The organism is Marinobacter salexigens (assembly GCF_018860765.1).
GTDB lineage: Bacteria > Pseudomonadota > Gammaproteobacteria > Pseudomonadales > Oleiphilaceae > Marinobacter > Marinobacter salexigens_A.
The window spans coordinates 468,200-583,542 of the sequence record NZ_JAHKPV010000021.1; the positions used below are offsets into that span (position 1 = coordinate 468,200).

Annotated in this window: 88 protein-coding genes, 2 tRNA genes and 1 pseudogene (2 of these 91 running past the window's edge); 29 read left to right on the forward strand and 62 right to left on the reverse strand. The window is 52.3% G+C overall.

The window, feature by feature from the left end; all coding sequences use genetic code 11:
* The 3 genes from KO508_RS15785 to KO508_RS15795 all read right to left on the reverse strand — a co-directional run.
* On the reverse strand, positions 1-19 hold the start of the coding sequence (locus KO508_RS15785; RefSeq protein WP_216009247.1) for a malate synthase G. Its footprint begins 2,162 nt before the window's first position; only the first 19 of its 2,181 coding nucleotides appear in the window; the start codon lies at positions 17-19; its stop codon lies beyond the left edge, outside the window.
* Between the two features lie 136 nt (positions 20-155).
* Entirely contained in the window at positions 156-1,544 is a 1,389-nt protein-coding gene (gene cysS / locus KO508_RS15790) for a cysteine--tRNA ligase (protein WP_216009248.1), read from the reverse strand.
* 24 nt (positions 1,545-1,568) lie between these two features.
* On the reverse strand, positions 1,569-3,239 hold the full coding sequence (locus KO508_RS15795; protein WP_216009249.1) for a glutamine--tRNA ligase/YqeY domain fusion protein: 1,671 nt from the start codon (positions 3,237-3,239) through the stop codon (positions 1,569-1,571).
* Between the two features lie 136 nt (positions 3,240-3,375).
* Between KO508_RS15795 and KO508_RS15800 the strand changes: the two genes are divergently transcribed.
* From KO508_RS15800 to KO508_RS15810, 3 genes are all read left to right on the forward strand, one after another.
* Positions 3,376-3,885: a peptidylprolyl isomerase gene (locus KO508_RS15800; protein ID WP_216009250.1), complete on the forward strand. Its 510-nt coding sequence runs from the start codon at positions 3,376-3,378 to the stop codon at positions 3,883-3,885.
* Positions 3,882-4,616, forward strand: a complete 735-nt coding sequence (locus KO508_RS15805; RefSeq protein WP_216009251.1) for a UDP-2,3-diacylglucosamine diphosphatase — start codon at positions 3,882-3,884, stop codon at positions 4,614-4,616. The genes KO508_RS15800 and KO508_RS15805 overlap by 4 nt, the downstream gene beginning before the upstream one ends.
* 61 nt (positions 4,617-4,677) lie before the next feature.
* Entirely contained in the window at positions 4,678-7,341 is a 2,664-nt protein-coding gene (locus tag KO508_RS15810; protein ID WP_216009252.1) for a mechanosensitive ion channel domain-containing protein, read from the forward strand.
* Positions 7,342-7,362: 21 nt separating this feature from the next.
* On the opposite strand, the gene KO508_RS15815 is transcribed toward KO508_RS15810, so the two are convergent.
* The 4 genes from KO508_RS15815 to KO508_RS15830 all read right to left on the reverse strand — a co-directional run bounded on the left by KO508_RS15815 (position 7,363) and on the right by KO508_RS15830 (position 14,092).
* The gene (locus tag KO508_RS15815; protein WP_252738159.1) at positions 7,363-8,277 is read right to left on the reverse strand and encodes a hypothetical protein; all 915 of its coding nucleotides are present in this window, start codon (positions 8,275-8,277) and stop codon (positions 7,363-7,365) included.
* 194 nt (positions 8,278-8,471) lie between these two features.
* Entirely contained in the window at positions 8,472-10,097 is a 1,626-nt protein-coding gene (locus tag KO508_RS15820; protein ID WP_216009254.1) for an AMP-binding protein, read from the reverse strand.
* A 44-nt stretch (positions 10,098-10,141) separates the two neighbouring features.
* Complete coding sequence (locus KO508_RS15825; protein ID WP_216009255.1) at positions 10,142-11,548, reverse strand: hypothetical protein; 1,407 nt, start codon at positions 11,546-11,548, stop codon at positions 10,142-10,144.
* Positions 11,549-11,749: 201 nt separating this feature from the next.
* Positions 11,750-14,092, reverse strand: a complete 2,343-nt coding sequence (locus tag KO508_RS15830) for a molybdopterin-dependent oxidoreductase (RefSeq protein ID WP_216009256.1) — start codon at positions 14,090-14,092, stop codon at positions 11,750-11,752.
* A 257-nt stretch (positions 14,093-14,349) separates the two neighbouring features.
* Between KO508_RS15830 and KO508_RS15835 the strand changes: the two genes are divergently transcribed.
* A complete protein-coding gene (locus KO508_RS15835; protein ID WP_216009257.1) occupies positions 14,350-14,775 on the forward strand; it encodes an acyl-CoA thioesterase in 426 nt (141 codons plus the stop codon).
* 18 nt (positions 14,776-14,793) lie between these two features.
* Here KO508_RS15835 and KO508_RS15840 read toward each other — a convergent pair whose 3' ends face one another.
* The 4 genes from KO508_RS15840 to KO508_RS15855 all read right to left on the reverse strand — a co-directional run bounded on the left by KO508_RS15840 (position 14,794) and on the right by KO508_RS15855 (position 18,068).
* A complete protein-coding gene (locus tag KO508_RS15840; protein ID WP_216009258.1) occupies positions 14,794-15,432 on the reverse strand; it encodes a response regulator transcription factor in 639 nt (212 codons plus the stop codon).
* 6 nt (positions 15,433-15,438) lie between these two features.
* The gene (locus KO508_RS15845; RefSeq protein WP_216009259.1) at positions 15,439-16,980 is read right to left on the reverse strand and encodes a PAS domain-containing sensor histidine kinase; all 1,542 of its coding nucleotides are present in this window, start codon (positions 16,978-16,980) and stop codon (positions 15,439-15,441) included.
* A gap of 96 nt (positions 16,981-17,076) precedes the next feature.
* On the reverse strand, positions 17,077-17,622 hold the full coding sequence (locus KO508_RS15850) for an isochorismatase family protein (protein ID WP_216009260.1): 546 nt from the start codon (positions 17,620-17,622) through the stop codon (positions 17,077-17,079).
* Between the two features lie 14 nt (positions 17,623-17,636).
* A complete protein-coding gene (locus tag KO508_RS15855; RefSeq protein ID WP_216009261.1) occupies positions 17,637-18,068 on the reverse strand; it encodes a MaoC family dehydratase in 432 nt (143 codons plus the stop codon).
* Positions 18,069-18,217: 149 nt separating this feature from the next.
* On the opposite strand from KO508_RS15855, the gene KO508_RS15860 reads away from it, so the two are divergent.
* From KO508_RS15860 to KO508_RS15875, 4 genes are read left to right on the forward strand one after another with little or no spacing between them, the layout of a single operon-like run.
* The gene (locus KO508_RS15860; protein ID WP_216009262.1) at positions 18,218-19,585 is read left to right on the forward strand and encodes a malonyl-CoA decarboxylase; all 1,368 of its coding nucleotides are present in this window, start codon (positions 18,218-18,220) and stop codon (positions 19,583-19,585) included.
* Positions 19,586-19,612: 27 nt separating this feature from the next.
* On the forward strand, positions 19,613-20,362 hold the full coding sequence (phbB, locus tag KO508_RS15865) for an acetoacetyl-CoA reductase (protein ID WP_216009263.1): 750 nt from the start codon (positions 19,613-19,615) through the stop codon (positions 20,360-20,362).
* Between the two features lie 11 nt (positions 20,363-20,373).
* Entirely contained in the window at positions 20,374-22,152 is a 1,779-nt protein-coding gene (locus KO508_RS15870; protein WP_216009264.1) for an acyl-CoA dehydrogenase, read from the forward strand.
* Positions 22,153-22,175: 23 nt separating this feature from the next.
* Positions 22,176-23,597 (forward strand): NAD-dependent succinate-semialdehyde dehydrogenase, encoded by a 1,422-nt coding sequence (locus KO508_RS15875; RefSeq protein ID WP_216009265.1) that lies wholly within the window; start codon positions 22,176-22,178, stop codon positions 23,595-23,597.
* Between the two features lie 148 nt (positions 23,598-23,745).
* On the opposite strand, the gene KO508_RS15880 is transcribed toward KO508_RS15875, so the two are convergent.
* The gene (locus KO508_RS15880) at positions 23,746-24,516 is read right to left on the reverse strand and encodes a ferredoxin--NADP reductase (protein WP_216009266.1); all 771 of its coding nucleotides are present in this window, start codon (positions 24,514-24,516) and stop codon (positions 23,746-23,748) included.
* Positions 24,517-24,660: 144 nt separating this feature from the next.
* Between KO508_RS15880 and KO508_RS15885 the strand changes: the two genes are divergently transcribed.
* Positions 24,661-25,545, forward strand: a complete 885-nt coding sequence (locus tag KO508_RS15885; RefSeq protein WP_216009267.1) for a LysR family transcriptional regulator — start codon at positions 24,661-24,663, stop codon at positions 25,543-25,545.
* 15 nt (positions 25,546-25,560) lie between these two features.
* Here the strand turns inward: KO508_RS15885 and KO508_RS15890 are convergent, their stop codons facing one another.
* Positions 25,561-26,166 (reverse strand): tRNA-(ms[2]io[6]A)-hydroxylase, encoded by a 606-nt coding sequence (locus KO508_RS15890; protein ID WP_216009791.1) that lies wholly within the window; start codon positions 26,164-26,166, stop codon positions 25,561-25,563.
* A gap of 214 nt (positions 26,167-26,380) precedes the next feature.
* Between KO508_RS15890 and KO508_RS15895 the strand changes: the two genes are divergently transcribed.
* Complete coding sequence (locus KO508_RS15895) at positions 26,381-28,975, forward strand: bifunctional aconitate hydratase 2/2-methylisocitrate dehydratase (protein ID WP_216009792.1); 2,595 nt, start codon at positions 26,381-26,383, stop codon at positions 28,973-28,975.
* Positions 28,976-29,056: 81 nt separating this feature from the next.
* Here KO508_RS15895 and KO508_RS15900 read toward each other — a convergent pair whose 3' ends face one another.
* The 15 genes from KO508_RS15900 to KO508_RS15970 form a co-directional block, all read right to left on the reverse strand.
* Positions 29,057-29,803, reverse strand: a complete 747-nt coding sequence (locus KO508_RS15900; RefSeq protein ID WP_216009268.1) for a sulfite exporter TauE/SafE family protein — start codon at positions 29,801-29,803, stop codon at positions 29,057-29,059.
* Positions 29,790-31,925, reverse strand: a complete 2,136-nt coding sequence (locus KO508_RS15905) for a TRAP transporter permease (RefSeq protein ID WP_216009269.1) — start codon at positions 31,923-31,925, stop codon at positions 29,790-29,792. Before KO508_RS15905 ends, KO508_RS15900 begins: the two co-directional genes overlap by 14 nt.
* Complete coding sequence (locus tag KO508_RS15910) at positions 31,925-32,932, reverse strand: TAXI family TRAP transporter solute-binding subunit (protein ID WP_216009270.1); 1,008 nt, start codon at positions 32,930-32,932, stop codon at positions 31,925-31,927. The genes KO508_RS15905 and KO508_RS15910 overlap by 1 nt, the downstream gene beginning before the upstream one ends.
* 201 nt (positions 32,933-33,133) lie before the next feature.
* Entirely contained in the window at positions 33,134-34,627 is a 1,494-nt protein-coding gene (gene putP / locus KO508_RS15915; RefSeq protein WP_216009271.1) for a sodium/proline symporter PutP, read from the reverse strand.
* 303 nt (positions 34,628-34,930) lie between these two features.
* Positions 34,931-35,710: a helix-turn-helix domain-containing protein gene (locus tag KO508_RS15920; protein WP_216009272.1), complete on the reverse strand. Its 780-nt coding sequence runs from the start codon at positions 35,708-35,710 to the stop codon at positions 34,931-34,933.
* 38 nt (positions 35,711-35,748) lie between these two features.
* A complete protein-coding gene (gene tmk / locus KO508_RS15925; protein ID WP_216009273.1) occupies positions 35,749-36,384 on the reverse strand; it encodes a dTMP kinase in 636 nt (211 codons plus the stop codon).
* On the reverse strand, positions 36,381-37,433 hold the full coding sequence (gene mltG / locus KO508_RS15930; RefSeq protein ID WP_216009274.1) for an endolytic transglycosylase MltG: 1,053 nt from the start codon (positions 37,431-37,433) through the stop codon (positions 36,381-36,383). Before mltG ends, tmk begins: the two co-directional genes overlap by 4 nt.
* Before the next feature lie 5 nt (positions 37,434-37,438).
* A complete protein-coding gene (locus tag KO508_RS15935; protein ID WP_216009275.1) occupies positions 37,439-38,266 on the reverse strand; it encodes an aminotransferase class IV in 828 nt (275 codons plus the stop codon).
* 6 nt (positions 38,267-38,272) lie between these two features.
* The gene (fabF, locus tag KO508_RS15940; protein WP_216009276.1) at positions 38,273-39,520 is read right to left on the reverse strand and encodes a beta-ketoacyl-ACP synthase II; all 1,248 of its coding nucleotides are present in this window, start codon (positions 39,518-39,520) and stop codon (positions 38,273-38,275) included.
* A 137-nt stretch (positions 39,521-39,657) separates the two neighbouring features.
* Positions 39,658-39,891, reverse strand: a complete 234-nt coding sequence (gene acpP, locus KO508_RS15945) for an acyl carrier protein (protein WP_012136033.1) — start codon at positions 39,889-39,891, stop codon at positions 39,658-39,660.
* 135 nt (positions 39,892-40,026) lie between these two features.
* Positions 40,027-40,770, reverse strand: coding sequence for a 3-oxoacyl-ACP reductase FabG (fabG, locus tag KO508_RS15950; RefSeq protein WP_216009277.1), 744 nt, complete (start codon positions 40,768-40,770; stop codon positions 40,027-40,029).
* A 74-nt stretch (positions 40,771-40,844) separates the two neighbouring features.
* Positions 40,845-41,783: an ACP S-malonyltransferase gene (gene fabD, locus KO508_RS15955; RefSeq protein WP_216009278.1), complete on the reverse strand. Its 939-nt coding sequence runs from the start codon at positions 41,781-41,783 to the stop codon at positions 40,845-40,847.
* A gap of 105 nt (positions 41,784-41,888) precedes the next feature.
* On the reverse strand, positions 41,889-42,890 hold the full coding sequence (gene plsX / locus KO508_RS15960; protein WP_216009279.1) for a phosphate acyltransferase PlsX: 1,002 nt from the start codon (positions 42,888-42,890) through the stop codon (positions 41,889-41,891).
* Between the two features lie 43 nt (positions 42,891-42,933).
* Positions 42,934-43,113, reverse strand: coding sequence for a 50S ribosomal protein L32 (rpmF, locus tag KO508_RS15965; protein ID WP_200361407.1), 180 nt, complete (start codon positions 43,111-43,113; stop codon positions 42,934-42,936).
* Positions 43,114-43,216: 103 nt separating this feature from the next.
* Positions 43,217-43,771, reverse strand: coding sequence for a YceD family protein (locus KO508_RS15970; RefSeq protein WP_216009280.1), 555 nt, complete (start codon positions 43,769-43,771; stop codon positions 43,217-43,219).
* A 134-nt stretch (positions 43,772-43,905) separates the two neighbouring features.
* Here KO508_RS15970 and KO508_RS15975 point away from each other — a divergent pair, with 134 nt between their 5' ends.
* A complete protein-coding gene (locus KO508_RS15975; RefSeq protein ID WP_216009281.1) occupies positions 43,906-44,502 on the forward strand; it encodes a Maf family protein in 597 nt (198 codons plus the stop codon).
* Between the two features lie 16 nt (positions 44,503-44,518).
* Here the strand turns inward: KO508_RS15975 and KO508_RS15980 are convergent, their stop codons facing one another.
* From KO508_RS15980 to rluC, 3 genes are read right to left on the reverse strand one after another with little or no spacing between them, the layout of a single operon-like run.
* The gene (locus KO508_RS15980) at positions 44,519-45,544 is read right to left on the reverse strand and encodes a S49 family peptidase (RefSeq protein ID WP_216009282.1); all 1,026 of its coding nucleotides are present in this window, start codon (positions 45,542-45,544) and stop codon (positions 44,519-44,521) included.
* Between the two features lie 38 nt (positions 45,545-45,582).
* Positions 45,583-46,230, reverse strand: a complete 648-nt coding sequence (locus KO508_RS15985) for an HAD family hydrolase (RefSeq protein WP_216009283.1) — start codon at positions 46,228-46,230, stop codon at positions 45,583-45,585.
* Positions 46,230-47,294, reverse strand: a complete 1,065-nt coding sequence (rluC, locus tag KO508_RS15990; protein ID WP_216009284.1) for a 23S rRNA pseudouridine(955/2504/2580) synthase RluC — start codon at positions 47,292-47,294, stop codon at positions 46,230-46,232. The genes KO508_RS15985 and rluC overlap by 1 nt, the downstream gene beginning before the upstream one ends.
* 44 nt (positions 47,295-47,338) lie before the next feature.
* Here rluC and KO508_RS15995 point away from each other — a divergent pair, with 44 nt between their 5' ends.
* The 3 genes from KO508_RS15995 to KO508_RS16005 all read left to right on the forward strand — a co-directional run bounded on the left by KO508_RS15995 (position 47,339) and on the right by KO508_RS16005 (position 51,679).
* On the forward strand, positions 47,339-47,527 hold the full coding sequence (locus KO508_RS15995; RefSeq protein WP_216009285.1) for a hypothetical protein: 189 nt from the start codon (positions 47,339-47,341) through the stop codon (positions 47,525-47,527).
* A gap of 378 nt (positions 47,528-47,905) precedes the next feature.
* Complete coding sequence (rne, locus tag KO508_RS16000) at positions 47,906-51,133, forward strand: ribonuclease E (RefSeq protein ID WP_216009286.1); 3,228 nt, start codon at positions 47,906-47,908, stop codon at positions 51,131-51,133.
* 3 nt (positions 51,134-51,136) lie between these two features.
* The gene (locus KO508_RS16005) at positions 51,137-51,679 is read left to right on the forward strand and encodes a YecA family protein (RefSeq protein WP_216009287.1); all 543 of its coding nucleotides are present in this window, start codon (positions 51,137-51,139) and stop codon (positions 51,677-51,679) included.
* Here KO508_RS16005 and KO508_RS16010 read toward each other — a convergent pair.
* Positions 51,676-52,554 (reverse strand): PHP domain-containing protein, encoded by an 879-nt coding sequence (locus KO508_RS16010; RefSeq protein WP_354668048.1) that lies wholly within the window; start codon positions 52,552-52,554, stop codon positions 51,676-51,678. The two genes, KO508_RS16005 and KO508_RS16010, sit on opposite strands and share 4 nt — an antisense overlap.
* Positions 52,555-52,693: 139 nt before the next feature.
* Between KO508_RS16010 and KO508_RS16015 the strand changes: the two genes are divergently transcribed.
* The 3 genes from KO508_RS16015 to KO508_RS16025 all read left to right on the forward strand — a co-directional run bounded on the left by KO508_RS16015 (position 52,694) and on the right by KO508_RS16025 (position 54,087).
* Positions 52,694-52,993 carry a YciI family protein gene (locus KO508_RS16015; RefSeq protein ID WP_216009289.1) on the forward strand — a complete coding sequence of 100 codons (300 nt, stop codon included), beginning with the start codon at positions 52,694-52,696 and terminating at the stop codon, positions 52,991-52,993.
* 126 nt (positions 52,994-53,119) lie between these two features.
* A complete protein-coding gene (locus KO508_RS16020) occupies positions 53,120-53,791 on the forward strand; it encodes a TIGR04211 family SH3 domain-containing protein (protein ID WP_216009290.1) in 672 nt (223 codons plus the stop codon).
* Between the two features lie 5 nt (positions 53,792-53,796).
* Positions 53,797-54,087: a PilZ domain-containing protein gene (locus KO508_RS16025; RefSeq protein WP_216009291.1), complete on the forward strand. Its 291-nt coding sequence runs from the start codon at positions 53,797-53,799 to the stop codon at positions 54,085-54,087.
* A gap of 29 nt (positions 54,088-54,116) precedes the next feature.
* Here the strand turns inward: KO508_RS16025 and rraA are convergent, their stop codons facing one another.
* Entirely contained in the window at positions 54,117-54,596 is a 480-nt protein-coding gene (gene rraA / locus KO508_RS16030) for a ribonuclease E activity regulator RraA (RefSeq protein WP_354668049.1), read from the reverse strand.
* A 32-nt stretch (positions 54,597-54,628) separates the two neighbouring features.
* Positions 54,629-57,001 carry a phosphoenolpyruvate synthase gene (gene ppsA / locus KO508_RS16035; RefSeq protein ID WP_216009293.1) on the reverse strand — a complete coding sequence of 791 codons (2,373 nt, stop codon included), beginning with the start codon at positions 56,999-57,001 and terminating at the stop codon, positions 54,629-54,631.
* 223 nt (positions 57,002-57,224) lie between these two features.
* Here ppsA and ppsR point away from each other — a divergent pair, with 223 nt between their 5' ends.
* Complete coding sequence (gene ppsR / locus KO508_RS16040; protein WP_216009294.1) at positions 57,225-58,040, forward strand: posphoenolpyruvate synthetase regulatory kinase/phosphorylase PpsR; 816 nt, start codon at positions 57,225-57,227, stop codon at positions 58,038-58,040.
* A gap of 55 nt (positions 58,041-58,095) precedes the next feature.
* On the opposite strand, the gene KO508_RS16045 is transcribed toward ppsR, so the two are convergent.
* The gene (locus KO508_RS16045; RefSeq protein ID WP_216009295.1) at positions 58,096-61,020 is read right to left on the reverse strand and encodes an insulinase family protein; all 2,925 of its coding nucleotides are present in this window, start codon (positions 61,018-61,020) and stop codon (positions 58,096-58,098) included.
* 102 nt (positions 61,021-61,122) lie between these two features.
* Between KO508_RS16045 and KO508_RS16050 the strand changes: the two genes are divergently transcribed.
* From KO508_RS16050 to KO508_RS16060, 3 genes are all read left to right on the forward strand, one after another.
* Positions 61,123-61,584, forward strand: a complete 462-nt coding sequence (locus KO508_RS16050) for a hypothetical protein (RefSeq protein WP_216009296.1) — start codon at positions 61,123-61,125, stop codon at positions 61,582-61,584.
* A 113-nt stretch (positions 61,585-61,697) separates the two neighbouring features.
* Positions 61,698-63,113: an MORN repeat-containing protein gene (locus KO508_RS16055; protein ID WP_216009297.1), complete on the forward strand. Its 1,416-nt coding sequence runs from the start codon at positions 61,698-61,700 to the stop codon at positions 63,111-63,113.
* Between the two features lie 61 nt (positions 63,114-63,174).
* Entirely contained in the window at positions 63,175-64,272 is a 1,098-nt protein-coding gene (locus tag KO508_RS16060) for a response regulator (RefSeq protein ID WP_216009298.1), read from the forward strand.
* On the opposite strand, the gene KO508_RS16065 is transcribed toward KO508_RS16060, so the two are convergent.
* Positions 64,232-64,966, reverse strand: coding sequence for a nucleotidyltransferase family protein (locus KO508_RS16065; protein WP_216009299.1), 735 nt, complete (start codon positions 64,964-64,966; stop codon positions 64,232-64,234). The genes KO508_RS16060 and KO508_RS16065 overlap by 41 nt on opposite strands.
* A gap of 52 nt (positions 64,967-65,018) precedes the next feature.
* Between KO508_RS16065 and KO508_RS16070 the strand changes: the two genes are divergently transcribed.
* A complete protein-coding gene (locus tag KO508_RS16070; RefSeq protein WP_216009300.1) occupies positions 65,019-65,870 on the forward strand; it encodes a 6-carboxytetrahydropterin synthase in 852 nt (283 codons plus the stop codon).
* 139 nt (positions 65,871-66,009) lie between these two features.
* Here the strand turns inward: KO508_RS16070 and KO508_RS16075 are convergent.
* The 3 genes from KO508_RS16075 to gltX all read right to left on the reverse strand — a co-directional run bounded on the left by KO508_RS16075 (position 66,010) and on the right by gltX (position 67,765).
* Positions 66,010-66,085: transfer RNA gene (locus tag KO508_RS16075), tRNA-Glu, on the reverse strand.
* 7 nt (positions 66,086-66,092) lie between these two features.
* Positions 66,093-66,168: transfer RNA gene (locus KO508_RS16080), tRNA-Ala, on the reverse strand.
* Between the two features lie 115 nt (positions 66,169-66,283).
* On the reverse strand, positions 66,284-67,765 hold the full coding sequence (gene gltX, locus KO508_RS16085; RefSeq protein ID WP_216009301.1) for a glutamate--tRNA ligase: 1,482 nt from the start codon (positions 67,763-67,765) through the stop codon (positions 66,284-66,286).
* A gap of 183 nt (positions 67,766-67,948) precedes the next feature.
* Between gltX and KO508_RS16090 the strand changes: the two genes are divergently transcribed.
* Positions 67,949-68,938, forward strand: a complete 990-nt coding sequence (locus KO508_RS16090) for a zinc ABC transporter substrate-binding protein (RefSeq protein WP_216009302.1) — start codon at positions 67,949-67,951, stop codon at positions 68,936-68,938.
* Here the strand turns inward: KO508_RS16090 and KO508_RS16095 are convergent.
* On the reverse strand, positions 68,915-69,829 hold the full coding sequence (locus KO508_RS16095; RefSeq protein ID WP_216009303.1) for an AEC family transporter: 915 nt from the start codon (positions 69,827-69,829) through the stop codon (positions 68,915-68,917). The genes KO508_RS16090 and KO508_RS16095 overlap by 24 nt on opposite strands.
* A 231-nt stretch (positions 69,830-70,060) precedes the next feature.
* Here KO508_RS16095 and KO508_RS16100 point away from each other — a divergent pair, with 231 nt between their 5' ends.
* A complete protein-coding gene (locus KO508_RS16100) occupies positions 70,061-71,245 on the forward strand; it encodes a trans-sulfuration enzyme family protein (RefSeq protein ID WP_216009304.1) in 1,185 nt (394 codons plus the stop codon).
* Here KO508_RS16100 and KO508_RS16105 read toward each other — a convergent pair.
* From KO508_RS16105 to KO508_RS16115, 3 genes are read right to left on the reverse strand one after another with little or no spacing between them, the layout of a single operon-like run.
* Positions 71,240-71,605 carry a DUF488 domain-containing protein gene (locus KO508_RS16105; RefSeq protein WP_252738162.1) on the reverse strand — a complete coding sequence of 122 codons (366 nt, stop codon included), beginning with the start codon at positions 71,603-71,605 and terminating at the stop codon, positions 71,240-71,242. The two genes, KO508_RS16100 and KO508_RS16105, sit on opposite strands and share 6 nt — an antisense overlap.
* Before the next feature lie 18 nt (positions 71,606-71,623).
* Positions 71,624-72,766, reverse strand: coding sequence for an L-lactate dehydrogenase (locus KO508_RS16110; protein ID WP_216009305.1), 1,143 nt, complete (start codon positions 72,764-72,766; stop codon positions 71,624-71,626).
* On the reverse strand, positions 72,763-74,748 hold the full coding sequence (locus KO508_RS16115) for a putative bifunctional diguanylate cyclase/phosphodiesterase (protein WP_216009306.1): 1,986 nt from the start codon (positions 74,746-74,748) through the stop codon (positions 72,763-72,765). Before KO508_RS16115 ends, KO508_RS16110 begins: the two co-directional genes overlap by 4 nt.
* 187 nt (positions 74,749-74,935) lie before the next feature.
* Between KO508_RS16115 and KO508_RS18920 the strand changes: the two are divergent.
* A pseudogene (locus KO508_RS18920) lies at positions 74,936-75,140 on the forward strand (succinate dehydrogenase iron-sulfur subunit); the annotation flags it as partial.
* A 54-nt stretch (positions 75,141-75,194) separates the two neighbouring features.
* Here KO508_RS18920 and KO508_RS16120 read toward each other — a convergent pair.
* The 7 genes from KO508_RS16120 to KO508_RS16150 form a co-directional block, all read right to left on the reverse strand.
* Entirely contained in the window at positions 75,195-75,740 is a 546-nt protein-coding gene (locus tag KO508_RS16120) for a DUF5610 domain-containing protein (protein WP_216009307.1), read from the reverse strand.
* 103 nt (positions 75,741-75,843) lie between these two features.
* Positions 75,844-76,188: a YdbL family protein gene (locus tag KO508_RS16125; protein ID WP_216009308.1), complete on the reverse strand. Its 345-nt coding sequence runs from the start codon at positions 76,186-76,188 to the stop codon at positions 75,844-75,846.
* Positions 76,189-76,232: 44 nt separating this feature from the next.
* The gene (locus KO508_RS16130; RefSeq protein WP_252738163.1) at positions 76,233-76,448 is read right to left on the reverse strand and encodes a YnbE family lipoprotein; all 216 of its coding nucleotides are present in this window, start codon (positions 76,446-76,448) and stop codon (positions 76,233-76,235) included.
* A gap of 24 nt (positions 76,449-76,472) precedes the next feature.
* Positions 76,473-79,187, reverse strand: coding sequence for an intermembrane phospholipid transport protein YdbH family protein (locus KO508_RS16135; protein WP_216009309.1), 2,715 nt, complete (start codon positions 79,185-79,187; stop codon positions 76,473-76,475).
* 107 nt (positions 79,188-79,294) lie between these two features.
* Entirely contained in the window at positions 79,295-80,677 is a 1,383-nt protein-coding gene (locus KO508_RS16140; RefSeq protein ID WP_216009310.1) for a sodium-dependent transporter, read from the reverse strand.
* Between the two features lie 96 nt (positions 80,678-80,773).
* On the reverse strand, positions 80,774-81,955 hold the full coding sequence (locus tag KO508_RS16145) for an aromatic amino acid transaminase (RefSeq protein ID WP_216009311.1): 1,182 nt from the start codon (positions 81,953-81,955) through the stop codon (positions 80,774-80,776).
* Positions 81,948-85,484 carry an indolepyruvate ferredoxin oxidoreductase family protein gene (locus KO508_RS16150; RefSeq protein WP_216009312.1) on the reverse strand — a complete coding sequence of 1,179 codons (3,537 nt, stop codon included), beginning with the start codon at positions 85,482-85,484 and terminating at the stop codon, positions 81,948-81,950. The genes KO508_RS16145 and KO508_RS16150 overlap by 8 nt, the downstream gene beginning before the upstream one ends.
* Before the next feature lie 157 nt (positions 85,485-85,641).
* On the opposite strand from KO508_RS16150, the gene KO508_RS16155 reads away from it, so the two are divergent.
* A complete protein-coding gene (locus KO508_RS16155) occupies positions 85,642-86,121 on the forward strand; it encodes an Lrp/AsnC family transcriptional regulator (protein ID WP_216009313.1) in 480 nt (159 codons plus the stop codon).
* On the opposite strand, the gene KO508_RS16160 is transcribed toward KO508_RS16155, so the two are convergent.
* Both KO508_RS16160 and KO508_RS16165 read right to left on the reverse strand, forming a co-directional pair.
* Positions 86,114-87,328, reverse strand: coding sequence for an MFS transporter (locus KO508_RS16160; protein ID WP_354668059.1), 1,215 nt, complete (start codon positions 87,326-87,328; stop codon positions 86,114-86,116). The genes KO508_RS16155 and KO508_RS16160 overlap by 8 nt on opposite strands.
* A 57-nt stretch (positions 87,329-87,385) precedes the next feature.
* Positions 87,386-88,312 (reverse strand): DMT family transporter, encoded by a 927-nt coding sequence (locus KO508_RS16165; protein WP_216009315.1) that lies wholly within the window; start codon positions 88,310-88,312, stop codon positions 87,386-87,388.
* Between the two features lie 141 nt (positions 88,313-88,453).
* Here KO508_RS16165 and KO508_RS16170 point away from each other — a divergent pair, with 141 nt between their 5' ends.
* Positions 88,454-89,290, forward strand: coding sequence for a LysR substrate-binding domain-containing protein (locus KO508_RS16170; RefSeq protein ID WP_252738164.1), 837 nt, complete (start codon positions 88,454-88,456; stop codon positions 89,288-89,290).
* A gap of 18 nt (positions 89,291-89,308) precedes the next feature.
* Here the strand turns inward: KO508_RS16170 and KO508_RS16175 are convergent, their stop codons facing one another.
* The 5 genes from KO508_RS16175 to KO508_RS16195 form a co-directional block, all read right to left on the reverse strand.
* A complete protein-coding gene (locus KO508_RS16175; protein WP_216009317.1) occupies positions 89,309-89,860 on the reverse strand; it encodes a hemerythrin domain-containing protein in 552 nt (183 codons plus the stop codon).
* Positions 89,861-90,141: 281 nt separating this feature from the next.
* The gene (locus KO508_RS16180) at positions 90,142-100,521 is read right to left on the reverse strand and encodes a DUF5801 repeats-in-toxin domain-containing protein (RefSeq protein WP_216009318.1); all 10,380 of its coding nucleotides are present in this window, start codon (positions 100,519-100,521) and stop codon (positions 90,142-90,144) included.
* A 61-nt stretch (positions 100,522-100,582) separates the two neighbouring features.
* Entirely contained in the window at positions 100,583-102,037 is a 1,455-nt protein-coding gene (locus KO508_RS16185) for an HlyD family type I secretion periplasmic adaptor subunit (protein ID WP_216009319.1), read from the reverse strand.
* Positions 102,034-104,163 (reverse strand): type I secretion system permease/ATPase, encoded by a 2,130-nt coding sequence (locus KO508_RS16190; protein WP_216009320.1) that lies wholly within the window; start codon positions 104,161-104,163, stop codon positions 102,034-102,036. Before KO508_RS16190 ends, KO508_RS16185 begins: the two co-directional genes overlap by 4 nt.
* Before the next feature lie 15 nt (positions 104,164-104,178).
* The gene (locus KO508_RS16195; RefSeq protein WP_216009321.1) at positions 104,179-105,966 is read right to left on the reverse strand and encodes a TolC family outer membrane protein; all 1,788 of its coding nucleotides are present in this window, start codon (positions 105,964-105,966) and stop codon (positions 104,179-104,181) included.
* Between the two features lie 299 nt (positions 105,967-106,265).
* On the opposite strand from KO508_RS16195, the gene KO508_RS16200 reads away from it, so the two are divergent.
* Together KO508_RS16200 and KO508_RS16205 are read left to right on the forward strand one after the other, a co-directional pair.
* Positions 106,266-107,018 (forward strand): response regulator, encoded by a 753-nt coding sequence (locus KO508_RS16200; protein ID WP_216009322.1) that lies wholly within the window; start codon positions 106,266-106,268, stop codon positions 107,016-107,018.
* 16 nt (positions 107,019-107,034) lie between these two features.
* Positions 107,035-109,467, forward strand: coding sequence for a hybrid sensor histidine kinase/response regulator (locus tag KO508_RS16205; protein WP_216009323.1), 2,433 nt, complete (start codon positions 107,035-107,037; stop codon positions 109,465-109,467).
* Between the two features lie 37 nt (positions 109,468-109,504).
* On the opposite strand, the gene KO508_RS16210 is transcribed toward KO508_RS16205, so the two are convergent.
* The 5 genes from KO508_RS16210 to KO508_RS16230 form a co-directional block, all read right to left on the reverse strand.
* Complete coding sequence (locus KO508_RS16210) at positions 109,505-110,176, reverse strand: hypothetical protein (protein ID WP_216009324.1); 672 nt, start codon at positions 110,174-110,176, stop codon at positions 109,505-109,507.
* Positions 110,124-111,773, reverse strand: a complete 1,650-nt coding sequence (locus tag KO508_RS16215; protein WP_216009325.1) for a DNA cytosine methyltransferase — start codon at positions 111,771-111,773, stop codon at positions 110,124-110,126. Before KO508_RS16215 ends, KO508_RS16210 begins: the two co-directional genes overlap by 53 nt.
* A 130-nt stretch (positions 111,774-111,903) precedes the next feature.
* Complete coding sequence (locus KO508_RS16220; protein ID WP_216009326.1) at positions 111,904-112,662, reverse strand: IclR family transcriptional regulator; 759 nt, start codon at positions 112,660-112,662, stop codon at positions 111,904-111,906.
* Positions 112,663-112,674: 12 nt separating this feature from the next.
* A complete protein-coding gene (locus tag KO508_RS16225) occupies positions 112,675-114,921 on the reverse strand; it encodes a TRAP transporter permease (protein WP_216009327.1) in 2,247 nt (748 codons plus the stop codon).
* A gap of 16 nt (positions 114,922-114,937) precedes the next feature.
* Positions 114,938-115,343 carry the 3' portion of a DUF1850 domain-containing protein gene (locus tag KO508_RS16230; protein WP_216009328.1) on the reverse strand. 65 nt of this gene lie beyond the right edge of the window, so only the last 406 of its 471 coding nucleotides appear in the window; the start codon falls outside the window, past its right edge — the gene reads right to left on this strand; the stop codon is at positions 114,938-114,940.

Sequence of the window (115,343 nt, forward strand, 5' to 3'; positions counted from 1 at the left end):
GTTGTACGCGCTCTGTCATCGTTAATTAGCCTCAGTGGGTTAGCCTTGTCCCGATGACAACTCCGCCATCGGGCTCGAAAAATCGAAGGCCGCATTATACGGGATTTTCCCTATAAGGTCATTTCCCTGACTACAACACGACCTTGGTATCAACCTTAGCTCCGCCGCCAACTTGTCCCTTCACGAGAGTCGTCCAGAATAATGCCCTGCTCGGCAAGCTCATCGCGTATGCGATCAGCGCCCGCAAAGTCTTTGGCTTTCCGGGCGTCCGCACGCGCCTGAATCTTCGCCTCAATGTCTGCCGCTGTAAGCTCGCCACCGGCATCCGCCTGAAAAAACGCATCAGGATTTTGCTGCAAAATCCCAAGAACATCGCCAAGCCTGACCATTACTCTGGCCGCTTGCCTTGCTTCATCTTCACGACCTTCGCGGCGGTGTTGATTTATGTCATTGGCAAGGCCGTGCAAAACGGAAATGGCACCCGGGCAGTTAAAGTCATCGTTCATTAACTCAACAAAGCGCTGGTCATGCACTGTTTCCGGCACATCTTCCGAACTCATCGGTTCTATGCCACGCAACGCATGGTAAAGCCGGGCCAATGAACGCCCCGCTTCTGCAAGATTGTCTTCGGAATAGTCGACCTGACTACGGTAGTGACTGGAAACCAAAAAGAAGCGGACGACCTCGGGCGGATAGGTTTCCAGTATTTCCCGTATAGTGAAAAAGTTACCAAGGGACTTGGACATCTTCTCCTTGTTCACACGGATGGCGCCCGCGTGCATCCAGGTATTCACAAACCTGTGCCCGGTGGCGCACTCAGACTGGGCAATTTCGTTTTCATGGTGGGGGAACATCAAGTCTGGCCCGCCACCATGAATATCAAAGGTATCACCGAGGCAGTGTGTCGACATGGCAGAGCACTCAATATGCCAACCAGGTCGACCATTACCCCAAGGCGAAGCCCAGCTCACTTCGCCTTCACCGGCTGCTTTCCACAATGCAAAATCCGCCGGGCTGCGTTTGGCTTCTTGAACATCAATGCGCGCGCCTGCCAGCAGGTCTTCGAGTTTTTTCTTGCTGAGTTTTCCGTAATCCTCAAAAGATTCTACGGAAAAGTACACATCGCCATTATCCGCCGCATAGGCATGGTCGGTTTCAATTAACGTATTGATCATGGCAATGATTTCGGCGATGTAATCCGTCGCGCGAGGCTGTACGCTTGGCGGCAGCACACCGAGTTTGACTTCGTCCTCACGCATAGCCGTGATCATACGGCCGGTCAGCTCAGTGAACGGTTCGCCGTTTTCCTCCGCGCGACGAAGAATCTTGTCGTCAATATCAGTGATATTACGCACGTAGGTCACATCGTAGCCGCGATTTCGCAAATAGCGTGTGATGACATCAAACGCCACCAACACCCGGGCGTGGCCCAGATGGCAATAATCGTAAACCGTCATTCCGCACACATACATTCGAACCTTGCCAGGCTCGATGGACTTGAAGGTTTCTTTTTGCTGGCTGAGCGTATTATAAATCCTGATCAAAGCTGGTCTCCCGAATGCTATCCCTTACTTACCCCAGGAATCCCGCAAAGTAACGGTGCGATTGAATACCGGCTTGCCGGCTTTAGCTGTTAATTCCTGATCGCAAAAGAAGTAACCTTCGCGCTCAAACTGGTAAGGTAAATCCGTTAAAGGTGCTGAGAGATTCTGCTCTACCCGCGCACCAGTCAGCACAACAAGCGACTGCGGATTAATATGATCAACAAAGTCGCCTTCTTTATCACTGTCTGGCGATTCGTGATTGAATAGGCGGTCATAGAGATTAATGTCGCAATCAACACTGTGGCTTGCAGATACCCAGTGAATAACACCGTTTGGTTTATAACCTTCCGGGTTCACGCCCAAAGTGGCTGGGTCGTATTCACAGCGTAACTCCACAATCTCACCGTTGGCGTCCCGCACCACTTCTTTACAGGTCATGACATAACCACCACGCAGGCGCACTGCTTTCTCCGGCGCCAAACGCTTCCACTTACGCGGGGCTTCTTCAACGAAGTCTTCCCGGTCGATGTACAGGGTCTGACTCCAGGTAACTTCTCGCTGCCCCATGTCCGGGTTCTGCGGGTGCATTGGCAGCACCAACGTTTCTGTTTTGTCAGCCGGATAATTAGTAAGCGTTACTTTTAACGGGCGCATGACACACATAGCGCGGGGGGCACGGATGTTCAGATCTTCACGGATAGCGAATTCCAGCATCCCCATATCCACGGTGCCGCCAGCCTTGTTAACCCCGATCATGTCACAGAAGGTACGCAGGGATTCCGGCGTGTAGCCCCGGCGGCGCATACCGGAAATGGTGGGCATGCGAGGGTCGTTCCAGCCATCAACCAAACCTTCATCCACCAGACGTTTGAGTTTGCGCTTACTCGTAATGGTGTAGTTCAGATTCAGGCGAGCAAACTCTATCTGCCGCGGCTGGCAAGGAGCGGTAATATTTTCCAACACCCAATCATAAAGGGGGCGATGATCTTCAAACTCCAGCGTGCATAGGGAGTGAGTAACTCCTTCCATGGCATCGGAAATGGGATGGGTGAAATCGTACATCGGGTAGATGCACCACTTATCGCCCGTCTGGTGATGTTCGGCATAGCGAATGCGGTAAAGAATGGGGTCGCGCATATTAATGTTGGGGGACGCCATATCAATTTTCGCCCGCAACACCAGCTCGCCGTTCTGAAATTTTCCGTCACGCATATCGCGGAAAAGTGACAGGCTTTCCTCAACAGGTCGATCGCGGTAAGGGCTGTTTTTGCCTGGCTCTGTTAGGGAGCCACGGTACTCCGCCATTTCTTCCGCAGATAGTGCACACACATAGGCCTTGCCCTTTTCAATCAATTCCTCGGCAAAGTAATAGATGGAATCAAAATAATCGGAGGCATAATGTACATCGCCGTCCCAGGTATAACCCAGCCATTCAACGTCTTGCTTGATGGCATCGATATACTCCTGACTCTCTTTCTCCGGATTGGTGTCGTCAAACCGCAGATTGCACACACCGGAAAACGTCTGTGCAATACCAAAGTTAAGGCAGATGGATTTCGCATGACCAATGTGCAGGTAACCATTGGGCTCAGGCGGGAAGCGGGTCACAACCTGACCGGTATGCTCGCCTTTGGTAACGGCGTCTTCAATCAGGCTCTGAATAAAGTTATGGGCTTTCTTCGGCTCGGCGCTCATACAATCTCTGTTAAAAGAAGTGGGTCGTAAACCGGCTATTATACTCACAAATTGGGACCGGACTCATGCATCACCGGAAACTCTTGAGTACAATACCGGCTTTAACTGATTCTAACCCTACGAACAGGAAACCCTGATGATTCTGCTGACAACCAATCACGGCGATATCAAGCTCGAACTGGATTACGAAAAAGCACCTGAAACCGCCAAGAATTTTGAGCAGTATGTCCGTGACGGATTTTATGACGGCCTAATTTTCCATCGAGTTATCAGCAACTTCATGATTCAGGGCGGTGGTTTTGAGCCCGGCATGACCGCACGCAAAACCCGTGAGCCTATCAAGAACGAAGCCGATAACGGCCTGAGCAACATGAAAGGCACCGTTGCCATGGCGCGCACCATGGACCCTCACTCCGCCTCGGCTCAGTTCTTTATTAACGTAGAGAACAATGGATTCCTAGATCACACCGCAAAAAATGCAGAAGGCTGGGGCTACTGCGTGTTCGGCAAGGTCGTGGAAGGTATGGAAACGGTTAACGCCATCCGGGCTGTACGTACCACCATGGATGCAGGCCATCAAGACGTGCCCTACGAAGCGGTGGTGATTGAAAAAGCCAGTGTTGTAGAGGACGGAGGCGCAGCGTGACCACGCTGTTTATTTCCGATCTACATCTGGAAGAGTCACGCCCCGACATCACAGAGGCGTTTCTTGGTTTTCTCGAAAGCAAGGCTCATGGCGCCGAGCAGCTATACATACTTGGCGATTTCTTTGAAGCCTGGATAGGAGATGATGAGCGCACCCCCCTGCAAGACCAAGCTGCTGTCGCACTGCGCACGCTGAGCGATAACGGCACACACGTTTTCCTGATGCATGGCAATCGGGATTTTCTGCTCGGCGAGGATTTCTGTTCCCGAGCGGGCGCCACCTTGCTGGATGACCCTACGCTCATCGATCTCTACGGCACCCCTACCCTGCTAATGCACGGTGACAGCCTTTGCACGGCCGACGTGGAATACCAGAAATTTCGCGCAAAAATGCGTAACCCGCAAATGCAAAAGATGATTTTGTCTCGTCCTCTTGAAGACCGCCAGCAAATGGCACGGCAGCTGCGGGAAATGAGCATGGTATCCAATCAGGGCAAGCAAGAAGACATTATGGACGTGACGCCTGAAGAAGTGGTTCGGGTCATGGAATCCCATAACGTGCCGCAACTGATTCACGGGCACACCCACAGACCTGCCGAACACGCTCTGGAAGTAAATCGACAACCGGCAAAACGGATTGTTCTGGGCGACTGGGACAAACATATCTGGTGGCTTGTTGCGCAGCCCGGACAACCACCTGAGCTGAAAAAGGCGCCTCTTACAAGCTCCTGAGGCGCCTGCCTATTGATATAGAGGCGTTAACCACAGCCGCCCACAAAGAGGAGCTCAGAACATGAAGCAACGCCCCACACGTTACACAGTTCTGGAAAGATGTCTGGTCGGCTTTTATCTACTCTGTCTTCTGGCACTGCCCGCCTGGGCTGAAAACAATGAGAACTCCGTGCCACCTGAAGAGTCCCGGCCAGCTGTGCAACCTGAGCTGGAAGCTGACATGGAGACACCCCCGGAAATCACACTGCCGGACGTGGTCAGCTCAGACATTCTCGACCAAGTACGCGCGCTGGAGTCTTCCCTCGCGCAGCGTCAGGTCGCCGTAGGTGAGAGCCAGAAGCGGTTAACCTACGCCGAATCCATTCTCACCCGGCTGCAAGATGAATATAAAAGCTTTGAGCTTAGATTGGAGAAAGCCGGGCTCAATTTGACTGCCAGCTATGCCAAACTGCTAAAACAGAGACTCGAGCGCCTACAACGACAAAGCATTGCCAGCGATCTAACTGAAGACATAGAGAACAAGCTTGCGTCGGCAAGAGAAGAACAACTAAAACTGGAAGAGTTTGAGGCCATTGCCGAACCGGGCGACAATACCGACGGTCGACGACAAACCCGCCGCTCAGAATTGCTGCGCGAACTGCACAAGGCTGTCACCCAACACATTGATGTACTGAACGAATACTACAGCACTGTAACGGCTCTTCAGGATCAGGTTCAGGAATATAAGAAACTTCTGCAGCAGCGCCTGTTCTGGCTGCCTAGCGCTGCGGCTGTCAGTACCGAAACACCAGGCCAGCTTTACCGATCTGCCGAATGGTTTGCCTCCGAACTGCACGTCGGTGCCCTGAGTGACACGATCGCCCGATCGTGGGAGGAGCGTTATACCAGCATAACACTTGTAGCCCTGCTTTTTCTGGTTCTGCTCATAAAGCAGAGGGCCATCGCGGATGATCTGCTCGAAAATAGTCGCTACATTGGCAATGTGGGTCATGACCGCGTAGCGTTCACCATACAGGCTCTAATTAACAGTTTCTTACTCGCATTACCCGGTGTGCTTGTATTTTCTTTGGCCGCTCTGCTACTAATGGAGGGCAACCAGTTTTTCTCTGCTCTTTCAAAAGGGCTGACAGCGGCTGGCTTCATCATGCTTTTACTAGCCTTTATCCGCAACGTGGCCCGCAAGCACGGTCTTGGTGAAAGCCACTTCCACTGGAACCCCAACTCCCTGCTGGTTATCCGCCGGGAAATCCCCCTGCTGATGGCTTTCGTGTTGCCGGTGACCATCATAACCACATCCACAAGCTCAACACCCGAAGGGACGCAATTCGACGACAATCTGGGTCGCCTGCTGTTCACTCTAGTTTCCATCGCGCTGGCGGTATTTGCGCAACGCATCATGAAAGCTGTGAGAGCCTACAAAAGCCAACACGGCTTTCTACTGTTTTTGCACATTATTGCCGTAACCACTCCCCTTGTTCTGGCTATTGCATCGCTGTTTGGCTACCACTACACCGCTCTGGAACTTGAACGGAACCTGTTCATCTCCATTTGCTGGCTGGCCTTCACATCGCTGCTCTACTATCTGGGTTTGAGGGCGCTGTCAGTTCGTGAACGCCGCCTGACCCTCGACATTCTTCGAGAACAGCGCGCAGCAGAGCAGAAAGCTGCTAAAAACCGGGAAGCCGACAACACAACCGACGAGAACATTCTGCCTTCACTGGACATGCCAGAGATGAACCTCAAGGACATCAGCCACCAGAGCACTTCACTGCTGGGCATAGTAATAGCCGCACTGGCCATCACTGGTTTAACAATGCTTTGGGCCGATGTTTTCCCGGCGCTTCAGCTATTCGACAACATCACACTGTGGACCATCGCCACCGACCTGCAGGGTGGAGACCCACTTCCTATCACCCTCGCTGACGTTCTGTTGGCTATTTTGATTGCCACAGGAACCATGCTCGCAGCCCGTGATCTCCCCGGCACCCTTGAAGTGACTATACTGAGCCGGTTAAATCTGGAGCCGGGCACCGGCTATGCAATAAAAACCCTCACAAGCTACTTGCTGGTATTTGCGGGCGTGGTTGCTTGTCTGGCAGTAGCGGGGGTTCAGTGGTCGAAACTGCAATGGCTAATTGCTGCACTGGGTGTTGGCCTTGGTTTCGGGCTTCAGGAAATTGTCGCTAACTTTGTCTCGGGCGTCATTCTTCTATTTGAACGCCCTATCCGAGTAGGTGACATGGTGACTATTGATGGCATAACCGGAACGGTCGCTCGCATACGAATTCGAGCCACAACACTGGTCGACTGGGATAGAAAAGAACAGATTATTCCCAACAAAACCTTTGTTACTCAGGATCTGACCAACTGGACTTTATCTGATCCGATTACGCGGGTTATCCTGCGTGTGGGCGTCGCCTATGGGTCGGACGTAAACAAAGCTCAGGAAGTTCTGATCGGCGTTGCCAGCGCGAATGAAAGAGTAGTGGACGACCCGGCCCCAGAGGTATTCTGTGTGGGTCTAGGGGACAGCAGCATCGATTTCGAGCTATGGGTTTACATCAAAGACCTGGAGGACATGATGCCCCTGTCCCACGAAATCCACGCATCCATAACACATGCGCTCAACGAAGCGGGCATTGAAATTCCCTTCCCGCAGCAGGACATTCATGTGCGTAACCTACCCGAGGTTCCCAAGGCGCCCCAAAGTAGCCACGCAACCTGAGAAAAGAATCCCAAAACAACCTCAGGATGACATGCCGGTTACCGACCCCATATCGACCGGCTCTTTGTAAGTGTCCAGACGCTTTAACCACCCGGCAAGCCAGCGCTCCCGCTCAACCGGGTTGTCGGCATTTGCGGCACGGCGGGTCAGCACTTGCGCCGCGGCTTTGCGGAATTGCGGAAGCACATTGCTGGCTGCCGTTGCTTCGGGCATGGCCAGTAAAACTTGAAGCAGGCCCCAGCCCTCATCGTTATAGCGCTCGTTAGGGGAAAGCCCCTCACCTTTGAAATTCACATAGTCCATCAAAGCATAAACACCGCCAGGCGTTTGGATCAGCGCCCGAAGTTTGGCTTGCACATCCCCTTGCCGGGCTTGAGGCGCCGCCTCCACCACCTTGACCAGTGACTCTTTGGCACGGCGAAAAATAAACTCCGCCTGAATGCCTTGGCTGCCCGCAAGGAACTCTCTCAGCTCGGCAACTTGCGGCGAGTCAGCAACCTGGAGAAACGTTTCCCGGTCCGGCCAGGGAGCATGAAACGGATCAAGCTCTCGCAGCCATTCAGGAATATTACGCTGGCGCTGTTCCATATATTGGTAAAGAGCAGGAAAGCTCTCGGTAAACCGCCCATTCACACCACTCGGGTACCAGATAAAGTGGCCAATACCCAGCGAGGGGAAAGCCTCCGATTCGTTCCAGTGAACAAGACACTCGTACTTGCCGGCACACTCATTCTGAAAAATCTTCTGCCCTACCCAGTCTAGCTGGGCGGGCTTTAGGGCGAGGGAGATGTCACGGAAAGGCTTCCCGGAAATCAAACCAATGTCTTCCGCCAAAGCATCCGTTACAGCTTCGGTATTTCCGGAACTGTTTTCGGAATTACAACCTGACAACACTAATGTAGCCATCAAGTACAGCAATCCAAGCGCCCTATTCAAATCGTTTCTCCTCACCAAAACATCGGCCATTAGTATGAAGAGATTATTTTTATTATAACAGCGCAAGTACCTTTTGCCTGAGCATGTCCGCCGTAAAATTGATCCGCGCTCAGACCGCATTTTCTGAGCGCCTTTAAAAAAAACCCCGGCATGGGCCGGGGAAAAGTCATCGTCAAATTAATACAAGCTCATCCTTAATCGGAAAACTGGCTTCTCAGCACGTGTTTTTGCAATTTCCCCGTCGATGTCTTCGGCAAGTCGTCCATAAATACAATTTTTCTGGGTACTTTGAAGCCCGCCAGATTTGCCCGACAATAAGTTTCGATGTCCGCTGCTGTAAGGTGATCGTTGCCGGATTTCAACGTTATAAACGCACAGGGGATTTCACCCCAGTGGTTATCGGGTGCTGCAACAACGGCAGCCTCCAGTACCGCAGGATGGTCGTAGAGTGTACTTTCCACCTCGAGGGTCGAAATATTCTCTCCACCCGAAATGATAATGTCTTTGGAGCGGTCCTTTATTTCCACGTAGCCATCGGTGTGCCATACGCCCAAATCTCCAGTATGGAACCAGCCTCCGGCGAAGGATTTGGTAGTTTCCTCCGGGTTATTCAGATACCCCTTCATAACGGAATTGCCCCGCACAAAAAGCTCACCAATCGCTTTACCATTTTGCTCCACTGGCTCGAGGGTCACAGGGTCTGCCACCATCATATCCGCCATGGACAATGACAGTATCCCCTGCCGGGCCATTTTCGCCGCTTTGTCCTTGCCATCCAGGGAATGCCACTCATCCTGGAATTCACAGATCAGGCTGGGGCCATAGGTTTCGGTCAAACCATACAGGTGTACTACTTTCACCCCCATGGATTCCATAGCTGCAATCGTTGCCGCAGGAGGTGCCGCACCACCGGTAGCTGCCGTGACAAGCTGGCTGAACGGCTTTTTATGTTCTTCAGGGGCGTTGATAAGCATATTCAGCACAACCGGTGCAGCGCAGAGATGGGTTACCCCGTGCTCGGCAATGGCATCGTATATTGGCTTCGGTTGCGGAGCACGCAGGCATACATGAGTACCGGCCACAGCGGTTACCGCCCATGGATAGCACCAACCGTTGCAATGAAACATCGGCAGTGTCCAAAGATAAACGGCACCGGACGGCAACCCAAAGCCGATGATATTGCTCAAAGCATTCAAGTGCGCGCCTCGATGGTGATAAACCACACCTTTCGGGTTTCCTGTGGTGCCCGACGTGTAGTTCAGGGCAATTGCCTGCCACTCATCGTCGGGCATATCCCACGCGAACTTATCATCGCCGGTAGCCAGCAAATCTTCATAGGTCATCTTGCCAATCAACTCGCCACCAGCGAAGTTGGGATCATCAACATCAATTACGATCGGTTTGGCATCACATCCGGTAAGTGCATCACGGGACCGATCACTGTATTCCATGTCGGTGAAAAACACCTTTGCACGCCCATGGTTGAGCATGAATGTCATGGTTTTGGAATCAAGTCGGGTGTTCTGGGCGTTCAGAACAGCCCCAATCATTGGCACCGCAAAATGCAACTCCAGCATTTCCGGAATGTTTGGTAGCAGTGCGGCCACTGTGTCCCCTTTCCGGACACCCAACTTACGCAATGCAGATGCCATCTTCAGGCATCGCTGATAGGTTTCCGCCCACGTACGACGGATGCTGCCGTGGATAACCGCGGTACGGGTTGGATGCGCCAGAGCCGTTCTCTGAATAAATGAAATCGGCGTCAGGGGCGTGTAGCTAGCATCTGTTTTATCGAGCCCGAGCTCAAACATGTTTTCCATTGTGTTAAACCTTTAGTTGTTCTTTCAAACAAGCTTTGTCGCGATCAATTAGTTTTTTCGGTTACTGAATCGTCCGCTGTCTCTTCACTGTCTTGGTGATGAGTTGCTACGTAGGCGTCCGCAAACCAGTTCTTCTCGAGGAAGAACCAGAGTACAAGGCCGACTCCCAGCCCCCAGGCCGCACCCTGCACGGCTAGCACCGAACCGACGATAACAGCAATGCCACGCTCAAGGTTGGTCTGGCGATCCAGCATTTCGATAGCCAAATATCCGCATAGATAACCCTGAATCAATAGCGTCAGCGCCATACCGATGTTCAGGCCCGGCTTGAACAAGGTCACTACAGGCACCAGCACAACAGCGATTGTCATACCCCAGTACAGACTGGTCGCACCACCCCAATAACTGTCCATCACCGAACGTGGGTTGTTCATGTAGCGGTTAATCACCAACGCTTGACCACCGGTCCACGCGGGGCCAGACAAGCTGATGAAGGGCGCAAAGATCGCGTGCACAAAGTTGCGAATCCCGACGATGATGCTGTTACGGCGCGGGCTGAATACCAGCTTTTCGTCCTTGCGAACAGCATCGGCATTTTTGAACAGGGAGTCCATTACCAGAATGTCGCCAAAGGCAATAATGTAAGCCGCCAGCGCCAAAGGGATGGCATCAATAAAGTACTGCAGTGGCGGCATACCCAACCCGAAGATGCTGTATTCGCTCAAGATAATGCCCATGGGAATGGTGGTGAACCCCCACTCAATGACCGGCGTATCTACCTCACCGATGATCATGCCCAAGACGTAAGCAAACAGGAAAGGCACAGCAATGCCGTATTGAGCTACAAAGCGGAAAAAACCGTAGCGTGCACGCAAGGGACCGGCGGTTTCCGAGAACAACATGAAGAACCCCAGAACCGCGCCGGTCAGAATGGTAATTGGCATGGTCCAGACCCGACCGTCTGAGCCAAACTCTCCCATAATGGCCGAAATACCCGCACCAATTAAAATCCCGGATTTCAATGACGCAGGCATTTTTCGCACCAGCGCGTCAGCCCCCTTGAACACCCCGAGGCCAAGAAAAACACCTGAGACGGTTAGCTGTAAGGCAATTAACGCCAGTATTCTGGCGTCCCCCTCTGGATAGCTCGATAAAAAGGCTACATACAAGGGAATCCCGGCTGTAATCCAACCGGCAACCGTGGGGTCACCGAAATGCGTGTGTACCAGATAGAGAATGTTGTTGAGGAGGACAAAAGCAACCGCAATTTCAAACGGAATCCCCAGAACAGATGTCATTAATGCAGTAATACTCAGAGGAACGACACACAAGATCGCACCTTGCAGAATATCCGGAATCTCTATTTTGTAATGTACAAAGGGCACACGAAGGTTTAGCGCGCCCAAGGCTGACGGCTGTTCACCGCCAGTTGATCTCTTTTTTAGGGACATTGTTGTTGTTCTCCATCCAACTGAATTTCGAATTGCATAGCGAAGAGATTATCTCCGCCCAAATACTAGTCACTAACACCTTCCCAATCAAGGGTTTTTACTCGAAAAATAAAGCATATATACTTAATATAGGATGCCACTCAACAGCACGAGGACATTTCTTGTCATTGACCAGATGCTACACAGGTGAAAACTGGAGGTTCAGGAGCCCGGAACAGCTTCGCTACGGATTGCGGGCGGTGAAAAGGCACCCATCGGCATAGTCGAAGCATCCCCCTCGAACAATTCAACTTCCACGAGGCATGACAAGGCACTAGGTCCTTGGGCCAGGCGGGATGTTCCTTGATCTCGAGTAAGAACATTTGGGTTACCATGCCGGCAAGATATCGCTGAATCTTCCGGCAGTGGCGGGTCAAACCAGGCTCCTGTACTCAGCTGCAATACTCTTGGGCGCACCTCGTCACTCACGACGGCAGAGCATAAACAGGCGCCCCGTCCGTTAAAGAGGCGAACCAGGCTGCCGTCTACTATATTTCTGGCCTTTGCATCAACCGGGTGAATGACTACAGGCTCTCGGCCATTTATTTTCGACTTGCGACTATAAGAACCGTGATCCAATTGAGAGTGCAGTTTGTTTTTCGGCTGGTTGGATATCAGGTGCAAAGGGTATTCAGGGGATTCCTGCCCTAACCACTCTTTGGGCTCACTCCAAAATGGAAAGCCCGGGCATTCTTCATAACCAAAGCCCGCGACAGTTTCAGAGAATATCTCTATTTTTCCACTTGGCGTTCCAAGTGGATTCGCCTCAGGATTCTCGCGGAAGGCTTTCATTAATACCTGTGGTTCTTTCGGCATCGAGTTTTCGAACCAACCTTTTGCCTTGAATGCCTCAAAGGTTGGCAGTTCAATACCACTGCCACTCGCCTTCTGCCGGGTCTCGTCATAAATAACCTGCAACCATTGCTCTTCATCGCGGCCTTCGGTGAAGGCTTCTCGCGCGCCTAACTCTTCTGCCAGCGCGCTGAATATTTCATAATCCGTCAGGCTTTGACCTACGGGCTCAGCAGCTTTTTGCATGTACACAAGGAAAGGATCCCGACTGGATGAAGCAATGTCATTACGTTCTAAAAAGGTCGCTGCCGGCAACACTATATCTGCGTGTTTAGCCTGAGCATTCCAGCACCATTCATGCACAATAATCGTTTCAGGTTTCTGCCATGCCCTTCTCATGCGCACGAGATTCTGATGGTGATGAAACGGGTTACCACCCGCCCAGTAAACCAACCGAATGTCCGGATAGGTTCCAACCATGCCGTTATACTCAAAGCGCTTACCGGGGTGAAGAAGCAGGTCCGTAATTCTAGCGACAGGAATAAAGCTCTCTATCGGGTTTTTACCTTGGGGAAGAGAGGCACCAGGAATGCCTTGGTAGTTAGCACCGATAGCATTCATGGCGCTATACCCAAAACCAATACCACCGCCAGGTAGCCCCAGCTGACCCAACATGGAAGCAACTGCGATTGCGGCCCAATAAGGCTGCTCACCGTTGTCCTGTCGGGTAAGAGACCAGCTCACAGAGATCATAGTGCGCTGGCGAGCCATATCCCGCGCCAAATCTCGAATGCGGGTAGCTGGGATTCCCGTCTTGGTCGCGGCCCAAGAGCAGTCTTTAACGACACCATCAATCTCGCCCATAAAGTACTGCTGAAAGCGTTCGTAGCCCACGGTATAGGTCAACAAAAACTCAGTATCTGCCAGATTTTCGGTGTGGAGGGTGTGAGCAATACCCAGTAGAAGAGCCACATCACTACCCGGATAAAGAGCGACCCAGTCTGCGTTCATTTCATCGAGAACATCTGAACGCAAGGGACTAACATTAACAACCTTTACCCCGTTAGAAGCCGCATCCAGCATGCACTGCTTCTGCACATGACGACCAACCCCTCCATTCGTCACCTGACCATTTCTGGCCGGTGCCCCACCAAATGCCACGAACAGGTTTGTGTGCTCCTTGATAATGTCCCAACTGGTGGCACCATTGACCATTGAATAGAAGTCTCCAAGCACATGAGGCAAAGTGACTTCAGCCGCTGCATAGCTGTATGTGTTTAGTGAGTACGTGTACCCACCAACAGAGTTGAGAAATCTCTTTAGCTGGCTCTGAGCATGATGAAAACGGCCTGCGCTGGACCAGCCGTAGGACCCACCATAGATGGCTTGATTACCATATCGGTCTCGAACGCGATCTAGCTCGCCCACCACCAGCTTGATTGCTCTAGGCCAGGACACCTCAACAAACTCATCGGCTCCCCGGGCCCCCTCTGCATTTCCCGGCCCGTTTTCCAGCCATCCACGGCGAACCATTGGCTTTTTAATACGCATGGGCCCGTCCAGCACATCGACCATACCCTGTCCGATGGGCGACGGATCTTCATCCCGCTCAAATCCTTCGAGAGCGGTAATACGACCGTCCTCTGCATGAACTCGATAGGTACCCCAATGACTACTGGTAAGCGTCCCTTTTTTCGCGTGCTCAAATGACATGGGTTGAGCCCTCTTCATTTTGTTATTAGGAAAAGACAGCATAGACCACAATCAAGTATTTGTACTCGATTTATGTTAATTTAACTGATGACAAACACTCATACCTGAAGGGTATATACTCAATCACAGCGGAGAGTGGTACGATGTATCTATGCAAAAGCTGGCGTACCATCTAGGAAGGGACGGCCAATTTGACATACTTACTGCCGTGCGCAATGCTCCGGCTCCGTTAGTCCAGACCAAAGGGGGAAGCGAAAATGACAGCTGGCGTGACTAAAGATTGGACTCTGGAACAGTTTCCGCATCGCACCTATGACAAGCTGCGCTATGCGGATACGGATCGACAGGGTCATGTGAACAATGCGGTATTTTCAACGTTTATTGAAACTGGGCGAGTTGAGCTGATCTACGATTCGGAAGCACCACTCACTTCACCTGATACCTCCTTCGTAATCGTCAATTTGAATCTGCAACTACGCGCTGAAATTCGCTGGCCAGGAACCGTCGATATTGGAACGGCCGTCACGCGTGTTGGCAACAGCTCGATACAGCTATATCAGGGCATCTTTCAAGATGGGGTGTGTTGCGCGACCGCTGAAACGGTGATTGTTTGCGTTGACGATAACACCCAAAGACCGACCAGGTTACCGGACACTGCAAGAGAAAACCTCGCTCGGCTTTAACCCGCTGTGCGCTTGGATTTACAAGCTTGTAATACCCTGTACCAGCCCCAGCGCGATGGCTACCTGTACCAGTTCCGCAAACGAATCTACTTTCATCTTTGCGGTCATATTGGCCCGGTGGCCTTCAACTGTTTTCCTGTTAATACCGAGCTCGTCTGCTGCTTCCTGATTAGACAGCCCCTTAACGATCAACTCTAGTACTTGGCGCTCTCTGCGAGTCAAACGCTCATAACAGTCTCGTATACGAGACTGTGAGCGACGATGAACAGACCGGCTCCGATCTCTTTCCAATGCATCATGCACATGATCGATCAGGGTTTGGTCATCAAATGGTTTTTCAATAAATGTGATGGCACCTTGAGTCAGAGCCGTCACCGCCATATCGACATTACCGTGGGCCGAAATCATGATTACCGGAAGCTCAACATTGTATTCCGGCAGCTTTTTCTGAGCGTTAATGCCGCTCAATCCTGGCATTCGCACATCCATCACGATACAACCACTCGCGCCGGTATCGAAAGCCTCAAAGAACGCCATCGCATTCTCGTAGGTTTGAACATTGAGACCTACAGACTCAAGTAACCACTTCAATGAATCTCTCACGTCCGTGTCGTCATCAATAACGAAAACAGTTTGTGCGTCGTTTTTAGAGGTCATGAATTATCAGTCAGTAATATTGAGAGTAAATGAAAAACGTGCGCCGCCCGTAGGGAGGTTTTCTGCCCAAAGCTCGCCACCAAGATTCTCTACCAATGAACGGCTTATGGCCAGCCCCATTCCGAGCCCCGTTTCCTTGGTTGAAAAAAAACGATCAAAAAGACGAGACATATCCACCTCGGAAATACCCCGCCCCTGATCCTCAACTTCTACTCTTAATTGCCCACTTTCATGAGGTGCGACTCTGACTCGCACAATGGCAGCGTCGTCACGACGATCAGCAGAAGCACTCGCCTCTACAGCATTCACGATCAGGTTCAACACTACCTGTTCCAACTGCACCCGATCACCTTTAACGTCTGGCAAATTCAAGTCGGGCTCAAACACTACAGACACGTTGTGCCTTTCAGCCGTACTTTCGCAAAAGTTGATCATTTCGCCAATCAGATCCGGTAAATTGAGGCGAGTAACGACTGGCTCCTGCTTTCTCGTGAAATCCATCATCCGATGGATGATCTCACCTGCTCTCAACGCCGTCCGGATGCTTCGAGTAATCGGCAGTTCTATATCGCTCCACGAGAGAGTGGGCTTGCCCGCAAAACGGCGCTCAATACCCCGGAGATAATTCACCATAGCGGAGAGTGGCTGATTCAACTCATGGGCCAGACTCGATGCCAGTTCGCCCATCGTGACCAGCCGGCTGGCGTGGTCAATTTCGGCCTGATACTGCTTTAGTTGGTCTTCGGCTGCTTTTTTCTCGGTGAGATCGTGAGCGACCAGTGAGAAATACTCAATATCCCCATGCAAGGAGCGGTGAGCCAAGAGCTCAAGCAGGACCGGTATGCGAGATGCATTCAGATTTTGCATCGCCAACTCTCCACGCCAACTCCCTGTTTCCTTTGCTGCTGGAAAGCCTTCATCCATCAAGGTGGCAAGGCCTTTTTCGGTCACAAGCCTCGATAGCGGGAAAGAGCTGTATTCCATGCACTCCATTTCAAGAGCTTTCCGGGCGGCTTCGTTCAGGTGCGAAACGGTAAAATCCAAATTGGCAAATATAACCAGATCTTGAGTGCTCTCCAGCACCCGCGCCAAACGCCGGCTTGCTTTATCTGCCATGATTCGGTGGGTGGCATCCCGAGACACCACAAGGATTTCCCGAATATCATTGGTCTCTGGGTCTCGAATGGTCCGGCTGGTACTTTCCAACCAGATATAGTGTCCATCTTTACAGCGAAAACGATAAGTATGGGTATACAAACCCCGGTCATAACTCACCGTGGGTGCCCGTAACCGGAAGTCTTCTACGTCGTCTGGATGGTAGAGATCGTAAGCCGAGATACCAACAATTTCTTCGACCGTATAACCCAGCAAATGCGTCACCGCCGGAGACGCATAGATAAACAGCCAATCCTCCGGCGTGTGCCGGGAAATCATATCAGTAGACTGTTCAGCCATTTCCGCCAGCAAACGGTTACGCTCAGCGTCGTCGGTCAGTGCGGTAAGCCCCTCTTCCGGGGTGCGATTTTTCATGGGTAACGGTTTTTTCATGGGTAACAGGTTCTCAGAACTCGGGTTGCCTGATCAGACCCTATTCTGACGGTCTCCGGGGCCCTTAGTCACAAGGCGTCAGGACCCCGAGACTTACTAGCGCAAGAACTCTTTGCTGAAGGCCTTGAATTGAGCCGCATCAGAACGTCGCATCCACTCGAACCCGACCATTTCTTTTGTGACAATTCTAGCACCGGCCTGCTCCATACGACGCAGTGCTATTTCGGTGTCGTATGAGTTACGTGCTGAGATAGCATCAGCCACCACAAATACGTCCAACCCCTTCTCCAGCAACCTGATTACTGATTGCATAACACAGGCTTGAGACTCCATTCCGCACAGGACAACTTGCTTTCGATCATGCGCTTGGAATGCTTTTGCGAAACCGGGGTCGTCAATGCAGGAAAAGTAAGTTTTGCCGTATATATTGGCCGGGCCCACCAATTCACGCAAACCCTCCTCCGTAGGACCGAGACCATCCGGGTATTGTTCTGACCCCACCACTGGCACGTCCATAAGTCCTGCCAGGCGCACCAACCAACTGCAGCCACTCACCAGCTTGTCGGCTTCATGCACCCCACCCAATAGTCGGGCCTGAACATCAATAACAGCAACGATGGACTTCTCTTTATCCATTAACATAATACTCTCCAGACTTACGCCGGACGGCGATCAACCATGTTCGTGGCGACACCTTCCGCAACAACCTTGTCACCCACCTTGCAGATGGTTTCCAACTTTACTCGGCGGCGCTCTTCGTTTATCTCGATAACCTTTGCAGACGCGACCACCGTATCGCCAATGTGAACCGGCGCTTTAAATTTAATCTGCTGATCTATATAGATCGCCCCCGGCCCAGGCAGACGCGTGCCCAATACAGCTGAAATCAGTGCGGCACTGAACATGCCATGAACAATCCGCTCTTTAAACGGCGTAGTCTTCGCGTACTCAGCATTAATATGTACCGGGTTGTCGTCACCACTGATGCCTGCGAACAAAACCACATCTGCTTCAGTAATGGTCTTGGCGTAGAACGCCTCCATTCCAACTTCCAGATCTTCAAGATAGTAACCGTGTAATTCTTGCATTGTGCTTCCTCATATTGAACCATTCACTCACTACATTACTGGTTTATATCCACCAAACCAAGTACTTTTACTTGGTTTTTTTAAAGTGCTCTGGTAGCCTTCTTTCATCAATCTAAATAACCCCGCGTTACACCAAGGGAGTCGCAGTCATGCCGAGGCAACCCGTAAGCATTTTTGAAAAGGCCTTCAAGAAGTTGATTTCAAGTGGACTGGATTCCGTAGGCCGTCGTGGTTCAGACATTCTAAGCGTTGCGGAAGACCTCCCGGAAGCTGATATCGAAATCGTCAAAGAGTGGATAGACGACTGCCTCTCTGAGAATGGCGGTCAAGTTGAAGCGCGCAAACGGGCTGCCTTGTTGGGTCGCGCCTATCTCAAGCTGTCTGCGAACGGAAGAACCCGCTTTTTGGGCATGCTCGCGGAGGATTACGGTGTTAACGAAGCTACCGTCGAGAGCGCTATTGATCAATGGCACAACGCCAAGCCCAACGAAAAAACAGAAGCCGCCCAATCCTTGCGCAAGGCGTTGATACCCAGTCGAACGGCACTACTGAAACAGTTCAACGGGGTACCTTCCGGGGTAAAGTTTTTGGTGGATATGCGAGAGGAGCTGCTTCGTTTGCGCAAAGATTATCCTCAGCTGAAACCATTGGAAACGGACCTGCGCGACCTACTCGCCACTTGGTTCGACATAGGTTTGTTGCAGCTGGAAGAGATCAGCTGGAACTCAAGCGGTGCCATGCTCGAAAAGTTGATCGCCTATGAAGCCGTGCACGCTATTAAGAGTTGGAGCGACCTCAAAAACCGACTGGACTTCGACCGCCGCTGCTTCGCCTTTATTCACCCGAATATGCCAGACGAACCACTGATTTTTGTGGAGGTAGCTTTGGTGAATGGCCTTGCCGACAATGTTCAAAGGCTTTTGGACGAGCACGCGCCAACAGAGGACATAGATAAAACCGACACCGCCATTTTCTACTCGATTTCAAACGCCCAACAAGGCTTAGCGGGCATCAGCTTCGGCAATTTCCTGATCAAGCAAGTGGTCAGCAAGCTGCAGGTGGAGTTCCCTCAGCTTAAACAGTTCGCCACCTTATCACCTATTCCGGGTTTCCGCCGCTGGCTGGACAACACGCCAGCCGACCAGCTCATGCAGCTACCTGGGGGGGAACAGTGGGTCAACACGCCGCCGCCGCGTGATCCGGTGCTCGCTAGTCAGGGGGATGCCACTGGCACCCAGCAAGAAGCCATCATGAAACTCGCTGCGACCTATCTAAGCTCGACCAAACCCGGCACATCCCGTGCAAACGATCCTGTAGCTAACTTCCACTTGAGTAATGGTGCGCAGCTCGCCCGCCTCAACTGGATGGCAGACACATCGGATAAAGGCCTAAAGCAATCAGCCGGCTTGATGGTGAACTATTTGTACGAGCTTCCGAAAATCGTGCATCGCAGTAACCAATACACCTCACAGGGAACCATTTCCCTGTCATCCAATATCAAGAAGCTTTTGAAATAAACCACCCTGAAAAGTAAGGAGAACACCATGACTAATCGTATCGCAGTTATTACCGGAGCAGCCGGTGGCCTGGGTACCGCCATGTGTAAGGCACTGGCCGCTCAGGGCCGTAAAGTGGTGGGCACTCACCTACCCGGTGAAGAGTTTACAGCACAAGCAAAAGACTGGCAGGCCAGCCTTCGTGAAGAGGGTGTTGACGTGGCTATCTATCCGCTCGACGTAACCGACTTTGAAGCCTGTAAAGCATTCACAGCCGCTGTAGAGCAGGACCTGGGCCCCATCGACATTCTGGTTAACAACGCCGGTATCACCAACGACGCACCCTTGAAGAGAATGCAGCCAGAGCAGTGGAATCAGGTCATCAATGTAAACCTGACGTCCATGTTCAACATGTGTCAGCAAGTGTTCGAAAACATGTGCGAGCGGGGCTTTGGCCGAATCGTTAATATTTCGTCGCTGAACGGTGAGAAAGGCCAGTTTGGTCAAAGCAACTATGCCGCCACCAAAGCAGGCATTTATGGATTCACTAAGTCCATTGCTCAGGAGGGCGCTCGAAAAGGCGTAACTGCAAACTCGGTTTCCCCTGGCTACATCGACACCCCCATGGTGCGCCAAGTACCTGAAAAAGTTCTGAATAACATTGTTGCAGGCATCCCTGTTGGTCACCTTGGCAAGCCTGAAGACATTGCCAGAGCCGTTGTCTATCTCACAGCGGACGAAGCAAGCTTCGTGACCGGCACTAATATGTCGGTCAACGGCGGCCAGTACATGAGCTAAGGGAGTAAACCATGACAGCGTTCAGAGCACCCACCCGTGAGATGATGTTCACCCTGCAGCACGTAGCCGGGTTTTCAGAAATGGCCAAAGCGTGCAGTTATGAAGACGCATCCGAGGACGTCGTCGCCGCCATTCTTGAAGAAGCCGCTCGCTTTGCAGGCTCCGTCATCGCACCAACCAACGTCATCGGAGACCAAACCGGTGTGCGTCTGGATTCTGACCTCAATGTGGTCACGCCTGCCGGCTTCCGAGACGCATACCAGCAGTATGCGGAAAGTGGCTGGGCCAGCCTGCAGTTTGACCCGGAGTTTGGTGGCCAAGGCCTGCCTTTCTCACTGGCCATTCCTGTTCAGGAAATGTGGCATGCCGCAAACATGGCCTGGGGGCTCTGCCCGCTGTTGTCTCAGGGAGCGGTTGAAGCGCTTTCCGAGAACGGCAGTGATCAGCTTAAACAGCTGTTACTGCCGAAAATGATTTCCGGACAGTGGACCGGAACCATGAATCTTACCGAACCGCAGTCTGGTTCGGACCTATCGGGCATTCGCACTCAAGCCCGTCCGGATGGCGATATCTACCGGATAAAAGGGCAAAAGATTTTCATCACCTGGGGTGAGCACGACATGGCGGAGAACATTGTCCACCTTGTGCTTGCTCGCCTGCCTGATGCCCCTTCAGGGGTGAAAGGCATCTCACTGTTTGCAGTACCCAAATACCTTCCGGATGCGTCCGGAGAGCCCGGCGAAAGAAACGACTGTCAGGCAGTCTCGCTGGAACACAAACTCGGCATCCACGCCAGCCCCACCTGCGTAATGAGTTTTGGCGATAATGAAGGCGCCATCGGCTATTTGGTTGGGGAGGAAAACCGTGGTTTAGCCTGCATGTTCACAATGATGAATAACGCCAGACTCACGGTTGGCTTGCAAGGCGTTTCCATTTCCGAGCGGGCCTACCAACAGGCCCGGGATTATACTCTGGAGCGCGCTCAGGGCACGGCACCGGGCGAACAAGGCGTGTCACCTATCATCAAGCACCCGGACGTACGCCGAATGCTGATGATCATGAAAACTTTGACCGAAGCAGCTCGTGGGCTAGCTTATACCGGCTGCGTGGCCGTTGACTACGCCAACACGGAAAGCCTGCCAGAGGACATCAGGGCTCGCTTCAAGCGCCGGATGGACCTGCTGACACCTTTGGTTAAGGGGTGGTGCACAGAAATCGCTCAGGAAGTTACCTCTCTGGGCATCCAGTGCTACGGCGGCATGGGGTTTATCGAAGAGACTGGCGCTGCACAACACTACCGTGACGCTCGAATTCTGCCGATCTATGAAGGCACCAATGGCATTCAAGCGCTGGACCTGATTGGCCGGAAAACCGTTCGTGATCAGGGTCAAGCAATGACTGAACTGATTGAAGACATGCGCCCATTCACCGGCTCATTCCAACGCGATTGTGTGTTAACCGCTGATCGCCAAGCAAAATTTGATCAGGCAGTCGCCTTTCTTGAGGATGCGACCCGCGTTGTTCTAGAGCGGGGTGATGACGATCAATTCACCGGCGCCATTGCATTCGACTACCTTATGTTGAGCTCCACAGTAACGGCAGGTTGGTTGATGCTCAAAGGAGCCACCGCTGCGGCAAACGATCAGGCTGACCAGAGTATATGTGCAGCCAACAAACTCGCAACAACAAGTTTTTTCATTGACCACATCTTACCGCGTTGCTCAACACATTTGAGCGCGATACGATCTGGCGACGACGCCATAATGGCGCTTCCAGAGATAGAATTTTAATACCAGTCAGAAGGTAATGCCTCATGTACATTAACGGTGAATGGTTGACCGGACGTTCTGAGCTCTCGGTCACCAACCCGGCGACGGGCGAGATCATCGGGCAAGTGCCCAACTGCACAGACCAGGACATTGAGGCCGCCATCGCGGCCGCTGATTGCGCCTTTAAAGAATGGAAGAAAACCACAGCTTACTACCGCTCCCAACTGCTATACCGGGCCTGGGAGCTAATGATTCGGCAGAAGCGTGAGCTGGCCGAATTGATGACCCTTGAACAGGGAAAACCGCTGAAAGCATCACTCAACGAAGTACAGTACGGTGCAGATTTCCTGCTGTGGTTTGCTGAAGAAGCCAAGCGTGTATACGGGCAAAGCATTCCCTCGGCCCGGGAAAACCAGCGTTTTCTTGTCCAGAAATCGCCAGTGGGTGTGGTCGGCGCAATAACGCCTTGGAACTATCCGATTTCCATGATTACACGCAAGCTGGCACCTGCATTAGCAGCCGGCTGCACCGTAATTCTGAAACCCGCTGAAAGCACGCCCTTGTGCGCTAAGGCCATGATCGAGATCTTCGCAGAAGCAGGCTTTCCCGCCGGAGTTGTCAATATGCTCACGGTGCGGGATCCAGCGCGGGTAGGCGATGCTTTTTGTACTGATCCAAGAATCCGCAAACTGACGTTCACAGGCTCCACTCCCGTCGGCAAAAAGCTGAACGCGCTGGCAGCAGCCAACATGAAGCGAGTGTCTATGGAACTTGGCGGACACGCACCCGCCATTGTGTTCCCCGATGCAGATCCGGTGCACGCAGCGAAAGGTCTGTCTCTGGTGAAGTTTCTTAACACCGGCCAGGCCTGCATTAGCCCTAACCGGATATTTGTGCACGAGGATCACCTGAAACCGTTTATTACGGAGCTAACCAGCCGGGCTGGTCGCTTGGTTGCCGGTAATGGTATGTCTGAGGGCGTTGGTATCGGCCCGTTGATCAATGAACAAGCCATTGAGAAGGTCGATTCTCAGGTTCAGGATGCAATTGCTCAAGGCGCAAAATTGGAAACCGGTGGGCAACGTTTAACAGAAAACGGACTTTCAAACGGTTACTTCTATGCACCAACCGTGCTCTCCGGCGTAACGCCTGCTATGAAAATCTACCGGGAAGAAACCTTTGGCCCGGTCGCTCCTGTGATCACCTATCGCTCAGAAGGCGATGTAATTGCCATGGCCAACGACACCGAGTTTGGGCTGGCGGCTTACATATACAGCAACAATATGACGACAGCGATGCGGGCATTTGAAGCTCTGGATTTCGGCATTATTGGCATTAACGACATTAACCCAACCAGTGCAGCAGCTCCATTTGGCGGCATGAAGAATAGCGGGCTTGGTCGGGAAGGTGCTCAGGAAGGTATTGAAGAATATCTGGAAACCAAACTAGGTGGTTTCGCGATCTAGTTAAACGATCCAAACATGTGCCCTTGCGCGCAGGCACGTTTTACTTGAAGCCAAGCAGGACGGACATTACGCTTCTGCCCTGCTTGTTCACACGTGCTGCGCGGATTTTAGCGGTGCTAACACCGTGCTTGACGAGCGCCGCTCTACTCTACTTCTCTACGAAGGCCCGCTCAATCACGTAATGACCCAAATCGCCGCCCCGAGCTTCCTTGAAACCCATTTCATCAAGGATGGAGCAGGTGTCCTTGAGCATGCTCGGGCTGCCACAGATCATAAACCGGTCGTCTTCAACATTCAGGTCAGGCAAACCAAAATCACCGGTTATCTTGCCACTCTGCATGGCGCGGGTAAGTCTACCCTCATTGCGGAAAGGCTCACGAGTAACCGTTGGGTAATATTCAAGCTTGCCCTTAACCATCTCGCCGAAAAATTCGTTTTCTGGAAGTTCTTCAATTTCTTGCTGATACGCAAGCTCCGACACATATCTCACGCCGTGGGTTAGGATGACCTTATCAAATGCCTCATAAATTTCAGGGTCTTTGATGATGCTCATGAATGGCGCCAGCCCGGTACCGGTACTGATCAACCAGAGGTTTTTCCCGGGCAGCAGGTTATCCAAAATCAGAGTTCCGGTAGGCTTGCGACTCACCAAAATTTCATCGCCGACCTGAATCTTCTGCAGGCGGGACGTTAGCGGGCCGTCTTGCACCTTGATTGAGAAAAACTCTAGCTCTTCTTCGTAATTTGCACTGGCGATACTGTAAGCGCGCATCAAAGGCTTACCCTCAGACTCCAGACCAATCATTACAAAGTGGCCGTTCTTGAATCGAAATCCAGGATCACGACTGGTCTTGAAGCTGAACAGGGTGTCGTTCCAGTGATGTACGCTGGTAACTGTTTCTCTTATCAAGTTACTCATAAAAACCTCTTGCCTGTCCGGTTCGCTATTGACGGCGAATGTTGCAAATATGAATTGCCTAAAGTCTATCCCACCTCTAACCTATCGATGAAATGGGATATTCCCATAACCTTATTCGGCTACATCGATTTAGAGCATTTTGTTATGAAATACAGCTTCCGGCAACTCGAAGTCTTTTTAGCAGCGGCGCACTTCCAGAACATTACCCGTGCGGCCGAATCGCTGGCTATGTCTCAGTCTGCGGCCAGCAGTGCGCTCAAAGAACTGGAAAACCAATTTGATATCCAGCTGTTTGATCGTGTTGGCAAGCGCCTCCAACTGAATGAGCTCGGGCGACTATACCGACCCAAAGTAGAAGCGGTGCTAGCTCAAGCGACAGAGCTGGAACAGGCTTTTAGCAAACATTCCGAAGTTGGCGCATTAAAAGTTGGAGCCACCTTAACAATAGGTAACTATCTGGCCGTTGGCGTTATGGCCCAATACATGAATACCCCTACTCAGCCCAAGGTGTCGTTGGAGGTGGCCAATACCAGCACCATCGCGCGCCGGGTCAAAGACTTCGAACTTGATATCGGCCTTATCGAAGGCGAACTACAATCATCGGAACTTGAAGTCTTGCCTTGGCGCGGAGATCAATTGGTAGTGTTCTGTTCACCTTCGCACCCATTGGCAAAAAAAGGAACATTAACAGACGAGGATCTTCGCGACGCGACTTGGATCATGAGGGAGGAAGGCTCCGGAACTCGCCAGAGCTTTGATCGCGGCATGCACGGCCTACTTCCAAACCTAAACGTACTGCTGGAACTGGAACATACAGAAGCCATCAAGCGGGCCGTGGAAGCGAATCTGGGCATAGGCTGCTTGTCGGAGGTGGTACTTGAAGATGCTTTCAAGCGCGGCAGCTTGGTGCCACTGAAAACGCCCGAAAGCCGGAACTTTGAACGCCAGTTCTATTTCATACTGCACAAACAGAAGTACCGGAGTGCAGGCATTGATGCGTGGATCGGGCTCTGCCGTGCGCTTGCCTGAACCTCATCTCACACGTCAGGTCACCGGCCCGCTATGAAAGCGGAACTCGCTATCCGGTTCCAGAATGAGCTGCTGTTCAATTGCCGTGAACTCTGCCACCCGCTCATCCACTGGGCCTTGATTGGCCTGCACGGCCAACTCAAGATAGTCGCGATAGTGGCGCGCCTCTGACTTGAGCAAGCTACTATAGAAAGCCGCCAGCTCCTCATCTAAAAATGGAACCAGTGCGGCAAACCGTTCGCATGAGCGGGCTTCGATGATAGCGCCCACAATCATCACATCCACCAGCCGCCCGGGGTCATCCGTGCGCACCTCCTTGCGCAAGCCTGCAGCATACCTCGCAGGAGTTAGGTGGCAATAGGGCACGCCGCGCTTGTCAATAATCGCCAAAACCTGCTCGAAGTGGCGCAACTCCTCCCGTGCCAACCGGGACATTTTGTTGAGTAGATTGCTATTATCAACATAACGGTACATCAAGCTGAGCGCTGTAGATGCGGCTTTTTTCTCACAATGAGCGTGGTCTATCAGCATCAAATCCTGATTAGCCAGCGCGTTATCAATCCACTGCTGCGGCGTAACACACGGCAGAAACTCATGGATTTCTTGAAGCGCTTGGGGCATGGAATCGTTTTTTTGGTTCATAGAAGCGGCAACGTCAATTCAAAGGACCGGCGATTATAGCGCACCTATCAGCTTTCTCCGACCTCTGTCCAGCTTAACTTTATAAGGGCTTTCCTATAGAATACAGCGCCAACTTACGGTCTTTCCGCCATAAAACTCCCGCCAGGCGTATTGCCAAATGTGCGGGACATACCAACTGATGAGGGTTCATATCGTGTTAGAAGCTTACCGTGAACACGTTGCAGAACGTGCCGCTCTGGGCATCCCCCCCAAGCCATTGAACGCCGAGCAGACTGCAGCTCTGGTTGAACTATTGAAAAATCCACCAGCCGGTGAAGAAGAAACACTGGTAGACCTGCTGGAAAATCGTATTCCGCCAGGCGTAGATGAAGCCGCCTATGTAAAAGCTGCCTTTCTGAGCGCGATTGTTAAAGGCGAAGCCTCTTCCCCTCTGATCGACAATAAAAAAGCGGTACAGCTGCTAGGCATGATGCAGGGTGGCTACAACATTTCTACGTTGGTTGACCTACTGGACAACGCCGAACTGGCAGAGTTGGCCGGTGAAGAACTTAAGCACACACTGCTGATGTTTGACGCATTCAACGACGTTAAAGAAAAAATGGATGCTGGCAACACCGTTGCCAAATCTGTTGTTGAGTCCTGGGCTAACGCCGAGTGGTTCACCAAGAAAGACAAGGTTCCTGAAAGCACTAAGATGGTGGTCTTCAAGGTTACCGGCGAAACCAACACCGACGACCTGTCTCCGGCTCCGGATGCCTGGTCCCGCCCGGACATCCCGCTGCACGCCCGCGCTGCCTACAAAATGGAACGCGATGGCCTGAAGCCGGAAGAGCCCGGTGTTACTGGCCCTATGAGCCAGATCGATGAAATCAAAGCCAAAGGCCTACCTGTTGCTTTCGTTGGCGACGTTGTTGGTACTGGTTCTTCCCGTAAATCCGCTACCAACTCGGTGCTGTGGTTCTTCGGCGAGGACATTCCGGGTGTGCCGAACAAGCGTGCTGGTGGTGTTTGTATTGGTAACAAGGTTGCCCCAATCTTCTTCAACACTATGGAAGATGCGGGCGCACTGGTATTCGAAGCACCTGTAGACAACATGAACATGGGCGATGTTATTGAAATCCGCCCATACGAAGGCAAGATTTTGAACGAAGCCGGTGAAACCATCTCCGAGTTCGATTTCAAATCTGACGTTATTCTGGATGAAGTTCAGGCTGGCGGCCGTATTCCTCTGATCATCGGCCGTGGCCTCACTGCCAAGGCGCGTGCTGCCCTGAATCTGGGCGCAACCGACCTCTTCCGTCTTCCGAAAGATCCGGAAGCTGGAACTAAAGGCTTCACTCTGGGCCAGAAGATGGTCGGCAAGGCTTGTGGCCTGGAAGAAGGTCAAGGCGTTCGCCCCGGCACCTACTGCGAGCCACACATGACCACCGTTGGCTCTCAGGACACAACCGGTCCGATGACTCGCGACGAACTGAAAGATCTGGCGTGTCTGGGCTTTCAGGCAGATCTGGTTATGCAGTCTTTCTGTCACACAGCGGCTTACCCGAAGCCGGTTGACGTTGAAATGCAGCACACCATGCCAGACTTCATTCAAACCCGTGGCGGTGTTGCCCTTCGCCCAGGTGACGGCATCATCCACTCCTGGTTGAACCGCATGCTACTGCCAGACACAGTCGGCACCGGTGGTGACTCCCACACCCGCTTCCCAATGGGCATTTCTTTCCCGGCCGGTTCTGGTCTGGTCGCTTTTGCAGCAGCAACCGGCGTTATGCCTCTGGACATGCCTGAGTCTGTGCTGGTTCGCTTTAAAGGCGAAATGCAGCCGGGTATCACTTTGCGTGATCTGGTACATGCCATTCCCCTCTACGGTATCAAACAAGGCATGCTGACCGTTGAGAAGAAAGGCAAGATCAACGAATTCTCAGGTCGCATTCTGGAAATCGAAGGCCTCGAGAGCCTGACTGTTGAACAAGCATTTGAGCTGTCTGACGCATCTGCCGAGCGCTCCGCTGCGGGTTGTACCATCAACCTGTCTGAAGAGTCTGTAGCAGAGTACCTGCGTTCCAACATCACTATGCTGCGCTGGATGATCACTGAAGGTTACGGTGACGCGCGCACTCTGGAGCGCCGTGCACAGCAGATGGAAGAATGGCTAGCCAATCCGAAGCTTATGCGTGCTGACAAAGACGCTGAGTATGCACACGTTGTAGAAATCGATCTGGCGGACATCAAAGAGCCGATCGTGTGCTGCCCGAACGATCCGGACGACGCACGCACGTTGTCCGAAGTAGCTGGCGACAAGGTGGACGAAGTGTTCATTGGCTCCTGCATGACTAACATCGGCCACTTCCGCGCTGCTGGCAAACTGCTTGAGGCGAACAAAGAACCGCTGAAAACTCGCCTCTGGATGTCTCCACCAACCAAGATGGACCAGGCGCAACTGATGGAAGAAGGTTACTTCAACATCTATGGTACTGCAGGTGTGCGGACTGAAATGCCAGGTTGTTCATTGTGCATGGGCAACCAGGCGCGTGTAGCGGCCAAGAGTACTGTGTTGTCAACATCCACCCGTAACTTCCCGAACCGGTTGGGGGATGGTGCAAACGTGTACCTGACCTCTGCGGAACTGGCAGCTGTAGGCGCCATCCTAGGCAAACTACCCTCAGCTGAGGAGTACATGGAGTACGCCAAGGATCTGAACAGCATGTCTTCAGAGATTTACAAGTACCTGAACTTCGACCAGATGGAGAACTACACCAAGAAGGCTGCTGAAGCGGATATCGCGTAAGCAATCACCTTTTAAGGTTTAGCTCCACAAAAAACGCCAACCTCCGGGTTGGCGTTTTTTGTGGTCGCACTCTCTGGTTAGTTAGTAGAACACCAGCCGAACCAGTATTGCGCCCGCCATAAACAAGGTAATCCACTTTACCCACTGCGCGCCCTTCTCACTCAAATTCACTTTAACGGCCACAAAAGCGCCCGTGATGTTGCCAGCGGCGAGAACCAAGCCCACACCCCACCGAACCTGATCATTAATGGCAAATACCATCAAAGCTGGAACGGTGTATAACAAAATAATAGACACTTTGAACACATTGACCTGCCGAAGATCTATACGCAGCATGCGGTACAAAACAACGATAAACAGGGCGCCCACACCCACCTGAATAAAGCCGCCGTAAACACCAATTAAAAACATGGCAGCATAAATAACCGGGCCAAGCCGCTCGGGAGTTAGCGGATTGGTATCTACCTTAGGCTGGGGTAGCAACATAAACACAGATGCACCAATCATGGCAGCGATCAGCACCACCTCAAATATAGCATCAGCGACCCAAGTCGCTATCCAAGCACCCAATAGCGACCCTAGAACAGCCGGCACAGCAAGATGCAAGCTTACCCTGAGGTTGCCATGACCGAGGCGCTTGAAGCCCGCCACCGCTGTTGTACTCTGTAGAATGATTGCAACCCTGTTGGTGCCGTTGGCAACCTGCGGCGGCAAACCCAGAAGCATTAGCAGCGGTAGAGTAAGCATAGAACCGCCTGCCGAAAGTACATTAATGAACCCTGCTATACTACCGAGCGCCAGCAGTGCCATTACATCAAGTGCTGTCATGCTGCGCTCGACTACTCCAGACCAATACTGCAAGAAAAACAATCAGCCCCGCACCATCCACCAGTATCTGTCCATGGGGCCAGAGCATAAGGGCGCCGAGGGGAAACAATAGAATCCTCACCAGCAGGTTGAGCTTGTGCTCAAGATAACCTTCAAGGCCTGCAATAATGGCGTAGATACCAAATAGCCCAAAACAAAACACCTGAATCATTTCGGTGAAATCGCCGGTGATGAGAGGCGAGAAGGCAAACAGCAAAGGCACTATATACAATCCCTTGGCAAGCTTCCAGGCGGTAAACCCGGTGCGCATCTGCGGCGTTCCCGCGATAGCGGCAGCAGCGAAGGCAGTCAAGCAAACCGGTGGCGTAACGTTAGAATCCTGCGACAACCAAAAAATAATCATGTGGGCTGCCACTAACAACATCGAAAGAGCAGCCGGAGATAACGCTTGCTCTAAAAGTTGGCTACTGAAGGTATCCGGCACCAAAGCGAGCATCTCCCGGGCGGTTGCCACATCCATAGGCGCATCTAGCAGCGGCAGCCGCTCAGGCGCGGCAAGCATAAAGATGGCTTTGGCCTGATCCGGTAAATTGCCGCTTACCATGAGCTCGACCAACTGGCTCTGAGCGATGAGATTATAAATCGCCGGTGCCGATAGTGTCGCAAGCACAATATAGGCAGCAGTTACAGGCAGCCCCATCCCCAAGATTAACGAAGCCAAAGCCACAAGAAGGATGGTAATTAACAAACTTCCACCGGCCCAGTCGGTAATCATCAGCGAAAAGGTATTGCCTATACCCGTCGTGGACACAACCATCACAATGAGGCCCACTGTGATCAACAGTATCGCAGTCGTCGTGATATTTCGGGTACCCATCGCCAGAGCATCGAAGATATCCCTAAACCCCATAGGGTTCTTTGAAAGCCAAGACGCCAAGATAACCGACACAATGGCTATCCCCGCCGCATAAGTTGGAGTGAATCCATACACAAGGGCCGCAACCAAAACGATCAACGGCAGGAGAAAATGCCAGCCACCCTTAAGAACGTCTTTGAGTGACGGCGCAGCGTCGTCTTCCAATTTGACCGCATGGCTGCGCTTGGCCTCAATACGAACAAACATGGCTACAGAAATGAAATAAAGAAGAGCAGGCAGAGCCGCAACGCCAATAATGGTTAGGTAAGACACCTGCGTATATGAGGCCATGATAAATGCTCCTGCCCCCATCACCGGGGGCATAAGCTGGCCACCTGTAGAGGCCGCCGCTTCTACACCAGCCGCAAAGCGCGCTGGAAAGCCCGCCTTACGCATCAGCGGAATGGTAATTACACCGGTTGAAACCGTATTGGCAACACTGGAGCCAGAGACCGACCCCATGAGGCCGGAAGCAAATACCGCGACAAACCCAGGGCCACCCACAAAGCGCCCTGCAGCGCAGCGCGCCAATTCTATGATGAAATCACCTGCCCCAGACTTAACCAGAAAAGCACCGAACAAAATGAACATGAACACGTAGGTCCAAGAAATTCGGGCGATAGAGCCTAACATTCCTTGGCCGCCGATATAGGAACGATACAAAACCGTCTCCCAAGACAAGCCGGGGAAATTGAAAATACCTTCAACATACTGGCCCCACCAAGCCACATACGTTAATGCCACCGCACATAGAACGGGGATAAACCAGCCCACGGTGCGGCGCGCCAGTTCCAATATAAGTGCGACTGATACGATGGAAACAAGCCAGTCGCCGGTGTCAAAATTAAACCCGCGCTGATACAAATCATCCTCAAAGAGGATCAAGTAAAAAGCACAGGCCAGCGCGGTAAACCCGAGCATAAGGTCAATGCCAAGCACGAACCACTGCCCGCTTGCAGAGCGGGCCCTAAACATCGGCGTGGTCAGAGTACAAATCAGACCAAAAAGACCGAAGTGTAGAGCAGAACTCCACAACTCCGACAAGGTAGAGAACGTGTTGAAGTAGAGGTGAGCGAGAGCCGTTGCAATTGCAAGCCAGAAGACCACCGGCCCGATCAGCCGGTGCTCTAAGCGCTCAGTTGCCTCGCTTGCACTCTCGTCACGAACCGCAACTTCAGGCTCGTTATGTGTATTATCTGCCACCATTACTGCGCAATCAGGCGATCAGGAATCTTCAACCCCTGTTCCTTATAGAAACGCGCCGCACCTGGATGGAGTGGCATAGGTAAGCCAGCAATCGCTTTTTCAAGGGCCATCGCTTTGGTTGCCGGATGGATGTTGTTTAGGAACGGTAGGTTTTCATAGATAGTTTTGGTGATTTCGTACACATCGTTCTCTGTCACATCGTCTCGGACAGCCAGAATGTTAGGCTGTGCGATGGTGTTGATGTCTTCGGCTTGCTTCGGGTAGGTGCCGGCTGGAATGGTGTAGGCTGTCCATAACTCAAAATCACTATTGACCTGCGCAATCTGGTCCGGCGTGAAATCCAGAGTAGTAAGCTTCTCACCCATGTTGGCGTACGCTCTTGTCACTGCCGCTGCAGGTACGCCCGCCGGTATGTTCATACCATCAATATTGCCATTCTGTAGAGCATCGGCACTCGGACCGTAGCCTTGATAAGCAAGGTTGACCTTCTCCAGATCAATGCCGACTTTACCCAAAATGAAGCGGCCAGAGCCTTCGGTTCCTGAGTTTCTAGCGCCAATAGAAAAACTCTCCCCATAGAGATTCTTCATATCTTCAATGGTGCCGGTTTTCGAAACCTTATTGGTCACTACAAAATGCTCAACGTTCTGCCAAAGCATGGATACAGAACGCAGATTTTTATAGGCCTTGGGGACAGGCCCCGTACCATTCCACGCATATGCACCGTAAAGCCCTTGGAGAATGCCGAATTGGATCTGGTCTTCGTCCATAAGTTTCAGGTTTTCGCCAGAACCTGCGGAACTGATTGCGGAAACCGATATGTTCGTTGAGGGCTCAAGCTTCACCTTGATTAGTGTTGAAATAGCCACGCCTACGGGGTAGTAGGTTCCACCCGTCGTCGCTGTACCCATAACGTAGTTGCCTTCGGCCTGAACCCCGGCCGAAAGCGTAACCATTGCGGCCGCCAACAGGCCCGATGCACACTTCAACATCTTGTTCTTTCTCATAAAACTGCTCCTTTTGTCATTGTTTTTAGCGCATTCGTCTGAATCTAGCCCATTAAAGATAGTCCCTAGTGTCCCGTCTGGCTAATTCCTTAATCTATCGAACCACTGAGGGCTTTAAGAGTTGGGCGCACTAAGCAAAAAAAAGGGCCCCCGCAGGAGCCCTTTTCTTATTTCTAACGCCTTAAAATTTAGTTCAACTGCTTAGCTATGATCGACTGCCTGATACTCATTGGCATCGGAAGTGGCAAGACTCACCACCACGATAGCAATGAAGGAGGCTACGAAGCCAGGCATGATTTCATAAACGCCAGGGCCACCCATGAACTCACCGTTCCAGCCCAAAGATACCCAGATCATCGCGGTAGCTGCACCTGCGACCATACCCGCCAGTGCACCAGCACCGTTGGTACGCGGCCACATGAGCGCGAGAATAATCAGGGGACCAAACGCCGAACCGAAGCCCGCCCAGGCGTTACCAACCAAGCTCAAAACGTTTGAATTGGGGTCAGAGGCGATAACAGCAGCCACAAGACCAACCAACACCACACACACACGACCAACGTTTACACACTCGCGGTCACCCGCTTCTTTACGCAGGAACAAGCGGTAAAAGTCTTCTGTGAGTGACGAAGATGCCACCAGAAGCTGACTGGAGATAGTACTCATAACTGCGGCCAACAAGGCTGCATACAGGAAGCCTGTAATCAGCGGGTGGAACAGCAAGTCTGCAAGAATAATGAAGATGGTTTCGGGATCGTCAATTTGCATGCCATTACGCACTGCGTATGCGCGACCGAAGATACCCAGACCAATCGCGCCAATCAGCGAAATGGCCATCCAAGACATGCCGATGTTACGAGCAGTCGGTACTTCTTTAACTGAACGGATTGCCATGAAGCGAACGATGATGTGCGGCTGGCCAAAGTAGCCCAGGCCCCAGGTCACTGCTGAAAGCCATCCAATAAAGGTAAGTCCTTCTGTCCAAGAAAGCAGAGTGGGATCCACCTCATTCAACGTTGCTGTCGCCTGAGCAAAGCCGCCACCGCCTTCGCCGAATAGAACAACGGCCGGCATGAGAACCAGTGCAACCATCATGATGCAGCCCTGAACAAAGTCGGTCATGCTCACAGCCAAGAACCCGCCCACTACGGTGTAGGCAAGTACAACACCCAGCGTTATGACGATACCTACACCGTAATCACCCATACCACCGAAGGTGAAAATTCCGGCAAATGCACTTTCAAACAGCTTGCCACCTGCTACCAAGCCCGAGGCTGTGTACACCGAGAAAAACACCACAATAACCACTGCCGCTACAGTTCTAAGTGGTAGTGCCTTGGTGGGAAAGCGGTTTGCTAGGAAGGCCGGAATAGTCAGGGCGTTGCCATAATGCACTGTCTGTGCACGCAATCTAGGTGCAACGAGAACCCAGTTAATAAATGCGCCAACAAACAGACCAACACCGATCCAGGCAGAAGCCAGACCCGATACGTACATCGCGCCCGGAAGACCCAGAAGCAACCAGCCGCTCATGTCCGACGCGCCAGCAGACAAGGCTGCTACCTTGGGGCTGAGCCCCCTGCCACCAAGCATGTAATCCTCGGATGAGGAAGTTGATGTGCGCATCGCAAAAAGGCCGATGCCAATCATCACTGCAAAATAAGCAAATAGACTAATCCAAACACCAATAGCCATGGAACTCCTCCGGTTTAATGAGTCGGATTATATCCGCTCGCAAAGCACAGACCTGACGCGGGCGCCAGCTTACTGTGTCATTCTTCTTGTTTACTGGGATGTCTTTCGAACTTGAGCGAGGCAACGTGTCGCACTCTTAGCCTTAACTATAGTTAAGTATTGCCAATTTGCGACCGCCCCGACCAACAGATCGACAAGACGAGATTTGACACGACAAGCCTAGTATTACTACGTATTTGCGGCTTACAAAATCCTACGATTCTTTTATGGAATTCTACGGGAGTAGATTTATTTCAAAGCCGGTCAGGCAACAACGTCACGGGCCTGCAGTCTCGTGGGGGTAGTACCCTTGTGTTTGCGCAACGCATTCGTCAGGGCACTTTGAGACGAGAAGCCAACACGATAACTGATTTCCGACACCGAAAGAGACGTTGAAGCTAAAAGATTAATAGCCTGATTGAGACGTGCTTGTAACAAAAATTGGTGCGGCGTAGTTCCAACCACTTCGCGAAATACTTCATGGAAGCGGCTTACACTCAAGCAGGCCTCACTGGCTAATTCCTGCACGCTAATCTTCCGATGCAGATTGGCTCGTATGTAGCGCTGCATGGCGTCTGGGCTGAGACTGTGGCGAGTGGGCGCCACCACCTTAGGGTCCACGACTCTATCGGCCATGCAATAGAGGATGCTAGCGGCGAGATGAGCGTGCATTGCAAGATTACCGGGCGAACGGTCAAACTCGCTAGCCGCAAACTGAACCAACCCCTGCAAACTGCTGTCCATCTGGATCGTTCGGGGCTTTTCGAACACACGAACCATGCGCTCATAGTCGGCATGGTTCGGAGTAGCCATAGCAGGAGCCGAGGGGTCGAGATTAATGACCATCACGTGGTTTTGTTGATCACCACAGTAATCATGCTTGGCTTCTGTAGGCACAAAGCAGGCTTTCCAGGTGTCCAGATGAGAGCCGGTTCCATCAACACTCAAATCTGCCTCACCCTGAACACCGATGACTATCTGGTGATGTTCATGACGGTGCTGGTGAGATGCGATTGGGAGCTTGAGTAAACGGGCATCCAGCATAGACGCAACCGGAACCTTAGAGTGAGAATGTAACTCAATTAAAGCAGATCTGACCCGAACTTGCACATAAGTTCGCGAATATGGGTACTGACTTGCTCCAGTGACCCTGCTGCATCCACGATATTATAGCGGGACGGTTCAGCGTCAGCGCGGACCAGATAGGTATCGCGAATACGCTGAAAAAAAGAAACCGTCTCTTGTTCGAAACGATCCAGCTGCCCCCGATGCCTCGCCCGCATCATGCCGGTTTCGACTGGCGCATCCAATAACACCACGTGGTCTGGACGCATCTCCCCCTGCACTAAGGTTTCCAATAAAGCAATTCGCTCGCTTGGCACGCCACGGCCTCCGCCCTGATAAGCAAATGTGGCATCGGTAAAACGATCACAAAGTACCCACTGCCCCTTCTCCAACGCAGGAAGAATAAGTGTGTGCAAGTGCTGTGCGCGGGCAGCAAACATTAGTAGCAATTCAGTGAGATCGTTCACCGACTCGTCCCGCGGCGACAAAAGCACTTCTCGAATCGCTTCAGCCAGAGGCGTGCCACCCGGCTCTCGGGTCACTATACAGTCAATCCCTAGTTCTTTAAGGGTTTCAGCAGCGTTAGTGATCTGGGTCGACTTGCCCACACCCTCGGACCCCTCGAAGGTAATAAAGCGGCCACGGACAGTCATTTGTTCTCATCCTTGTCGGGAGCAGGTGAAGACCGGTAATCCGACCGGCGGTTGAGCTGAAACGCGCGTACGGCTTTTTGGTGCTCAGCTAACGTGTTGGAGAACTTATGGGTACCGTCACCGCGAGCAACAAAATACAAAGCCTTGCCGGAGCCCGGATGCAACGATGCATGAATGGCTTCACGGCCCGGCAAAGCAATGGGTGTTGGGGGCAACCCGCTAATGCGGTAGGTGTTATATGGCGTGTGGATGCGCAAGTCTTTGCTGCCTATGCGGCCTTTATACTTATCTCCCATGCCATAGATTACGGTGGGATCCGTCTGCAATCGCATGCCCTTTTGCAGTCGCCGGACAAATACGCCCGCTACTTGATCCCGCTCGTGGGGGGCACCGGTTTCGCGCTCTACAATGGAGGCCATAATCAAAGCCTCATATGCATTATCGTATGGCAGGCTCTTGGCGCGGCTCTCCCACTCCTCCGCAAGCACGGACTCCATGCGACGAAATGAACGTCGGAGCAAATCAAGGTCCGATTCACTGCTGGTAAACAGGTAAGTGTCGGGGAAAAACCGCCCCTCGGGATGCTCTCCCTCTGCACCAACAGCTTCCATGATTTGAGCATCCGACCATTCAGACGTAAGCTTCTCAAGGCGCTCGGTGACTGCGAGAGCTGAGCGCATGTCGCGGAAGGTCCAACCCTCAATAAACTGCACTGACCAATGTTTGGTATCGCCCGCAACCATTTTAGAAAGCATAGCTTCAGCGCTCATGCCATCGGTAAACTCATACTCCCCTGCCTTTATTCTGGCCTGATCGGGAAACAAACGACCGTAAATTCGCACCCACAGGCTATCTTCAACCAGTTTGCGGCTGCGCAACTGCCGGGCCACATCGTTAAAGGTTGTGCCATTAGGAACATCAAACAGCACCGGCTCAGTTAAAGTAACCGGCTTTGACAGTGACCCAAGCCCCTGCCAAACCCATAGCCCCGAGCCCGCACCAATAAGCACGGCAGCACAAATTACCGCGATAAGAAGTTTCTTGAACAAGCGAATTATTCCAACAGTTCGAGAGGATTAAAGATTGTCGCAACTCCATCATCTGCAGGCAAATCCTGACCAGCAAGTTGGCGCACGGGAACAATGCCCAAAACACTGTTCAGAAGGTAAAGCCCCTGACAATCCGGAGCCATAACATCCCCGATACCCATGGCACGCTCTATAACAAGCTCCCCCTTTGCGCGGAGCCATTCCAACAACCACTGCCGTAGTATGCCAGCAACGGCAAGGCTTTTGGTGGGCGGGGTTACCCAACCATTTGGCACCTTAAGAAGTAAATTGGTACGGGTACCCTCAACCAAATTCCCGTCATTGTCAGCCATGATGACTTCAAACAACTCGCCATCAATCTCTCTTGCAGCCATCACTTGTTCCAGCCGATTAAGAGACTTAATGCCGGTAAGCAAAGGGTTCACTGTAAGCGGAACCCGGGAGAAATCCACAGCAACACCTGCGGGGGTTGGCAATGTAGGCATAGGGCTAGCGGACACAATTAGATTCGGCCGTATACCGGCACCGGGCTGGTACCCACGCCCCCCTTCACCTCTGGTTAGGGTCAATTTGAGAATCCAATCGTCGCCTGCCTTACCAGTGTATCGAGATACGTAACGGCTAACGGCGGCACTGTAGGCTTTGCTTAGATCTCTGAGTGCGACCGGGATGCCTAACCTTCCCGCATCGCGAACCATGCGGTCTAGGTGGCGCGATAAAAGCACACCTCGATTACCGTGCATTCTTATGGTTTCGAAAAGGCCGTCACCGTATACCGCACCTCGGTCACCTGCGGGAAAGCCACTTTCATCAGCCCAATACAGGTTGAACATAGCGCCTTAGCCTTCGAAGCGGCGCATAATCAAAGTGCCGTTGGTGCCACCAAAGCCGAACGAGTTAGAGAGAACCACACGCACGTCGGATTTGCGACAGGTGTTAGGCACCAGATCCAGATCGCAGCCTTCATCCGGGTTATCGAGATTAATCGTTGGCGGCAGCACACCATCGCGTATAGCTAGCAGCGAAAAAATAGCTTCAACGGCACCAGCAGCACCCAGCAAATGCCCAGTCATGGATTTGGTACTACTCATAGCAAGTCGAGCCGCGTGGCTACCAAATACGCGCTTGGCCGCAGCAATTTCAGCCACATCACCGACCTGTGTTGAGGTACCATGGGCATTGATGTAATCAACATCTTCCGGCTTCAGTCCAGCATCCCGCAATGCATTCTGCATTGATTTGGCGGCGCCTTCACCGGCTTCTGGCGGCGCTGTAATGTGGTGGGCATCATCGCTCATGCCAAAGCCGACTAGCTCACCATAAATAGTGGCTCCACGCTTTTTAGCGTGCTCCAACTCCTCCATGACCACGACGCCAGCACCATCGCTGAGCACAAATCCGTCGCGATCCTTATCCCATGGGCGACTGGCTTGCTCGGGCTCGTCATTACGGGTTGAAAGTGCGCGGGCTGAGGCAAACGCAGCAATGCCGGTGCGAGTAGTTGCCATTTCAGAGCCACCAGCCAACATGACATCCGCATCACCATAGGCAATAGTGCGGGCAGCGTAACCAATGTTATGTGTACCCGTGGTGCAGGCAGTCACGATGGCAATATTGGGCCCACGATATCCGAAACGAATGGCTGCGTTGCCTGAAATCATGTTGATAACGGATGCTGGAACAAAGAAAGGCGACACCTTACGCGGGCCAGACTTGTCCATTGTCAGCACGCTTTTTTCGATGTATTCCAGCCCGCCAATACCCGAGCCGATAGCAATGCCCGCCCGGTCGAGATCCAGAGCCTCGTAATCCGCCAGACCACTATCATCAACGGCTTGTTGGGCTGCGATCAAACCATAGTGAATAAACGCATCCAGCTTTCTAGCTTCTTTGGAGGAGAGATAAGACTCCAGATCCAGATCTTTGATTGCACCACCAATGCGAGTGTTGTACTCAGACGCGTCAAAACGGTCGATCATTCCGATTCCGCTGCGCCCAGCTAAAATACCTTCCCAGGAAGACGCAACATCGTTTCCCAATGGAGACAGCATTCCCATACCAGTGATAACAACCCGCCGTTTACTCATAACTCCACTCACCTGATCGTTTCATCTATCGGCATTACTGAAGGGACCCGAAGCACGGGTGATTTTTGGCAATAAAAAAGCCGTCCTTCACTAAATGACAAGGACGGCTTTCGCCTGGCTAACTAAAATGCAGAGTATCAGGTATGCGCGACGATGTAGTCGATCGCGTCCTGAACACTGGCTAGCTTCTCGGCTTCTTCGTCTGGAATTTCAGTTTCAAATTCCTCTTCCAGTGCCATCACCAGCTCAACGGTGTCCAGTGAGTCAGCGCCAAGATCCTCAACAAAAGAAGATGAGTTCTGAACTTCGGACTCTTTAACGCCCAGTTGTTCACAAACAATCTTCTTAACGCGCTCTTCAACTGTACTCATAATGTCCTCACTTTGTGTATCTACCAAGCAACTCAAGTGCTGCCAGTTTAGTGTAAACCCTACCTGCAAACAAGCAGGGATCCGGTTAAACATGTTGTGCGACAAGGAGTTGCGCACGAGCCCCGAAACCGGAGCTTATCCCATGTACATCCCGCCATTTACATGAATGGTCTCTCCACTCACGTAACCGGCAGCATCCGATGCCAGAAAAGCAACAATAGCCGCCACTTCTTCCGGCTGCCCAAAACGACCCGCGGGTATGATTTCCAGCATAGCCTCGCGTTGCTTGTCGTCCAGTTTTTTTGTCATGTCTGTGTCGATAAATCCGGGCGCAACGCTGTTTGCTGTGATGCCCCGATTCGACATTTCTTTGGCCAGACTGCGGGTAAAGCCCTCAACACCGGCCTTCGCGGCACAATAGTTGGCCTGCCCAGCATTACCCATGCTCGCCACCACGGAGCTGACGTTAATAATGCGCCCCCAGCGTGCTTTTGCCATACCTCGAATAACAGCTTTACTCGTACGGTACACGCTTGAGAGGTTGGTTTCGAGCACCGATGCCCAATCGTCGTCCTTAAGCCGCATCAACAGATTATCACGGGTGATACCTGCGTTATTGACCAAAATCAGAGGTGCTGCTGATTTCTCTGCTATCGCTTTCAGACCCGCCTCAATGCTTTCAGGATCAGCTACGTTCATTACAATGCCATAGCCATTGGCACCCGCAGCCTTGAGCGTCTCTGTAATGGTTGCTGCGCCATCAGCGCTGGTCGCAGTACCCACAACCTCCGCACCCTGACTAGCAAGTACTAGAGCGATGGCTTTTCCGATTCCACGGGTAGCACCGGTTACCAGTGCTGTTTTGCCTTCCAGAGACATTTAGGACTCCCTTTTACCACGACTTATTTATCACGACGTTTTCAAAACATCATAAGAATGTTCTCAAGACATCCTTATGACTGTTCAAATGCAGCAAGCGCAGCCGTTAGCGACTCAGGGCTTTCCATGCCATGAACGGCGAGTCCTCGATCAATTCGCTTGGCCAAGCCGGCCAGCACTTTGCCAGTGCCACATTCAAGAGCGACCTTAACATCGCTCCCAACTAAAGTACGCATCGAATCCGCCCATAACACCGGCGAATAAAGCTGCTTTATCAGATTAGCCTTCAGTGTAGCCGAATCTGTAACAGCTGCAGCGTTAACATTCTGTATTACAGGAATGACAGCATCGTTAAAACGAACTACATCCAGAGCCTGAGCCAACTCTTCTGCGGCATCTTTCATTAGAGCGCAGTGGGACGGAACACTAACAGGCAGAGGCATGGCCTTACGGGCGCCTTTTGCCTTGCAGGCTTCAATGGCGCGCTCAACGGCTGTAGCCGAACCCGCAATCACCACCTGCCCCGGCGCATTAAAGTTCACTGCGGACACCACATCGCCGTTGGCCGCTTCATCACAGGCCGCAACAACGTCTGCATCCTCCAAACCAAGAATAGCAGCCATCTTACCTTCGCCTGCAGGAACGGCTTCTTGCATCAATTCGCCGCGCAAGCGCACAAGCTTGACAGCTTCGACAAAATCGAGGCTTTCAGCCGCCACTAGCGCACTGTATTCACCTAAACTGTGGCCCGCCAGAAAATCCGGCCGCGGCCCACCGGCCACAAACCACTCTCGCCACAATGCAACGCTGGCCGTCAGCATCGCTGGCTGGGTATTCATAGTCTGGTTGAGTTCTTCTGCCGGGCCTTTCTGGCACAGGTCCCACAGATCGTAGCCAAGCACGTTAGACGCTTCAGCGAAGGTTTTGTTGATCATGGGCCATGAATCGGCAGCACCGGATAGCATGCCAACCGATTGAGAGCCCTGTCCGGGAAATATAAAGGCTGATTTCATGAGCGGGATCTTATCGTTATTGGAAGTTTTGGGAGATTAGCCAATAGTACAACCTGGCTGATATTTGCGCGAGTAAGCCGGACCAAACGGCCAAGCATTAGGCGCTCAAAGCATTAGATCATCAAGACGCTCATTAATGCGCCTTGGCACTTCAAGCTCAACTTCACCAACCGCCTGACGAATGGCGGCCAACATAGCACGCTCATTCGCATTGCCATGGCTTTTAATGACCACGCCCTGAAGGCCAAGAAGACTCGCGCCATTATGGCGAGAAGGATCCATCAAACGAAGGAGTCGCCCAATAATGGGGCGTGCAAGTAGGCCCACAAAGCGGCCATATAGCGTACGGGTCAATGCCTGCTCCATAAGTTCGATCAGCAACCCGGCTACACCTTCTCCGGTTTTTAGCGCGATATTGCCTACAAAACCATCACACACCACTACATCCGCAACATCGCGAAATAAATCACTACCCTCTACGTAGCCGATATAGTTAATCGAATCACATTGGGCAAGCATATGGGAGGCTAGACGAACCTGTTCGTTGCCTTTTATTTCTTCCTCGCCCACATTCAGCAAAGCTACGCGGGGCTCGCCCTGGCTGCAGATTGCCGAGGCCATCAAAGAACCCATCAAGGCATACTGATAGAGGTTCTCGGCGCTGGAGTCCACGTTGGCACCCAGATCCAGAACATGGCAGCGCCCTCTTAACGAAGGTATCAACTTGGCTATTGCCGGGCGCTCAATACCCGGGTACATACGGATGATAGAACGGCCAAACGCCATCAAAGCACCGGTATTACCCGCACTGACACAGCCCTGAGCCTCGCCATCACGGACCAGACTCAAAGCAATCGCCATAGACGAGTTTTTCTTATGCCGCAGCGCATGCGAGGGACGCTCATTCATGCGCACAACATCTGCAGCTTCAACAATACGGATTCGCGGATGCCCATCATGCAAAAAAGCCTCAAGCTCACTCCGGATTCCCACCAGAATAAAACTTAAGGCTTTATTTTCGCGCACCGCTTCAAGAGCTGCAGCAACGACTACTGCGGCACCCCGATCACCACTCATGGCATCAATCGCTATGGTAACCGGTTTCACCGCTTGGCCATTCGACTGAGGATTGTGCGGTAATGCAACGAGATTACTCGTCGTTAGACTCGATTACCTGCTTACCACGGTAAAATCCGTCCGGAGACACGTGGTGACGACGATGAACTTCGCCGGTTGTTGAATCCGTGCTCAGAGCTGCAGTGCTGAGAGCATCGTGGGCACGACGCATGCCACGCTTGGAACGAGTCTTACGGTTCTTCTGTACAGCCATGGTTCTACTCCTGACCTGTTAACGTAAACTTTACTTGAATAGGGTTACGAATAACGTGTGTTCGTTGATTGCGCCGATCTTCATCAGAAGGCCCACGCCCTAATTAATGCTTTGTATTCTTGAGCCCTGCTAACACGCTGAACGGGTTGTCGGCTTGCTTCTTCTCTGGAACTTCAGCAGAACCATCTGGCTCATAAGCTTCCAACTCTGCACTCGCAGGGCAGTCACCCCGGTCGTGAAGCGGATAAGGAGCCAGCACCAGCAGCAACTCGTCTTCAGTCATTGACCACAGATCCGCACTGAAATCATCAGTCAGAAACGGCTCAAGATCTTTTGGTAACCCCTGCGCCTGCTCGTCGCTGGTCACCAGCCCCAGTGTAAACCGGGAAGCCAAAACAGACTTCATAGGCCCCATGCAGCGCTGACACTCCAGATTAACCGGAGCCTCCAATTCGCCAGTAACAATGCGGCGACGCTGGCTATCTTTGTAAAAAGACAGCTTTACGCGACAAACATCGCCATCATCGAATCCCAAAACAGCTTCACGGAAACGAGGCAATGCACTGAGAGGAATTTCTCCCTCCAGTATGCTTTCGTGTTCCGCCAACTTGTACGGATCGACTATTTTTGGCAACTCGGCACTAGACGCATTTGACATAGGCGCGCAATTCTAGGGGCGAAGCTCGCCGCTGTCAAAGACTTCGTCGGCTTTTGCTCAGGGGTTCCGGTTTCCGTAGGTGTATTCTACGATAAGCGCTTCAAAAACTGGCGCACATTTTTCAAGGATCACCCATGCCCCATAAACATTTGCTACTGGCCTCATCCTCCCCCTACCGCAAAGAGCTTCTTGCAAGGCTTGGACTATCCTTCTCATGCGCCAGCCCAAACATTGATGAATCCCCAAAAAAAGAAGAGAGCCCAAAGGAGCTAGCCATTCGTCTGGCTCGCAGTAAAGCCCAAGCCCTGGCTCCCAAGTACCCGGGGCACTGGGTTATTGGCTCGGATCAGGTAGCCACACTGCCCGACGGCACCTTGCTGAGCAAACCGGGAACCTATTCAAAAGCTATTCAGCAATTGAAGCAAAGCAGCAACAAGAGTGTGAATTTCCTTACCGGTCTAGCCCTTTTAGACGCCGATTCCGGAGAATTACAAACCTGCTGCGAAAAATTTACCGTGCACTTCCGAGACCTGACTTCTCAGGAAATCGAGGCATACCTTCGCAAAGAAGAACCCTACGATTGCGCAGGCAGCTTTAAAATGGAAGGCCTCGGCATAACGCTCTTTCGAGAGCTGCAAGGACAGGACCCAAACAGCCTTATTGGCCTCCCCTTGATCGCCCTCAACAATATGCTAACTGCCTGGGGCAGAAACCCGCTTCTGGAAAACTAGCGAGCCACCCCATTCGTTATCGCAACTCCAGACGCGACTCAACGAGCTGGCTGGCAACGCCCTGACCAAAAGACACACCAAGCTGATCAACAAGATCGCGCAACGGACCTTTGCGACGACTGTAGTCGACCAACTCTTCCTGACCAACGACCTGCCTAGCAACATGGGAGGCGCTACCCAGCCCATCCACAAGCCCAAGTTCTAGCGCCTGCTCCCCGCTCCACACCAGACCACTGAACAAGCGCTCATCGTTCGCCAGACGGTCACCGCGACCCTGTTTTACGGCCTCGATAAACTGCTTGTGGGTATTCTCAAGCACGCTTTGCCAGAACTCCACCTCGCCCTCTTGCTCGGGGGAGAAGGGATCCAGAAACGCTTTGTTCTCGCCTGCAGTGTAAAGCCTGCGCTCTACACCCAACTTATCCATGACACCGGTAAACCCGAAACCACCCGCCACAACACCGATAGACCCTACAAGGCTGGCCCGGTTCGCGTAAATTTCATCAGCTGCAGCAGCAATATAATAAGCACCGGACGCTCCGATATCCGAAATCACCGCATAAACTTTCTTTTCCGGGTACTCATCCCGCAACCGCTTGATTTCATCGTACACATAGCCGGACTGAACCGGGCTGCCGCCTGGGCTGTTTATACGCAAAATTACCGCTACAGCGTTATCCTGCTCAAACGCAGAGCGTAGAGAGCCTACAATATTGTCAGCACTGGAAAGCTCATCTGCAGAAATAGGCCCATTAATCTCAACAATTGCGGTGTGCTTGCCCGTTGTCGCCTCCAGACCGCCGCCAAACGGCGACCAGACAATAACCAGCAAAGCAAACAGATAAGCGAACGTAAGAAACTTGAAAAACACCCCCCAGCGTCGGCTACGACGCTGTTCGGACTGTAACGACATCACAAGCTTTTCGATCAACTTCCAGTCGCGGCCAGATTCAGGCGGCAGACGCGGCTGATTTCGCCCGGAACGCGGCTCTACAGGTTTATCATCCCACTCCGGAGTTTTTTCAGAATCCCAGTCACTCATGCGTTTTTCCCGTTAGACGTTATTTCACCAAAAATCACTTACAAACCAAGCACACTGCGAAGATCCGAAACTGAATCCACGATGGCGCGAGGCCCATAGCTACCAAGCACATCACGCTTATGCACGCCCCACTCAACCCCAATAGAGGGCATACCGATACGCTGCGCCATCTCAAGGTCGTAACGGGTATCACCAATCATTACGGCTTGTGCAGGCTCAATTCCGTAGAAAAGAAGAATTTCCTCAAGCATGCGCGGATCCGGCTTGGAGCGGGTTTCATCAGCACAGCGGGTAATATCAAAATGCGCACCCAATCCACTCGAGACCAGTGCAGGATCCAAGCCCTTGCGACTCTTCCCGGTTGCCACAGAACATCCGCGCCCCGAACTTTGAAGGTCCAGCACCACATCCGCCATACCATCAAACAAACTTTGCGGCGTTGTGACTTTACGAAAGAAATAATTGGCATAGCCCTCTCGAATGGCCGTCATCTCATCATGGCTGATACCAGGATAAAGCCTCCCTAAAGCCTCTACCATACCCAGACCAATAATATCCCGATAGGCCTCTCTCTCCAGAGCGGGATACCCCAACTCGGTAGCCGCTTGATGGAGACTTTCCGCGATATGGTCAACGGAATCCACCAGCGTGCCGTCCCAGTCAAAAATAACAGCTTTAACATCCATTAAATCGCCCCCGTTTCACGCACTTGAAGCCTGCTCAGCACGTGGCTAAATACGTCGTCATAAGGAGCCTCAAACCGAACTGCCTCACCCGTAACAGGCAAGGCCAACTCGAGAGCCCGGGCATGCAGCATCAGGCGCTGACCGCCGACAGCCCGAAAAGCTTTGAGACTTACATCATCCATATACTTGTCATCCCCTGCTATTGGATGACCGGCACAAAGGCTGTGCACACGAATTTGGTGGGTTCGGCCAGTAACCGGAGACGCCTCCACCAGGCTATAGCCTTCAAAGCGCGCAAGACAGCGAAACGTTGTAAGCGACGCTTTGCCTGCCTCATCGACTTTAACCCTGCGCTCACCATTCGGCATTTCATAACGCAACAAAGGCTCATCAACACGGCCAAGTTTGTCGGGCCAATTTCCTGCTACCAGAGCATGGTATTGCTTACGAATTCGCCGCTGCCGGAGTTCGTCTTGCAGGTACCGCAAAGCAGAACGCTTCTTGGCCACCATAACCAAACCGGATGTATCCCTATCCAAGCGATGCACCAACTCAAGAAAGCGCGCTTCCGGGCGAGCTGACCGCAGCACTTCAATCAGACCGAAGCTGAGACCGCTACCACCATGCACCGCTATGCCGGAAGGTTTGTTCACCACCAGCATCTGATCATTTTCGAATACCACTGCCGCTTCCACAACGCCCTGAACACGGCTCCCTGGGGCCGCTTGGGGCGCCTTTTCTTTTCGAACCACTGGCGGAATACGCACTTGATCGCCTGTTGCAAGACGCGTATCAGGCTTTACCCTACCCTTATTTACCCGCACCTCCCCCTTTCGGACGATGCGGTAAATGATACTTCTGGGCACACCACGAAGCTGGGCCAGCAGAAAATTATCCAGCCGTTGCCCGTGGTTGTCTTCGTCAACCGTCACCCACAAAACGCCCTGTTTAACCGGCTCCCGAGCGGAATCAGCTTTCCGCGCACCGGCACTGTGCACCGGGTAAGACGTCGGTTTTTTCGCCCGGCCTTTAGCTGGCTTTCCGTTAGCTGGTTTGCGGGACATAAGATTCCTTTAAAAAGGTGACGTAACTGACGGCACGGGCAGGATTGAACGAGTACCTGATTGCTGTTATATTCCAGCGTGATCTGTCGTTTGTCTACGGCCTGACCAACTCTAGTCAGAAGCCGGAGCGGCAGAAGTATACCGACACTATTCAAGAGTTTGAACGCCGAGCGCCCAATCACTATCGGGCACGGCGTAAGAAATGCTTCCGAAGTGCCGAGGAATACCCGTAAAAGAACGGCGAACTGGCACCGGAAATTACTAAAACCGCGCGGAAAACCGCCGGGCGATTATCGCGAAGAATCACTGCCACGCAAGGCCGGGCCGTCCAGCTTACGAATACGACGTGAGACCCAAGCGCTTGTGTGAACTTGAAAACGGATTATATGCGTCAACAGACAAGAACCCTACACGACACTTCGCTGCCATTAGGCAGACGGTACGTTGTCGGTGGTCTCAGACCAAGAGGATCACACCCCGACAGGGAGTGATTCGTTTGTCCGCCGCTCCTCCCCTGCCTCGCAGGGCTTGCGGCACGCACATCCTGCTTCGCAGATGCGACGCCCATCGGTTTTCTGTCAAAATCTAACGACAGGAAATCCACTTTTCCCATGAAAAGAATGCTCATTAATGCAACTCACCCAGAAGAGTTGCGCGTCGCCCTAGTTGACGGCCAACGCCTGTTTGACCTAGATATCGAATCCAGCTCACGTGAGCAGAAAAAATCCAACATCTACAAAGGACGCATCACTCGTGTAGAGCCGAGTCTGGAAGCCGCATTTGTTGATTTTGGCGCTGATCGCCACGGTTTTCTTCCTCTAAAGGAAATTTCCAGAGACTACTTCAAAAAATCACCGGGCCAAATCGAAGGCAAGGTAAACATCAAGGAAGTAGTTACGGAAGGTCAGGAAGTTATCGTCCAAGTCGATAAAGAAGAGCGTGGAAATAAAGGCGCCGCCCTCACGACATTTATCTCCCTAGCCGGACGCTATCTTGTTCTAATGCCCAACAATCCCCGCGCTGGCGGTATTTCCCGCCGCATCGAAGGCGAAGAGCGGGCGAACCTGAAAGAAGCCATGAATCAGGTACAAGTGCCCAAATCTATGGGCATTATCGTACGCACCGCTGGCATCGGGCGCACATCTGAAGAGCTGCAATGGGATCTCGACTACCTTGTACAGTTCTGGGAAGCGATTACTCAGGCCGCTGGCGAGCGCAAAGCGCCTTTTCTGATTCATCAGGAAAGCAATGTTATTATCCGCGCCGTTAGGGATTATCTACGTCAGGATATCGGAGAAGTTCTGATAGACTCGGAGGGCGTTTACGAGGACGTACTGAATTTCGTTCGCGCCGTAATGCCTACGTTCGAGAACAAAATTAAGCTATACAAAGACGAAATCCCTCTGTTTAGCCGGTACCAAATCGAAGGCCAGATTGAAACCGCCTTCCAGCGGGAAGTAAAGCTCCCATCGGGTGGGTCGATCGTTATTGACCCAACAGAGGCGCTGGTGTCCATCGACATCAACTCATCCCGCGCCACAAAAGGTCATGATATCGAAGAAACAGCCTTCCAGACTAATCTGGAAGCTGCAGAGGAAATTGCTCGCCAGCTACGCTTGCGGGACATGGGCGGCTTGATCGTCATCGACTTCATCGATATGACACCCGCCAGACACCAGCGCGAAGTCGAGCAAAAAGTACGAGAAGCCTTGGAAATCGACCGGGCGAGGGTTCAGGTTGGCAAAATCTCCCGCTTCGGCCTACTGGAAATGTCCCGTCAACGGCTGCGCCCGTCCCTCGGAGAGACCCGCAGTGAAGTCTGCCCCCGCTGTGAAGGCCAAGGCACAATCCGTGGCATCGAGTCTCTGGCGCTGAGTATCATGCGCCTGATCTACGAAGAGTCCTCCAAGGATAAAACCGGAGAAGTCCGTGCAGTGGTGCCGGTATCTGTAGCTACATTCCTGCTTAACGAAAAGCGCAAGCAGCTTGCAGATATAGAGGCCAACCAAGAAGTTAGCATTGTTGTCGTGCCAGTTCCCCACATGGAAACGCCACACTTTGAAATCCTGCGCATGCGCGACGACGAAACCACGCCCGAGCACATCTCAAGCCATCAGGTAGCGCAGGAATACAGCGAACGAGAAGAGGAAGTGTTTGAGGCGCCAGCCGCTGATAAGCCGGTTCGCGAGCAGGCCGCAGTGAGAGCTATTCGCCCGAGCGCCCCTGCCCCGGCCGCCACAGTTCCAGAAGCACAAGAAGCTGCCGAACAAGACGATGGCCTGCTCCGCAGGATCGGTCGCAAAATAGCATGCTTCTTCAGCGGCGAAGGTGAGCAGAGCGGCGAAACCCGCGAAAACTCGAAAGCCAGCAACAATCGCGAAGACCAGCGCAATCAGGCTCGCCAGGACCGCCGTAAAACGCGCGTTGCCCGCGACAACCAAAGCTCCGGTGGAAATAAGCGTAACGGCAGCGAACGCCGGCAGGGCAACAACCAACAGAACCGTGGCGATGATAACCGTTCACGCGGCCGCAACCGCAATGACGACCAGAATCGCCCTAACCAGAACCGTCAATCGGCCGACAAAGGAGCTGACAATAAGGGTTCTGATAGCAAAAATGCAGACAGCCGCGGCGGGGACAACCGCCGGGATAACCGCAAAGATGGGTCGAGCCGTGGTCAGAATCGTAACCGCCCACAGCGGGACGCAAAAAACAACAGTGATAAAAAAGACACCACTCAGCAAGACGCACCTCAAAAGGCTGTTGCTGGTAAGTCAACTTCTGACGACAGTCGCCGCAAACCACGTCGCCCCCGTAACCGGGATGGCTCGCCTTCCGAAAGCCCGGCGTCTACACCCGCTGCGCGAAAGAATACTCGTAATGAGAAGCACCAAAAGGACACTCAGCCAGAAACAAGTAGCGACAACGCTAATGTGAAAGCTACTGCCGTCTCTGAAAAGAGCGCTGATCAAGCAACGAGCAAGGCTCCGGCAACTCAGCAGAAACCATCAACCTCAGAGAAGAAAGGTCCGATAGCAAATAAGGCGGATGAAACCTTCACACAGGAAAAGAGTGAGCAAAAGTCTTTGCAGGCACCAAGCTCACAGGCCCCTGTTACCGGTGAAGCAAAAGTAAATGCCGAAGCGTCCGCTGAAGCAGCCGCACCCAAAGCTCCAACTGAAGAGACTAAAGCACCCTCTGCCCCCAAACAGAAAGAGCCTTCGGTCCAAAGCCAGCAAGAGCCCACCGCCAAGCCTGATAGCAAGCCCTCCGCAGACGCTGAACAGAAGCCATACGTCGCGGCAGAGCAAAAGCCCGGTGCAGCTAAAGAAGATCTAGAGCCAGCCGCCAAAGACGAAGGCATCAAAGAAGCAAAAGAGTCATCGGCCAAAGAAACGAAGGAGCCATCAACCCAAGAGGCTAAGGTGTCGCCAGCTAAAGAAGGCAAAGAGCCCTCAGCCAAAGAACCCTCAGTTGAGGAAAATAAAGAGCCTTCGGCCAAAGAAGATAGCAAACCCTCAGCAAACAAAGGAGAAGAAATACCTCCAGCCAAAGCCGAGGAAAAGTTAGCCGAGAGTGAAAACAAGGCAGCGCCTGCGCGCAAGCCGAGATCGGCACCTGCAAGAAGCCGAGCCAAAGCAGCGGCAAAAGAGCCTGCCCCTAAGGCAGTTGAAACGAAAACGGAAGCACAGCAAAGCAACGCAGCACCCACGCCTGCTGACAAGCCTTCCGCTGAAACGACAGTTCCGGTCACTCCGGGTCGCGCATACAATGACCCTCGCGAAGTGCGCAAGCGCCAGCGAGCAGCCGAAGCAGCTAAAAAATCAGAAGGCAACTAATCCATGCTATCCAACTCCGATATTGAAGCACTGGAGGACATACTGTTTGCCGATCCCTGGGGCGACGACGCTCTGGACTTCTTCGGCTTTCATGGGGTTGTCTGTGCCAGCGTCATCGGTCCTGCGAAACTGAGCATGGAAACGGTGTTCCGCCTTGTAACTGGTACCGACGAGACACCCGGCGGCGGAATCCCGGACACCTTCCGCCAGTGTGTTACGCAACTGGCGGGAGATATGGTCAAAGCTCTCGACATGGGTCAGGCCATTGAGCTTCCGGAACCGGAAGATGGTGATCCAATGAACGCGCTGGAAAACTGGTGCGCGGGTTTTGTGGATACCTTCATGGAATATGAAAACGAGTGGCTGGATGCCGCGAGCGAAGAAGAAACTGCCGATCTGATGGTGCCTATGCTGACGTTGTCAGGCCTGTTCGACGATGAGGATTTTCAGAACGTTCGTAATAGCGAAAAGCTGTCGAGCCAGATGGCCGATGCCATCCCTGACTCATTGACTGACTTATACTTGCTGTTCCACGCACCGGATTAAACCCGTGCGTTAGAGTCAGGCGCTTGTTTGAAATGATGCCAGACCGGCTCCAGCCCGTCTGGCATTTTTGGTATCCGCCCCAACTCACACCAAGGCGCACCGGGAAAATGGAAATCACTGCCCTGAGACGCTAGTAGCTTCTCCCGCATACACAATTCCGTCAGAAACCCGAGATCACCACTGGATTGCCCGGAGGTAATCACCTCAATGGCCTGCCCCCCAGCGCGGCGAAAATCCGCAGTCAACTCCCGTAGCTTTGTTGCAGTAAGCTGGTATTTTCTCGGGTGGGCTAGTACCGCAATACCGCCGGCTGAATTGATCCATTGCACAACTTCCTGTAGCTCCGGCCAGTATGCTTTCACATCCCCAACCTTCCCTGCCCCCAGATGACGCTTAAACGCCTGTGCAGCATTCTTGACGATACCAGACTCCACCATAACCCGCGCAAAGTGTGGTCGTCCTGGTACGTCTCCATTCGCTTGCACAGTTGCTCGCTCTAGAAGGTCCGGAATATTGAGTTTACTCAAGCGCTCGGCAATCATAGACGCGCGAGCCCAGCGATTACGGTTTTGCTGCCCCAACGCAGCGTGAAATGCACTGTTGTCGACATCAAAATCCACGCCGACGACGTGTATTGTGCGACTGCGCCATAAGCAGGAAAGCTCAACACCGGGAATCAGCACAACCCCGTTAGCGGTTGCCGCGACCTGCGCTTCGGCAAGCCCGCTAATCGTGTCGTGGTCAGTAAGGGCCAGATGCGTCACTTTTTTCTCCGCTGCACGATCTAACAGTTCCGTAGGAGAAAGAGCGCCATCCGACGCGGTGCTGTGACAGTGCAGATCAATGCACAAAACAGGGTCTTGCGGTATAGTCACAAAAATTTCCAATTGAAATGAGTGGCGGCGCGAATAGCAAGACAGGCTCAGCCAAATCAAGCCAGCCAGAGCGTACAGTGTACCAGCCCCACCACTCCATGCATTAGTTTCCAAACCAGCCAAGGAACCGGAGCCCCGCATGTATTACGCCATTATCAGTGAAGATATCGACAACAGCCTTCCGCTGCGCCAAACCGCAAGACCCGCACATATTGAACGGCTGCAGACGCTAAAAAAAGAGGGTAGGCTTCTTATAGCTGGGCCGCATCCAGCCATCGACACTTCAGACCCTGGCGATGCCGGTTTTTCAGGCAGCCTTGTGGTGGCGGAATTCGATTCCCTTGCAGCAGCCCAAAACTGGGCCGACAGCGATCCCTATATGGACGCTGGCGTTTACAGTAAAGTAACAGTTAAACCCTTTAAAATGGTTCTGCCCTGACGCTGCCGATACCGTTCGATGAGCTTATTGTAATGACAGCTCGCTTGAACAAGCCCATATCTGTGACAGAATTGCGGCTTTGACACAAACGAGCTTTTTCACCTGAATACTTTGGGAACCTTGCCAGTGACGCTTTTTCGCCTTGCCATCAGTGCGCTTTTTATTTTCTCCTCCATCGCAGCTGTTCAGGCGAAAACCGTCTGGGTGGATGACCAGCTTTATCTACCGGTCCGCTCCGGCGCGGGCTCCCAGTACCGCATTATTGAAAATGCCGTGCCCAGCGGCACGGCTCTGGAAGTTATCGAAACGTCCGATTCCGGCTATACGCGAGTGCGCACCCCGAAAGGCAACGACGGCTGGGTTTCCAGCCAGTACCTAAGCAATACACCCATTGCCGCAGACAGACTGAAAACCGTGAGCCGGCAACTAGAACAGGCACAAAGCGAGTTGTCCGCTGTTAAGGAAAAACTGCAAGACGTATCCACCGAAAGAGATACCCTGAGTAACGCGGAGTCATCACTTTCCGCCCACTCCGAAGAGTTGCAGAAAGAACTCAGGCGCATAAAGAACATAGCCTCAGACTCAATTAATCTGGTAAACCGCAACCGTGAACTACTGGAAGAAAATCAAAAACTACGCAATGATTTGGAAGTGCTGACGGCGGAGAATGAGCGGCTTGAGGCCAGCAATGACTCTGACATGATGCTTTTCGGTGGTATTTTGGTGTTTGGTGGTGTATTTCTAGCACTGGTGATCCCAATGCTCAAACCTACAAGAAAAACCGATAACTGGGCGTGAATGCTATGAAGGACTATTCGGAAAAACGCGATTTTCATCGCATGCAAGTAGAGTCAGAAATCGAAATCACGGATAGCAAAGGCAAAACATTTGCGGGTATTTGCAAAGACCTAAGTGCTACGGGCATGCAGTTGCTTGTAAAGCAACCGGTAATGGTTGGGGAAGAACTGAGTACGGTACTGCACCCGAGCAGTGATCAATTCCCCCCACTAGAAACTATCTGCGAGGTAATCCGGTGCGAACCAGAAGGTGACGGCTTTTTGCTGGGAACCAACATCAGCGAAGTCACCCGCTAGTTTCTTGCTTTAACAGAACTTAAAAAAGACTAGACCAGTGGCTTTTCTGACACCAGAATCCCATTGTTGTCAGCATATACATAGTGACCTGGGCGGAAGGTCACGCCATGGAAGGTTACCGGCACATCAAAATCGCCTAGGCCACGCTTTTCGCTTTTTCGAGGATAAGTAGCCAGCGCCTGAACTCCAAGATCTGTCTTCCCGATCTCGTCGACGTCCCTCACGCAGCCGTATATGATCAAGCCAGCCCAGCCGTTACTGGCAGCCTTCTCGGCCAGCATGTCGCCCAACAGCGCGTGGCGCATTGAACCGCCCCCGTCCACTACCATCACGCGACCCTTTCCCGGCAAACCAACTTGTTCCTTCACCACCGAGTTGTCTTCAAAGCACTTTACGGTGACGATTTCGCCACCGAAAGCCTGTATCCCGCCGTAGTTATTGAAGCCAGGCGCAGCCACCTCAACTTCTGGAAACTCGTCACACAGATCCGGGGTAATAATTGTTCCCACCTTATCGCTCTCCATATTGTGCAGAAATGAACTCAGTCGATTTTTTCATCAGCCAAAAAGAACCAGGTATCCAGAACCGAATCCGGGTTGAGCGACACGGTATCAATACCCTGATCCATCAACCATTTTGCAAGATCCGGATGATCAGACGGCCCCTGACCGCAAATGCCAATGTATTTACCAGCTTTTTTACAAGCCTGAATAGCGTTGGACAGAAGGATCTTGACAGCCTCATCGCGCTCGTCGAACAAGTGCGCAATGATTCCCGAATCGCGGTCGAGACCCAGAGTTAGCTGGGTCAGATCGTTGGAGCCGATGGAGAAGCCATCAAAGTGCTCTAGAAATTTCTCCGCCAGCAAGGCGTTGCCCGGCAACTCGCACATCATGATCACACGCAGGCCATTCTCACCACGCTTAAGACCATTCTCGGCCAGTAAATTGACCACTTGCTCTGCTTCGCCCACGGTGCGTACAAAGGGCACCATAATCTCAACGTTGGTCAGGCCCATTTCATTGCGCACTCGCTTGAGGGCACGACACTCAAGCTCGAAACAGTCACGAAAGGTTTCAGAGATATAGCGAGAGGCTCCACGGAAGCCCAGCATCGGGTTTTCTTCATCTGGCTCGTATAAGGTGCCACCAATCAGGTTGGCATACTCGTTGGATTTGAAGTCAGACAAACGCACGATAACCTTCTTCGGCGAAAATGCGGCAGCCAGAGTGGAAATCCCTTCAACCAGCTTGTCTACGTAGAAATCAACCGGTGAACTGTAGCCAGAGATGCGCTTTTCTACCGTTTGCTTGACGTCGCGGGGCAGACCTTCAAAATTCAGAAGTGCCTTCGGGTGCACGCCAATCATGCGGTTAATAATAAACTCAAGCCGTGCCAGACCAACACCTTCGTTGGGCAGTGACTGGAAATCAAAGGCGCGATCCGGGTTACCCACGTTCATCATAATCTTGAACGGAATATTAGGCATGGAGTCTACGGTATTCTCACGCAGTTCAAAGTCCAGCGCTCCCTCGTAAATCAAGCCGGTGTCACCTTCAGCACAGGACACCGTAACCTCTTGGCCGTCTTTCAATATCTCTGTCGCATCACCACAGCCCACAACCGCCGGGATTCCAAGTTCTCGGGCAATGATCGCTGCGTGACAGGTACGGCCGCCTCTATCGGTGATGATCGCGGATGCACGCTTCATAACAGGCTCCCAATCCGGATCTGTCATGTCTGTTACCAGCACATCGCCATCTTGGACGCGGTCCATTTCCTTAATGCTGGTAATGGTTTTGACCGGGCCAGCACCAATTTTATGACCGATACTACGGCCCTCGACCAGCACTGTGCCGGTTTCATTGAGCAGGTAGCGCTCCATAACATTGGCTGACGCCCGGCTTTTAACCGTTTCGGGGCGGGCTTGAACGATGTAGATTTTGCCATCGTCGCCATCCTTGGCCCACTCGATGTCCATGGGCCTTTGGTAGTGCTTTTCGATGATCATGGCTTGCTTAGCAAGCTCTTCCACTTCTGCATCGGAAATACAGAACCGGCCGCGCTCTTCCGGATCTACCTTAACGGTCTCCACTAGCTGGCCGGAGCTCGGCTCTGAGTGGTATATCATTTTAATGGCCTTACTACCCAGATTACGACGTAACACAGCGGGGCGACCCGCCGCTAGGGTCGGCTTGTGAACATAAAATTCATCCGGGTTAACGGCACCCTGAACCACTGTTTCACCAAGGCCATAGGAGCCAGTGATAAACACAACATCGCGGAAGCCTGATTCCGTATCCAGCGTGAACATTACTCCGCTTGAAGCGGTTTCACTGCGCACCATTTTCTGGATGCCCGCAGACAAAGCCACAAGCTTGTGATCGAAACCGTGGTGAACACGGTAAGAAATGGCGCGATCATTAAACAGGGAGGCGAAAACCTCTTTTACGGAGGCGCGTACTTGCTCAAGCCCAACCACATTCAGGAAGGTTTCCTGCTGACCTGCGAAGGACGCATCCGGCAGGTCTTCGGCAGTTGCGGAGGAGCGCACAGCCACGGCCATTTTATCGTTGCCGTTGAGCATTTGGCTGTAAGCTTCTTTAAGAGCGATTTCCAGCGCATCCGGGAAGGGCGTATCGATAATCCACTGACGAATTTTGGCGCCAACGCGGGCAAGCTCGTTCACGTCGTTAATATCGAGACTGTCGAGGAGGTTATCGATTTTATCCTTTAGGCCATCTTTGGCCAAAAACTCACGATAAGCATGAGCAGTGGTAGCGAAACCACCGGGAACCGTCACACCAGCGTTGGCGAGATTACTGATCATTTCACCGAGGGAGGCGTTTTTTCCGCCTACCCGGTCAACATCGGACATTCCCAGATGATCAAACCAGATTATGTAATCTTCCAAAGCGTGTCTCCCTCTAATCTGTATGGCAAAGAATAAAACCGGGCTAGTGGTATCAAGTATTAAATGCGGACAACAACCACTGCGGAGTCTCGAACTTGGCGAGTATGATACTGTAACCTTCGGAATTTACCTAGGGAGCCTCTGAGAAAGTGCACTCTACTTTCCCGTGTTGGCTTAACAAATGCGCCCTGAAATTCGCCCCATACGAAACCGGAAAACCATCATGAAACGTACAGCCTTCTTTATTTCCGACGGCACCGGCCTTACCGCCGAGGCTCTTGGGCACAGCCTTTTAGCGCAGTTCGAAAAAATCGAATTCGAGAGAGTTACCGTACCCTATATTGACGATATTGAAAAAGCCCAAAATATGGTCAAACGCATTAACAGTGCTGCTGAATCTGATGACGCCCGCCCTCTCATATTCGACACCATAGTGGACAGCACAATTCGGGAAGTCATTTCAGATGCACAAGGCTTTATGGTTGATATCTTCGGAACCTTTCTTAGCCCTCTTGAGCAGGAACTGGAGTCGTCCTCGTCATATTCTGTTGGCAAATCCCACGCTATCAATAACGAAGGCGTGTACGAACGACGCATACACGCCGTGAACTTCGCATTGGATAACGATGATGGCGCACGCACACGACACTATGATGAAGCAGACCTGATTCTGGTGGGCGCGTCCCGTAGTGGTAAAACCCCCACTTGCCTGTATCTAGCGCTTCAATATGGTGTAAAAGCAGCCAACTACCCGATTACCGAAGAAGATCTTTTGGACCAGCAGATGCCCAAAGCGCTTCGGCCCCACAAGGAAAAGATCTTCGGTCTAACAATCGAGCCCGAACGATTGGCTACCATCCGCAACGAGCGGCGGCCCAACTCACGCTATTCTTCGATCCAGCAGTGCATGCACGAGATCGAAGAAATAGAGCTGATGTACCGGAGGGAGCGCATTCCGTTTCTGAATACCACAGCGTATTCTGTTGAAGAAATTTCAACACGCATCATGGTTTCCACCGGCCTGAAGCGGAATCGCTAAAGTGTAACCGGCTAAGCATGCAGGCAGGCCCTTACTTGCCCGCCTGCACTGCAACTTACAACTCCTGAATATCCAGCCCTAGCCCTTCAACCAGAGCGCGGTTTTCCGGACCGGTTACCACAGCTGTGCTTGCCTTTTCAGGCACAAGCCAGATTGCAGCTACGCGTTTGAGGTCATCAAGCGTCACTGATAACACCCGCTCCCGGAAGCGCGCACGCTGCTCAGCACTGCGTCCAAACAGCTTGTTATGGAAAGCATGACGTGCAGCACCAGCAGGCGAACGTGGCCGATCCAGCTGGCCAATTACTCCGAGAATGGACTCTTCCAGCTCTTGATACTCATGCTCCGTTTCCTGAAGCCACGCCAGCGCCTTGTCGAAATCATCAAGGGTGTCAGCTAGGCGCGGATCACGATAAGAGAAAAAGCGGAAATTGCCATTCACGCTGTCCTGAGACGCACCGCCACCATAAGCACCGCCCTTCTCCCGTATTGCTCTATGCAAATAACCATTGCGCAAAAAACCACCAAGTACGGTAAGTGCAGCCGCATCCGGATGATCAACGGGAACCGTGCTGTAGGCCCGCGCACAAAAATTTACCTGAGTGGAGGTAAGCCAGGCTTCCCGGGTTACAAAGTTCACCGGTTCCATTGCCCAGTGGGATGATTCATCGCTTGCATCGCTTTGCCAGCATGATTTGAGGTCGTCGATTAATGCGGGAAGCTGCTCTTCTTCGCCGATAACCAAAAACTCGCGAGCCTGCTGACGAATCCTGTCGTGCAGATTCGCCAACTTTCGACAGAAGGCTTCAAGTGCGGCTGGGTCTTTCAGGGACTGATCCAGCTCTTTGGTGCCACGAATTCCGGCCAGACCGCCCAGACGGAAAGATAGCCACGCCCCCGGGCTCGAACCCTGAGCCGCAGCACCCATGGCCAGAGCATGACCGCTACCCGTTACCGCCTGCTCCCTGCGGGCGCGAATCTGGGAAATAATTTCCCGAATGCGACCGTGTTCGTCGAAACGGGCACTGGTATAAACGTCACGAAGCAACTTCGTCAGAGCCGTTCGATTGCGGGCTAGCGCCTTACCACTGAAGATCATAAAGCCAGACAAGCTCTGGACATCGTCAATACGGCCCTTGGCAGTAAAAGAGGCACCAATGCCGCCGGATTCTGCCGAGATTCGATCCTGCATCTGTAGATAATCCAAGTCACCGCAGCCAACTTCGGAGATCAGCGCGCCGTAATACGGCAAGAGCAAAAGCTCGTCTTCAGTTAAGTCTGGCAGGGGCAGCACAATTTGTTCATAAATCAGACCGTTGGTTCCACGAGCGTAAACCGTGGCTGAAATGTCGCCATCAAAGCGGGCTTCCGGCTCTGGCATCTGCAATGGGACATCCGTCAGATCCACTTTTGGCAAGATGGAATCGTCATCCTTGCGCATCTGGCGCTCTTCCAAGGCTTTCGCACGCTCGACAATGTGAGAGACTTCTTCACTTGTGAGCTCAGCTTTGCGTTTCGCAAGAGCTTCACGAATAGCTTGCTGGCGTCGCGCGTCCAACTTGTCGTCCGGGCGCAGAGTAAGCGTAACCCGGTGTGGGTTATCCAGCAATTTGCGACGAATCAGATCAGGAATATATTGTGGGTCGCGTATTTTTTCGCGCAGCGAAGCAAGAACCGGCTCTAAATCCAGCAGCTCAACCGGGTCCCCACCATGAACCATGGGAGCTATTGCACTCATGATCAGTTGTAGGCCATAAGGGAAGCTGTCCCCGGCGATCTCCCGCTGATGCAGTTCAAGCTGGTGAAGGATGGCTTCCAGACGCTCTTCACTCACACCGTCTTCAACCACTTTCTGAAGCGTACCCTCAATCAGGGCCTCAAGATCTCTCTGCTTCTCCGGTTCACTCCCTTCAATGCCGCAAACAAAAGTCATTTCCCGGTTGGAGTCTTCCAGCCCGCACATGGGCGAAGGCGCCTGACCAATATCGGTTGTCTCCAGCGCGCGCATTAAAGGTGATGCACTGTTTTCCAGCAGAACAGACGACAGCAACTGACCTTCCAGATTCTCTTGCAGGTCAAAACTATGACCCAGCAGCCAACCCATAACAATGTGGGTTTTATCGGATATATCTTCACCCTCGTTCACGCCATAGCCCTGCTCCACACGAACGGGCGCAAACATGCGCTTTTCATCGCGCACGGGCAGTTCAATGTCTAATTTTTCGAAGCGCTTGAGAGCCAGCTCCTCAAACCGTTCGTGGTGTTCGTAAGCTGAAATATTGCCGTAGGTGGCAAAGATGGCATTACTTGGATGGTAATGATGCTTATAGAAGCGAATGAGGTCGTCATAGCTCAAATCAACAATATGATCCGGCTCTCCGCCACTGTTGTAATGGTAGGTTGTCGTTGGGAACAGGTGGCTGCTCAGATTCTGCCAGAGTTGAGAGGTTGCTGAACTCATGGCGCCTTTCATCTCGTTGTAAACAACACCCTTATAAACCAGATCTGTGCTGGGATCATTCGGCTTCTCAAACTCAAGCCGATGCCCTTCCTGAGCGAAATCCAGCGGGTCAAGTTTGGAGAAAAACACCGAGTCCAGATAAACCGACAACAGGTTATCAAAATCCTTTCGATTCATACTGGCAAAAGGGTAAGCCGTCCAGTCGCTGCTCGTGAACGCATTCATAAAGGTGTTCAAAGAACGGCGGATCATCATAAAAAAAGGATCACGAACCGGGTAACGCTCACTACCACACAACGCCGTATGTTCAAGAATATGGGCAACGCCGGTAGAATCCATGGGGAAGGTTCTCAGCGCCACAAAAAACACGTTTTCATCGTTATCCGCCGCCAGATGGAGATGGCGGGCACCGGTTTTTTTATGGCGATACTCTTCTACGTTAAGATTAAGCGTATCAATCCGGTGACTGCGAAGCTTCTCAAAAGCCGGATGGGTTGCGTTATCGATCACTGCAGCCATTCAAACTATCCTATCTTTAAATAATTGGAGAATGACAGGGTAACACGTACTATCAGTTATCCTGTATCCGTCACCCCAGCGATAAAGGCAGCTAACAGGAATATGAGCACATCGTCAGGCCTAGCAAATGCCAATCAGGCTCCCGAAGTCGCCGCCTACTGGGCAGAGCGCCGCCGGTATCTTGAGCGCATCCGGAAATCCCCAGAGGTGCGGCAGCGCTTCTGGCGGGAGGTAGCCATTTATTTTGCACGCCGCCTGCTTTGGTCTTTCGGATTTTTTCCAATATTCATGGCTTTTTGGGTGCCGTTGGTATTGTCCAGTTTCAACCCTGTTGTAATGGCTTCCGATTTGATCCCCCTGCTTCAGGATTTCGTAAGTGCCAACCCAGAGGTTCAAGCCACAACACTTAGCACTGTGGCCATGGCTTGGGTGTCGGTCGGCTTTTTCTTTCTGATTTTTGATTTTGTTCTTACTCCGTTCAGATCGCCTTACGAATATGAAGCTGACGTCTACATGAGGGCGTGGGAGCAGCTTAATCATGAACAACTTCCGGACAAAGTGTGATTTGGCCAGCATTCTCGCCAACTTCAAGCACTTTCAGTTACATATCTCCGCTCTCGCTGGGTAAGATGAATCTGCTACCGAATTCGTAGATTGCAGGATTAAGAGGTTCCGTCATGGTCGATTTCAGACCACTTTTGTTTTTGAATGCTCTGGCTCTTATGCTTCTGGTAACCGCCGGTTTCGCTGCTGTTCGTAGCGACCTGCCAGTCACAGACGTTACCCAGAAAACCGCGCAGCAAGCTCAGGCCACACCAGCGCCTGAGCCTGTAGAGCAAAAAAGAACGCCGGAAGTCGTTAGCGCACAGGTTGAGGCAGGCAAGCCGGAACCCGATGTGAAAGCGCCAAAGCCAGCGCCAAACATTGAGACAATTGTTGAGGCGCCTAAACCCGCACCTGAAACTGAAATGGTCACAGAGGCTCCGGAAAAAGTTGAGGCTTCCCCCGCTCAACCGCCCGTAAACGCGGAACCTTTTAGTATTCCCGAACTCCCGCAAGAAACTCTGGTAGTTGCATCAGCAGAGCCGCCAGAGGCAATGACGGCCCAAACCACAGACGCGACCGAAGTGGAACCTAAGCCAAAACCTGAGCCACCTCCGAAAACAGGCTCTCTTATCCTACGCTCGAATGTAGCGGGAGATCAGGTTGAAATTAACGGCAAGAACTACGGCGCAACACGCTTAGATCTCGAACTGGCACCCGGCAATTACGACATAACGATCAGCAAAGAGGGCTTCAAGCCCTGGCAGCAAAGTGTTGCTCTCGATGCTGGTAATGAACTGACTCTGGTAGGCAAGCTAGAAGCCTATACCACCGTCAATTACCAGAACGGCAGCTGGAGAGGCGGCGTAAAGACCGGTGACGGAACCTACGAAGATAGCGATGGCCTGAGATATGAAGGCCAGTTCGTAGACGGCGCCTTTCACGGAACGGGCACCGCCTGGTACCCAGACGGTAGCCGTCACGAGGGTGATTGGGAGAATGGCAAACGCACCGGCGAAGGCGTGTGGCGCGATGCAGATGGCTCGCGCTATACCGGCCAATTCAAAGACGATGCTTTTTTTGGTCAAGGCACTCTCACGCGTGCCAATGGTGATATTTTAACTGGAGAGTGGGCACAAGGGCGGCTTAACGGCCACGGCTCGCTGGCAACCGCTGACGGCATGCTTTACGTGGGCAGCTTTCGCAACAGCGATTTTCATGGGCCAGGCACTCTAACCTACCCGGATGGCCGCCACTATGAAGGCGGCTTTTCCAACGGAGCTTTCCATGGCCGTGGCTCAGAAGTTTTCGCCAATGGTAAGAAATACGAAGGCGAGTATGTAGACGGCAAGTTCCACGGAAACGGCTTGTTGCGCAACCCGAATGGCAGCTCCATCGAGGCGACTTTTCGCTACGGTGAACCCTACGGCCAGGTTCGCCTGACCACCGAGGCCGGTGAAATTTTCACTGCCCGCACGACAGAGCCCGGCGTTTGTTATCGGGACAAAAGCTACCGGGCAACACAGTGCCCGAAACTCGAAGGCTGGTAGCTCTAGCAATAAAATCAGCCCGATAACTAACGCGATTGATGTAACAGCTTGAGGTAGTAAGATGGCGATCAAGAATGCTCTTCTGGTGGACGATTCCAAGGTAGCCAGGTTTGCACTGAGCAAACTGCTGGAAAACCGCGAAATGAATGTCAATATGGCGGGCTCTGCGGAAGAAGCCCTGGATTTCCTCAATAGCAACGAACATCCAGACGTCATCTTCATGGATCACCTGATGCCTGGCATGAACGGCGTAGAAGCTACCAAGGCCATCAAAAGCAATCCTGAAACTGCCAGCATTCCCATTATTATGTGCACATCCCAAAAATCGTCTTCATTCACCAAAGAAGCGAAGAATTTTGGGGTTTACAACATTCTGACTAAGCCTACCCAGCCCGATGGCCTTGGCCTGGTTCTTGATCAGTTGGCAATTGATGTAACCGAAGGCATGCTGCCGACCGCGCCTTTTGTTGGCCCCGAGCTTGAAGAGGAGAATCTGTTCACAGGCATCCCAGAGGACGCATCGCTAGACATGCCGTCAAGTCAGGCAGAAAGCGAGCCAGCTCTCAGCGACAACAACTCATCAACTAGCGTTCCACTCACCAGCGATCTGATCGAGCAAATTTCCCGATCTGCCGTGAAAACTCACGTGAACAATCGCCTCCACGAACTGCTCAGTTCTTTGTTTGATGAGCAATTCGACCATCTGAAGCGTGCACTGGAGGAATCCCGAAGCAAGCAGGAAGCTATGATTGAAGAGCGCTTGGGCGCTATGAGCGGGGTGATAGAAGAGCGCACCCGGAACCTGCGCGATGATGTAGCAGCAGAAGTAAACCTTAATCTGGGTCGCGAACTTGCGAACCTGAAAAAGGAGCTTTCCAGCAGCTCCGGCTTTACCAACGACCATTTGGCCGAGCTGAAAGATCACATTACCAGCGTACAAACGATCGACACCGAGTTTTGGCAAACCCTGCAATCGGAAGCAATACAGCAAGCCCACGAAATATCACGGGAGACTGCCGAAGATATTGCCCAACGTACGATCGACTTGTTCGTATCGCAGCAGCGTTCTGCTTCCTCCAAGCTCTACACCGTTGGCCTTGCCGTAAGCCTTGGGGTGTTCAGTTTGGGAATCGCCTGGCTTGCAGGCTTGTTTGGTTAAGCGACTCGCGAATGCTCACCCAATCCTCCGGTGTGTCTATGTCATCATGGACACCCGGAATGATAAGCCGAGTCGCATTCACCTCCATCAACAAACGACCAGCGCCCTGATCTCCCTCTAGCTCCAGCACCTGAGGCCATAACCAACGGGGCAGGTAGGCTGGCACTCCTGGGCGCCGCCCATAGTCAGCAGCAGCCGGCAACTTGGGAAAACCTCTCGCCACTTCACCAAATGCCCGAAGTGCGTCTTGGTCTAATAATGGTTGATCCGCAACCAAAACAAAGACACCTTTGACCTGAGGCCCAAGGCTGCGGATACCTGCCGCCAACGAAGCCGACACACCCTCATGCCAATCAGCCACAGGCACCCAACGAGACGGCTGCACACGGCAACGAAAACGTATCAATGGATACCAGGCGCCACAAACAACGCGCACATCTCGACTTAGCACCCTGCCCTGTCCGATGGCACAATCCAGCAGAGTTTGCTCTCCACCCACATGGCCACTCAGGCTTAACATTGCTTTAGAACGCCCGAACCGGCTGGAAGCACCGGCAGCAAGAATAAGTGCCGGAAACTCCTGATCGATGTCATGGCAAGAGGCCGCTATGATGTTTCTCCTGATATAGAGATGAACATGAAACGAGTGGCAGGAAATAGCGCGTGTTCGGTGCGTGACAAGACACTCGACCATGGATTTTTGCTAGAATCCACCCATCATTCAACCCTACCCGCCCGGAAATTTGATGAACCACCTGTTTGTAGACAACCTCACTGTTATTGATTTCGCATATCTGGATCCTACCCGTGGATTAGTCGGGGAAAGCTGGATTGCAGACGTGGTGCTAGGAGGCGAGCTTGATGATCAGGGTATGGTATTCGATTTCAGCAATGTGAAGCGCACCATAAAGCGCATCATCGACGAGCGTGTGGATCACCGGCTAGTCATACCCCGAGGCTACGAGGGCCTATCCTGGAATCAGGACACGCCTGACACTTTTATCTGGAACCTTTCCGACGGTAGTCACATCATTCATCGTTCTCCCGACGAAGCCGTTGTTTGGCTCTCTTCAGACCGGGTTACACCGTCAGCCGTGGCTGCCCTGCTTGAGCGTGAACTCCTAGCAGTGCTACCGAGCAATGTGAGCTCCGTACAGATCAACCTACGGGAAGAGGTGATTGACGGCGCCTACTATCATTACGTTCATGGCTTGAAAAAACATCTCGGCAACTGTCAGCGAATAGCGCACGGCCACCGGTCACCGATTCGCATTGACCGGAATGGAAAGCGTGATGAAGAACTGGAGCGTTCGTGGTCCAAGCTATGGCAGGATATCTATGTGGGCTCTGAGGAGGATGTAGTGCGCCGCCAAGTTGAAGACGATGGCGTTGCTTACATCACCTTCGAGTACGAAGCCAACCAAGGCGAATTCACGCTGACCTTGCCTGAGAAGCGGGTTTACATGATGAACACAGATACGACTGTGGAATTCATTGCCGCTCATATAGCCGATGAACTCAAAGCACAGCACCCATCTAACACGATTCTCGTTAAAGCCTACGAAGGTGTCGGCAAAGGGGCCATAGCCTCTCGCTAAAACAAAGGCCCAGGAAACAGGCCACCCTGCTCACTCTCTCTGGTATTCAACCAGATGTCACTATCACTCAGGCACAAAAAAACCGCCCGAAGGCGGTTTTTTTGATGGCTATCCGGTGGACTAAACCGTCAAGCCGTATTGGCGTCCCCTAGGGGGTTCGAACCCCTGTTGCCGCCGTGAAAGGGCGGAGTCCTAGGCCACTAGACGAAGGGGACTAGAAATTGGTGGAGCCAGGCGGGATCGAACCGCCGACCTCAACACTGCCAGTGTTGCGCTCTCCCAGCTGAGCTATGGCCCCTCAACGGATGCGTATATTAAGGATCCGCCCCATGGGCGTCAACCTTTCCATCTACTTTTTTCACGTTTTCTGAACCTCCGTGTCCAGCATGCTCATATCTCAGCCAAATTGATCGCTAAACAGCCAGCGCGGCGTACTCTTTTTCCACCTTTTTGGTTTCCTTCTTGGAGAAGCCTCCCAGCACCTCCAAAGCCTGACGCAAACGGGCACGGGTCATATCCGGGCCGAGCATTTCCATGGAATCCATAACCGACCACGAGTTTGGCGTACCAGCGATAGCCACAAATACAGAAAACATAAAGTCGCCCATCTTTAAATCCATGGCTTTGGCCAAAAACTTGATGTCGGCGAAAATAGCTTCCTTGCTCCAATGGCGCTGCGCTTCGAGTTTCCACAAAGTGAACTGGAGCACACGCTTAATCTGAGCCTCTTCCAGCTTATTATGCGCAAAGTCTTCCGGCTTTAAACCAAGCATGCCAGAGAACATGAACAGAGCCATGGGTGCTACGTCGGAGAATACGTCCGCCCGACCCTTGATATGAGGCACCAGCGCCTTAAGAGCGTCTTTATTGAACCACCACTGGCTCATGCGCTCGACAAACTGATCTTCTGTCAGTTCATCTCGCAGCCATTGGCCGTTGAGCCAGCGCAGCTTCTCCACATCAAAAACAGGGCCGCCAAGAGACACACGCTGAATATCAAAATTCTCGATCATTTCATCCAGAGTGAACTTTTCACGCTCATCGGGCATGGACCAACCCATACGGCCAAGATAGTTGGTTACGGCTTCCGGCAAAAAGCCCATGCGCTCGTAAAAGTTAATGCTGGTAGGATTCTTACGCTTCGACAGCTTGCTTTTATCGGGATTACGCAACAGCGGTAGATGGCATAGCACCGGCATATTCCAACCGAAGTACTCGTACAGCAGCTTATGCTTGGGTGCAGAGTTGATCCACTCCTCGCCGCGCAGCACATGGGTAATTTCCATCAAATGGTCGTCGACCACGTTGGCAAGATGGTAAGTCGGCATGCCATCGGATTTCAGCAAAATCTGGCAATCTACCTGAGCCCAGTCGATTTCAATGGTGCCCCGGAGCATATCATCGATTTCGCAAATACCTTCATCAGGCACCTTCATACGAATCACATAAGACTCACCCGCATCCAAGCGACGCTTCACTTCTTCTTGGGAAAGCTCAAGGTTGCCTTTGATGCCGGGGTTCAATCCCTGCGCTTTGCGCTCCTCGCGGATAACATCCAACTCCTCTGGAGTACGGAAGCAATAGAATGCATGGCCCGCTGTCACCAAATCTTCGGCGTACTGGCCATAGGAATGCTTACGTTCAGACTGCCGATACGGCCCATGGGGGCCACCTACATCGGGGCCTTCATCCCAATTGAGACCCAGCCAGCGCAACGCTCCGAGAATGTCCTGTTCAGATTCAGCGGTGCTACGGGCTTGGTCAGTATCCTCAATACGCAGGATAAACTGCCCGCCGTGCTGCCGCGCAAAACACAAGTTGAATAGGGCCACGTAGGCGGTACCAACGTGTGGATCACCGGTGGGTGATGGGGCAATTCGGGTACGTACAGTCATGAAACCTTCCTGTAATCTGTGGCCGTTTAATTAACCCGGTATTATACCGGCTCGAGCGTTATTTCCCATGGGCACCACGCGTATCATTATGCAAATTCTCTATACGCACTTTAGATTTTGCGATTCCCAACCCTTGATGTTACATTATAACATTACAGCCATTGATCAGGATTCAAACTAGTTATGCGCATCATCAACACAGCCTTTTCCTTAACTCTGAGCGCCAGCGCCCTTATGTATGGCAGCACCGTCTTTGCCGATACGCGCGTGTTAGCCTCCATAAAGCCGCTGGAACTTTTGGTGCGCGCCATTGCGACAGAAGGCACGCAAACCACCACATTAGTACCTCCCGGCGCTAGCCCTCACAACTACTCTATGGCGCCGTCCAAGCGCCGAGCGCTAGAAAACTCGGACGTAATCTTCTGGGTGGGCCCTGATATGGAAACGTTTTTAACCCGCCTTTTAACAGGCAGTGAGTTTGGCGAGCGCTCTGTTGCTTTCATAGACGAAAGCACCAACGCTGGCGCTAACGAAGATGTGAGCTCGATTCAGGATCACGAAGACACACATCATACTCACGAAGATCATGGACACGAGCACGAACACGAACACGAAGATCATGGGCACGAGCACGACCACGGAGATGGAGAAGACCCGCACATCTGGGTAGACCCCCACATGGCGCTTACCATGGCAGAGACCATTCGGGATGCTCTGGCGCGACTAGACGGAGCAGACAAACAGGCTTTGGATCGCAATCTTAGCGCCTTTGAATCCTCGATTGCCGCGAAAGAAGTGGAAATTCGGAAGCAATTGGAGCCGGTGCAAGATATCAGCCTATTCGCCTATCACAGTGCTTTCACTCGATTCGCCGAACACTACAATTTAAAGGTGGAAGGCGTGCTCACACTCAACCCGGAGCGCTCCCCGGGTGCCCGTCATATTGCAGAGGTTCAAGATAGCCTGCGCAGCGCGAATCACCCTTGCTTGCTGACAGAGCCACAATTTAACCGGCAATGGTGGCGCTCCATTACCGAAGGGCTTGATGTTACCTTCAGCACTTGGGACCCGTTGGCCACAGATATAGAGGCAACGGCAGACGGCTATGCGGCTTTCCAGCAAAGCATCGCCGACGCCGTGCTCAAATGCCTACCAGAGAATGCTCAGCATTAGAGGAATAGACACCATGGCCAGAAGCGTCTGGCCACTGATAATACCCGCCATCAACGGCGCGTCGCCGCCTAACTGCCTAGCCAAAATATAGGCGGAGGTGGCCGTTGGGAGGGTGGCCAGCAGTATCGCCACCTGCACCAATGTGCCGTCGAGGCCTAGAAGAACCGCAAGCCCAGTAGCCATTAGTGGAAACAATAGCAGTTTCAATACGGACGACACCACAAACGGTACAGATCCGCCTCGCAAGGCCTTTAGTTGCAGGCCAGCGCCAACCGTCATCAGCCCCATAGGTAAGGCCAGATTACTCAGTGGCTCAAGCGTTCCCGCAAGAAGTGGGTGAAAACCAATCTCAAAATAGCTCCAAATAACCCCTAGAACCGACCCTATAATTAGTGGGTTTGATGCAATGGCCCGCAGCACAGGCCCCAACCGCGCAGGGCCGTCTGTGGTCATCAAAGAAAACATGAGAATGCAGAGCAAATTTATCAGCGGCACCATAACGGCAACCGCAATTGCGGTGAGTGATAGTCCGTCATCGCCAAGCAGCATACCTCCTGCCGCAAGAGCCACGTATGAATTAAACCGGATAGCGCCCTGATAAACAGAGGAGAATACCGGCCCGCTCCAGCGCCAGAAAAACTGCGTTACAGCCAGCACTACTGTCATCGCCAGCAGCATAGAGCCAATCAACAGAGCCGTCTCACCGTAGGCGGATGCGGGCAAGCGGGCCTGCCCAAGCTTGAAAACCAACATAGCGGGAAAGAGCACGTAATAGGTAAATCGCTCGGCCTGAGGCCAAAACTCAACAGAAGGGAAAGCCCAACGCCTGAACAGGTGCCCCAACACAATCAGCGCAAAAACAGGCACCAGCGCCTGAACCATAACCGGCATACTGCATACTCCAGCATCGTTTACTTATAACGGGCAACTATCCCGAAGATTAACCGAATAGCCTTGGAGCATATCAGATGGCCAATAAAGCGTCTGCCAGTCAAAGATGGCATACAAGCTCTTGCCAGCGGTCATTGCACCTAGTGGCCATGGAAGTCCAACCCTGCCAAAATAATTGTCGCATTGCCGCCAGTCACCTTCTAAAACCACATTCAGCCGCAAGGAGAGCCCATGCAACCCGAGCCTAAGTCCAAACAAGGTAAGGCAACCCAAATCATTCATAACCGCCGCCATAGGGACAGCTTTGGCAGCCCTTATTCACCGATTTATAACACAACCACCTACCGGTTCGCAGATACGGCTTCTTTGCAGGAGGTGGTTGAAGGTCACACGTCAGGCAATCTTTACACCCGATGGGGCAGCAACCCCACGATTCAGGAGCTGGAACAAGGTTTAGCTCGCCTTGAAGGTGCTGAAGATGCGCTTGCCTTTGCTTCGGGCATGGCAGCCATTTCCGCAACGCTCTTCGCCCATGGCCGCCATGGCATTGTGTGTGTTGGAGATCTTTACGGCGGCACACAGGAATTGCTGACTAAGCATCTCGAACCCCTTGGCATTCCGGTAACCTTCCTTTTGAAACATGAGCCGGAGCAGCTTGCCGAGGCTTTGAACAAGCCCGGCATGCTGGTGTATTGCGAATCGCCTGCCAACCCTACGTTGAGCATACTGGACCTCAAGAAATTGGCGCAGCAAGCCCATGCCAAGGGCGCCCTTTTAGCCGTTGACAACACCTTTGCCTCGCCGGTCAATCAGCGACCACTGGCATTGGGTGCCGACCTGAGTCTCCACAGTGCTAGCAAGTTTCTTGGAGGCCACAGTGATATCACTGCAGGTGCAGTAATGGCGTCCGCGGACCGAATTCAGCCCATTGCCTTGTGGCGAAAAAACCTCGGCCAGATCATTGCTCCGGAAACTGCCGCCCTTCTCTCTCGAAGCTTGAGAACCCTGCCCCTGCGGGTAAGGCAACACAACGAGAATGCCATGGCCGTTGCCCGAGCTATGGAGGCCCACCCAGCGATAAAACAAGTGCTTTACCCGGGGCTACCTGATTTTGCCGGCCACAGCCTAGCTGCGCAGCAAATGGACGGTTTCGGCGGAGTGTTGACGATTGAGCTCAAAGGAGGACGGGAACTGGCCGTTAAAGTCGCTGACAACCTAAGCGTTTTCCTACTAGCTACCAGTCTGGGCGGCGTAGAAAGTCTGGTTTCCCAGCCATGCGCTACCAGCCACTACGGTATCAACCAAGAGGAGCGTGAACGCCGTGGCATAACCGACAGCATGCTGCGACTGTCTGTTGGGCTGGAAGACGCGCAAGATTTGATCGCCGATCTTGAACAGGCGCTCAGCCAGTTATAAATCGCCGTTATTGAGGAAGTCGCGAAGGGCTGCAGCGTTATTGTGCTCTGTGTCCCTCGCAGCGAACACCAAGGTTATGCGCTTGTGTTCCTTCACAATCGACTGTAGCTCTTTCAGGTCGTCAGCAGCCTCGGTTTTCTTGAGTTCTTTCTGATATCTCAGGCTAAATTCCTCCCATTTCTCAGGGTCGTGCCCAAACCACTTTCGCAGGTCGGTAGAGGGTGCCAATCCTTTCAGCCAAGCTTCAATCTCTGCATCGTCCTTCGCAACACCACGCGGCCATATTCTGTCGACGAGAATGCGCGGGCCGTCAGAGCGGGCAGCGTCTTCGTAAGCTCTCTTGATTCGAATATCCATCATCAAGCCTCCGTTTATCGTTCAGATAAGATCATCCGGGCTCAACTGTTCTATCGAATTTTTACCCAAGAGTGCAAGGGTCAGCTCTACTTCATAGCGGAAGTTTTCTAGCATCCGGCAGACCGCTGCCTCGCCACCAGCGGCCAGCGCATAGGCCCATGCACGGCCCGCCAAGCAAGCGTTTGCGCCAAGGCACAGCGCCCGAATAACGTCTTGGCCAGACTGAATACCACCATCGAGAAGAATCTCGGTTTTTCCGGACACGGCATCTGCTATGGCAGGCAAAGCCGAGATGGTTGAAGGTGCGCCATCCAGTTGCCGCCCACCGTGATTGGAAACAACAATGCCATCGGCACCAACATTCACGGCTGAACGGGCGTCGTCGGGGTCCATAATCCCTTTGATAACAAGCTTGCCCGGCCAATGCTGCCGCACCCAATCGAGATCCTTCCAGATGACCGAGGCGTCAAACTGCTGGTCTACCCAAGTTTTGAAATCTTCAGGGTTGCGACCCGAAGGCACCGCATCGGAAAGGTTTCCGAACGTCAGAGGTTTACCTTGGATGGCAACATCCCAAAGCCATAATGGGTGGGCAAGCAGATCAGACAGTTTTTGAATTTTCCCCCAGGGCGATAGCCCACCATTCATGCCGTTTCGCACGTCCCGGTAGCGCACACCCAACTTAGGAAGATCTACGGTAAACACCAATGTGGAGTATCCGGCTTGATGTGCACGGTTTAGTAAAGCTTCTGAATAACCCCGGTCTTTCAGGACATAAAGCTGAAACCAATTAGCCGAGTTAGTGGCTGCAGCAACTTCTTCCAATGAGCAAATCGAGACAGTGCTGAGACAAAAGGGCACACCACCTTTCTGTGCTGCCCGGGCTACTTGAACTTCTCCTCTGCGGGCGAGCATACCCGCGAGACCCACAGGTGCAAGAGCCAATGGCAATGCAGCATCTTGGCCCAGTATTCGTGTGGCGGCAGAGCCGCTGGACACGTCTCGCAGTACCCTCTGGCGAAAATGCAGGCGCTGGAAGTCCTCTACGTTCTCTCTGAGGGTTTGCTCTGAAAAGGCGCCACCGTCAAAATAATCAAACATCATCCGGGGCAGTCTAGCTTTAGCGATTTTACGGTTATCCGTTGTGTTTGCAGGTGTGATCATTGTTTTATTGTTTCTCCGGCAGACCATTCAGGATAGGGTCGCCATTGTTTTTTCCAAGCTGCAATTTTTTCCGGTTTCATCGGTCTGGCAATGGCGTAGCCCTGCGCATCATAGCAACCAAGGCGAATCAGGAGTTTGCCATGCTCCATGGTTTCTACCCCTTCCGCTACTAGGTTTCTGTCGAAAGCATTGGCAAGGCCAATTATGCCTTTGAGAATAGCGATGTCGTCTGCATTCGAGAGTGCGCCGTTTACAAACCCTTGATCTATTTTCAAGGTGTTTACAGGCAATTGCTTGAGGTAGGAAAGCGAAGAGTACCCGGTACCAAAGTCGTCAAGAGAAAAGGTCACACCCAAGCTTTCGCAGTCCCGGATAATGTCGCTTGCTTTATCAAGCTCACCAAGGGCTGCAGTTTCCAAAATTTCCAAATCTAGCCGATGTGGCGCCACTTGAGGGTAGTAGTCCAATGCGCGGGCCAATCGCGCCACAAAATTCGGATGCTGAAGGTGCACAGCGGCAATATTCACACCCACGTCCAGCGCTAGGCCTTCGCTATCCCAAACGCTCATCTGCCGGAGCGCCTGATCAATAACCCACTCCCCAATATCAACCATCAGAGGGTGGTGTTCCAATGCCGGTAGAAAGTCTATAGGGCTCAATATACCCTTATCCGGATGATCCCATCGAATAAGCGCCTCTACACCAATTACTCTGCCAGACCGAAGGCAGACTTTGGGCTGGTAAAGTAGCAGGAACTGGTTTTCTATTAACCCCTCTCGAACATCCGCCAGAAGCTGCTGACGCACCACAGATTGGCGCTGTGCATCGGCATCCAAAAACAGCCAACTGCCTTTTTGTTCTTGCTTAGCGCGAAACAACGTGTGATCCGCCTGCCGCAGAATCGTGTCGCCATCATCCGCACCATCATGGGGAAAACGAACCACCCCTGCAGTAAACGCCATGGAAATACTGCCGCCATTAAGAACAAATGGTTGTTCTGCGGTAAGCCTTAGCGCAGTTAATTGGGATTCCACCTTGCCACTGTCCAATAGCAGTACAACAAACTCGTCCCCGCTGATCCGCGCGAGTTGGCCACCTTGGACCATGGCATCTTTCCAACGCCTTGCTAGCACCCCGAGCAAGCGGTCAGCGCATTCTTCACCAAAGCGGGCATTCACCTTGTGGAAGTTATCCAAATCAATGGAAATCAGCGCTACTGACTCACGGGGTAACTGTTCCTGCTGAATGACATGCCTGATTTCCCGAAGCATGCCATTACGGTTCATCAGGCCAGTAACTGGATCTGAATATGCCAGAAACTGGAGTTGCTCCTCGTGGTCAGTCGCTTGCTGCTCCAGAGCAGCCGACAACTTATCGTGCTGCAACCGTGCCAACTCATCTTCAGCTCGTAGCCGCGCCATTTTTTCGCGCATCAACTGTATGGTGCCCGCAGAGAGCTTGCTGTAGATCTCCAACAGGGCCGAAACCATCACCGACACAACACCGCTCAACTCGCTGTCGACATCCTTTCGCGCTTCAGGAATCGAAAGGCCACGCTCAACTGCCTTGATGGTCAGTGCCATTCGGCGGTCTGATTCCAGAATATGAAAGGCCAGCCATCGCGTCAGGTAATTGAACAGCTCCGCCATAACCTTTTCTTCTGGCTCTTTGCTAGAACGAAACATCTGAATCTGCACAAAGAAGAGTTGGTGGCCATCATGGTGGTTGCGCACCATTTCTTGATCACCGAGTGCTGCTTCCCACAGCTCCTCTTCAGCTTTGAAGTGATAGGCCGCATAAGCAAGCAGCTCGTCCAGAATATGGTCGCATTGAAGCTCTGAAGTGCTGGAGGCGAAGTGCCAGGCAAGCCGGTTCAGAATTTCAACCAGCACCCTGTGTTGCTGGTCAATCTCATCGATACCCGTTTCGAAATTCCGGTTCCACGGAAAAATTTCAAAAACCGCAGTGTCGTTATCAGACATGGTTTGGGGCCTGTAAATCGTTGATAAGCGCAGCCTTTAGCATAGCCTAATTTATAGCCCACTTTTCAACAGCTTTGTTATATCAACAGGGCGAATCGCTAGAATAATGAAGCTTTCTTTGGCAAATGGAATTGACATATTCGTAGGTAAAGTTTGCTACCGTGTATGCCGGTTATCCACAGCTTGATGGTGGAACCCGAAAAAAATAAGTTGGGCCAGCTGGCTTGCTGCAAGCCCATCGCTTTTTTCTCGATTCACATGACACGGCAGCCACAGAAAGGCGGGTAAAGCTTGAGGACCCCTTCAGCGTGTTCGGCTGCAGGGGCATAGGTAATTGGAAGGCGGGTTGCCCGAACGATCTTAATCCGGTGAAACAAATTTGCCGCATATAGGCTTTGCTGTTTCGCCAGCAAGTTTAAACTGAGTTCAGCACCGGAAGGAGAAATTTAACCCGTTTCTGTGGGCGTATCCATTTTCGAATCTTTGTCTAAGAATAGTTTTTCAAGCTTCAGAAGACCGTCCTGAATAAGATCAAAGCCTTTGTCGATTTCTGCACCGAGGGTTTCATTCATCATGTCCAGTGCCACAATTTGGTCTCTGGCTTCGGCGTAACCTTGCTCAATACCGGATCTGGCCTGAGACATCAAATCCGCCAGCTTTTCCATATCTGCACCGCCGTCCGCTTCTGCCTGCAGACGGTTTTGCACAAACCCAAGGATAACACTGGCAACATCTGAGGCAGAGGGTGGCTGGGCTTGCGCAGCGTATTTATCGGCTCCGGAAACAGCCTTATTTTGGCCGCCCATAGCTTCTTGCAGCCGTTGTTCCATGCGTGTACGCATCACATTGATGGCATCCGCAGGTGTACGAATACTCGCCTGTTTTTCAACTCTCGCCTCAGTCGTTACCCGACTTACGGGCTTCGCATCTGTGGGGCTCGTATTCACTCGACCGGTCACATCCGGCCCGCGACCAATGATTGGTGCTACCATAGCCTTTACCTCCTGCAAGGTTCTGTATGTAACGGGTAACGGCAGATGAGCACACAACATTAAGAACAATTGGTTATAACCTATCTAAAAGGCTATGAAGGCTTTACTTCTTTATCCAGTGACCATCTACCTGAATGTACTGGCCGGAAGGTGTTTTCTCGACCGCTTTCTGGCCCGCTACGGTTTCGACCTTTGTGACGGCTATACCATGTTTTTCAGCAATCTTTTTATAAGCTTCACGCCGTGCATCGTTAATTGCACTCGCAATGTCCTTTGATTTTTGATCGGAACCTACAGCTGAGAGATAGCCTGATGGGGTCTCACCTACAAGACCTTGGCTTTTTGCAGACTCAAGGGCATTTTTTGCTTCATCCAAACTCATAGCCATCGCAGGCAGGGCCATGCTGAACGCTAATAGTAGGGCGCTGAATCGGGCAACTAATGTCATGGTTAACTCCTTAAAAAAATCGTTTGAACAAAATGCCAAGGCAATCAGAACAAGCCCTTCTCGCTGAACAGGTCGTCTACATCTTTATCGACCTTCACGTAAATTTCGTGCTGAATTTTCACGTTAAGGTTTACTGTAATCGGCTCTTTCGGCGCTGCGACCTGAACGGTCGGGGTGCACCCAACTAATAAACCACCCATAGCTAGTCCCGCACAAAGAGCGGACAGGCGCCGGGGAAACCTCGAACCAAATTGCGTCATATCGATGTACTCCTTTGTTATCCTTTACTCTAACAGGTCGCCGGAATCACGTTCGCGGTTCTTCAATAATTTTTTGACTCTTTCCGCGACAGCATCACTAACCCTGCCGCTTAACTGCAAACTGGTCAGCAGCGCTGGAATGTTCTCCTCCAAATTAATATTCAGCACCACAGGTTGCCCTTTTCCAACTTCCGGGCTGCTTCCTCGAAGGTGGAGTTTCAGCGTTAGGGTGCCGTCTTCATCATAGTCAATACCACTATCGAGCACGGAGTAGCGGAAATCCTCCAGCGCTTGCGCCACCAGTTTCATAGATTCGCTCTGGCTGGCAAGCGCTTTGAGCCGCTCTGCTGTTACTTGCAGGCGCCCGCCCGGTTTGACGGCATCAATACGGCCTTGCTCTATCTTTATTCCGGTAGCCGGATCGAAGAGAACGGGCACAGTTCCACTGAGGATACCTGTACCCGCCAGACCTTCTGCTGGGTATAACTGTAAAAGCCGAGCCAGACTAAGCTGATTAAGCTCAACGGGAATTGTCACCGGCGCTTGCGCCAGATCCCAGCTTCCGGGTTGAATGGTTACATCGCCACCCAGCGCACCAATATGGGCAGCTTCCAGAGCCAGCTCTCCAGATGCCAATTGGGCAACAGGAGCCTCGTAGTCACCCACAAAACGCACCGGCCCGACAGGCAGCCCCGGGTTAACCTCTTCAATAGTCAATTCAGGCACATCCACATTAATGCGCTCACTTCCAAGGGAGAATTCCGCAGCCCCGTTCATCCTGCTCCAAGCTGTGCGATCATAAGTGCCACTCCAATCAGCAAATACCAGCTTCCCAGCCAGCTGCAGTGCGCTATTTTGCGGTTTTTTAACAGTAGCATTGGCGCTGACATTGCCGCCGGATACCAGAAGTAAGGGTGGCCATGCGGTAAATATGCGAGACAGCGCCTCAGCCTCACTTTCGCCGCTCACTCGCGTCTTGGCCTCAAGCACTAATGAGCCTCTGTAGGGAAAAGCCACGTCGAGATTCATAGATGTACCAGCTTTGGCTTTTATGACCCCTTTAATGTCTGCCCGGTCTAGGTTGGCATTTACATGCCCATTGAACTGCCAGGACTGCGGCAATAACTGAGTGTGCCGAATCTGTTTTGCCGTGACACCAACCGGCCCGGCTAACGAAAGTTGATCTAGGCTTCCTTGCTCCTGACGGTACCCTGCACTCAGAGTGGCTCCCGAGAAACTCAAGCGCAGCCCCGTAAGCGCCATGCTATCCGCCGGTTCAGTTTCGGGAACCGGCTCAAGCTTCTCAGCGTCCAGCAGTGTAGGCTCAGTGAATTTCAGCATAGCCGCATTGGTATCAATCCAGCCGGTGAATGACGCTTTCGCCGTGGGTTTGGCCATCCGCCAGCCAGCCATCTCCAGCTGGGGCAACGCCATAGTGAGCTGCGTATCCCCCAACTGTGCCCGCCAAGGAGAACTTGTGGCCAGGGCCAAATGTGAGCGAATAGCGATGTTCGCACCGCCTCGGCTGGTCAACTCCAGTTTCAACGGCAGCAGGGGCTGTTCCGGATCGATCTGGGCTTCGGGAGGCATGGAGGGGCGAGTGGCAATAGCGTTTACAGGCCGAACGGACAACTTGAGATAATCCGGGCGCATCAGTTCCGGTATCTTTTTGATCCAAGGGGCCGGATGACTCAGCTCCAGATCGGCTCGCATGGTTTCCGGCTGCCAGTCGCCCTCGTTTAACTTCATGGCAAGTTCAGCATTGCCGTTAATACTTCCAACCCCCGGTGCCGGCCAGGGTTGTGGCAACAACGCATGTACTTTCACGCTCCCTGTTGCGCCGGACAAAAAGCTGGTATCTCCGGGGCCTAACAAATCCCAGCTGGCTGCTAGTGAGCCGGTATCTGGCTGATCCGGCCACTGTTCTATAGGTATGTTTTGCCAGGTGTGCAGCCAAGCCAGCAACCAGTCGGTTTGCGGTAAGTCTGGCACTTCAACAGAGCCGCTCCAGGATGCCAAACCCTTAGTATTCCGGGCAGTGTAGTCTGAAAAAGCCGTCAGATACTCTTTCCCATCAATAGATACATCTGCGGAGAAATTAAGATTATCGTCCCCAGAGCTATCAAGAATTGCCGCCACGCCCAACTGATGACCTTTATGGTCAAGCTGCACATGAGCTTTAATCGGGAGCCGTCCGCTTGCTGCCAAGAGCGAGGGGATATCGGGGCCAGCGTCCGAAGCAGGAATCGATTGCGAACTGGAGATTGTTAGGCCGCCCTCCAATGGACACCGGCCTGTCTCGCAAGGTAGTGTCACTTCAAATTTCTGAATGCTGACTTCAGCTGGCAGCCATGCCAACAGCTCTGCTTGCCACTGGTTCGCTTGCTGCGGCTCTGTCTCTTCCACTGGTTTAGCGTCGAGATCTAGCTCCAAATAACTGGCTGCTAGTCTGGTGAACTGTGGCTGCCAGCCGTCCCCCCATTCCGGCCAGCGCCAGCCCAGTGACAGGTTCTGACCTTGTAAGACCAGATCCCTTGCCGGCACGGACTGGCTTAACTTCAGTTCGCGTACAGAGACACCACTGAAGGATAAATCCAGTCCTTGCCATTCCAGAGTTTCAATGCCGTTCTGTTCCAGCATCTGGCTCCACAAATGGCGAGCCGTCAGAATGCCAACCAGCACTGATAGTGCAACGACTACAAACAGTCCCCAGCCAAGTGGTTTCCAAGCAATGCGCATTGCGGGCTATCTCCTGACCCGAGACCGGTTTATGGGAGACCTCTACCGTACATTGGTTGCTATGGCTGGAACAGTTACAGTAAGTGCATGGATGGCGCTTTGCCCTCTCAAATCAGGTTATAGAGGAATACGACCGCGATACCTGCCGGGGTTATAAACTTCAGTACCACCATGAAGGTTTTGAATGCACCCCCTTCCAGACCGATATCTTTTGCAAGCCCCTCACGCCGGATAATCCAGCCTGCAAACAACGCAATGGCTAAACCACCTAAAGGCATCATGAGGTTAGAAACCAGAAAGTCGAGCAGATCGAATACAGTTTTGCCTTCAAAGAAGCCGATAAAGCCCAGAGGATGCACATCGCCCCATAAATTGAACGACAGCACTGTGCCTATGCCGATAAACCAGACAGCAAAGCCGCCAGCCACAGCACTTTTTACTCTGGTTACACCCTTGTGCTCTTCAAGCCATTCAACAACCGGCTCCAGCATGGAAATGGCCGAAGTAATAGCCGCCACCAACAGCAAGGCAAAAAAGATAGTACCGAATACAATGCCACCGCCCATCTGACCAAAGGCTAGTGGCAAGGTCACAAAAATAAGCCCCGGCCCAGCGCCCGCCTCAAGGCCGTTGGCAAACACCAGCGGGAAGATGGCAAGCCCCGCAAGCAAAGCCACACTGGTATCCAGAACCGCAATGGTCATGGCGGTTTTGGCAATATTGATGTTTTTGGGCAGATAAGAGCCGTATGCCATCAAAACACCGATACCAATACTTAGCGTAAAAGCTGCATGGCCAAGGGCAACCAAAACGCCCTCGGTAGTTAGACGACTGAAGTCTGGCGAGAACATGAAGCTGACAGCGCGACCGAAACTGCCGCTACCCATGGCATAAAAAACCATGACAATCAGCAGCAAAAACAGCAGCGGCATCAGCATGTTGACGGCTTTTTCCAAGCCTGAACGAATACCGCGCCCCACGATAAACACAACAATGGCCATAAAGACCGTGTGCCAGAGCAACAGCTCCCAAGGGTTGGCCAGCAGATTGTTGAACTGCCCGCCTATCGCCTCTGCGTCCGCGCCAACGAACATCCCAATGGCCGCCTTACCAATGTAAACCAACGCCCAGCCGCCGATCACGGCATAAAAAGAAAGCACCAAAAAAGACGCCACCACACCATTCCATCCGATGATGCGCCAACCTTTGGACGTACCCTCGGCTTTTGTAAGGGTGCGCATAGTTGCGATTGGGCTTTGCCCGCCGCGACGGCCAAGCATAATTTCTGCGATAAGAACCGGCACGCCAATCAGGAAAATGCATGCAAGGTAAACCAACACAAAAGCACCACCACCATTTTCACCGGTGATGTAGGGAAACTTCCAGATATTACCCAGCCCGACGGCAGAGCCGGCAGCAGCCAGAATGAAGGCCATTTTAGAGGTCCAGAGGTTACTGGCCTGCTGGTGGGGATGAACCGATTCAGTCATTGCGTTCTCCGAATAGTTGTTTTTGTCGGATCGTCATAATGTAGAGCCTCTATTAAAGAGGCTCTGATTGAATACTTAAAAAGGGGGGGCGGGCTGCTACATGACGCTGCGTATGGCGCTGGCAACTTGCGGCAACACCCGTTCATTCAGACCAGCCACGTTCACACGACTGCTTTCCAACATGTATATGCCGTGTTCTTCCCGCAGCCGGCCAACCTGTTCCGGAGTGATGCCAAGAAACGAGAACATACCCCGCTGCCGAGCGATGAAGCCAAAATCACCCACAGGCGCCAAGGCATCCGCAAAGGCATGCCGCAGGCCCAGAATTCGCTCGCACATGCCACCCAGCTCAAGCTGCCATTCGGCGCGTAGTTCGTCGTCGTCCAGAATGGTTTCAACGATCGCTGCGCCATGGGCCGGCGGCATGGAGTAGTGGGAGCGAACAACGCTCAGCAGCTGGCTGGTTGCCGCCTTGTTAATGGCCTCGGTAGCCGAGATTAACACCAGGGCCCCCGTGCGCTCCCGGTACAAGCCAAAGTTCTTGGAGCAGGAGGCAGCAACCACCATTTCCGGAACCTGGCCAGCCAGATAACGCAGGCCTGCGGCATCTGCATCAAGCCCTTCGCCCAAGCCCTGGTAGGCCATATCCACAAAGGGCAATAGCCCCTTACACTGAATCAGCTCGGCAACGACCTGCCATTGATCTAACGTGAGATCAGCGCCGGAGGGGTTATGGCAGCATCCGTGGAGCAGAACCACATCCCCCGCTTTAGCACTCTTCAGCGTGTCGAGCATGGCGGAGAAATTTACCGTTAATGTCTCTCGATTGAGATAGGGATATTCGCGAATGTTCAGGCCGGCGCCGCCCAGCAATGGCATGTGGTTCGCCCAGGTGGGCGTAGTGACCCACACCGTGGTGTCCCGCTGACACAACCGCAGAAACTCTGCTGCCATGCGTAAGGCCCCGCAACCACCTGGCGTTTGAATAACCGATGTGCGGCCATCGCGAATCAGGCTGTTGCCGTCTCCCAGAATAAGACGCGCCATGGCATCGTTGAAGCCTGCCGCTCCGGCTGGGCCGACATAGCTCTTGGTGGTTTCACCTTCCAGCAGACGCCGCTCAGCTTCATGAACTGCAGTCATAATGGGCGTATTGCCTTCGTCGTCCTTGTAGACCCCAATCCCCAGGTCCACCTTGTCGGGCCGGGTATCCGCACGAAACGTCTGCATCAATTGCAGAATCGGGTCCTGAGGTAAATGTTCAAGCGCCTCAAACATGGTCGGTCTCCTTGTGGTCTGCCTGGCTGGTTCGAATCAGTGTGGGCCGGCCGGTATTCAGCGCTTTGATTAGCTGTGAGTGTTTTTCCTGAACAGCTTCAGCCGCCTGTTCACGCACCGGGCCATAGCCCCGGATCTCGCTGCCCAGTTCCGCCAACTGCAGGAAGGTGTCGTAATTGCTGGCATCCAGTTCACTGACAATCCGCTCCACCAGTTGCTGGTACTCTTTTAGCTGGGCCCGGTCCATCTTGCGATCGGATGAATAGCTGAACGGATCGACAGGCGTTCCACGCAGCACGCGGAATTTTGCCAGCAGTTTGAATACCCGGAACATCCAGGGGCCAAACTGACGCTTTCTGGGCCGGCCCTGGGCATCAGTGCCCCGGTTCATGATGGGCGGCGCCAGATGGAAGTGAACCTTGAAGTCGCCTTCGAAGGTGTTGTTCACTTCCTTCATGAAATCAGTTTCGGCGAACAGACGGGCCACTTCGTATTCATCCTTGAACGCCATAAACCGGTACAACTGCTGCGCTACAGCGCGGGTCAACAAATTATTAGTCTCACCCAGCTTTTCCTCTGCTTCACGCACCTGTTTTACCCGCGTGGTATAACGATCTGCCCAGCGGCGGCTCTGATAGTTCACCAGATGCTTGTGGCGAATATTGATCAGCTCGTCCAGGCTCGGCTCCGCTTTCACTTCTTCTACTCTCGTCTGGCCGGTATTCAACAGGTCAGTGATAACCTTCACGTCGGTCGCCGCAACCCGGCCCCAGCCAAAGGCTTCCTTGTTGCGCTCAACCGCAACGCCATTCAGCTCAATGGCTTTCATCAGCGCAGCCTGCGACAGTGGCAACAACCCCCGCTGCCAGGCAAAGCCCAGCATCATCACGTTGGAGAACACGGTGTCGCCCATCAGCTTCTCGGCGATGCCGTTAGCATCCAAGCGTGCGAAATTATCACCACCAACCGCGTCACGGATCAGGTCCAGACGCTTTTCAGATTTCATGTCCGCATCTCGGAACAGCACGTAATCACCGGTAGGCAGTTCCGCTTCGTTGGCAACCACACGGGTATGATTCGGGCGCAGAACGCTCAGCGCTTTCTGGGACGATGCAACGACAAGGTCACAGGCAATCACGGCATCCGCCTGGCCGTGACTGATCCGGACCTGGTGCAGTTTATCCGGGGACGGCGCCATGCGGACGTAACTCAGCACTGTGCCGCCCTTCTGGGCAAAGCCGGTGAAGTCCAGCACCGAAGTACCTTTGGCTTCAAGGTGCGCCGCCATGGTAATCAGCTGCCCCACGGTTACGACACCTGTGCCACCAACCCCACCCACCAGCACATCGAAGGAGCCGGTAAGTTCCGGCAAAGCTGGCTCCGGAATATCCGCAAGCTTGCCCGTGAGTACAGAGCCGGTATCCATGCCCCTGGATTTACGCAGTTGGCCGCCCTCAATAGTGACGAAGCTGGGGCAGAAGCCGTTAACGCAGGAATAATCCTTGTTGCAGGAGGACTGGTCGATCTTGCGTTTGCGACCCAGCTCCGTCTGGCGCGGCACCACAGAAAGGCAGTTCGACTGCACGGAACAGTCGCCGCAGCCTTCGCAAACGTGATGGTTAATAAACGCCCGCTTGGCGGGATCCGGGTACAGATTCCGCTTACGCCGGCGCCGCTTTTCCGCAGCGCAGGTCTGATCGTAAATCAGTACCGTGCAACCGGAAATGTAGCGCAGCTCTCGCTGCACCTTATCCAGCTCTGAACGGTCGTGGAAGGATACGTCATCCGGGAAGAGTTTCTTATGGCCATCGTACTTCTCCGGCTCATCACTGAGCACCACAACCCGGCGCACACCTTCTGCGGCAACCTGCTGGGCAATCATCGGCACGGTAATCTGGCCATCCACAGGCTGACCGCCGGTCATGGCGACCGCATCGTTGAACAGGATCTTGTAGGTGATGTTGATGCCGGCAGCAACGGCCTGGCGAATGGCCATGGAGCCGGAATGGAAATAGGTGCCCTCCCCCAGGTTCTGGAATATGTGGGGATTACCGGTATACCGGCTCTTTCCGATCCAGTTGACCCCTTCACCGCCCATCTGGATCAGGGATTCCGTATTACGGCCCATCCAGGACGCCATGAAGTGACAACCAATCCCGGCCAGTGCCTTGCTGCCTTCCGGCACTTTGGTGGAGGTATTGTGGGGACAACCTGAACAGAAATACGGCAGACGCTTTACGCCACCCGGATCCTGAGCGTTGCTCATACTGTTGATGGCCATCAGGCGATCGTTGTAATCCTCGCCGAAGAAGCGGCCAAGGCGGGCAGCCAGAAAACCGGCAACCAGCTTGGGGCTCAGCTCACCCACGTAAGGAATCAACGGCCGGCCCAGCTCATCCTGTTTACCGGTAATCAAAACCTCGCCGGGGCGATCCGGCTCAGACATAGCCTCTTTAATCTGGCTCTCGATAATGCCCCGTTTTTCCTCGATAACCAGCACTTCTTCCTTGCTATGAACAAAGTTGAGCATGCCCCGTCGCTCGATTGGCCACACAAGACCTACTTTGTAGATATCCAGCCCCATCTCACGGGCACCGTGTTCATCAATGCCCAGCAGGTCAAGCGCTTCCAGAAGATCCAGATGGCCTTTGCCCGTGGTAACAATGCCGAAGCGCGCACCGGCATTATTGAACAGGCAGCGATCAATGGGGTTGGCCCGGGCAAACGCCTGCACTGCCGCCAGTTTGTGCTCGATGCGGGTTTCCAACTGCGGGCCCGGCAGGTCTGGCCAGCGATAGTGCAGACCGGTTTCAGGCGGAGTGAAATCGTCCGGGGTTACAAAATCCGGCAGTGGTGGCAACTCAACCGAGGCAGCGCTTTCTACCGTTTCCGAAACCGCTTTAAAGCCCACCCAACAGCCACTGTAACGGGACAAGGCAATACCCCAGAGACCGAACTCCAGGTACTCGGCAACGTTAGCCGGGTTGATGGTGGGCATAAAGAAGCTCATGAATGCCACATCAGACTGGTGCGGCATGGAGGAGGACACGCAACCGTGATCGTCCCCTGCAACCACCAGCACGCCACCGTGGGGCGAACTGCCGTATGTGGTGCCATGTTTCAGCGCGTCGCCGGCACGATCAACTCCCGGCCCCTTGCCATACCAGATACCAAATACGCCATCCACCTGGCGGTCGTCGTCGGTTTCTACCTGCTGAGTGCCAAGCATGATGGTTGCTGCGAGGTCTTCATTGATAGCAGGCACAAAGTCGATGCGACTCTCATCGAGGTAGTTTTTCGCCTGCCACAACGCCTGGTCGTATGCGCCCAGGGGCGACCCCCTGTAACCACTCACCATGCCCGCGGTTTCCAGGCCCAACTTGCGGTCCAGGGCTGCCTGCATCAAAGGTATACGCACCAGCGCCTGGGTGCCTGTCAGGAATACCCGCCCGGAGTCCCTCCGGTAACGGTCTTCAAGGCTGTAATTATCGAGTTGGGAATTATCTGGTCGAGAGAGATCGGCGGACATGACGCCCTCCTTATTGTCGATTTTATAAACAAAATTCTAGAGGGAAGTCGGCAAAAGGTGCTTGCTAATTGGAAGGAAATATCAGGGATTTGCGAAAGGATGTTCGATAAATAACAATATGACCGAATATCCTTTGATAAAAATCAGGTGTTACTAAATGAAACACGTAGAGCTGGACAAACTCGACCAACGCATTCTTGCCATACTTCAGAGCGATGGGCGGATCAGTAACCAGCAACTGGCGGAAGAGGTGGGCCTGTCACCGGCCGCTTGCTGGCGACGGGTAAGAGCACTGGAGGAAGCTGGCGTTATTACCGGTTACACGGCGCACCTGGCGCCAGAACGTATCGGACAGGGGCTGTGTGTACTGATCAACCTATCGCTTCAACGCCACACCATTGACAGCACGGCAGAGATTGAACAACAGGTGAGCAGCTACCCGGAGGTACTCCAGTGTTTCGCGGTGACCGGTAATGCAGATTTCGTATTGCGGGTGATCGTACCGGATATGGCCAGCTACGATCGTTTTCTGAACGAAAAGATATTCACCCTTCAGGGCATCGCGCAGGTAAATTCCAACTTTGTACTTCGAGAGATCAAAAACACCCAGACAGTTCCATTGGGGGGCTCTACCTGAAACGTTGCCGGCCCTGAAGCCACATCAGCACCACGACAACCAGAGCTATAAACAGACCCGAAAGCCCAAAGGACAAACGAAAACCACTAACACCTAAAACCGCACCGAACATAAGCGGCGCCACAAAGTGAACAGCCCGATTGGCCATCAGGCGCATACCCAATGCTCCCGACCTCTGTTCGCGCTCAACGCTTTCAGCCAGAACTACCATCGACAGGGGCTGCGTAAGACCACCGCCCAGTCCCACCAACACGGACAAAAGACCAATAACAGGCGCGTTGCCCGCGAACCCCATACAGATCAGGCCGCCAGACAAAGTGCACAGCGCCAGAATCGTAGCTTTTTCGCGCCCACCCACAGCGCTGATGATCTTTGGAATAAACGGGCGAATCACCATGGATACACCCGATCGCACACTAACCAGCACGCCAATCATCACCGCGCTCATTTCCAGGCTATCAAGATACACAGGCAGATAGCTGCCATAGACGCCCAAAGCAAACATTCCCGCAACCGTAATCGCGATGGAAACCTGAACGCCCGTGTTTTTGCGAATCAGACCCGCCTGAGCGCGGAATCCGGTCTGTTTTCGGGTCACCGATATGCCCAGGGTTGCATCTCCGGTCAGCGCCAGCCCCGACAGCCAGCCCAGCAAAGCAATGCCCGCCATAACCAGAAACAGGTTGTCGACGCCACCGGCCCACTGAATCCAGCCACCAGCCAATAAAGGGCCAACCACCTGCCCGCCAGACAGCCAGGTGGAATACCAGCCAAAATAGCTTTCCAGTTTAGGCCCGGTCGCCAATGAGGAGATGATCGTCTGGGCCGACAACACCATTTGAAGGTGTGCCAGCCCGATCAACAGCTGGCCGCCAATGAGCCCGTAATAACCGGGTAGAATTTGCATCAACAACAGACCCGCGGTCATCACAAGCGCGCCGGCCAGCAGTGTAACCCGGCCTCCATGGCGCGCCACCACGCCGCCCAGAGGAATGGCCAGCAAAAAGGGAAGCAGATACTGGGAGCTGAGAATGACACCCAACATGAGGGGGGAAGCACCGAGTTCGAGCCCGTACACCGGCACGGTTACGAGCAACATCGAGTAAACAACGAAGCAGAATGTGAGCGATACACACAAAGCTACGAAGTTCTGGCCGGCTTCATCAGCCGGCCGTCTCAGAGCATTTTTCAGGGTTGGTCTTTTAATAGGTCACCGGGCAGCAGCTTTGAGGAATCCACAAACCCGCAGTTTATTACTTCTCGCTCAACATTTCAGAGCGTCGTTGCTCCGCTTCATGGTCGCTACAACAGACCCGGCAACCACCAGCAGCGCGGCAAGGGGCAAACGCCAATCCGGAGCCGCCACGCCGGCAATCACCAGAAACGTAGCCGCCAGAACAGGCACGCCATAGGCGAGGCTACCCACCAGTGCAGTCGGCCCAGTGCGAAGCGCCAGATCCCAGGCCATCATCGCAAGCCCATAAGGCCCGACCCCAAGCGCGACACCGGCAACAAGCGCCAGACCTGAAGGCAACCCGAAGGGGCTACCGGAAAGAACATCGGCGATTGCTGCGCCCAACGCCGCTAGCAGAAATAGCCCCGGCATCATCGGCGCAATCGCAACAGGCGCCGCCTGGCAGATCCACGAATACAGAGCCCAGCAGCAACCGGCCATCAGCGCCAACGCATAACCGGCCAGGTATTGCGAATGCCCCACACTGCCCGTTTCCGGGGAAAGTAATATCGCAGCGCCAGAAAATGCAATGAGAGCGCCACACAAAACAGGCATCGGGAGACGGCGATGAAATAGCCACTGGCTGATGACAATAAACATCACAGGCCAGGTGTAAGTTATCAATGCTGCTTCTGCCGTCGGCGCCATGCCAACACCCGTAAGATAACCGCCTATGGCTCCGAGTATCAAAGCCGGCAAAAGCCCATAAATTGTCAGCCTCCACTTCAGGGAAACCGGCGCCTGACTCGGGTGACCACCGCGATTACGCCGTTTACGAAGACTCACCGGCAAAGCCACTATGGCGCCACTGATTAACGCAATGGCGGTTAGCTGGAAGGGCGGAACCGAACTGGCGATATCCACCAGCAAAGGCGCACCGGCCCAGAGCACTACGGCAAAAAGCGCGGCAATAATACTGATGAAAAATGGGTGGGAAGAATTAGTCAATATGCGCACCGTCGTGACTCCTGTTGCTGTAGGTGAATTGGATTCGACAGCAATAGGCTATACACTGATCACTCATCACAAAATTAATTGTTTTTGATAGTTTGCATCACAAGGGTTGATATATTGAGAAACCGGATACTGGATCTGAACATGCTTCTGACTCTGGTTACCATCGCAGACACCGGAACCGTGACGGCCGCAGCGGAGAGGCTGGCCTACACACAATCCACAGTGAGCATGCAGTTGAACCGCCTTGAGGCTGCTCTCGGTGTTCCGTTGCACGAAAAAGACGGGCGGCGCATACGGTTCACGGCGGAAGGCCAGAAGCTGGTGGGGTATGCCAGAAAAATGCTGGAGCTAAACAGTGAAGCTATTGATGATGTGCAGCAGCGCCAGATTTCCGGGGAGCTGAACCTTGGCATTCCGGAAGACTATGCCTTCCTGCTGACCTCGGTCCTGTCTCACTTCAACCGGCAGTTTCCTGCAATTCAACTGCAGGTTACCTGCAGATCAAGCGTTGAGCTGGTAAAACAGGTGCAGGCAGGAAACATGGATCTGGCTGTGGTGACCCGGCAGGCGCGCTCACCTGGCGGTGAGGTTATTCGGCGCGAGCCCCTGATGTGGGCTGTCGGCGCCCACGCCCAACCATCGCTGACTGACCCGATACCTCTGGCCTTCTACTCACCGGGAGCCGATGTATTCCGGGACGTCGCCGAACAGGCCTTAACGAACGCAGGGCGGAATTGGCGAATGGCCTACTCGAGCCAGTCCATGACGGGCCTGATGCCCGTAGTCGCAGCTGGGCTGGCCGTTGCTGTGATCACTCGAAACATGCTTACACCCCAGTTGCGAGTGCTGGATGAACGTAGCGGCATGCCCACACTTCAACACGTGGAGATTGCCCTGCACCGGCCAGCCGGCCGGCCCTCAGAACCAGTGAAGCAGTTAGCCGAACTGATTCAGAGCCACCTGACAACAGGCGATTGAGCGGGCTGGCCGAGGAAATCAGGCAAACGGCGACGGTGCATCCTTGAACTCAGCATAAAGCTCAGGATAATCCTCACGAAGCCTCGAAAGGTTGGACTGCGCACTATCCGGCAGCATTTCCAATAACTCCTGCTGTTCTGCTTCGGTCAGATATAAACGAAGGAACGGGAACAGCTTCTCACGTTCAGCCTTCAGGTAACCCTGATGGGCATCCAGATAGGCTTTGAAATCGTCAATAAACCGTTCCATAGGCACTACAGCATCCATCAGGATCATATCGAGCGTCTCGGAAAGCAATTTCAAGCGCTTATGCAAGGCCTGATAGTCTTCAGTCATTCGACGGCTCAATGCCTCGCCATCAGGTTTCCCTGACAGCAGATTCTCACTATACAGACGCTCCAGAGGCTTCAAGAAGCCATCCATATAATCAAGAATATAATCCACGATCTCGCGTATCTGACGAAAGTCCGGGCGCTCGCCCTCCTCCAGCGTTGTATGCCGGAGCGAGAGCACGTACAGCAACCGAGCCATATTGCCGTGATCGCGGCGCAGTTTGTTAAGCGTAGCCATGTGAAAACCTCCTGAGCTAATGGGCCGTGTCTTGCCTATCCTTAGGCCCCATATTGAATCGTTCGGTATTGTAATACCATAGCCAGCAAGTTACGCAATCTTACACTTCCATTATTCCTTCAACCAAAACGCTTATCCAGCGTAGGTTTTTCGCCAGGTTTTGGTGCTGCCAGTCGTGCGCTCCACGCTCAATGCAGGAAACCGGAAACGCCAACCCATCACCAGACGCACTGGATGCTATTCAGCGACGGGGTGGGCGTCAGTGCAAGAGTTCACTTGTACTATTCGACGATCACAACGTCTGGTTGAATGTGCAGGGTTGCTGCCACACTACCGTCAACTGATGCCGTGTAGACATCGTAGCCACCCTCCTGCCCGGCTGACGCCCAGCCACTGCTGGCATCCAGCGAGATACTATCGTCGGCATCACCCGAAATGGTCAAAAGGTTATCTTCATCAGTCATAGAGATAACATCCTCTAAGCTAAGGCCTTCGATTTTGTTGTCGCCAGAATCTTGCATATCGATGGCTTCGATGTTTTCAAGTTTACTAAAGTCACCTGAACCAAGCTCATCACCAAAGCGCAGCTGAACCGTATCCTCACCGCCGAAACCGTTAATGGCCTCGCCCTCCCATAGGAACTTATCAGCTCCTGAGGTGGCTACAACAGGCGATACATTGATATCCATTGTTGAAGTGACTTCATCAGAGAAGCCGCTCACTTGGTTACCTGAACCATCTACCTCATAGGTCTTTGCTGCAATGCCGACTTGCTCTGTACCACTGGTTGTGCCATGCACTAACTGCAGGCTATCCAGCTCAGTTTGAGTGAGATCACGAATGGTGTATTCATTGCTACCACCATCGTAAGTAACACGGCCATCCAGCGTGCCGTCACCCACTTCTGTGCCGATAAAGAACTGCACTTTCTCGCCACCCGGGAAACCAGTCAGCCTTAACTCTGTGCGCTCGGTGTGCGCATCATCGCCTGCACCTGTGGCTGCAATGGGGTCTTTCATTGATGCGTTAAGGTTTAGCGCAATCAGCTCACCTGCATCACCAAAGCTGAGAGTTGGGCTTAGGGCAATACCGCTGGCAACCGGAGTCACCTCAAAGTCTATTGGTAACTCTGTGGGTGTTGGGGCCAGCCCTGCATGTCCACTGAGCACGGTCAGATTCAACCCCGTTAAACTGCCACTCCAATTAGCTGGCGGTAGAATCGCGATGTACTCAGGCAGCGCATCATTTGTGACTGGAACCACCCATGTCTCATTACCGGCATTATTGGCCATGGTAGCGCTTGTAGCATCCGGACCGGCATATACAGTGAAGCCGGATGGTAACCCACTGATATAGGCTGAGCTGACTTCTTCAGTTGGGTCCACTAAGCCTTGGCCTGTAATCTCAAGCTCAATCGCCTTTGATTTATCACCACTAACTTGCGCCTCATCGCCTTCCGCTGTGATGGTTACTTCATAACCGCTGTTGGATTTCTCAATAGTCAGTGAGCCTTCACCAGTCGATACTTTCGAGCCCCCACTACTGTTTTCCAGGTGTTCAGCCCAAGCCGTGACACCCAGTGAGCCGGTCTGGAATGGTTTGCCTGCATCAGGCCTAAACTGCAGCTTGTCTAAATCAGCGACAGATACCTCGTAGTATTTACCTTCTGTGAGACCTGCTGGCGCGCCTGTTGGCGCAGTTACTGACCCTAAGTTTTCAGTGCCATTAACATACAACTCACCGTCCAAGCCATCAGCGATGTGGATAAACACTTTGTCGCCCACCACTGTCCAGCCAGCATCAGGTGCGCCAAGCGTGCCATCGGCGCCGTTCTCACTGCTGAGTGAGATAGTGAGGTCGATGTTTTCACGCTCATCCACCACGTTTTCACTAACGGTTATAATGAGATCATCAGTAACCGGCGCAATATCAACCTCTACCGTAGCTTGGGCATCACGGCTGACACCCTGTGCATGGGCAGATACGTTGACATCAAAATCTAAAGTGCCGCCAGCAAGGTTATTTGAGTTGGCGTCCTGTGGTGGCATCACTGTTATACCGCTCAGTAAACCCTCCAACTTCGTTTGAGCATCTGCTTGTGTGACCCCTGAGACGGTTGCAGTCCATAGCGCAACTTGCTGTCCACCTTCGGTAACCAGCGTGCGCGTCATACCCGCATACTCAGTTTCATCATCTGGGGTGGTACGTATTGATACGGTTAGATCAAACGGCGCAGTGGTTGAGCCGCCGGTCACCTGACCTGAAACCACCTCACTTAACACAAAGGATTGATCCTCCGTTTGTGGGGTATCTATTGCTGTCAGGGCCAGTTCAGGCAAATCGACTTCATCAGGACCTGTACCGGGCTCATACTTTAGCGTCCACGTGATGCTGTCTTCTTCAATGGTTTCTGCACCGGTATCCTGGGTGTAGGTGGTGATGGTTATTGGCTGCTCAAAATCACTTGCATAACCACTGACTACGAACTCTAGGTTATGTGTCAGATCTGCAGTATCGAAAGGTATTCCATTCGCACCATTAACCGTTATTAGCCACTCACCCGGTGCTGTTTCTATTGCGCCATTGACGCTCACGCCTGCAGGTACATCTGAAATAACCACATGGATGAATTTCTCAGAACCATCGGCATCAGGCTGGTTATTAGCGTCAGCATCAGGTTTTTGCGTGATTTTCAGACCAACGGTTACCGTGGCATCCTTCTCTGCAGTTGTTACGCCATCATCAGTCGTACCACCTGTAATAGCACCCAACGTCAGGTCGATCTCATCGGTGACTGAGGCAAAGTTTAGAGTGTGCGCCTGTTTTTGCCAGTCTGAAGTAAAAGCAGGTCCGCTACCTGACGTCACTGGGTCTGTGACCTCATACTCAATGTTTAGCGTTTTCTCGCCACGATAGTTAGCTGGGCCTTTCACCTTTACCACTGGCGCACCTGTGGTGCCGATATTGGTTATAGTGTAGAAGCCACCGCTGGCGGTCAGCGGATTGTCATCAGCATCGTACAGGGAAACGCCTGCTGCAGTGACATCATTTTCAGCAATACGCACCGCACTGATGTACTCATCCGGATCATCCCCCACGGGCGTAAGCTCGAGCTCACCAATGGTGTCCTCTATGAGGTTTGAACGGATCGACAAGGTTGCCTCTGGTGCTGGGGTAATGTCGAAACTGACGTTTTGCGGAGCAAAGAATATCTCTGACGGGTTGTCGTTTTCAGTGACCACCGGCTGCGCAGTAAATTTAACCGTACCGCTGTGGTGCTTTGGTACAGTGATTTGAACTGCATCTTCGCCAGTTTTTTCGAGATCAGCTTTTGTGATTACCCAGACACGGCCCTCACCACTGCCCCCTAATGCAGGGCCAGCGTTTTTCAGATTGAAGCCTTCAGGCAGATTACTGATACGCAAGGTGACGGTTTCTGATTTATCAACGACACCAGAAACACCCGTTTCACCGGATTTAAACTCGGTGATTAAATCACTGAGCGTGACTTTTAACTGTCCAGAGTCTTGGTCATTCGCATCTTCTATGTAAACTTTGTCTTGCACCAGCTCCAATCTTGGATCATCCGGCACACCTTGTACCTGAACCTCTGTTGGCAGAGTTTGGCTCTTGCTTGGATCCGAATGCGTAATCGTCTTCGAATCACCGTTACTATCAATGTACTCTAGGGTATCGACAGACTGTGCGGTGATATCAAGGTTAATAGTGACGTTGCTGTCTTTTGGTGGCGTTATCGTTGGCTGATTAGCCTTATCAAAGTTAATAATTTCAACTGATGTATTCCCAGCGCTACCGGTAAATGCACCTTGAGTAGATACACCTAACTCATTGAAATACCAATAGTCTACGGTCGCTCCTACTGGAATGTTATCAATAGTGACATTAAAAGTTTCGTCAAGACCGCTACTGGTCGGATTAATATTAAGAGCTACCGATGTGTCTTCAGGTGTTTTTATAATCGCATCCACTTTCAGCGTTACCTGATCGGCACGGGGGTCGATGATCAGGTTGGTCAGCCAGGACTCACCAGAAACTTCTAGTTCAGTTGCTTCACCATCATCTTCATCATAGTCGATGGCACCGGCTTGAACCTTAATCTTAACCACACCCGACCAATGTTCTGGCCCCTTAAACTGCACTGTGTCCAAGTACTGCATGGGGATTTTTACTGGCTCGCCAGCGAAAGGTAGAGTAAAGATTGTCGTGCCGTCACTGTAAGTGAAGACGCTGCCATCCAAAGTTCCATCCGTAGTTGCACCAGAACGCGCATCGTTATTAACGGTCATATATGGCGTCAACAATGCAAAGGTATCTTCGCTGCGGCCATCATCCGTGTTTTCAGCCCAGCCACCATTATCCACCCACTTGCCATCTTCGTTAGACCAACCGGCGCTGAGTTTGAAGCCTGACGACGCTTCATCACCTAAGGCAAACCATCCATCCTCTTCGCCTTTGGTTTGGTAGACGTGATCGCCAACCATGGTGACATCATTGCCATCAGCATCGTCCGAATCTGTATCAACGTTTTCGGCAACGGGCTTAACCACAACAGTTAACGTTTCTGTCTGGCTTTCCGGATCACTTGATGAACCACCAGAAATAATACTGTGGTCAACACTGGTGACCTTAACCTCCAGATCAATGTCTTTACTGCTGTGCGCAGGTGAAGTGACGGTGAACTCTTTGAGGATATCTTCACGCTGTGAAGTGGTGAGATTAGAGTCCGTGAAGGTGATTGTGTACTCATTACCATTCCAGCTACCTGTCCACCCGGCACTTGTTGATGGTGCCATCGTCCATTGCTGGTCGTCGGTGTTCGACCATGTGTTTTGCCCGGCATCACGCGTCCAGCCTGTTGGCACAGTGAAAGACACTTCCGTAATCACTTCACCCAGAGTGCCTGATGCTGTGCTGTCATCAGTGACCTTTATGTTTTCAAGGAACGCAATCGCCTCATCTTCAAGGCCTTCTGTGCCTTCTATCGCTACGTCGCCTGCAACTGGATTTACCCGCAATTCAAGTGTAATGCGGTCTTTTTCAATTAGACCGACACTATCTCCGGCATCCGTGTCTTTATCCTGCGCTTTTAGAGTGACGGTAATGTCTGACATATCACCGCTGAAGTCTTTCGGTGGGGTGATATTGATATCAGGCAGTCCGTTATCCGAAGTGCTTAAACCCGGCGCCTCAATGCTTATCACATGGCTTGGGCCAGTGACCGTAGTGCCATTCACGACTGTATCTTTCGGCAAGCCAGTAATTTCAAACCAGCGCGTTTCACTGCCATCAAGATCCCCGCCAGCCACATCGTCACCTGAACGACCATCTACATAATTATCTGGATAGTTAACCGTTAGCTTGTCTTTCAGATTAAACGTAGTGTCTTCGCTCATTTCATAGCTTTGATCATCCTTGTCGGTGTCAACTTTCAGCTCTATTGGGTCGGTAACAGCTTTTACATTAACGTTGATAGTTTGCGTACTTGTTGCCCCGCCAACGCCCATTAGCTGTTCACCTTGAGCATCCACCTCGTAACTATCAACCGACACTTCAGTTTTGAAGTTTTCATGGCGCTCAGCAGGTGGTTGAACCTGTAATCCTTCGTACTGCTCTGCAGTCAGGTAGTGGACACCGTTCGAAGTGTCTTCTGCAGGCAGGCCAATATCTAAATGCCAATCCAGTGGCTTCTTGTCTGTTTCATTATCGACAATGACAAACTGAAAACCGCCACTGGCGTTAGGTGCTAAAACGGTGCCATCTGCCAGCTGTAGTTCCGGCGTGGAAGCAGCCGCCAACTCTTTGAATTCAATGGTGATGGCGCCCAGCAGTTCCGAGGTGCCATTGTTCTCCGGGCCTGTGCCATCGTCTTTTACTTTGGGCACATGAAGCCCCAAAGCTATGGACACATCCTCTGGCGTTTCCACGCTGTAGTTGTAGTCACCAGCTTTTAACGATCCATCGGGATCTACAGCGGTATCGTCTGGATAATTTCCACTTTCATCTGCAAATAATGGCTTATCTGCCACCGGTTTAACGGTAACATTCACTGTACGTTCGTAACTACCACTCGCAGTTGTGACGGTATAGGTGTAGCTGTCATCTCCACGGTAGTCTTCGTGCGGCTCATAAGTGATGGTACCGTCATTACCAACTGTGACAGTTCCGTGATCGGCGTTAGTTGTTACTGAGGTGGTGGTTTGATTTACGTCTGCATTGCTAAAGCTAACAGAGCCATCTTCGTTTACCTCTAAATCACGATCACCCGTAGCGGGCGTATCATCCACTACTTCTACTTTAAACTTCAGGTCAACCGAGTCGCCGTCACCATCGGTAGCGGTGATATCGAACGGTAAAACGATATTGTCGGCCGTTTCGCCATCAGCATTCAAAGTGTGGTCCAGCGGGCCCTGCAAAGTGAACTCATAGCTTGGTGTGCCATCTGTAGCCACTTTAAGCTCGATGGTGAAGATGTCTTTGGCACCAGCTTTAGCAGTGATGGTGTGACCATCGGTGCTAGGTGCATAAGTCAAATCTGTAGTACCCGACTTCAGCCCTAAGTCGATAAGGTCTTGGATATTGCTACTATTAAACGTAAGACCTATATCACCAACAGCATTCACCGCGCCATCAGCACCGAAGTCAATCGGTAGGTTTTTGCCATCGGTTAATTTGCTTGGATCACTTTCACTACCTGAAGCCAGATATTTTTCATCAACAACGGCGTTATCACTTACATAACCATCACCGCCCACTTCACTGCCATCAATCGTTGGACCGTCGTCTTTGAACGTAAATTGACCACCTATGTCAACACCATCAGATTTGTCTGTATCACCGTCACCATCCACGGCAGTAGCGTGAAGCTTGATGGTTCCTGAAGCGATCGTAACTTCGTCATCAGGGTCGTCCGTGTCCGTGTGCTGTAATGAACGGCTTTGAGTCAGGGTTGCTTCGCCAACGCTGTTCACACTAATCGTAAACGCCAGATTTCCGCCTACATCGGTTCGGCCTTCCACTTCACCCGAGCCGTTGATGCTTAAAACAATGTCTTCCCCGGTGGCTGTGTCTATCAGGCCAGTGCTTATCGCTGGATCAATATCCAGGTTGTATACCAATGCATCGATACCTGCCGCGCCATCGGCTCCATAATCCGGGGCTTTGAAAGCACCCGCAAACGCGATTGCACTCGACGGCATACCTAAAGAGGTTTCATCAACAATAACCTCGGGTGCGGTGAAGCCTGCTTCCACTTCAATCGCCGGGCCATCATCCTTAAACACCAGTTTGTCGCCCAAGCTGATACTGGCACCGGCTTCATCCCCGTCGCCATCGGTCGCGGTCGCTTTTAGGCTTAGCGCGTTTTCAGCCAGACTGACTGCGTCATCATGATCGCTTGTATCTGGGTGACTAAGCGCGCGCGATTGGGTTAGGGTTACTTTGCCGGTGTTGCTATCCACATTGGCGATAAACGCCAGTTCTCCATCTGTGTCGGTACGGCCTTCCACTTCACCCGACCCATTGATGCTTAAAACAATCGCCTGCCCGGTGGCAGTGTCTGTCAGGCCAGTCACTATCGCTGGATCAATATCCAAGCTGTAAACCAGCGCATCAGTACTTGCCGCGCCATCTTCTCCATAAGATGGGGCTTTGAAAGCACCTGCAAACGCAATTGCACTCGACGGCGTACCTAAAGAGGTTTCATCAACAATAACCTCTGGTGCGGTGAAGCCTGCTTCCACTTCAATCGCTGGGCCATCATCCTTAAACACCAGTTTGTCGCCCAGACTGATGCTCGCACTGTTTTCATCACCGTCACCATCGGTAGCACTGGCTTTCAGCTTCAATGTGTTCTCGACAAGGCTAACCGCATCATCAGGATTGGTTTTATCCGGATGTTTAAGTGCTCGCGCCTGAGTTAGGGTTACTTCGCCACTGGTACTATCGACACCTACAGTAAAGGCCAAGTCACCACTTTCGGTGCGGCCTTCAACCTCGCCCGGCGCGCTGATTGTCAGCTCAATCTTTTCGCCCGTTGCGGTATCAATCAAACCTGTTGCTAGCGTGGTGTCAATTTCAAAGCTATACACCAACCCGTTTGAGCTAGCAGCTCCGTCGGCACCGTATGCAGTGTCAAAAGCATCTGCAAAGCTCACCGCAGTAGCCGGAACGCCTAACGTCGTTTCATCAACTTCAACAGAGTGAGTAACAGTCTTTTCGGAAACAGCAGGCTCATCATCGATAATATTGATTTCGAGTGTGCCATTTTGACTATTGTTACCCGCATCAAGCACCTCCAAATCAATCGAATCAAAACCGTTCAGATCGCCATCCGAACCGGGCGCCGTATTATCAAAGCGGGTATCTAGCTCATAGCTATAGTTGAGTTCGCCACCAACGATGGTGCTGTCAACTTCATCCGGCGTAAAGCCGTTCAGGGTCAGCTTGCCGTAATCGGTATCGAGAACAACGGCTGTATTTTCCAAATCCGCCAACTGGGTTAGATCGAAGGTTTGGCCATGCACGTTGACGCTTATCAGGCCGTCTAGCGCTGTAACTGTAATCTCGCCCTCTACTGTTTTGCTCTGCGTAGGGGTGTCAGCTATTAATCCAGATTCATAAACCGTCGCATGGCCTGCGGTAATGATATCGTTTGGATCATCTGGACCGTTTTCGTCTTTAGGTATGATTGTAGGCTCGCTATCACTCACACCATTAATAGTAATAACCAAAGTGGCGTCATCAGCGCCACCTTCTCGGTCCGTCATGGTATAGCTAAAGATGTCTTCTAGCGTTTCTCCGTCTTTCAGCGCACGAACATCTGGGTTGGTCTTATCAGGAACATAGGTATAGCTGCCGTCTGCTTGCAGCTTTAAAGTGCCGTAGTCACCAACAATGTCAGTATCGAGCCCACCTACATTGGTGGGCTTGCTACCACCAGCAACTATGCCGGTAACAAAAAGTTGATCACCATCCGGATCCACATCATTTTTAAGCACCCCATTCCTCGGATTTACGACTAGAGGGGTATCTTCATCTGTGCTGCCACTGTCGTCTGCAGCCGTTGGAGCCGGGTTGGTCACTGTCCAGGTAAAACTATGCTGAGTGCTGTTTCCGGCAGGGTCGGAAACCGTGATCGTTACTTCGTATTCCCCGTTGCCTATATTGCCGGTCTGGCTGGCGGAGCTATGAATCCTTCCGCTGATAACACCCGTGCCCGGGTCTATCGTTAAGCCGCCAGGCAGATTGGCCGCGCTGTAGATCAAATTGCTTCCGCTGTAGGTGTCGCTAAACTTCCCACTGAGATCAAGGTTTATGTGGTCAGCATCTTGGTCGTTTTGGGGGTCCAACGCGCCTGTAAGCAAAGGTGGGAGAGTATCTATCGGCTTTTCATCACGATCATTACTGCTGTTGCCTACCGGGTCCGTGATGCTGGCCTCAACGGTTACTTCCCTCTGGCCCGGGCTAACCGGAACCTGCACACGTACGCCGTTATCGATATCTTCTTGGGTCACAGGGCGCTCAAGTAGCACACCACCATTTGGAGTCTTGACCTGCAGTAAGTCGCCCACCTTGACCGTGTCTTTATCCAAGGTAACTTTCGCTGGCACTTTGCCGTTAGAAACTTCCGATTCGCTGTAAATGCCCTCCGGGCCAGCACCTTCAAGCTCAATGCTAAGTATCGGCTTTGTTACTTCTACACCGTAAGGCCTCTCTGCATCAGCGGTAAGCGGGCCGTCTTCGTCATAGTCCCTCGTGACGGTTGCTTCAACGGTTCTGTCTTGTACAAGCTCACTTCCGGGAACCTCCGCCTGCCAAGTTTTACCGTCCGGATTCACCGTTGTCTCATAGACTTTTCCGTTTACGGTGATGGTCACTTTATCTCCGGGCTGGGCATCACCACCTACGGTGCCTGTCAGAGTAACTGTCTGTTCAGCTTCAGCTGCGCTGATAATGTCATCATCTGCAATCACATCAATAGAAATGCTCAGCTCTGGTCGATCACCGCCATCGCCAGGCTCTTCATCACCGTTGTCCGGTTGATCTCCATCGCCCGGCTGCTCATCCCCTCCGGGCTGTTCGCCACCATCATCTGGCTCTTGCCCGCTATCTCCCGGTTGGTCGTTATTGCCGCCAGAGAGATCAACCTCACCAAGGTACTCATCATTTCTATTAGCGAGGTGCTCATCGCGAAACCCGTTCTCAAGTTCCCTTTGTGGCAGGCTCAATCCAAGCGGCCGCAGCACTTCATGAATGCGCGCAACGGTTACGGGGGTGAAGCCATCCGCTTCGATTATTTCGCCGATGCGCACCAACTGTACAAAACCATGCCCTTCAGGCAAGGCGCTCTGGCCGGATTGTGATGGAGAGTCCGCTACCGGTTGATCATTAGATTCAAGAGGCGCAAGGTTTTCACTCTGCTCAACGAGGTTTGCTCTCTCGTCAGCTGTCACCTGTTGTTCGCCTAAAAACGTTAGCTGCTGGTTGTCGCCAAAATCCAGAGCGACACGCGCTCCTTTCTCCAGAACCAGTGTTTCATCGATAGCCAGCTGGTCGCCCACTTCAAGCGCGCGGCGCTCACCGTTTGCGTTTTCAGCCCAAGCTTGTCCGACTAGGGATACAACAGTTGCCAGAGTAGTCATAAGGACCTCAAAATGTGGTTACTCATGCAGTTTCAATTTCAATGCAGGTAACGGATCGATTTCAGCGTTCGCTCAAAGCGTTAGCTTTGGCACGCAGTAATGGTTTGAGCAAATAAGACAAAATGCTCTTTTTGCCGGTCATGATGTCCAGTTGTGCAGTCATGCCCGGAATAACAGATAAATGCTGTGCCGAGTCTTTTCCGGTGGTTACGGCGCGCACGAGGTAAAACGTGTTATCGCGATCGTCGGTGATGGTGTCGGCGCTGATGTGTTGAATCGTTGCGGAGATGCCGCCATAAATAGAAAAGTCGTAGGCGTGCAATTTGATGGTCGCTGGCAAACCGGGGCGCAAGAAGGCGATATCTTTAGGCGCTATTTTGGCTTCCACCAGCAGGCGATCATCGCTCGGAACAATCTCTACAACCGCATTCCCCGGTTGAACGACACCGCCAATCGTGTTTAGCAACACGCGCTGAACCGTGCCATTTACAGGCGAGCGAATTTCAGAAAGCTTCACCTTGTCAGCCAGCCCGGCAACACTCTTTTCCAAGCTGTTCAACTGTGAACTTGCGTCACTAAGCTCTGCTCGCCATTGGTTGCGGATAGAGGACTCAACCTCTAACAATCGGGACTCAGCCTCCTGAATACTGGCCTTCACCTGCCTAACCCGGGCAGCCGCCTGAAGGCGTTCACCGTCTGCTGCGGCTTGGTCCCGCTGCAAACGCAAAATTTCTATTTCCGAAACGGCGCCAGAGGCTAGCAAGGGCTTGGTTGCCTGCAATTCCCGTGTCGACATGCGGTAGGACTGCTCCGCAGCAGTCTCCCTCGCTCGCACTTCGCTTAATTCTTGCTCCCGTTGAGCAATCTGTTCCCGGGCAACCGCCAAGCGCTCTTGCAGCTCCTTGAGGCTGGCCTTGTAATAACCTTCCTCCTGCTGCAAGACCTGTTGCTGTACGGGTGTTACTGCCTCGCTGTAATTCAACTGAAGTGGCTCGCTATGGATCAATGCTTGCAGCCGTTTCACTTTGGCGGCCAGTGCAAATGCCCGCACGCTGCCTTCCTGAAAACTGGCCATAAAGCGTGTTGGGTCTATGCGCACCAGCAGGTCGCCCTTGCTGACGCTGGCACCCTCATCTACAAACACTTCCTCAATCACACCGCCATCGGCGGACTGAATAACCTGAAGCTGTCGGGAGGGAATAACCTTACCCTCGCCCCGTGTCACTTCATCGATCGGCGCAAACGCAGCCCAGACAATCAGAACCATAAACGTCAGTGCGATGCCGTACAGCAAGCTGCGGGCACGCAGGGTGCTTTGCTGCTCCATGGCCTGATCCGCATCCGTAGGCCAGTGCCGTGAGTTGCTGCGAAATGCGGAAAAAAACGGCCGAAACAAGCGATTGATAAAACCTTTCCCCCGAGCTCCAACGGCGTCAGCCTTGCTCAAACGTTCAAATGCCTGTTGCTCAAGCTCTTTCTGGGCGGCCTTCTCTGCAATCTTCGCATCGTTGCTCATTGTGCACCCCGCTGGATGCTTCCTTGTTGAAGGGCCTGTAGCACGCTTTGCTTCGGGCCATCGGCAACAATTTTTCCCGCATCCATTACAATTAAGCGATCAACCAGATCCAGTAGGCTGGTGCGGTGGGTTATCAACAACAGAGTTTTGCCTTGGCTAAACTGGCCCAAGCCTTTGCTGACGTGGTTCTCCAACATGCTGTCCATGGCACTGGTTGGCTCATCCAGCAATAAAATACTGCTGTCCGCCATAACCGCACGGGCCACTGCAATTGTTTGGCGCTGCCCACCGGATAAACGGTTACCGCCCTCCCCGACCGGCATCGACAAACCGTCTGCATGATCACCCACCATGCCCTTCAAACCGGAGATATTGATGGCCTGCAGCAAGCGTTCATTATTGGGATGCTCTATTCCCAACGTAACATTGTCGTAAACAGTGCCGCTTAGCAGTTGAACGTCTTGCGGTATATAACCAATATTGCGACGCAATTCGCTCGGGTCGACCTGGCCGATGTTTACGCCATCCATTAAAAGGCAGCCAGATGTAGGCCGATACAACCCCAGTATGAGCTTTTCCAAAGTGCTCTTACCCGAGCCCACTCGGCCAAGAATGCCCACCCGCTCACCAGCCCGAATATGTAACGACACTCCACTCAATGCATCGCGCTCTTCACCGGGGTACTGGAATGACACATCCCTCAGCTCAATTTCGCCACGCAGCTTACCCCGGCTTATTAGCTGTTTGCCCGGCTCGCGATCCTGCTCGGCATCCATAATCTGTTCGACTGATGTTATGGCTGTAGCCGCTTGGTGGTACTGCGTAAGCAAAGATGCCGTTTGCGAAACCGGCGCCATGGCCCGTGAGGACAGCATATAAGCAGCAATCAACCCGCCTTGGCTCATGTCGCCATTAATAACGAGATACACACCGGTGATAATCATCACCACAGATACAACTTGCTGTATCCAGGAAGCTCCTGCACCTACAGACATACCAAGCATGCGCTGCTTGCCGGAGCAGCCCGACAAAAACCGTGTGGTTTGCTCCCACTCACTTTGCATACGGCTACTGGCGTTGAAGCTTTTAAGCGTGGGCGCCGCTACCAGACTTTCTACCAAACCGGAGTTACGCTGCGCACTGGCTTGGCTCATGGTTTCTGAAAGCTGGTGCATGGTGGCCTGCACCGAGAGGGCGTACAGAATAATTATCGTTGCACCGATCAGCACAGGAATGATCATCACCGGCGAAATTAATGCGATGATGACCACAAAGAGTAGGAAAAAAGGCAGGTCGATAAGCGCCGTTACGGTCATGGAACCAATGAATGAGCGAACGGATTCAAACGACTGGACATTCGCCGCGAACGAGCCCACAGACTGTGGAGCATGTTCAAGCCGAGTACCCAGAATGCGTTCCATAATGCGCGCGGATAATGTGATATCAGCGCGACTTGCCGCCAGCTCAACAAACCAGCTTCGTAGCAGACGCAGCGCAAGGTCGGCGCAGATGATAATCAGGGCACCAAGCGCAAGAACCCACAAAGTATCTGTTGCATGATTGGGTACCACACGGTCGTACACGTTCATAACGAACAGGGGCATGGTTAAAGCGAACAGGTTGATAAAGAACGCCGCAATCAGGATATCCCGGTAAACCGGCCGGTTTGCCTTTATCACACTCCAGAACCAGTGGCCGTTATCAACTGTTGTGCCAGCCCCGACTTTACCTTGATCCAAACGGAAATCCGGGCGGCAGTAGAGTGCAATACCACTGTAGGTCTTTTGGAGGTTGGCAAGCCCGAGTTGCTGAATGTCCATGTCTAATTCTGGCAACCGCACTTGCACTGTCTGCTCCTGAAGGTCGATACTTTCGAGCAAACAAGCACGGTTGCCATCAAGCAAAACAACGCAGGGGAGCAGCAAGCTGTTCAGGCGCTCCAAAGGCTGCCTTACCAGCTTTACCTTCATATCGACCCTTTCTGCTGCGCGCGCAAACACCGAAGGCGACAAGCAGCCATCAACCAATGGCAGGCCGGCGACCAGCACATCATGGCTGGTCGTGGTGCCATTTTCAGCAGCAAGCCATAAAAGGCAGGCGCTCAGGGGGTCGTTCGTCTGGTCCATAGCAGCGTGTCAATCTCACCTTTTGGCGTGAGTAACACGTACCTCAACGCGACGATTCATGGCACGCCCTTGGGCAGTGTCATTGTTTGCACGGGGTTGGGAGGCGCCCACACCCGAAACCAGCATAACGGTGTTTGCAATGCCACTGTCGATCAAGGCATTACGTACCGAAATCGCTCTGGCAAGGGATAGCTTGCGGTTCAGCGCATCGGAACCGGAGCTGTCGGTATGCCCGACAATATTGATTGACTTAACCGTGCTTCGTTCCAGCAGACGTTGGGCGAACTGCTGCAGGTTAGCCATTGCCTCGGGCTTGAACTCAGCGCTGCCAACGTCAAATAGAGTGTCGCTACCAAGGGCCACGATTTCTTCAGTCTCAGATATTTTCAAAAACCGATCGAAGTTTCTGGCGCCCTCATCGGGAATTGTGCAATAGCGACTGGATCCCGGCTTGACCGACTGGTTAATATCACCCAAATTCGGTAGCTGCTCACTACCCACATTCAGGGTATCCAGTAAGCGCCCCATGCTATGAAGCGTTTGTAGGCGATTGATTTCCAGATCGTAGAAGCCATTGGTATAGGCACGCTCAGCTTGGAAAAACTCATTTTCAGAATCGAGCACATCCAGCAACGAGCGACGACCGATGTCAAACTGTTCGCGATAAGCCCCCAATACACCCGACGCTTTTTCACGATGGGCCGCTAGAGAGTCGAGTTTCACCTGCAAATTGCGCACATCGCCGTGGGCAATCGTCGCTGTTTGACGCAAATCGACGCAGGCTTTATCCCGCAAGCTTTCCGCCTGACTGATACGACGGTCCGCCGCACGTTCTGCTGCCCGGTCGCTGCCGCCACGGTAGAGGTTGTAGCGTGCACGTAACTCAATAACCGTATCCTCGCCGTAGGAGTGCGGATTTGTGCGCTTATCGAAGCTGTTGTTATTTTTATAGGTGCCATGGCGAGCACCTAGCTCAATTGTCGGATAGCGACCCGCTTTCGCTTCACCATAAGAAGCTTCAGAGGCTTGAATCTCCTCAAACGCTGCAAACAAAGCCGGGTTATTGGCGTATACCGCTTCAAGAACCTCGCGTAGCTCTGCTGGAACCGCCTGTTCTTGCACTTCGTAGGGGCTCAAATGCTCTGCCGGAAATCGACCAACCAAACGTTGAAACCGCGCGGTAACGCTCTGCAGATTTGCGATTTCTGTCATTAAGTTAGAGCGCGCCAAAGACAGGCGCCCATCAATTTGCTGCAAATCAGCACGATTGCTTACACCCTGATCTGCACGTTCGCGAACGTGGCGTTGCACACGCTGGTGATTGGCCACATTTTTCTGTGCGAGGGTTACAAGTTCTCGATGCCGGAGAACGCTTAGATAAACCTCACCCGCTTCCAGCGCCTTGGTTTCTGCTTCGTCCAAGAGTTCATAATAGCGTGCCCGACTGCTATGCTCTGCTCTGGCAACGGCGTTTCGCACCCGAAACCCATCGAATAACATTTGAGTGAGTGACACTTCGGCGTAATTGCGGTTATAGCTGCCGCGACCATCATAATCACGGTCGCCCATGCCGCCAGCGGCACTGACATCAAGCGATGGCAAATACCCGCCAAAAGCTTCCCGCTGGTCGTAAGTCGAGGCTTGAAAGGCGCTCAAACGAACTTGTAACTCCGGATTGGTCTCAAGCGTTTCTTTTACAACGCTTAATAAATCATCTTGTTGTATTGTTGCAGCGGAAATAGTTGCGGAAAAGCTGAAAGAAACCACGAGGGCAAGTTTTGCGACGGAAGGAACTCTAGCCATAATATCCTCAAGGCAACCGGCACAAGCTCTGGGCCTGAAACGGGTGTGATCAGTAGGCTGACTTCAGTGGATACCGGGCATGATTTGGCTCGCACTAGCGCAAATAGTAGCTCGAAGCTACAACTGAGCTTGGCGGCACCCAACTCAAAGCAGCGAGTTATTGGCCTGATCGTACCTTGCGCAAGGCAAAGAACCTTTGATTGCGCGCCAAAACCTGTGCGCAAAGGTATTTTTTTATCAACCATTCAAAGCTCAATAGCAGCTTTGGGTGGGGCTAGTGCATTATAAAAAGGGTGAGTATGGAGAACAGACGTGTTTTGATTGTTGAAGATGACGAAGCCGACCGCATGCTACTTTCTGCTTATCTTCAACGGCACGGTTGCCAGTTACGCTATGCTCACGATGGCCTTGAAGGTGTCGAAAAAGCTCGGGCCTGGCAGCCAGATATAATATTAATGGACTCGGAGATGCCCCGTTGCAGTGGCCATGACGCCAGCAAAATAATTACCCAGGATCCGAGAACCCGTGATATTCCAATTATTTTTATCTCAGGTATGACCGCGCCTGAACACCGCATTCGAGGGTTACTTGCGGGCGCCGTTGACTACATAAATAAACCCTTCGATTTTAATGAAGTTAAATTGCGGCTCGCGATACATCTGAGACACAAACCACCAGCACAGGCCCGCAAAAAAAACTCAGAGGCCGAGACGGCTGCAACAAATAACCGGCATATGATCGTGTTTCACTCCACTCGCACCCATTTGCTAAAATCGCTATCCGTTACACCCTCGATGAAAGAGCTAGAGAAGTTGACAGGAACGAACAGCAAACACCTGAATGCAGCATTCAAGGCGTGCGCTGGAACAACAGTTTATGAATACCTTCGAGAGGAGCGTATGAAGGAAGCCAAAACCCTGCTTCAACAAACACATCTCGCCATACAGGATGTGTCTCATCAGGTTGGCTTTGCAGACAGCGCTAACTTTTCCACTGCGTTCAAAGAGCGCTTTGGGCTAACTCCGCGAGACTTTCGAAAGCAACATAGCTGATTTCAAGGACAACCTTTTGAACTACCATCGCTGGATACCAGTGCGCACCGCCATTACTGCAATATTATTCCTCATTCTCTCCACGGTAGCGCTCGCGAACACTGTCGACAGCCAAACTGCACTAATAGACCTAGCCAAAGCTCCGAATAGCAAAGAACTTACGAGTGCCATGCTGGCGATTTCAGGGCGCAAAAACATCCAAACCCTGAGTGACGCCCTGAAATTCAAAGACTGGCAACATCCGACTAAAAACACCCTGAAAGCGCCACGCCAACGCTCCACCACTTGGCTGAAAGCGATCTTACATAACAGCAGTGACCAGGCTTTAATCCGCTGGCTGGTGCTGGAACCATGGCAATTAAACCGTGTCGATGCTTTTTTTCTCAACACGACCGATGGCGAAACCATCAGGCAAAAAACCACAGGGCTGGTCGTTCCTCTTCAGGATCGGGCCGTCAGTAACGGCAAAACGATTGTTCCGGTACAACTCAACGCAGGTGAAACACTAGAACTGGTTTTGAAGGTTTATAGCGACAGCCTCCCCTTCATCAGCATAAAGAACTGGGAACCTGTGTCATATTCCCAGAGCATCCATGACAGTCGAGTGTTTCAGATCGCACTTTTTTCGGGAATTCTGACATTACTCGTGGTTTTGGTGCTTCAATTCAATCCAGGGCTAATGATCACCGGTCTATGGCTGTTGGTCGCTTTCGTATTTGAAACGGAAAAAGACGGTTTTTTCAGTAACTACTTACTGAGCTTTCTCGAAGACTACTCCCCAAACCTGAGAGCCTCTGCATGGGTGCTCACAGAACAGCTGTTCCTGACGGTTTCGGCATTCTTGCTTGGGCTTTACAAGCACACCCGTTGGCGCCGCCTCTTGTTCTTAACAGCCACCTCAGTTGTATTCTTTGTAGGCCTCACCTTTGTTCTTGATGGTGCCAGTATCCGAAATCTTGGAATACTCGTTACAGGAGTGTTCGCCATATTATGGCTACTCATGGTCGCACCTGCCCTTCGCATCCAGCGTACAGGGCAGGTTACGATGCTGCTTCTACTATCGATTTACTGGGCCGTATCGTCATTCCTGTTGCTAGGCTACACGTTCAACTTTTATTACACCTCATCCTTCGCCGCTGCACGTATTTACGTTGAAATTCTGGTCGCAGTGGCACTGATACTCACATACAGTTGGCAGCAAAAACACCTGCTCAAAAAAGCCGCCAAAGCCCTCGACGCCCAAAGGGAAAATAGCCGGAAGGCACTTGAGCAAGCCGTAAAAGATCGTACAAAAGACTTAAACAACGCCCTCGAAACCGCCCGAAAAGCCAGCACGGCAAAGGTGAACTTTCTAGGGCAAGTTAGCCACGACTTGCGGTCGCCACTAACCGCCATTCTCGGTTATGCCCAGCTTCAATCTGTGAACACGGTCGATGCTCAGAAAGCCACCCAGATTATTCTGGATAGAGGCATGTACATGAAGGATCTCATCGATGGTCTGGTTGATTACGCTCATGGCATCTCAACAGCCTCTGATGAGCCACGAGACATCTACCTGATAGCCTTTATCGACAACCTGGTTAACCACGCCCACATTATCGCCAGCAAACAAAACAATCGATTTCAACTTAGCATCGAAACGGATCTTCCAACGGTGATTCGCTGCAGTAGTAAACAACTGCAGCGTATTTTGCTCAACCTACTGGATAACTCCGCAAAATATACCAGCGACGGCTACTTTTCTTTATCCGTTGCCGTTTCTGAGGATAAAACGACACAAACTCAGTCGCTTACCTTTCGTGTGAGTGACACCGGGTGCGGCATATCAGCCGAGGCTCTCAAAAACATCTACACTCCTTTTTACCAAAGCTCCGAGGACAACCCCGGTGCTGGCCTTGGCTTGGCCATCTGTTTTGAACTCGCGGAAAACTTGGGAGGCAACCTTGAGTTGGAAAGTGAGCCGGGCAAGGGAACCACGGCCACTTGCACGATTCCTTGTATAGTGGGAGATGAACGTCTCGCGGCCCCATCCCTTGCAGCTGTTCAGGATCTACTCCCCACGTTTGATGCGAAAGGTGAAATAGCTTGGGTTGTGGAGGACTCTGAACCTGTTAGCGAATTGCTCGACGATGAGCTAACCGATATGGGATTTGATGTTGAGCTTGCGGCAACCACAGAAGCCTTTGCCCTGAGGGCAATCGGCAGCGCCCCCGCAATCATTGTTACAGACTACCAACTACCGGGCGCTTCTGGTAATGAGGTTCTTCGGATTGCGCGTGCCCAGTGGCCTAAGGTGCCCGTGATACTGCTATCGGCAACGCAAAACAGCAATCCGCGCCCTGAAGAAGGCTCACCTGAACGCTTCAGCGCTTACCTATCTAAACCTGTAGACCGTCTGGAGCTGCGCACGACCCTTGCGGAGCTCTGCAACTTGGCGCCGGAAACATAAATGGTCATTACTTGAATAAAAAACCGACGGCTACGAATTAATTCATCAGCTTTCCGCCTGCTCGCATTTGTGAAACTTTATTGATAAAAGCATGGTCCGGTGTCACGACCATACTCGGGCAAGACCTCACACCCTTAAAAATCTCTATCGTTTCTTTTACTGGAACAAGCTGCCCAACCTGCACGTTTAAGCAATCTGTCCAGAATTTGGTGCCGTTACGCCAGTCTGTTTCGTCCTTGTAAAATTGGATTCCGGCTTCGCATAACTCGCCATAGCTGATGGCGCCTAAAATATACGCATGCTCGTACTGGCGTATGCTTCCGGGCGCTTTATTACTTTTTCGATGAAGCGATATAAACAAAAAATAATCGGGTATTTGGTGGGAATGGTTATACAGCGGCACAGTGGCTTCATAGTGTATCTTGGGCACCACCGTTCTATCTTTCGTTTTAACGTCGATCGTCAGGCTGTTATTGATTAGGTAATCGTGTTTTGTTTCGTTGAGCTGAGACGCAAAGCCTATGTTTTTCGCTCTCATCCAATGTTCAGCAATAACCTCACCCAAACACCCAACAACGTTTGCTTCTTCTTTTCTTCTCGAATAATCAAAAACCGGTAACCTCGATGCCCTAAGCTCCGCCTCTGCGTATATCCATTCAGGTATGCTTAGTATCCGCGTATACCAAAGGTTCCGCCATACTTCGTTCATCACGTAGTTCCTTTACGTTCAGTCTTTTCAAAAGATTGCCAACAGCCTCGCCAAGGGCTCTTCCCAGTAGCGGCGGGACAGCATTACCAACCTGTGTGTATTGGGGCACTTCGTACTTGCGCATTTGGCCTCCGGTCGTCACCTTCGACCTGAAAGCAAAACCATCCGGGAAGGACTGGATTCGCGCCATTTCTCTAACAGACAGGGTTCTAAGCTCGTCGTGATCATAATGGCAAGCATCATCCGGAATGGACAATGCTGCAGGGGCAGGTGAATCCGCCGTTAGCGCTTTTTGCGTTTGTTTTTTCGTACCATGGGCCTTTAAATAGTTTTCTAGCTCGATTTGGCTCCCGAAAAAAACGTACTCGCCTGCAACAGAGAGAAAATCGAAACCCATGACCCTCTCGGCAACATCAGCAGGCAGCGCTTCCCTTTCACCCTTCAGCAGCGCTTTCACGATACGCTCATCTGATCGGGACACTTTCTGTAGCATCTGATAGATCCGAAACCGGCGCTTAACATGCTCCCCATTTTTGCGCATTTCATGATTTTCCATGTCGTGCTCCGGGATAAATGGAGTAAACATCCGGTTGATCTGCCGTACATACTCAGACGGCAAATCCGGGGCGTGGATTTTAAGATCGTCAATAGCATCACGCACGGTTCTTACACTATCTCGATAAGCAACCAACGGGCGGAGAAATGATTGCTCGTATAGTTCATAGTGCTGAGGTTTATCAGCATCAAAATACGAGATATCACCGAATGACACAGGCTGGCCCTGCGTTATATTGAGATAGAACTGGTGGGAGGGTAAAAAAAGATCTCGCTCTACGGCGCTAAACGTGGGCACCAACTCATCATATATATCTGCGCGGGTGGCTAACATAATGAATCTTGGTCGGTTCTGTGCCACACCGGCAAGTTTAGCGTTTACATGAAGACAAAGCGGAACATAGCCTACAACAGCAAAGGCTTTTGCCACCTCAAACCAGGCGTGAAACTCTTGCCCCTCTTCCTTGAACGCCCGCAAGATGCCCGTAACGTTTTCGAGCAACGCAAATTTCGGCTGGGTAAGCTCCACAAACTTTGCCATCTCCCATGGAAGGGAGTTACGTTGGTTGGTTCGCTGGCGTAGCCCGGCCAAGCTGAAGCTCTGGCAAGGCGGCCCGCCTGAAACCAAATCCAAACCACCACGGCCAAAACTACTTTGCAGGGCATCACGGCACTCTGGCGCAGCCTCAAGGAACCGGTTTAGCTCAACTATACTGCCAACAACCAATGCCCCGTCTAAGTCCTCTGGGCCGTTTATATCGCTCTCACCTTCAGCATAAGGCGGAAATTCGTGCGGATTTTCACGCAAGCGGTTGTGCAGATTCGATTTAGGGAACTGGCTGCTTAACCACTTGGTCCGTTTTGGTAAACCACCCCCTTTCTCTACATCGGCCATGGCGCGGAGGTTTTCATCCAAAAAATTGTACGCAAAGGTTTCCGCAGCCATCGGCGAGAGTTCGTTAGCCATAACGAGTTCAAATTCAACAGATTCAAGGCCAAGGCCCAAACCACCGCAACCGGCAAACAACTCGATATGGTTCACTCACCAACACCTACAACATGAGATTTTGACGGGAGATTTTACGGTAGCGGGTGCCAAAAGTCCAGGTGCTTTAGCAAAGTATCTGCCATGCACATCATCAGAAAAGTCGGTCTTCTCCGGTTTGGCTTACTTATATGCCTCCAACCTGACGCATGACCTCTGCAGCAGTATGCTTCAATTCTGAAAGCAACGTTTCCATGACCCCGTCTGCGTTCATTACAGGGTCTGGTCCTGAAATGTTAATAGCCGCTATGACCTGCCCAGTAAAATTTCGGATGGGGATGGCCAGTGCCGTCGAATGATCCGAGTAATGGCGAGTCCACCCTTGGCCGCGTTCTTTTTCGCAGAGCGCCATCAATTCCGGCATTGACTGTGGTGCTGGCCGAGGATAGCCATCAAGGCGCTGCCCCTGAAATAGGTTCTGCAACTCAATTGGTGACATCCCCGTCAGGAGTGCCCGACCCATAGCCGTTGTGTGCAACGGAAAACGAGTACCTACGGGTACGTTCACTGAAACCCTTTGCAATGCGAGAGCTCGATAGACATAGAGCACTTCAGTGCCATCTCGAATGCCGACATGGCTTGATAGTGACGTACTGTCGCGCAGCCTGGTGACGAAAGGCGCAGCTACCTCGACAATCTCTCGACTGGCGAGGTAGCTGAATCCGCGAGAAACCACTTGAGTGCCCAGCGTATAGGTGTTCGTCCCAATCTTGTTCAGATAACCCATTGACGTGAGAGTCTGCACGATCCTGTATAAAGAGCTCGTGCTAACGCCAAGTTGTTGGGCCATTTCAACCTGACTTAATGTTCGACAATTACTATCGAACATTTCCAGAATGAGGAGGCCCTTCTGCAAAGCGGGCGCGGTATAGTCCTTTTCACTCAAGAGGTATGCTTCCTATGCTGTTTCAATCACTGGATGAGTGTGGCCTACCCTGTAATTCCTGCCAAGGATTGCTAAAACCACCGCACCGGCAATCAGGATCAGCCAAGGATTGTTACCAACCAAAGACAAGCCTGCAAGGCTTAGCAAGGTTTTCTCAACCTTTGATATCGGCGCACTGAAGAATCCGATATACGCCGCAGACAAGGCTATAATGCACAAGATGCCACTGATCATTGCAAGCGAGAACTCGAACCATGTGAAGTTGAGAAATAATAAGCTTGGCGCGTAGATGAACATCAATGGCACGAGCGCCTTACCCATAGAGAGCCGGAATGCGGTGACACCCGTTTTCATCGGGTCAGACCCAGAAATCCCCGCCCCCGCATACGCAGCCAAAGCTACCGGCGGCGTCACATCCGCCAGCACTCCGTAATAGAAGATGAAGAAATGAGAGGCTAGCAAGGCAATACCAAAATCGTCCAGCGCCGGAGCAACAATGGCCGCCAGAATAATGTAGGTAGGCGTGGTTGGTATCCCAGCACCCATCAGAATACAGGCCAATGCGACCAATATCAGAGCGATGAATAGTGTCAAACTCCCTTCTGTCACTAGATCAAAGGGTATGAAGGCTGCCAGCGTACTGCCAAAGTCACTAGCCAAACCAACAACAGCACCAGAGAACTTAAAACCTAGACCAGTCAATGTTGTCACGCCAAGCAGAAAGCCAACGCAGGCGCAAGCTGCAGTAATGGCGATGGACTGTTTAGCCCCTTCTTCAAGACCATCGATCAAACGTCTCGGCGTCAGAGTGCTTTCATGATCTAGCTTGGTAAAGCCTATTGGCCTGAGCACAAGAGGGATGTATGAGCAGACAATGGTCAAGATAATCCCCCAGAACGCGGCTAGGAATGGGGTAAACTGCATTAGCAGAAGCGTTACCATCACCACTAGCGGAATTACTTGATGCCAATGTTTCGCTAGCACTGCAGAGAAACGAGGAATTTGCTCTTCGGGCATTCCTTTGAGGTTCAATCGGCGAGCCTCAAAATGCACCATACACAAGGTCGCCAGATAGTGGAAAGCCGCTGGTATGATGGCAACCAGAATCAACTCGCTATATGGCACTCCTAGCATTTCTGCCATAACAAACGCAGACGCGCCCATAATCGGCGGCGTAATCTGGCCACCACACGAAGAGGCAGCTTCTGTCGCTGCGGCAAAGCGGCCACTAAAGCCGTACTTTTTCATCATCGGTATTGTAAATGCCCCAGTGGTAACAGTATTTGCCACCGGCGAACCGGAAATCATGCCAAAAAAACCGGAGGAAACTACAGATACCTTGGCCGGCCCACCCGAATAGCGGCCCGCAACCAGAGTTGCCAGCTCAATGAAAAGTTGGCCAAGGCCAGAAGCCTGCGCCAGAACACCAAAGAGCACAAAATGAAACACATACGTAGCGACAACACCGATGGCGATGCCGTAGATACCTTCTGTACCTAAATACAGATGCTCAACCAAGCGAATAATGTCGTAGCCTCTATGGGCCATAACACCCGGCAAATACGGGCCAAACATGGCATACAGCAGTGCCAGAACCCCAATTATGGACAGCGACTCACCCATTGTTCGCCGAGCACCCTCAACCACCAGCATTACCGCCATACCGCCCATTAGGTAATCAAATGCTTTCGGGAAGCCGATATTAACGATGAAGATGTCTTTGAAGAAAACAATTAAGTAGGCTGAGAAACCAGCGCCGGCCAGCACTAACGGCCAGTCAAGCCAACTGGGTTTGTTCCGATTTGCAATAGCAGCCACAGGCAAAGCTGACAGAGCCATAAACCCGGCAAATCCGTAGATCATCCATCCCCACCAAGCTGGAATATCATTAGCCAGTGCTTGAACTAGTTGATGGGCAATCAAAAGGTAGAAAGCTCCGTAGGCAAGGCTCAATACAATATTTAATTTAAAGTACTTTGGAGGCCTCCGTGGGAACACTATAAAAAGCAGCCCCATGATAAAGGCCATGTGCACGTTGCGGTGGGTGATCTCGTTAAGTAGGCCAAATCCCGCCGTATAAATATGGAAAACACTCAGAACCACACAGGTAATGGTTACTAGTGTTTTAAGAGATCCTTTCAAATCTCGAAAATTGGATTCGTTATCAAATTTTTTAATCAGCTCATCAAGATCAGCTTGATGCATTTCAGGTCCGCTGGACGTAGAACGGTTGTCCGCTTGGCTGTTCGAGTTGCTCATACCCGTTCACTCTGAGTTATGGTTGGCAGTTAGAGACCGGAGTAATCAGCAGCCCGCCGTCCGGCCATTGGTTCAAATTGATGTTTCTGTTTCCAGCGTACAATCTGTTTTCAAAGCGCTGATCTGTGCGAACAATCAGCTGCCCTATATCACGATCCATTTCCAGAATGAACTTGCCATTCCTGCGCTTGAAAGACTTCGCATCTGGTTCGTTCACCAGTGAGGGCAGCCCTTGCCCATGGGCGATGAAAACTTCTGCGGTCTGGTTAATGGTCAGTTCGCCAGTCGGAGATTCAACCAGTTGGTAGTAATCCTTAACGGGCGTAAGAGACACGGAGTGAATGAACGAAAGTTCAAACTCCTTGTCCGCGAGAGACATGCAAGCAAGCAACTTGCCTTCACGGTAATAGCTAATTTCAAGA

Bases quoted from the DNA above. Each gene is read 5' to 3' on its own strand.
- KO508_RS15795 (WP_216009249.1), bottom strand. From the start codon at position 3,239: ATGAGCGCCGAGCCGAAGAAAGCCCATAACTTTATTCAGAGCCTGATT.
- KO508_RS15800 (WP_216009250.1), top strand. From the start codon at position 3,376: ATGATTCTGCTGACAACCAATCACGGCGATATCAAGCTCGAACTGGAT.
- KO508_RS15810 (WP_216009252.1), top strand. From the start codon at position 4,678: ATGAAGCAACGCCCCACACGTTACACAGTTCTGGAAAGATGTCTGGTC.
- KO508_RS15820 (WP_216009254.1), bottom strand. From the start codon at position 10,097: ATGGAAAACATGTTTGAGCTCGGGCTCGATAAAACAGATGCTAGCTAC.
- KO508_RS15825 (WP_216009255.1), bottom strand. From the start codon at position 11,548: ATGTCCCTAAAAAAGAGATCAACTGGCGGTGAACAGCCGTCAGCCTTG.
- KO508_RS15830 (WP_216009256.1), bottom strand. From the start codon at position 14,092: ATGTCATTTGAGCACGCGAAAAAAGGGACGCTTACCAGTAGTCATTGG.
- KO508_RS15835 (WP_216009257.1), top strand. From the start codon at position 14,350: ATGACAGCTGGCGTGACTAAAGATTGGACTCTGGAACAGTTTCCGCAT.
- KO508_RS15840 (WP_216009258.1), bottom strand. From the start codon at position 15,432: ATGACCTCTAAAAACGACGCACAAACTGTTTTCGTTATTGATGACGAC.
- KO508_RS15845 (WP_216009259.1), bottom strand. From the start codon at position 16,980: ATGAAAAAACCGTTACCCATGAAAAATCGCACCCCGGAAGAGGGGCTT.
- KO508_RS15850 (WP_216009260.1), bottom strand. From the start codon at position 17,622: ATGTTAATGGATAAAGAGAAGTCCATCGTTGCTGTTATTGATGTTCAG.
- KO508_RS15855 (WP_216009261.1), bottom strand. From the start codon at position 18,068: ATGCAAGAATTACACGGTTACTATCTTGAAGATCTGGAAGTTGGAATG.
- KO508_RS15860 (WP_216009262.1), top strand. From the start codon at position 18,218: ATGCCGAGGCAACCCGTAAGCATTTTTGAAAAGGCCTTCAAGAAGTTG.
- phbB (WP_216009263.1), top strand. From the start codon at position 19,613: ATGACTAATCGTATCGCAGTTATTACCGGAGCAGCCGGTGGCCTGGGT.
- KO508_RS15870 (WP_216009264.1), top strand. From the start codon at position 20,374: ATGACAGCGTTCAGAGCACCCACCCGTGAGATGATGTTCACCCTGCAG.
- KO508_RS15875 (WP_216009265.1), top strand. From the start codon at position 22,176: ATGTACATTAACGGTGAATGGTTGACCGGACGTTCTGAGCTCTCGGTC.
- KO508_RS15880 (WP_216009266.1), bottom strand. From the start codon at position 24,516: ATGAGTAACTTGATAAGAGAAACAGTTACCAGCGTACATCACTGGAAC.
- KO508_RS15885 (WP_216009267.1), top strand. From the start codon at position 24,661: ATGAAATACAGCTTCCGGCAACTCGAAGTCTTTTTAGCAGCGGCGCAC.
- KO508_RS15890 (WP_216009791.1), bottom strand. From the start codon at position 26,166: ATGCCCCAAGCGCTTCAAGAAATCCATGAGTTTCTGCCGTGTGTTACG.
- KO508_RS15900 (WP_216009268.1), bottom strand. From the start codon at position 29,803: ATGACAGCACTTGATGTAATGGCACTGCTGGCGCTCGGTAGTATAGCA.
- KO508_RS15905 (WP_216009269.1), bottom strand. From the start codon at position 31,925: ATGGTGGCAGATAATACACATAACGAGCCTGAAGTTGCGGTTCGTGAC.
- KO508_RS15910 (WP_216009270.1), bottom strand. From the start codon at position 32,932: ATGAGAAAGAACAAGATGTTGAAGTGTGCATCGGGCCTGTTGGCGGCC.
- putP (WP_216009271.1), bottom strand. From the start codon at position 34,627: ATGGCTATTGGTGTTTGGATTAGTCTATTTGCTTATTTTGCAGTGATG.
- KO508_RS15920 (WP_216009272.1), bottom strand. From the start codon at position 35,710: ATGCTGGATGCCCGTTTACTCAAGCTCCCAATCGCATCTCACCAGCAC.
- tmk (WP_216009273.1), bottom strand. From the start codon at position 36,384: ATGACTGTCCGTGGCCGCTTTATTACCTTCGAGGGGTCCGAGGGTGTG.
- KO508_RS15935 (WP_216009275.1), bottom strand. From the start codon at position 38,266: ATGTTCAACCTGTATTGGGCTGATGAAAGTGGCTTTCCCGCAGGTGAC.
- fabF (WP_216009276.1), bottom strand. From the start codon at position 39,520: ATGAGTAAACGGCGGGTTGTTATCACTGGTATGGGAATGCTGTCTCCA.
- acpP (WP_012136033.1), bottom strand. From the start codon at position 39,891: ATGAGTACAGTTGAAGAGCGCGTTAAGAAGATTGTTTGTGAACAACTG.
- fabG (WP_216009277.1), bottom strand. From the start codon at position 40,770: ATGTCTCTGGAAGGCAAAACAGCACTGGTAACCGGTGCTACCCGTGGA.
- fabD (WP_216009278.1), bottom strand. From the start codon at position 41,783: ATGAAATCAGCCTTTATATTTCCCGGACAGGGCTCTCAATCGGTTGGC.
- rpmF (WP_200361407.1), bottom strand. From the start codon at position 43,113: ATGGCTGTACAGAAGAACCGTAAGACTCGTTCCAAGCGTGGCATGCGT.
- KO508_RS15970 (WP_216009280.1), bottom strand. From the start codon at position 43,771: ATGTCAAATGCGTCTAGTGCCGAGTTGCCAAAAATAGTCGATCCGTAC.
- KO508_RS15975 (WP_216009281.1), top strand. From the start codon at position 43,906: ATGCCCCATAAACATTTGCTACTGGCCTCATCCTCCCCCTACCGCAAA.
- KO508_RS15980 (WP_216009282.1), bottom strand. From the start codon at position 45,544: ATGAGTGACTGGGATTCTGAAAAAACTCCGGAGTGGGATGATAAACCT.
- KO508_RS15985 (WP_216009283.1), bottom strand. From the start codon at position 46,230: ATGGATGTTAAAGCTGTTATTTTTGACTGGGACGGCACGCTGGTGGAT.
- rluC (WP_216009284.1), bottom strand. From the start codon at position 47,294: ATGTCCCGCAAACCAGCTAACGGAAAGCCAGCTAAAGGCCGGGCGAAA.
- rne (WP_216009286.1), top strand. From the start codon at position 47,906: ATGAAAAGAATGCTCATTAATGCAACTCACCCAGAAGAGTTGCGCGTC.
- KO508_RS16005 (WP_216009287.1), top strand. From the start codon at position 51,137: ATGCTATCCAACTCCGATATTGAAGCACTGGAGGACATACTGTTTGCC.
- KO508_RS16015 (WP_216009289.1), top strand. From the start codon at position 52,694: ATGTATTACGCCATTATCAGTGAAGATATCGACAACAGCCTTCCGCTG.
- KO508_RS16025 (WP_216009291.1), top strand. From the start codon at position 53,797: ATGAAGGACTATTCGGAAAAACGCGATTTTCATCGCATGCAAGTAGAG.
- ppsR (WP_216009294.1), top strand. From the start codon at position 57,225: ATGAAACGTACAGCCTTCTTTATTTCCGACGGCACCGGCCTTACCGCC.
- KO508_RS16045 (WP_216009295.1), bottom strand. From the start codon at position 61,020: ATGGCTGCAGTGATCGATAACGCAACCCATCCGGCTTTTGAGAAGCTT.
- KO508_RS16050 (WP_216009296.1), top strand. From the start codon at position 61,123: ATGAGCACATCGTCAGGCCTAGCAAATGCCAATCAGGCTCCCGAAGTC.
- KO508_RS16055 (WP_216009297.1), top strand. From the start codon at position 61,698: ATGGTCGATTTCAGACCACTTTTGTTTTTGAATGCTCTGGCTCTTATG.
- KO508_RS16060 (WP_216009298.1), top strand. From the start codon at position 63,175: ATGGCGATCAAGAATGCTCTTCTGGTGGACGATTCCAAGGTAGCCAGG.
- KO508_RS16065 (WP_216009299.1), bottom strand. From the start codon at position 64,966: ATGGTCGAGTGTCTTGTCACGCACCGAACACGCGCTATTTCCTGCCAC.
- KO508_RS16070 (WP_216009300.1), top strand. From the start codon at position 65,019: ATGAACCACCTGTTTGTAGACAACCTCACTGTTATTGATTTCGCATAT.
- gltX (WP_216009301.1), bottom strand. From the start codon at position 67,765: ATGACTGTACGTACCCGAATTGCCCCATCACCCACCGGTGATCCACAC.
- KO508_RS16090 (WP_216009302.1), top strand. From the start codon at position 67,949: ATGCGCATCATCAACACAGCCTTTTCCTTAACTCTGAGCGCCAGCGCC.
- KO508_RS16095 (WP_216009303.1), bottom strand. From the start codon at position 69,829: ATGCCGGTTATGGTTCAGGCGCTGGTGCCTGTTTTTGCGCTGATTGTG.
- KO508_RS16100 (WP_216009304.1), top strand. From the start codon at position 70,061: ATGCAACCCGAGCCTAAGTCCAAACAAGGTAAGGCAACCCAAATCATT.
- KO508_RS16105 (WP_252738162.1), bottom strand. From the start codon at position 71,605: ATGATGGATATTCGAATCAAGAGAGCTTACGAAGACGCTGCCCGCTCT.
- KO508_RS16110 (WP_216009305.1), bottom strand. From the start codon at position 72,766: ATGATCACACCTGCAAACACAACGGATAACCGTAAAATCGCTAAAGCT.
- KO508_RS16115 (WP_216009306.1), bottom strand. From the start codon at position 74,748: ATGTCTGATAACGACACTGCGGTTTTTGAAATTTTTCCGTGGAACCGG.
- KO508_RS16120 (WP_216009307.1), bottom strand. From the start codon at position 75,740: ATGGTAGCACCAATCATTGGTCGCGGGCCGGATGTGACCGGTCGAGTG.
- KO508_RS16125 (WP_216009308.1), bottom strand. From the start codon at position 76,188: ATGACATTAGTTGCCCGATTCAGCGCCCTACTATTAGCGTTCAGCATG.
- KO508_RS16130 (WP_252738163.1), bottom strand. From the start codon at position 76,448: ATGACGCAATTTGGTTCGAGGTTTCCCCGGCGCCTGTCCGCTCTTTGT.
- KO508_RS16135 (WP_216009309.1), bottom strand. From the start codon at position 79,187: ATGCGCATTGCTTGGAAACCACTTGGCTGGGGACTGTTTGTAGTCGTT.
- KO508_RS16140 (WP_216009310.1), bottom strand. From the start codon at position 80,677: ATGACTGAATCGGTTCATCCCCACCAGCAGGCCAGTAACCTCTGGACC.
- KO508_RS16145 (WP_216009311.1), bottom strand. From the start codon at position 81,955: ATGTTTGAGGCGCTTGAACATTTACCTCAGGACCCGATTCTGCAATTG.
- KO508_RS16150 (WP_216009312.1), bottom strand. From the start codon at position 85,484: ATGTCCGCCGATCTCTCTCGACCAGATAATTCCCAACTCGATAATTAC.
- KO508_RS16155 (WP_216009313.1), top strand. From the start codon at position 85,642: ATGAAACACGTAGAGCTGGACAAACTCGACCAACGCATTCTTGCCATA.
- KO508_RS16170 (WP_252738164.1), top strand. From the start codon at position 88,454: ATGCTTCTGACTCTGGTTACCATCGCAGACACCGGAACCGTGACGGCC.
- KO508_RS16175 (WP_216009317.1), bottom strand. From the start codon at position 89,860: ATGGCTACGCTTAACAAACTGCGCCGCGATCACGGCAATATGGCTCGG.
- KO508_RS16180 (WP_216009318.1), bottom strand. From the start codon at position 100,521: ATGACTACTCTGGCAACTGTTGTATCCCTAGTCGGACAAGCTTGGGCT.
- KO508_RS16185 (WP_216009319.1), bottom strand. From the start codon at position 102,037: ATGAGCAACGATGCGAAGATTGCAGAGAAGGCCGCCCAGAAAGAGCTT.
- KO508_RS16190 (WP_216009320.1), bottom strand. From the start codon at position 104,163: ATGGACCAGACGAACGACCCCCTGAGCGCCTGCCTTTTATGGCTTGCT.
- KO508_RS16195 (WP_216009321.1), bottom strand. From the start codon at position 105,966: ATGGCTAGAGTTCCTTCCGTCGCAAAACTTGCCCTCGTGGTTTCTTTC.
- KO508_RS16200 (WP_216009322.1), top strand. From the start codon at position 106,266: ATGGAGAACAGACGTGTTTTGATTGTTGAAGATGACGAAGCCGACCGC.
- KO508_RS16210 (WP_216009324.1), bottom strand. From the start codon at position 110,176: ATGAACGAAGTATGGCGGAACCTTTGGTATACGCGGATACTAAGCATA.
- KO508_RS16225 (WP_216009327.1), bottom strand. From the start codon at position 114,921: ATGAGCAACTCGAACAGCCAAGCGGACAACCGTTCTACGTCCAGCGGA.